At 72.4% G+C, this 112,504-nt stretch carries 109 protein-coding genes and 1 pseudogene (2 of these 110 only partly in view); 60 read left to right on the forward strand and 50 right to left on the reverse strand.

Annotated features, from left to right (window positions below):
- Positions 1–381, reverse strand: the 5' portion of a protein-coding gene (locus tag ABZ810_RS07695) for a GNAT family protein (RefSeq protein ID WP_358400565.1). It extends 162 nt beyond the left edge of the window; only the first 381 of its 543 coding nucleotides appear in the window; it begins with the start codon at positions 379–381; its stop codon lies beyond the left edge, outside the window.
- 114 nt (positions 382–495) lie between these two features.
- On the opposite strand from ABZ810_RS07695, the gene ABZ810_RS07700 reads away from it, so the two are divergent.
- The 4 genes from ABZ810_RS07700 to ABZ810_RS07715 all read left to right on the forward strand — a co-directional run bounded on the left by ABZ810_RS07700 (position 496) and on the right by ABZ810_RS07715 (position 3,569).
- Positions 496–984, forward strand: a complete 489-nt coding sequence (locus ABZ810_RS07700; protein WP_358400567.1) for a SigE family RNA polymerase sigma factor — start codon at positions 496–498, stop codon at positions 982–984.
- Positions 981–2,198, forward strand: a complete 1,218-nt coding sequence (locus ABZ810_RS07705; RefSeq protein WP_358400569.1) for a hypothetical protein — start codon at positions 981–983, stop codon at positions 2,196–2,198. Before ABZ810_RS07700 ends, ABZ810_RS07705 begins: the two co-directional genes overlap by 4 nt.
- A 62-nt stretch (positions 2,199–2,260) precedes the next feature.
- The gene (locus tag ABZ810_RS07710; RefSeq protein ID WP_358400571.1) at positions 2,261–3,022 is read left to right on the forward strand and encodes a helix-turn-helix domain-containing protein; all 762 of its coding nucleotides are present in this window, start codon (positions 2,261–2,263) and stop codon (positions 3,020–3,022) included.
- Complete coding sequence (locus ABZ810_RS07715) at positions 3,015–3,569, forward strand: dihydrofolate reductase family protein (protein WP_358400574.1); 555 nt, start codon at positions 3,015–3,017, stop codon at positions 3,567–3,569. Before ABZ810_RS07710 ends, ABZ810_RS07715 begins: the two co-directional genes overlap by 8 nt.
- Before the next feature lie 18 nt (positions 3,570–3,587).
- Here the strand turns inward: ABZ810_RS07715 and ABZ810_RS07720 are convergent, their stop codons facing one another.
- The 4 genes from ABZ810_RS07720 to ABZ810_RS07735 form a co-directional block, all read right to left on the reverse strand.
- Positions 3,588–4,376, reverse strand: coding sequence for an SAM-dependent methyltransferase (locus ABZ810_RS07720; protein WP_358400577.1), 789 nt, complete (start codon positions 4,374–4,376; stop codon positions 3,588–3,590).
- A gap of 86 nt (positions 4,377–4,462) precedes the next feature.
- A complete protein-coding gene (locus ABZ810_RS07725) occupies positions 4,463–4,879 on the reverse strand; it encodes a VOC family protein (protein WP_358400580.1) in 417 nt (138 codons plus the stop codon).
- Between the two features lie 10 nt (positions 4,880–4,889).
- On the reverse strand, positions 4,890–5,312 hold the full coding sequence (locus ABZ810_RS07730; RefSeq protein WP_358400583.1) for a helix-turn-helix transcriptional regulator: 423 nt from the start codon (positions 5,310–5,312) through the stop codon (positions 4,890–4,892).
- Positions 5,312–6,079, reverse strand: a complete 768-nt coding sequence (locus ABZ810_RS07735; protein WP_358400585.1) for a helix-turn-helix domain-containing protein — start codon at positions 6,077–6,079, stop codon at positions 5,312–5,314. The genes ABZ810_RS07730 and ABZ810_RS07735 overlap by 1 nt, the downstream gene beginning before the upstream one ends.
- Positions 6,080–6,144: 65 nt before the next feature.
- On the opposite strand from ABZ810_RS07735, the gene ABZ810_RS07740 reads away from it, so the two are divergent.
- From ABZ810_RS07740 to ABZ810_RS07775, 8 genes are all read left to right on the forward strand, one after another.
- Positions 6,145–6,744: a TIGR03086 family metal-binding protein gene (locus tag ABZ810_RS07740; protein WP_358400587.1), complete on the forward strand. Its 600-nt coding sequence runs from the start codon at positions 6,145–6,147 to the stop codon at positions 6,742–6,744.
- 119 nt (positions 6,745–6,863) lie between these two features.
- Complete coding sequence (locus ABZ810_RS07745) at positions 6,864–7,745, forward strand: SDR family NAD(P)-dependent oxidoreductase (RefSeq protein WP_358400589.1); 882 nt, start codon at positions 6,864–6,866, stop codon at positions 7,743–7,745.
- Positions 7,746–7,755: 10 nt separating this feature from the next.
- Positions 7,756–8,814 carry an EI24 domain-containing protein gene (locus tag ABZ810_RS07750; RefSeq protein ID WP_358400591.1) on the forward strand — a complete coding sequence of 353 codons (1,059 nt, stop codon included), beginning with the start codon at positions 7,756–7,758 and terminating at the stop codon, positions 8,812–8,814.
- 75 nt (positions 8,815–8,889) lie between these two features.
- Positions 8,890–10,743 (forward strand): hypothetical protein, encoded by a 1,854-nt coding sequence (locus ABZ810_RS07755; protein ID WP_358400593.1) that lies wholly within the window; start codon positions 8,890–8,892, stop codon positions 10,741–10,743.
- Between the two features lie 127 nt (positions 10,744–10,870).
- Positions 10,871–11,317, forward strand: a complete 447-nt coding sequence (locus tag ABZ810_RS07760; RefSeq protein ID WP_358400595.1) for a hypothetical protein — start codon at positions 10,871–10,873, stop codon at positions 11,315–11,317.
- A 50-nt stretch (positions 11,318–11,367) separates the two neighbouring features.
- Positions 11,368–13,557 (forward strand): acyl-CoA dehydrogenase, encoded by a 2,190-nt coding sequence (locus tag ABZ810_RS07765; RefSeq protein ID WP_358400597.1) that lies wholly within the window; start codon positions 11,368–11,370, stop codon positions 13,555–13,557.
- A gap of 111 nt (positions 13,558–13,668) precedes the next feature.
- A complete protein-coding gene (locus tag ABZ810_RS07770) occupies positions 13,669–14,031 on the forward strand; it encodes a YciI family protein (RefSeq protein ID WP_358400599.1) in 363 nt (120 codons plus the stop codon).
- 64 nt (positions 14,032–14,095) lie between these two features.
- Positions 14,096–15,394: an RNA polymerase sigma factor gene (locus tag ABZ810_RS07775; protein WP_358400602.1), complete on the forward strand. Its 1,299-nt coding sequence runs from the start codon at positions 14,096–14,098 to the stop codon at positions 15,392–15,394.
- On the opposite strand, the gene ABZ810_RS07780 is transcribed toward ABZ810_RS07775, so the two are convergent.
- Positions 15,357–16,154 carry an alpha/beta hydrolase gene (locus tag ABZ810_RS07780; protein ID WP_358400604.1) on the reverse strand — a complete coding sequence of 266 codons (798 nt, stop codon included), beginning with the start codon at positions 16,152–16,154 and terminating at the stop codon, positions 15,357–15,359. The two genes, ABZ810_RS07775 and ABZ810_RS07780, sit on opposite strands and share 38 nt — an antisense overlap.
- A gap of 101 nt (positions 16,155–16,255) precedes the next feature.
- Here ABZ810_RS07780 and ABZ810_RS07785 point away from each other — a divergent pair, with 101 nt between their 5' ends.
- From ABZ810_RS07785 to ABZ810_RS07805, 5 genes and pseudogenes are all read left to right on the forward strand, one after another.
- Positions 16,256–18,058, forward strand: a complete 1,803-nt coding sequence (locus tag ABZ810_RS07785; protein WP_358400606.1) for a hypothetical protein — start codon at positions 16,256–16,258, stop codon at positions 18,056–18,058.
- Positions 18,058–18,189, forward strand: coding sequence for a hypothetical protein (locus ABZ810_RS07790; protein ID WP_358400608.1), 132 nt, complete (start codon positions 18,058–18,060; stop codon positions 18,187–18,189). Before ABZ810_RS07785 ends, ABZ810_RS07790 begins: the two co-directional genes overlap by 1 nt.
- Positions 18,190–18,217: 28 nt before the next feature.
- On the forward strand, positions 18,218–19,033 hold the full coding sequence (locus ABZ810_RS07795; protein ID WP_358400610.1) for a glycosyltransferase: 816 nt from the start codon (positions 18,218–18,220) through the stop codon (positions 19,031–19,033).
- The gene (locus ABZ810_RS07800; RefSeq protein ID WP_358400612.1) at positions 19,030–20,409 is read left to right on the forward strand and encodes a glycosyltransferase family 4 protein; all 1,380 of its coding nucleotides are present in this window, start codon (positions 19,030–19,032) and stop codon (positions 20,407–20,409) included. Before ABZ810_RS07795 ends, ABZ810_RS07800 begins: the two co-directional genes overlap by 4 nt.
- 57 nt (positions 20,410–20,466) lie before the next feature.
- Positions 20,467–22,560: pseudogene (locus ABZ810_RS07805) on the forward strand (alpha-(1->3)-arabinofuranosyltransferase family protein); the annotation flags it as partial.
- 2,184 nt (positions 22,561–24,744) lie between these two features.
- Here ABZ810_RS07805 and ABZ810_RS07810 read toward each other — a convergent pair.
- Genes ABZ810_RS07810 through ABZ810_RS07820 form a run of 3 tightly spaced genes read right to left on the reverse strand, consistent with a single transcriptional unit; the run spans position 24,745 to position 28,351 of the window.
- Positions 24,745–26,019 carry an acyltransferase gene (locus tag ABZ810_RS07810; RefSeq protein WP_358400614.1) on the reverse strand — a complete coding sequence of 425 codons (1,275 nt, stop codon included), beginning with the start codon at positions 26,017–26,019 and terminating at the stop codon, positions 24,745–24,747.
- Complete coding sequence (locus tag ABZ810_RS07815) at positions 26,016–26,849, reverse strand: glycosyltransferase family A protein (protein WP_358400617.1); 834 nt, start codon at positions 26,847–26,849, stop codon at positions 26,016–26,018. Before ABZ810_RS07815 ends, ABZ810_RS07810 begins: the two co-directional genes overlap by 4 nt.
- A gap of 23 nt (positions 26,850–26,872) precedes the next feature.
- Positions 26,873–28,351 (reverse strand): MFS transporter, encoded by a 1,479-nt coding sequence (locus tag ABZ810_RS07820; RefSeq protein WP_358400619.1) that lies wholly within the window; start codon positions 28,349–28,351, stop codon positions 26,873–26,875.
- A gap of 91 nt (positions 28,352–28,442) precedes the next feature.
- Between ABZ810_RS07820 and ABZ810_RS07825 the strand changes: the two genes are divergently transcribed.
- The gene (locus ABZ810_RS07825) at positions 28,443–29,477 is read left to right on the forward strand and encodes a DUF3068 domain-containing protein (RefSeq protein WP_358400621.1); all 1,035 of its coding nucleotides are present in this window, start codon (positions 28,443–28,445) and stop codon (positions 29,475–29,477) included.
- Between the two features lie 185 nt (positions 29,478–29,662).
- Entirely contained in the window at positions 29,663–30,772 is a 1,110-nt protein-coding gene (locus ABZ810_RS07830; RefSeq protein ID WP_358400624.1) for a nitronate monooxygenase family protein, read from the forward strand.
- A 53-nt stretch (positions 30,773–30,825) separates the two neighbouring features.
- Here the strand turns inward: ABZ810_RS07830 and ABZ810_RS07835 are convergent, their stop codons facing one another.
- Positions 30,826–31,641: a hypothetical protein gene (locus ABZ810_RS07835; RefSeq protein WP_358400629.1), complete on the reverse strand. Its 816-nt coding sequence runs from the start codon at positions 31,639–31,641 to the stop codon at positions 30,826–30,828.
- 1 nt (position 31,642) lies between these two features.
- Positions 31,643–32,149 (reverse strand): SigE family RNA polymerase sigma factor, encoded by a 507-nt coding sequence (locus ABZ810_RS07840; RefSeq protein WP_358400632.1) that lies wholly within the window; start codon positions 32,147–32,149, stop codon positions 31,643–31,645.
- A 268-nt stretch (positions 32,150–32,417) separates the two neighbouring features.
- On the opposite strand from ABZ810_RS07840, the gene ABZ810_RS07845 reads away from it, so the two are divergent.
- On the forward strand, positions 32,418–33,008 hold the full coding sequence (locus ABZ810_RS07845; protein WP_358400635.1) for a Uma2 family endonuclease: 591 nt from the start codon (positions 32,418–32,420) through the stop codon (positions 33,006–33,008).
- A 43-nt stretch (positions 33,009–33,051) separates the two neighbouring features.
- The gene (locus ABZ810_RS07850; protein ID WP_358400637.1) at positions 33,052–33,600 is read left to right on the forward strand and encodes a hypothetical protein; all 549 of its coding nucleotides are present in this window, start codon (positions 33,052–33,054) and stop codon (positions 33,598–33,600) included.
- On the opposite strand, the gene ABZ810_RS07855 is transcribed toward ABZ810_RS07850, so the two are convergent.
- Entirely contained in the window at positions 33,530–33,946 is a 417-nt protein-coding gene (locus tag ABZ810_RS07855) for a hypothetical protein (protein ID WP_358400640.1), read from the reverse strand. The genes ABZ810_RS07850 and ABZ810_RS07855 overlap by 71 nt on opposite strands.
- A gap of 153 nt (positions 33,947–34,099) precedes the next feature.
- On the reverse strand, positions 34,100–34,909 hold the full coding sequence (locus tag ABZ810_RS07860) for a crotonase/enoyl-CoA hydratase family protein (RefSeq protein WP_358400642.1): 810 nt from the start codon (positions 34,907–34,909) through the stop codon (positions 34,100–34,102).
- A gap of 164 nt (positions 34,910–35,073) precedes the next feature.
- On the opposite strand from ABZ810_RS07860, the gene ABZ810_RS07865 reads away from it, so the two are divergent.
- The 5 genes from ABZ810_RS07865 (at position 35,074) to ABZ810_RS07885 (ending at position 41,459) form a co-directional block, all read left to right on the forward strand.
- Positions 35,074–36,639, forward strand: coding sequence for an acyl-CoA synthetase (locus tag ABZ810_RS07865; protein ID WP_358400645.1), 1,566 nt, complete (start codon positions 35,074–35,076; stop codon positions 36,637–36,639).
- Positions 36,629–37,567 carry an OB-fold domain-containing protein gene (locus ABZ810_RS07870; protein ID WP_358400647.1) on the forward strand — a complete coding sequence of 313 codons (939 nt, stop codon included), beginning with the start codon at positions 36,629–36,631 and terminating at the stop codon, positions 37,565–37,567. Before ABZ810_RS07865 ends, ABZ810_RS07870 begins: the two co-directional genes overlap by 11 nt.
- Positions 37,568–37,616: 49 nt before the next feature.
- Positions 37,617–38,657 (forward strand): thiolase domain-containing protein, encoded by a 1,041-nt coding sequence (locus ABZ810_RS07875; protein ID WP_358400650.1) that lies wholly within the window; start codon positions 37,617–37,619, stop codon positions 38,655–38,657.
- On the forward strand, positions 38,650–39,807 hold the full coding sequence (locus tag ABZ810_RS07880) for a thiolase domain-containing protein (protein WP_358400652.1): 1,158 nt from the start codon (positions 38,650–38,652) through the stop codon (positions 39,805–39,807). The genes ABZ810_RS07875 and ABZ810_RS07880 overlap by 8 nt, the downstream gene beginning before the upstream one ends.
- Before the next feature lie 80 nt (positions 39,808–39,887).
- The gene (locus tag ABZ810_RS07885) at positions 39,888–41,459 is read left to right on the forward strand and encodes an acyl-CoA synthetase (protein WP_358400654.1); all 1,572 of its coding nucleotides are present in this window, start codon (positions 39,888–39,890) and stop codon (positions 41,457–41,459) included.
- A 2-nt stretch (positions 41,460–41,461) separates the two neighbouring features.
- On the opposite strand, the gene ABZ810_RS07890 is transcribed toward ABZ810_RS07885, so the two are convergent.
- Complete coding sequence (locus ABZ810_RS07890; RefSeq protein ID WP_358400657.1) at positions 41,462–41,893, reverse strand: hypothetical protein; 432 nt, start codon at positions 41,891–41,893, stop codon at positions 41,462–41,464.
- Positions 41,894–42,022: 129 nt separating this feature from the next.
- Between ABZ810_RS07890 and ABZ810_RS07895 the strand changes: the two genes are divergently transcribed.
- Entirely contained in the window at positions 42,023–42,493 is a 471-nt protein-coding gene (locus ABZ810_RS07895) for a MarR family transcriptional regulator (RefSeq protein WP_358400659.1), read from the forward strand.
- A gap of 85 nt (positions 42,494–42,578) precedes the next feature.
- Here the strand turns inward: ABZ810_RS07895 and ABZ810_RS07900 are convergent, their stop codons facing one another.
- Positions 42,579–42,950, reverse strand: coding sequence for a hypothetical protein (locus tag ABZ810_RS07900; RefSeq protein ID WP_358400661.1), 372 nt, complete (start codon positions 42,948–42,950; stop codon positions 42,579–42,581).
- A 145-nt stretch (positions 42,951–43,095) separates the two neighbouring features.
- Positions 43,096–43,434 (reverse strand): metalloregulator ArsR/SmtB family transcription factor, encoded by a 339-nt coding sequence (locus tag ABZ810_RS07905; RefSeq protein ID WP_358400663.1) that lies wholly within the window; start codon positions 43,432–43,434, stop codon positions 43,096–43,098.
- Positions 43,435–43,614: 180 nt separating this feature from the next.
- On the opposite strand from ABZ810_RS07905, the gene ABZ810_RS07910 reads away from it, so the two are divergent.
- Together ABZ810_RS07910 and ABZ810_RS07915 are read left to right on the forward strand one after the other, a co-directional pair.
- A complete protein-coding gene (locus ABZ810_RS07910; RefSeq protein WP_358400664.1) occupies positions 43,615–43,998 on the forward strand; it encodes a hypothetical protein in 384 nt (127 codons plus the stop codon).
- A gap of 6 nt (positions 43,999–44,004) precedes the next feature.
- Positions 44,005–45,576, forward strand: a complete 1,572-nt coding sequence (locus tag ABZ810_RS07915) for a serine/threonine-protein kinase (protein WP_358400666.1) — start codon at positions 44,005–44,007, stop codon at positions 45,574–45,576.
- 31 nt (positions 45,577–45,607) lie between these two features.
- Here the strand turns inward: ABZ810_RS07915 and ABZ810_RS07920 are convergent, their stop codons facing one another.
- The gene (locus ABZ810_RS07920; RefSeq protein ID WP_358400669.1) at positions 45,608–46,804 is read right to left on the reverse strand and encodes a lipid-transfer protein; all 1,197 of its coding nucleotides are present in this window, start codon (positions 46,802–46,804) and stop codon (positions 45,608–45,610) included.
- The gene (locus ABZ810_RS07925) at positions 46,801–47,241 is read right to left on the reverse strand and encodes an OB-fold domain-containing protein (RefSeq protein ID WP_358401698.1); all 441 of its coding nucleotides are present in this window, start codon (positions 47,239–47,241) and stop codon (positions 46,801–46,803) included. The genes ABZ810_RS07920 and ABZ810_RS07925 overlap by 4 nt, the downstream gene beginning before the upstream one ends.
- A gap of 210 nt (positions 47,242–47,451) precedes the next feature.
- Here ABZ810_RS07925 and ABZ810_RS07930 point away from each other — a divergent pair, with 210 nt between their 5' ends.
- The 3 genes from ABZ810_RS07930 to ABZ810_RS07940 all read left to right on the forward strand — a co-directional run bounded on the left by ABZ810_RS07930 (position 47,452) and on the right by ABZ810_RS07940 (position 49,594).
- Complete coding sequence (locus ABZ810_RS07930; RefSeq protein WP_358400672.1) at positions 47,452–48,219, forward strand: SDR family oxidoreductase; 768 nt, start codon at positions 47,452–47,454, stop codon at positions 48,217–48,219.
- A gap of 10 nt (positions 48,220–48,229) precedes the next feature.
- Positions 48,230–49,186 (forward strand): LLM class F420-dependent oxidoreductase, encoded by a 957-nt coding sequence (locus ABZ810_RS07935; protein ID WP_358400674.1) that lies wholly within the window; start codon positions 48,230–48,232, stop codon positions 49,184–49,186.
- Positions 49,187–49,285: 99 nt separating this feature from the next.
- Positions 49,286–49,594 carry a Fe-S cluster assembly protein HesB gene (locus ABZ810_RS07940; protein WP_358400676.1) on the forward strand — a complete coding sequence of 103 codons (309 nt, stop codon included), beginning with the start codon at positions 49,286–49,288 and terminating at the stop codon, positions 49,592–49,594.
- Positions 49,595–49,702: 108 nt separating this feature from the next.
- Here the strand turns inward: ABZ810_RS07940 and ABZ810_RS07945 are convergent, their stop codons facing one another.
- Positions 49,703–50,311 carry a dihydrofolate reductase family protein gene (locus tag ABZ810_RS07945; RefSeq protein ID WP_358400679.1) on the reverse strand — a complete coding sequence of 203 codons (609 nt, stop codon included), beginning with the start codon at positions 50,309–50,311 and terminating at the stop codon, positions 49,703–49,705.
- A gap of 191 nt (positions 50,312–50,502) precedes the next feature.
- Here ABZ810_RS07945 and ABZ810_RS07950 point away from each other — a divergent pair, with 191 nt between their 5' ends.
- Positions 50,503–50,694, forward strand: a complete 192-nt coding sequence (locus ABZ810_RS07950; RefSeq protein ID WP_358400681.1) for a hypothetical protein — start codon at positions 50,503–50,505, stop codon at positions 50,692–50,694.
- A 19-nt stretch (positions 50,695–50,713) separates the two neighbouring features.
- Here the strand turns inward: ABZ810_RS07950 and ABZ810_RS07955 are convergent, their stop codons facing one another.
- Together ABZ810_RS07955 and ABZ810_RS07960 are read right to left on the reverse strand one after the other, a co-directional pair.
- Positions 50,714–51,820, reverse strand: coding sequence for a hypothetical protein (locus ABZ810_RS07955; protein WP_358400683.1), 1,107 nt, complete (start codon positions 51,818–51,820; stop codon positions 50,714–50,716).
- A complete protein-coding gene (locus ABZ810_RS07960) occupies positions 51,817–52,884 on the reverse strand; it encodes a phosphotransferase family protein (RefSeq protein ID WP_358400685.1) in 1,068 nt (355 codons plus the stop codon). The genes ABZ810_RS07955 and ABZ810_RS07960 overlap by 4 nt, the downstream gene beginning before the upstream one ends.
- A gap of 173 nt (positions 52,885–53,057) precedes the next feature.
- On the opposite strand from ABZ810_RS07960, the gene ABZ810_RS07965 reads away from it, so the two are divergent.
- The 7 genes from ABZ810_RS07965 (at position 53,058) to ABZ810_RS07995 (ending at position 60,302) form a co-directional block, all read left to right on the forward strand.
- On the forward strand, positions 53,058–53,699 hold the full coding sequence (locus tag ABZ810_RS07965; protein WP_358400688.1) for an MBL fold metallo-hydrolase: 642 nt from the start codon (positions 53,058–53,060) through the stop codon (positions 53,697–53,699).
- Positions 53,696–54,337 carry an HAD-IA family hydrolase gene (locus tag ABZ810_RS07970; RefSeq protein WP_358400690.1) on the forward strand — a complete coding sequence of 214 codons (642 nt, stop codon included), beginning with the start codon at positions 53,696–53,698 and terminating at the stop codon, positions 54,335–54,337. Before ABZ810_RS07965 ends, ABZ810_RS07970 begins: the two co-directional genes overlap by 4 nt.
- Before the next feature lie 177 nt (positions 54,338–54,514).
- Positions 54,515–54,721 carry a PspC domain-containing protein gene (locus tag ABZ810_RS07975; protein ID WP_358400692.1) on the forward strand — a complete coding sequence of 69 codons (207 nt, stop codon included), beginning with the start codon at positions 54,515–54,517 and terminating at the stop codon, positions 54,719–54,721.
- A gap of 125 nt (positions 54,722–54,846) precedes the next feature.
- Positions 54,847–58,113 (forward strand): hypothetical protein, encoded by a 3,267-nt coding sequence (locus tag ABZ810_RS07980; protein WP_358400694.1) that lies wholly within the window; start codon positions 54,847–54,849, stop codon positions 58,111–58,113.
- A gap of 28 nt (positions 58,114–58,141) precedes the next feature.
- A complete protein-coding gene (locus ABZ810_RS07985; RefSeq protein ID WP_358400697.1) occupies positions 58,142–59,260 on the forward strand; it encodes a winged helix DNA-binding domain-containing protein in 1,119 nt (372 codons plus the stop codon).
- Between the two features lie 51 nt (positions 59,261–59,311).
- The gene (locus tag ABZ810_RS07990) at positions 59,312–59,692 is read left to right on the forward strand and encodes a hypothetical protein (RefSeq protein WP_358400699.1); all 381 of its coding nucleotides are present in this window, start codon (positions 59,312–59,314) and stop codon (positions 59,690–59,692) included.
- Between the two features lie 61 nt (positions 59,693–59,753).
- Positions 59,754–60,302, forward strand: coding sequence for a hypothetical protein (locus tag ABZ810_RS07995; RefSeq protein WP_358400702.1), 549 nt, complete (start codon positions 59,754–59,756; stop codon positions 60,300–60,302).
- Positions 60,303–60,347: 45 nt separating this feature from the next.
- Here the strand turns inward: ABZ810_RS07995 and lysX are convergent, their stop codons facing one another.
- Positions 60,348–63,641, reverse strand: coding sequence for a bifunctional lysylphosphatidylglycerol synthetase/lysine--tRNA ligase LysX (gene lysX, locus ABZ810_RS08000; protein WP_358400704.1), 3,294 nt, complete (start codon positions 63,639–63,641; stop codon positions 60,348–60,350).
- 179 nt (positions 63,642–63,820) lie between these two features.
- Between lysX and ABZ810_RS08005 the strand changes: the two genes are divergently transcribed.
- The 3 genes from ABZ810_RS08005 (at position 63,821) to ABZ810_RS08015 (ending at position 68,976) form a co-directional block, all read left to right on the forward strand.
- A complete protein-coding gene (locus ABZ810_RS08005; RefSeq protein WP_358400706.1) occupies positions 63,821–65,674 on the forward strand; it encodes a protein kinase in 1,854 nt (617 codons plus the stop codon).
- Between the two features lie 80 nt (positions 65,675–65,754).
- Positions 65,755–67,458: a serine/threonine-protein kinase gene (locus ABZ810_RS08010; RefSeq protein ID WP_358400708.1), complete on the forward strand. Its 1,704-nt coding sequence runs from the start codon at positions 65,755–65,757 to the stop codon at positions 67,456–67,458.
- Positions 67,459–67,488: 30 nt separating this feature from the next.
- A complete protein-coding gene (locus ABZ810_RS08015) occupies positions 67,489–68,976 on the forward strand; it encodes a serine/threonine-protein kinase (RefSeq protein WP_358400711.1) in 1,488 nt (495 codons plus the stop codon).
- On the opposite strand, the gene ABZ810_RS08020 is transcribed toward ABZ810_RS08015, so the two are convergent.
- From ABZ810_RS08020 to ABZ810_RS08055, 8 genes are all read right to left on the reverse strand, one after another.
- Positions 68,966–70,216 carry a DUF6114 domain-containing protein gene (locus ABZ810_RS08020; RefSeq protein ID WP_358400714.1) on the reverse strand — a complete coding sequence of 417 codons (1,251 nt, stop codon included), beginning with the start codon at positions 70,214–70,216 and terminating at the stop codon, positions 68,966–68,968. The genes ABZ810_RS08015 and ABZ810_RS08020 overlap by 11 nt on opposite strands.
- 11 nt (positions 70,217–70,227) lie before the next feature.
- On the reverse strand, positions 70,228–70,815 hold the full coding sequence (locus ABZ810_RS08025; protein ID WP_358400716.1) for a DUF6230 family protein: 588 nt from the start codon (positions 70,813–70,815) through the stop codon (positions 70,228–70,230).
- Between the two features lie 274 nt (positions 70,816–71,089).
- A complete protein-coding gene (locus tag ABZ810_RS08030; protein WP_358400719.1) occupies positions 71,090–71,746 on the reverse strand; it encodes a response regulator in 657 nt (218 codons plus the stop codon).
- A 98-nt stretch (positions 71,747–71,844) separates the two neighbouring features.
- Positions 71,845–72,510 carry a response regulator transcription factor gene (locus ABZ810_RS08035; RefSeq protein WP_358400722.1) on the reverse strand — a complete coding sequence of 222 codons (666 nt, stop codon included), beginning with the start codon at positions 72,508–72,510 and terminating at the stop codon, positions 71,845–71,847.
- Positions 72,507–73,754 (reverse strand): sensor histidine kinase, encoded by a 1,248-nt coding sequence (locus tag ABZ810_RS08040; protein WP_358400724.1) that lies wholly within the window; start codon positions 73,752–73,754, stop codon positions 72,507–72,509. The genes ABZ810_RS08035 and ABZ810_RS08040 overlap by 4 nt, the downstream gene beginning before the upstream one ends.
- 88 nt (positions 73,755–73,842) lie before the next feature.
- On the reverse strand, positions 73,843–74,724 hold the full coding sequence (locus ABZ810_RS08045) for a cytochrome P450 (protein ID WP_358400727.1): 882 nt from the start codon (positions 74,722–74,724) through the stop codon (positions 73,843–73,845).
- Between the two features lie 125 nt (positions 74,725–74,849).
- Positions 74,850–75,503, reverse strand: coding sequence for a response regulator transcription factor (locus tag ABZ810_RS08050; RefSeq protein WP_358400730.1), 654 nt, complete (start codon positions 75,501–75,503; stop codon positions 74,850–74,852).
- Positions 75,500–76,252 carry a HAMP domain-containing sensor histidine kinase gene (locus ABZ810_RS08055; protein WP_358400732.1) on the reverse strand — a complete coding sequence of 251 codons (753 nt, stop codon included), beginning with the start codon at positions 76,250–76,252 and terminating at the stop codon, positions 75,500–75,502. Before ABZ810_RS08055 ends, ABZ810_RS08050 begins: the two co-directional genes overlap by 4 nt.
- 258 nt (positions 76,253–76,510) lie before the next feature.
- Here ABZ810_RS08055 and ABZ810_RS08060 point away from each other — a divergent pair, with 258 nt between their 5' ends.
- Together ABZ810_RS08060 and ABZ810_RS08065 are read left to right on the forward strand one after the other, a co-directional pair.
- Positions 76,511–78,076 (forward strand): MBL fold metallo-hydrolase, encoded by a 1,566-nt coding sequence (locus tag ABZ810_RS08060; RefSeq protein ID WP_358400734.1) that lies wholly within the window; start codon positions 76,511–76,513, stop codon positions 78,074–78,076.
- Positions 78,077–78,172: 96 nt separating this feature from the next.
- The gene (locus ABZ810_RS08065; RefSeq protein WP_358400736.1) at positions 78,173–78,364 is read left to right on the forward strand and encodes a hypothetical protein; all 192 of its coding nucleotides are present in this window, start codon (positions 78,173–78,175) and stop codon (positions 78,362–78,364) included.
- 61 nt (positions 78,365–78,425) lie between these two features.
- Here ABZ810_RS08065 and ABZ810_RS08070 read toward each other — a convergent pair whose 3' ends face one another.
- On the reverse strand, positions 78,426–79,253 hold the full coding sequence (locus ABZ810_RS08070; protein WP_358400738.1) for an MBL fold metallo-hydrolase: 828 nt from the start codon (positions 79,251–79,253) through the stop codon (positions 78,426–78,428).
- A 256-nt stretch (positions 79,254–79,509) separates the two neighbouring features.
- Here ABZ810_RS08070 and ABZ810_RS08075 point away from each other — a divergent pair, with 256 nt between their 5' ends.
- Complete coding sequence (locus ABZ810_RS08075) at positions 79,510–80,472, forward strand: helix-turn-helix domain-containing protein (RefSeq protein ID WP_358400741.1); 963 nt, start codon at positions 79,510–79,512, stop codon at positions 80,470–80,472.
- A gap of 15 nt (positions 80,473–80,487) precedes the next feature.
- Here ABZ810_RS08075 and ABZ810_RS08080 read toward each other — a convergent pair whose 3' ends face one another.
- From ABZ810_RS08080 to ABZ810_RS08120, 9 genes are all read right to left on the reverse strand, one after another.
- Positions 80,488–81,402: a hypothetical protein gene (locus ABZ810_RS08080; protein WP_358400743.1), complete on the reverse strand. Its 915-nt coding sequence runs from the start codon at positions 81,400–81,402 to the stop codon at positions 80,488–80,490.
- Between the two features lie 90 nt (positions 81,403–81,492).
- Positions 81,493–82,239 (reverse strand): sugar transferase, encoded by a 747-nt coding sequence (locus tag ABZ810_RS08085; RefSeq protein ID WP_358400746.1) that lies wholly within the window; start codon positions 82,237–82,239, stop codon positions 81,493–81,495.
- Between the two features lie 4 nt (positions 82,240–82,243).
- Complete coding sequence (locus tag ABZ810_RS08090; RefSeq protein ID WP_358400748.1) at positions 82,244–83,593, reverse strand: oligosaccharide flippase family protein; 1,350 nt, start codon at positions 83,591–83,593, stop codon at positions 82,244–82,246.
- Complete coding sequence (locus tag ABZ810_RS08095; protein ID WP_358400750.1) at positions 83,590–84,987, reverse strand: O-antigen ligase family protein; 1,398 nt, start codon at positions 84,985–84,987, stop codon at positions 83,590–83,592. Before ABZ810_RS08095 ends, ABZ810_RS08090 begins: the two co-directional genes overlap by 4 nt.
- 12 nt (positions 84,988–84,999) lie before the next feature.
- Positions 85,000–86,238 (reverse strand): glycosyltransferase, encoded by a 1,239-nt coding sequence (locus ABZ810_RS08100; RefSeq protein ID WP_358400751.1) that lies wholly within the window; start codon positions 86,236–86,238, stop codon positions 85,000–85,002.
- Positions 86,239–86,250: 12 nt separating this feature from the next.
- Entirely contained in the window at positions 86,251–87,459 is a 1,209-nt protein-coding gene (locus ABZ810_RS08105) for an SDR family NAD(P)-dependent oxidoreductase (RefSeq protein ID WP_358400753.1), read from the reverse strand.
- A 2-nt stretch (positions 87,460–87,461) separates the two neighbouring features.
- Positions 87,462–88,676, reverse strand: a complete 1,215-nt coding sequence (locus ABZ810_RS08110; protein ID WP_358400755.1) for a DegT/DnrJ/EryC1/StrS aminotransferase family protein — start codon at positions 88,674–88,676, stop codon at positions 87,462–87,464.
- 4 nt (positions 88,677–88,680) lie between these two features.
- On the reverse strand, positions 88,681–90,180 hold the full coding sequence (locus ABZ810_RS08115; RefSeq protein WP_358400757.1) for a hypothetical protein: 1,500 nt from the start codon (positions 90,178–90,180) through the stop codon (positions 88,681–88,683).
- A gap of 120 nt (positions 90,181–90,300) precedes the next feature.
- Positions 90,301–90,969 (reverse strand): response regulator transcription factor, encoded by a 669-nt coding sequence (locus ABZ810_RS08120; RefSeq protein ID WP_358400760.1) that lies wholly within the window; start codon positions 90,967–90,969, stop codon positions 90,301–90,303.
- A 307-nt stretch (positions 90,970–91,276) separates the two neighbouring features.
- On the opposite strand from ABZ810_RS08120, the gene galE reads away from it, so the two are divergent.
- From galE to ABZ810_RS08140, 4 genes are all read left to right on the forward strand, one after another.
- Entirely contained in the window at positions 91,277–92,281 is a 1,005-nt protein-coding gene (gene galE / locus ABZ810_RS08125; RefSeq protein ID WP_358400762.1) for a UDP-glucose 4-epimerase GalE, read from the forward strand.
- A gap of 55 nt (positions 92,282–92,336) precedes the next feature.
- Positions 92,337–92,774, forward strand: a complete 438-nt coding sequence (locus ABZ810_RS08130; protein WP_358400764.1) for a hypothetical protein — start codon at positions 92,337–92,339, stop codon at positions 92,772–92,774.
- 334 nt (positions 92,775–93,108) lie between these two features.
- Positions 93,109–93,795 (forward strand): hypothetical protein, encoded by a 687-nt coding sequence (locus ABZ810_RS08135; RefSeq protein ID WP_358400766.1) that lies wholly within the window; start codon positions 93,109–93,111, stop codon positions 93,793–93,795.
- Between the two features lie 136 nt (positions 93,796–93,931).
- Positions 93,932–94,276, forward strand: coding sequence for a VOC family protein (locus ABZ810_RS08140; RefSeq protein WP_358400769.1), 345 nt, complete (start codon positions 93,932–93,934; stop codon positions 94,274–94,276).
- Between the two features lie 12 nt (positions 94,277–94,288).
- Here ABZ810_RS08140 and ABZ810_RS08145 read toward each other — a convergent pair whose 3' ends face one another.
- Positions 94,289–94,744 (reverse strand): ArsI/CadI family heavy metal resistance metalloenzyme, encoded by a 456-nt coding sequence (locus ABZ810_RS08145; protein ID WP_358400772.1) that lies wholly within the window; start codon positions 94,742–94,744, stop codon positions 94,289–94,291.
- A gap of 83 nt (positions 94,745–94,827) precedes the next feature.
- On the opposite strand from ABZ810_RS08145, the gene ABZ810_RS08150 reads away from it, so the two are divergent.
- From ABZ810_RS08150 to ABZ810_RS08170, 5 genes are all read left to right on the forward strand, one after another.
- On the forward strand, positions 94,828–95,211 hold the full coding sequence (locus tag ABZ810_RS08150; protein WP_358400774.1) for a metalloregulator ArsR/SmtB family transcription factor: 384 nt from the start codon (positions 94,828–94,830) through the stop codon (positions 95,209–95,211).
- Between the two features lie 94 nt (positions 95,212–95,305).
- Complete coding sequence (locus ABZ810_RS08155; protein ID WP_358400776.1) at positions 95,306–95,542, forward strand: hypothetical protein; 237 nt, start codon at positions 95,306–95,308, stop codon at positions 95,540–95,542.
- 73 nt (positions 95,543–95,615) lie between these two features.
- Complete coding sequence (locus ABZ810_RS08160) at positions 95,616–95,975, forward strand: metalloregulator ArsR/SmtB family transcription factor (protein WP_358400779.1); 360 nt, start codon at positions 95,616–95,618, stop codon at positions 95,973–95,975.
- Positions 95,972–96,706: a methyltransferase domain-containing protein gene (locus tag ABZ810_RS08165; protein ID WP_358400781.1), complete on the forward strand. Its 735-nt coding sequence runs from the start codon at positions 95,972–95,974 to the stop codon at positions 96,704–96,706. Before ABZ810_RS08160 ends, ABZ810_RS08165 begins: the two co-directional genes overlap by 4 nt.
- 145 nt (positions 96,707–96,851) lie before the next feature.
- Positions 96,852–97,529, forward strand: coding sequence for a pentapeptide repeat-containing protein (locus tag ABZ810_RS08170; RefSeq protein ID WP_358400784.1), 678 nt, complete (start codon positions 96,852–96,854; stop codon positions 97,527–97,529).
- Between the two features lie 75 nt (positions 97,530–97,604).
- Here the strand turns inward: ABZ810_RS08170 and ABZ810_RS08175 are convergent, their stop codons facing one another.
- Positions 97,605–98,153 carry a dihydrofolate reductase family protein gene (locus tag ABZ810_RS08175; protein WP_358400786.1) on the reverse strand — a complete coding sequence of 183 codons (549 nt, stop codon included), beginning with the start codon at positions 98,151–98,153 and terminating at the stop codon, positions 97,605–97,607.
- A 108-nt stretch (positions 98,154–98,261) separates the two neighbouring features.
- Between ABZ810_RS08175 and ABZ810_RS08180 the strand changes: the two genes are divergently transcribed.
- Positions 98,262–98,867 (forward strand): response regulator transcription factor, encoded by a 606-nt coding sequence (locus tag ABZ810_RS08180; protein ID WP_358400789.1) that lies wholly within the window; start codon positions 98,262–98,264, stop codon positions 98,865–98,867.
- On the opposite strand, the gene ABZ810_RS08185 is transcribed toward ABZ810_RS08180, so the two are convergent.
- The 7 genes from ABZ810_RS08185 to ABZ810_RS08215 form a co-directional block, all read right to left on the reverse strand.
- Complete coding sequence (locus tag ABZ810_RS08185; protein WP_358400791.1) at positions 98,760–100,670, reverse strand: histidine kinase; 1,911 nt, start codon at positions 100,668–100,670, stop codon at positions 98,760–98,762. The two genes, ABZ810_RS08180 and ABZ810_RS08185, sit on opposite strands and share 108 nt — an antisense overlap.
- A gap of 67 nt (positions 100,671–100,737) precedes the next feature.
- On the reverse strand, positions 100,738–101,211 hold the full coding sequence (locus ABZ810_RS08190; protein WP_358401700.1) for a pyridoxal-dependent decarboxylase: 474 nt from the start codon (positions 101,209–101,211) through the stop codon (positions 100,738–100,740).
- A complete protein-coding gene (locus ABZ810_RS08195; RefSeq protein WP_358400794.1) occupies positions 101,184–102,734 on the reverse strand; it encodes an AMP-binding protein in 1,551 nt (516 codons plus the stop codon). The genes ABZ810_RS08190 and ABZ810_RS08195 overlap by 28 nt, the downstream gene beginning before the upstream one ends.
- Complete coding sequence (locus ABZ810_RS08200) at positions 102,731–103,927, reverse strand: cytochrome P450 (RefSeq protein ID WP_358400796.1); 1,197 nt, start codon at positions 103,925–103,927, stop codon at positions 102,731–102,733. The genes ABZ810_RS08195 and ABZ810_RS08200 overlap by 4 nt, the downstream gene beginning before the upstream one ends.
- Entirely contained in the window at positions 103,927–105,642 is a 1,716-nt protein-coding gene (locus ABZ810_RS08205) for an amidohydrolase family protein (RefSeq protein WP_358400798.1), read from the reverse strand. Before ABZ810_RS08205 ends, ABZ810_RS08200 begins: the two co-directional genes overlap by 1 nt.
- 6 nt (positions 105,643–105,648) lie before the next feature.
- Positions 105,649–106,485, reverse strand: a complete 837-nt coding sequence (locus ABZ810_RS08210) for an SDR family oxidoreductase (protein ID WP_358400800.1) — start codon at positions 106,483–106,485, stop codon at positions 105,649–105,651.
- 34 nt (positions 106,486–106,519) lie between these two features.
- Positions 106,520–107,263 carry an SDR family oxidoreductase gene (locus ABZ810_RS08215; RefSeq protein WP_358400802.1) on the reverse strand — a complete coding sequence of 248 codons (744 nt, stop codon included), beginning with the start codon at positions 107,261–107,263 and terminating at the stop codon, positions 106,520–106,522.
- Positions 107,264–107,367: 104 nt separating this feature from the next.
- On the opposite strand from ABZ810_RS08215, the gene ABZ810_RS08220 reads away from it, so the two are divergent.
- From ABZ810_RS08220 to ABZ810_RS08235, 4 genes are all read left to right on the forward strand, one after another.
- Positions 107,368–108,222 carry an SDR family NAD(P)-dependent oxidoreductase gene (locus tag ABZ810_RS08220; protein WP_358400804.1) on the forward strand — a complete coding sequence of 285 codons (855 nt, stop codon included), beginning with the start codon at positions 107,368–107,370 and terminating at the stop codon, positions 108,220–108,222.
- A gap of 85 nt (positions 108,223–108,307) precedes the next feature.
- Complete coding sequence (locus ABZ810_RS08225) at positions 108,308–108,928, forward strand: TetR/AcrR family transcriptional regulator (protein ID WP_358400807.1); 621 nt, start codon at positions 108,308–108,310, stop codon at positions 108,926–108,928.
- Between the two features lie 90 nt (positions 108,929–109,018).
- The gene (locus tag ABZ810_RS08230) at positions 109,019–109,648 is read left to right on the forward strand and encodes a LysE family translocator (protein ID WP_358400810.1); all 630 of its coding nucleotides are present in this window, start codon (positions 109,019–109,021) and stop codon (positions 109,646–109,648) included.
- Between the two features lie 134 nt (positions 109,649–109,782).
- The gene (locus ABZ810_RS08235) at positions 109,783–111,036 is read left to right on the forward strand and encodes a helix-turn-helix domain-containing protein (RefSeq protein WP_358400812.1); all 1,254 of its coding nucleotides are present in this window, start codon (positions 109,783–109,785) and stop codon (positions 111,034–111,036) included.
- On the opposite strand, the gene ABZ810_RS08240 is transcribed toward ABZ810_RS08235, so the two are convergent.
- Positions 111,033–112,504, reverse strand: partial view of a D-alanyl-D-alanine carboxypeptidase gene (locus ABZ810_RS08240; protein WP_358400814.1) — the 3' portion only. The gene runs 22 nt beyond the window's last position; only the last 1,472 of its 1,494 coding nucleotides appear in the window; the start codon falls outside the window, past its right edge — the gene reads right to left on this strand; the stop codon is at positions 111,033–111,035. The genes ABZ810_RS08235 and ABZ810_RS08240 overlap by 4 nt on opposite strands.

The raw sequence follows: 112,504 nt of genomic DNA on the forward strand, positions 1-112,504 counted from the left end.
ATCGGCCTCCAGCCGATCGAGCCCGAGTTCTCCGAACGCGTAGCGGACCACGAGCAGAACGCCTTCCTCGACGTACCGGTGCCCGGACGTCTCCTCGAAGCCGCCGAACCCGATCGAGGCGCACGCCAGGGAGCGCCGCTCGACCCGCGTGATGTTGATGAAGCCCGCCAGCTCGCCGGTCCGGTGCAGCGTCAGGACGAGGCCGATCGCCGCCACGCCGTCGAACCGCCCGAGGTACCGGTGGAAGCCCGCCGCCGTCGTCGGCATCGAGACGAAGCCCTCGTACATGGCCGCGCTGGCTCCCGCCCGCGCGACGAACACGTCCAGGTCCGCGGCGGTCACCGGCCGCAGCCCGACGCGCGGGCCCGCAGGCAAGCTCACGGCGGCGATTTTACCGGGCTGGGAACGTGCGGGGTTCTCCCGGATTCGGTGGGTTTCCCCGTGCAACAGTTCCGGGGGCGGCGGCGTCATGGTCACGAAGGGAGAGATGCCACTGTGGACGAGGCGTACGAAGACTTCGTGAACAGCCGGGCACAGGCGCTCCTGCGGTACGGCTACGTGCTCAGCGGCAACCCGCACGACGCCGCGGACCTGGTCCAGGACGCACTGATCAAGCTCCGCGGGGCCTGGCCGCGCGTACGGAACCGGGCCAACCCGGAGAGCTACGTCCGGACGACGATGGCCCGGCAGCACGTGTCGGTGTGGCGGCGGCGCCGTCGCGAGACCCTCACCGACGCCGTGCCCGAGGGGTCCTACGATGATCCGTCTCCACCCGACGACGTGCTCTGGCACGCCCTGGCCGCGCTCCCGCGCCGGCAGCGCGCCGTGATCGTGCTGCGCTACTACGAGTCCCTCTCCGACGAGGAGATCGCCGCCCACCTCGGCATCTCGCGCGTCACGGTGCGGTCCCAGGCCTCCCGCGCCCTGGAGAAGCTTCGCCTCGCCTGGAGCCCCACCGACGTCTTCGAAGGGAGCGCGCAGTGAGCGACGTCGACCTGGAAGAGGCCCTCGCCTCGACCCTCAAGCGGCACGCGGGCCGGGCCCCCGAACCGCACGCCGACCTGCCCGGCCGGGTCGAGGCGGGGCTCCGGCGCCGCCGGATCACCCGGACGCGAACCGGCGTGACCGCCGCCGCGCTGGCCGTCGCCATGGTGATCGTCGGCGGCCAGATGCTGCGCCCCGACGAGAAGCCACCGCCGACCATCGAGCCCGTGCCGGTGACCGTGACCCCGACCTCACGTCCGATCGAGAAGCAGTGGCCGCGGGCGATCGAGCGCATCCCCCGAACCCTGCCGGACGGCACCCGGTTCACTCCCGAGGTGCACCTGGACGAACGCACCCTGCTGATCGCCACCTGGCGTTCCCCGGGGGTGGCGTCCGCGCTGTACACCTACGACGTGCCGACCGGCCGCACCGTCAGGCTCGGCTTTCCCGCCCAGCCCGCCGGGGTCGAGTCCACGCTGGGCTTCACGCCGGGCGCCGGGCGGATCGGCTGGGTGACCCGGACCAAGCGAACGGCGGAGATCTGGACCGTCCCGCTGTCGGGCGGCCCGGCGACCAGGCTGTACTCCATGGCGACCGGCCGCTCCGAGGAGATCTATCCGCTGGCGCTCACCGAGGGGTCCGCCTTCTGGTCGGTGACCAAGGGCGGGATCTTCCAGGCTCCGCTCCGCGGGGGGCCCGCCACGCGGCTTCCCGGCACCGACGGGCTGTGGTTGCTGTCCTGGCCCTGGGCGGGAGGTCCGCGTTACTCCGACGGCGGCAGCGCCCTGGCGGACGACGCCCCCCAGCAGCAGATCGTGAACAGGAACCTCCTCAACCTCGCCACCGGCGAGCGGCGCTCGGTGACCGGTACGGGGCTCAAGGGGCGCTGGGCCTGTTCCGCCACGTGGTGCGCGTCGGCCGGCGAGATCCGGTCCCGCGACGGCCGGCGCGCCGTCCGGCCGGCGCCCGGTCAGGACTTCCCGGAGCTCGGGCAGAGGCCGGTCGGCGACCGGTTCGTCCTGATGACCCCCGCGGCCACCATGAGCGACACCTACAAGGTGACGCTGGTCGACCTGGAGACCGGCAAGGGCGGCACCTACGGCTCGAGCAGGGGCAAGAACGGCGGGTTCCACCACTCGCCGGAGGACGGCCGCGTCCTCTACATCGAGGAGAAGGAGTCCTACGTGCTCATCGACCTGGCCAAGATCTCCTGACCGTACGGGCGATGCCGGATCTTCTGGTGCGCGGTCGCGCCCGGCAGGGGGAGACTGGGCCCGTGGGACTGGAGATCGAGAGCCGGGCGTCGGGGTCGCCGTTCGTCGCGCGGGTGTGGCGGAGCCGCAGCGCGCGCGACGACCGGATGACGTCGGTCGCGAACGCGAGCTGGGACCTGGTCTTCTGGGAACGGCACGGCCGGGTCAGGGCGGCCGTGCACGGGCCGGAGTCGGTGGTGAGCCCCGCGCCGGTGCCCACGGACGCCACGTTCTTCGGGATCAACTTCGCGCTGGGCACGTCCATGCCGCATCTCGCGGCCGACCGGCTGGTCGACGGTCACGTCGAGATCCCCGGTGTGACGCGCCGGTCCTTCTGGCTGAAAGGCTCCGCGTGGCACCTGCCCGGCTATGAGGACGCGGAGGCGTTCGTCGAACGGCTGGTGCGGGAGGAGATCCTGGTCCGCGATCCCGTCGTGGCGGCCGTCGCGCGCGGTGAGCCGGCGGGGTTGTCGGAACGGACCGTTCAGCGGCGGTTCGTGGCGGTGACCGGGCTGACCCAGGGGGCGGCGCGCCAGATCGCGCGGGCCAGGCGGGCGGCGGTGCTGCTCAGGGAGGGCGTTCCGGCCGGCGAGGTCGTGCACCGGCTCGGGTACTTCGACCAGCCGCATCTGGCGAGGTCCCTGAGCCGCTACATCGGGCGGACGGCCGGGGAACTGGGCGCCGGTGAGCCGCCGGAGCCGCTGTCGCTTCTGTACAAGACCGGAGACGGCCCGGACGTTAGCCTCCTCGGGACGTCAACGAGGAAGGCCGTCCATCATGCGTAAAGTCGTTTCGGGTCTGTTCATCTCGCTCGACGGTGTCGTCGAGTCGCCGGACCAGTGGCAGTTCGCCTTCGACGAGCAGATGGGCGAGTCGCTGGCCGAGGTCCTGGAGACGAGCGACACGATCCTGCTCGGCCGGGTGACCTACACCGACTGGGCCGGCTACTGGCCGGGCGTGACCAGCGGCGAGGACGCCGGGTTCGCGAACTGGATCAACACGTCGCCCAAGCACGTCGCCTCGACCACGCTGGCGGGCACCGACGAGTGGGCCAACAGCACGCTGATCAAGGGCGACCTGGCCGACGCCGTACGGGAGCTCAAGGCCGGCGAGGGCAAGAACATCGCGGTCGCGGGCAGTCCCACCCTGGTCAGGTCGCTGCTGGAGCAGGACCTGCTCGACGAGCTGGTGCTGCTGATCCACCCGGTGATCGCCGGGGAGGGCCGCCAGAAGTTGTTCGCCGACGACGCGGCGTTGAGGAAGCTGGAGCTGGTGAGCGCCCAGCCGACCAGCAGCGGCGTCGTGATCGTCACCTACCGTCCCGTGCGCTGAGGCGCCGGCGCGCGGCGGTCAGGGCTTGCGGCCGACGCCGCAGAGACCGGGGACGTCGGGCTCCCCGACCCACGGGCTGGTCGCCTCGGGGCGCCAGCGGGTGAACGAGACCAGGCCGGGTTCCACGAGTTCGAGCCCTTCGAAGAACGAGGCGATGCCCTCGGGGCTGCGCAGGTTGTAGGGGATCGCGCCGCTCTCGTTGTACCGGCGGTGCGCCTCGACCGACGCCTCGTCGGTGTCGGTGCCGTCCGACAGGGACAGGTAGCTGCCCGGCGGGAGCGGGGCCAGCAGATCCGACACGATGCCGCGCGCCTTGCCGGTGTCGGCGACGTGCCCCATCACGCCGTTCAGGATCAGCGCGACGGGCCGCGAGAGGTCCAGCAGCTCGGCGGCCTCCCGCAGGATGAGCTCCGGGTCGCCCAGATCGGCGTCGACGTACCGGGTGGCGCCCTCGGGCGTGCTCGTCAGCAGCGCGCGGGCATGGGTGAGCACCAGCGGATCGTTGTCGACGTACACGATCCGGGCTTCCGGGGCGACGCGCTGCGCGACCTCGTGGGTGTTGCCGACGGTGGGCAGACCCGTGCCGACGTCCAGGAACTGGCGGATCCCCGCCTCACCGGCCAGGAAGCGCACGCTGCGGCCCAGGAAGCGGCGCGAGGTCTTGGCCGCCGTGACGATCCCGGGAAAGGCCTCCTCCACCTGGTCGCCGACCGCGCGATCGACGGGGTAGTTGTCCTTCCCGCCCAGCCAGTGGTTCCAGACCCTGGCGGAGTGCGGGATCGACGTGTCGATCGACTCCAGGCCCATAGCGGCTCCCTCCGGACGTCGTCCTGTCCGTCCTCATCCTGACCGGCGGGCCGGTGCTGGGGAAGGGATTCGCCGTTGCCGCAGGGTCAGGCGGCGGGCCGCTGGTTGAAGCGCAGCAGGTTGCCCGACGGGTCGCGGAACGCGCAGTCGCGCACGCCGTAGGGCTGGTCCATCGGCTCCTGGAGCACGTCGGCGCCGGAGGCCGCGATCCGCTCGAACACCGCGTCGACGTCGTCGGTGGTGAAGACGACGCCGCGCAGCAGCCCCTTGGCGAGCAGCTCGATGAGGGTCTGCTGGTCGGCCGGCGAGGCGTTCGGGTCGGCGTTCGGCGGCTCGAGGACGATCTGGATCTCCGGCTGGCCGGGCGGGGTGAGCGAGACCCAGCGCATGCCCTCGAAGGAGACGTCCTGCGTGACCTTGAGCCCGAGCGCGTCGCGGTAGAACGCAAGCGCCACGTCATGGTCGTGCACGGCGATGAACGTGTGGGAAAGCTTGAGATCCATGCAGGTCAGGCTACGGCGTCGGGCCGCGCTTGGCTTCTCCGTTCCTGACCGGACGGGTGTAGATCTTGGCGTAGCAGGCCGGGATCTGGGCGCCGGCGGCGTGGTCGCGGGCCCGGTAGGCGCTCGGGCTCTCGCCGACCAGCTCGGTGAAACGGCTGCTGAACGAGCCGAGCGACGTACAGCCGACCTCCATGCAGACATCGGTCACCGAGAGGTCGCCGCGGCGCAGCAGCGCCTTGGCGCGTTCGATCCGCCGCGTCATCAGGTAGCTGTAGGGCGTCTCGCCGAACGTGGCGCGGAAGCTGCGCGAGAAGTGGGCCGGGGACATGAGCGCCTCGCGCGCGAGCGCGGGCACGTCGAGGGGCTGCGCGTAGTCGCGGTCCATCGTGTCGCGGGCCCGCCGCAACCGTACGAGATCGTCAGCGTTCGTCATCAGGTCCTCGCATAGGCGGCCGGAGAGGTGCCGACCACCGCCGTGAAGTCGCGGGTCAGATGGGACTGGTCGGCGTACCCGAGATCGGCCGCCAGCGCCGCCCAGTCGATCGCGGTGCCCGCGTCGGCGCGCGCGGCGGCCTCGTGCAGCCGGGCCCGGCGCAGCACCCACTTGGGGCTCGCGCCGACGTACTCGGCGAAGAGGCGCTGGAGCGTGCGGGTCGAGACGGTGAGCGCGCGGGCGGCCTCGGCGACCCGGGTGAGGGACGGGTCGCCGGTGATCGCGGCGACCATCTCCGCGACCTCCTCGGCGAGCGGGTCGGCCTTCGCGGGCAGGTGGGGGCGGATGAACTCGGCCGCCACCCCGGCCGGATCGGCCGAGCCGAGAACCTCCCGGCTCACCGCCGCGACCTCCGGCCCGAAGAAGTGCGCCGCGGGGACGCGCCGGTCGGCGAGGTCGATCACCGGGCCGTCGCTGAACGGGCGGAAGCCGCCCGCCCGGAACCTGACGCCCAGCACGTGCCCCTCGCCCTCCAGCGTGCGCGTGAACAGCCCGCGGTCGACGCCGTAGACCAGCGGCTCGGGCTCCTCGAAGACCAGGTGCACGTTGGGGTGCGACAACACCTTGGTGTCGTACGGCCGCGGCGTGTGCCACCGGACATGCCAGTAGTACTCCACGAACGGGGCGGCCTCCGGGGCCGGCTCGTGGATGCCGGTCTCCACGATCGGGGCGTGCTCGTTCGGGTGCAGGACGCCGCGCGGGGTCATCGCCCCAGGGTACTTGGCGCGTTTCTTCAAGAGGGGAAAAGGGGTGCCTACCTAGGGTTTCTCCCATGAACGAACTTCACGTCCACATGAAGGAATGCGCCGCCGAGGCCGCCCGCGTCGCGCGCGGCGTCCGGCCCGGGCAGCTGGGCGACCCGACCCCCTGCTCGGAGTTCGACGTACGGAAGCTGATCAACCACTGGGTGCTCTACACCTCGCACGGGCTGGAGCACCGCGCGCTGCGCACGCCCATCCCGGAGGAGCTGACCGAACGCGACTTCGCGGCCGAGGAGGGCTGGGCCGAGGCGTACGCGGCGCAGCTCGACCGCGCCGTGGCCGCGTGGTCCGACCCGGCGGCCTGGGAGGGCGAGGTCGACCTGGGGTTCGCGGCGTCCCCGGCCGGCACGATCGCGGAGCTGATCATCAAGGAGACGGCGGTCCACGGATGGGACGTCGCCAGGGCCACCGGCCAGGAGTTCCGGGTGTCCCCGGAGGTGGGGGAGCTGCTGCTCAAGGTCGTCGAGGAGAACGCCGAGATGTACCGGCAGTACGACGGCTTCGCCGACCCCGTCGATCTGGGGACGGACGCGGGCGCGGGCGGCGGGACGGCCACGGCGTTCGAGCGGGCGCTCGCGCTCTCCGGCCGCGACCCGCGCTGGACGCCGTAGGCCAGGGCAGCCCTGGCGGCCGGGGCGCCGCTCTGGCGGGCCGTTCTGATCAGGGAGTTCCGGTCAGGTCGTGACGCTTGGGCCTTCCGGTGGGGCGCCGGCTTCGGAAATCTGGGGCCATGGACGAGAAGATCGCCGTGGTGACGGGCGCGACGTCGGGGATCGGCAGGGCGACGGCGCTGGAACTGGCCCGCCGGGGGTACCGGATCGCGATCGTCTGCCGGAACGAGGCGAAGGGCAAGGCCACCGTCGCCGAGATCGAACGGAGCACGCCCGGCGCCGGGGCCGAGATCTTCCTGGCCGACCTGTCGGTGCTCGCCGACGTCCGGGCCGTCGCCGCCCGGCTCGGCGAGCGCCTCGACCGGCTCGACGTGCTGGTGAACAACGCGGGCGTGCACGACGGGCGGTCCGGGGTCAGCGCCGACGGCTTCGACCGGATGATCGCGACCAACCACCTGGGCCCGTTCCTGCTCACCAACCTCCTCACCGGCCTCCTCACCGCGTCCGCCCCGGCGCGCGTCGTGGTGGTGTCCTCCGAGGCGCACCGCTGGGCGGGCCGGTTCGATCCGGAGACGCTGGCCGAGCCCGGCTCGTACGGCAAACCCGGCTCTTTCCGCGTGTACGGGCGCTCCAAGCTGCTCAACATCCTCTTCGCGCAGGAACTCGCCGCACGGCTCGCGGGCACCGGGGTCACGGCGAACGCGCTGTGCCCCGGTGCCGTCGTCACCGGCCTGTCCACCGGCATCGCCCACGGCCTGCCGGCGCGGGAACGCCTCGGCGCGCTGCTGCAACGCACGCCGCTGCTGCGGACGCCGGCGCAGGGCGCGCGGATGGTCGTCCGGCTGGCGACCGAGCCGGGCTTCGAAGGACGCACCGGCGGATTCGTCGCGTCGACCCGTGCCGGCGCGCGCCTGCCGGTCGTCGCCGCCCGCAGGGACACCACTTTCCAGCGGGCGGTCTGGGATCGTTCCGCCGACCTTGTGAGCCTTCCGGCCCGATAGCGTGGGGCGGGTGAGCCAACCGCACGATCCGTACGGACCCCCGCCACCGCACGGCCCCGGCCCTGGTCCCGGCCCCCGGCCAGGCCCCGGGCCCGGCCAGGGACCCGGCCAGGGACCTGGCCAGGGGCAGCTGCCTCCGCAGGGGCCGCCGCCCGGCCCGCCGCCCGCCGCCGCTCCCGTTCACCCGGCCCAGGCGGCGCACCCGCAGCCGTACCAGCAGGCGCCGGGGCAGCCGCGGCAGCCCGCGCCCTGGGACCAGCACCCGCCGCTGCCGCGCAAGCGGGGCATCGCGGCGCTGTTCACCGGTGCCGGGTACTTCTTCCGGGGCCTCGGCTGGGTGGCGCGGCGCCCCGGCAAGTGGCTGTTCGGGCTGATCCCGGCACTGATCGTCCTCATCGCGTACGTGGCGGCGCTGACCGCGCTCGGCTGGAACCTGGGCGACCTGGCCGGCTGGGTGACGCCGTTCGCCGACGACTGGTCGGAGAGCGTGCGGTCGACGGTCCGCGTGATCGCCGGGATCGCGCTCTTCGGAGCCGCGCTGTTCCTCGCGATCATCACGTTCACCGCGATCACCCTGACCGTCGGCGAACCGTTCTACGAGCACATCGCGGTCAAGGTCGAGGAGTCGCGGGGCGGCGCGCCGCCCGACCCGGACGACCCGCTGCTGACGCAGATCGGCCGGGCGATCCGCGACGCGGCGCTCCTCGGCGCGGTCGCGATCGTCTTCGCGATCGTCTTTTTCGTGTGCGGATTCATCCCGATCGTCGGCCAGACCGTGGTCCCGGTCGTCGCGGCGTGTGTTTCCGGTTACTTTCTCGCGGGCGAGCTCACCTCGATCGCGCTGGAGCGCCGCGGCATCCGCCGCAAGCAGAGGTTCGCGATCCTCAAACAGAACCGGATGCTCGCGGTGGGATTCGGCGCGGCCACCTTTGTGGTCTTCCTCATCCCCTTCGGCGCCGTGCTCGCGATGCCGGGCGCCGTGGCGGGCGGGACCCTGCTGGCCAGGGAGCGTCTTGCGATCAATCCGCTGGTCACAGGGGGTGAGCATGGAACTCCTGGACATCGCTGAGGCGATAGAAAGATGTGTCCTGAGCGTGATTACCGGCCGGTCCGCAAATGCTGATCTTCGCGTAACGTGTGCCGCATGTCCGATCAGGGGGAGCGCGTCATGCGCTGGACCGAGATGAGCGATGAGGCCGCCGACCGCAGCCGGGAGACCGGCCAGGACGAGGGCGACCCGGCCGGGGAGATCCCGGTCAGGATGACGTTCCCCGAGGCCAAGATGCCCGAGGTCGGGGTCCCCGCACCGGCGAACGGAGAGGCCGAGATCGAGACCGACCCCGGCGCCCTGCCCCCGCACGACGTCTGGGGCAAGGTCGAGACCACCGGACCCGAGGCCGAGGCGGGCGCGCCCGAGAGCGTGGCGCCCGAGACGGCGGCCCCTGAGGCGGCGGCGCCCGAGGCAGTGGCTCCCCGGACGGTGCCTGAGACGGTGCCTGAGACAGCGCCTGAGACAGCGCCTGAGACGGAGCGGCCCGCGGTGTCCGAGGCCGTGACGCCCGAGACCGTGACGCCCGAGACCGCGCTGCCTGAGACCGCGCTGCCCGAGACCGCGCTGCCCGAGACCTGGGAGTCCCCGGCCCCGGCCACGGAGACCTGGGAGTCCCCGGCCCCTGAGCCCGAGGCCTGGGCATCCGGCAACGGGCAGGCCGAGCCGTTCGCGGAGACCGAGGCCCCCGCCGCCGACGACATCAAGGTCGCTCCGGTGGCCGCCGAGCAGCCGCCCGTTCCCGCCGAGTCCGACGCGGACGCCTACGGCGAACGGCCCGCCGCCGGTGGGCAGCAGGCCTGGGAGGGCTCGCTGTTCGACGGCCAGGCCGGTGGCGGTGGCGGTGGCGATGATCTGTACGTCACGCCGACCGGGCCCGCGACGCCGGGCAAGCCGGGCAAGCCGAGTTCCGGCAACTGGCAGATGCCCGACTGGATGCAGGACGAGGACTCCGCCGACGCGATGCTCGGCAAGGGCGCCGAAGGCAAGCGCCGGTTCGGCCGGTCCCGCTCGGACGACAAGCGCTCGGACAACAAGCGCTCGGACGACCGGCGTTCCGACGACCGGTACGCGAACGAGCAGGCCGCGGCCCCCGTGCAGGAGTCCGTCGGCCCCGCGGCGCCCACACCGTCCACACCGTCCACGCCGTCCACACCGCCCGCGCCGTCGCCCAGGTCCGGCCGCGACCATCTCGACGACGAGGGGAGCCGTTCCCGGCTGGTGCTCTTCGGCGGTGTCGGGCTGCTCGTGGTGGCCCTGCTCGCGGCCGGCGGCGTCTACCTCCTCAAGGGCCGCGACGGCGGCGGCGCCGCGCCGTCCGACAACGACCAGGGCCCGGCGGGCAACAAGCCGCCCGCGCAGGACGTGCCGAAGGTCGAGCTTCCCCCGGACAAGGCGCTCGCGCGCTTCGCCGGCCGGCCGAGCCGGATGCTCGGCCGGGTGAGCGACCCGCACTCGGGCCTGTCCTACCCGCGGCTCGCCGCCCCCTGGGTGGTGCCGACCAAGAAGAACAAGCTCGGCGTGACCGGCTGGTCCGGTCAGCAGATCGTCGTGACCGAGAAGCGCGGCGGGCAGATGTGGTACGGCCAGCTGCTGACCGGCACGCTGATCCCGACGTTGCAGGCCTCCTACAAGGGCCCGGACAGCATCAAGCAGATCACCGGCCTGGCCGCCCTCGGGTTCGAGCAGAACTACTACGCCTTCCCGCACAAGAAGGCGCCGCTGGCCTCGCAGGAGCTGACGGTCGACGGCCGCAAGGGCTGGCTGATCGCCTCGTACCTCACCTACAAGCGCGCCGGCGTGCGCGCCACCGGCGAGGTCGTGGTGGCGGCGGTCATCGACACCGGGCGCAAGGCCCCGGCGGTGGTGTTCGCGTCCATGCCCAACACCCACCGCAAGATGTGGCCCGACCTCAACCAGTTCATGACGCAGCTCAAGGTGGCCCGCTAGCCGGGCACGGCGTGACGGCGGCCCCGCGGCTGTTCCGCGGGCCGCCGTTCGTGTTCCGGTCCTGACCGTCGCGGCGTTCCGTTGTGAACTGTGCGCGTTAGGTGATGTTTCCCTTAATCTGCCCCGTGTGGTGCGGAAAGATCACTCTCCCGACGACATGCCCACCGGGCCGCTCCCGGTCCTCGGCACCGACGGCCTTCCCGTCGATCCGGCCGCCGGCCCGGCTCCCGAACCCGCGCCGGAAACGGCCTCCGAACCGGCGCCCGAAGCCGGGGTGATGCCCGTCCCGGCCGCCGATCCCGAGGCGCCGAGCATCGCCCGCGAACGCCTCGAACCGCACGACGAACCCGAACCCGAACCCGAACCCGAACCCGAATCCGTACCCGAAGCCGAATCCGTACCCGAAGCCGCGTCCGAGGTCGATCCCGGGTCCGTGCCCGGGTCCAGGCCCAGGCGGCCGGTGAGCGAGATCTCCGCGGAGACGCTCCGGCGGCAGGACCTGATGACGGCCGCGGTCGTCGGGGTCTTCGCGGTCCTCATGCTGGGCGTGGTGGTCGCCATGCTCTGGGCGTGACCGAATCTCGTTCTAATAAGCTGTGGCCCACCCGAGGAGAGGTGCGTGTCATGGCGATCGGCTTGACCGAGGAGCACGAGGCGCTGGCGGCGTCCGTACGAGGGTTCGCGGCCCGGCACATCACGCCGGCGGTCGTCCGGACGGCGGTCGAGGCCGCCGACCGCGGCGACGAGCCGCGGCGCCCGGAGTTCTGGCCGGCGCTGGCCGCGCAGGGGCTGCTGGGCCTGCACCTCCCCGAGGAGCACGGCGGCCAGGGCTTCGGCCTCCTCGATCAGGCCGTGGCACTGGAGGAGCTGGGCCGCTCGCTCGCACCCGGCTCGTACACCCCGGCCGTCCTGGCCGCCGCGCTCATCGCCGCGGGCGGCGACGACAAGGCCAGGGGCGATCTGCTGCCCGGACTCGCCGACGGGTCCCGCACCGCCGCGGTGGCGCTCACCGGCGCGCTGGCCGAGACCGGCGGCCGGGTCTCGGGAACGGCCGGCCCGGTGCTCGGCGCGCAGCTCGCCGACCTGCTGGTGCTGCCCCTCGACGACGGACGCTGGGCGGTCGTCGACTCCGCGGACGCCGCGGTCGAGCCGCTGGAGGCGCTCGACCTCACCCGGCCCACCGGCTCGGTGACCGTGGCGGACGTCGCCGCCGGACACGTCCTGGCCGGCGTCACGGGGGAGCACGCGCACGCGCTCGCCGTGGTCGTGCTCGGCGCGGAGGCGTGCGGCGTCGCCGGCCGCGCGCTGGACGAGGCCGTGGCGTACGCCAAGCTGCGCGAGCAGTTCGGCCGCCCGATCGGCCAGTTCCAGGGCGTCAAGCACAAGTGCGCCCGCATGCTCGTCTCCCTCGAGCGTGCGCGGGCCGCCGTCTGGGACGCCGCGCGTTCGCTGACCGAGCCGGACGAACGGCAGCGCGCCTACGCGGCCGGGGTCGCCGCCGCGCTCGCCGCCGACGCCGCCGTCGAGTGCGCGGAGGGCAACGTCCAGGTCCACGGCGGCATCGGCTACACGTTCGAGCACGACGCCCATCTGATCTACCGCCGCGCGCTGACGTTGCGCGCCCTCCTCGGCCGGACGTCCGCCGCGCACGCCGAGGTGGCCGCGCTCGCCGTCGAGGGCGTCCGCCGCCCCATGACCATCGAGCTGACCGGGCCGGACGCCGAGGAGCTCCGCACCGGGATCCGGGCGCGGGTCGCCGAGCTGGCCGCGCTCGAACCGCTGGAGCAGCGCGCCGCGATGGCCGCGGGCGGCTGGGTCGTGCCGCACCTGCCCGAGCCGTGGGGGAAGGCGGCCGGGCCGCTGGAGCAGATCGTGATCCAGCAGGAGCTCAAGGCCGCGAAGGTACGGCCGGTGCCGCTGATGATCGCCGCCTGGGTGGTGCCGTCGCTCGTCCAGTACGGCACGGCCGAGCAGCAGGAACGTTTCCTGCCGCCGACGTTGCGCGGCGAGATCGTCTGGTGCCAGCTGTTCAGCGAACCGGGCGCCGGGTCCGACCTGGCCGGGCTGACCACCCGGGCCGAACGGGTCGAGGGCGGCTGGCAGATCACCGGCCAGAAGATCTGGACGTCGCTGGCCCGGGAGGCCCAGTGGGGGATCTGCATCGCCCGCACCGACCCCGACCGGCCCAAGCACGACGGCATCACCTACTTCCTCGTCGACATGTCGGCGCCCGGCATCGAGATCCGCCCGCTGCGCGAGTGCACCGGCGACGCGGTGTTCAACGAGGTCTTCCTGGACGGCGTCTTCGTGCCGGACGACCGCGTCGTCGGCCCGGTCGACCAGGGCTGGCGCGTCGCCCGCAACACGCTGGCCAACGAGCGGGTCGGGCTGACCAGCTCGTTCCAGCTCGGCGGCGACCTGCCCAAGCTGGTCGAGCTCGCCACCGGGCTGGGCCTGGCCGGCGACCCGCTCGTCCGCGACGCCCTCGGCCGCCTCGCCTGCGACGAGCACGCGTTCGCCCTCCTCGGCCTCCGCGCGACGCTCAAGCAGCTGTCGGGCACCGACCCGGGTGCGACGGCCAACGTCCGCAAGCTGGTCGCCATGGAGCACGGCCAGCAGATCACCGAGTACGGCTTCACGCTCCTCGGCCCGGAGGGGGCGCTGACCGGCGGCTGGCGCTCCGACCTGCGCCGCAGGTGGACGCGTTACCTGCTCGCCTCGCGCGCGATGACGATCGGCGGTGGTACGACGGAGGTCAACCTCAACGTGATCGGCGAACGGATCCTCGGGTTGCCGCGCGACCCCGAGGCGTGATCCGGAAATTTCCCGGGAGAATTCTCCGCCGGGTGTCGGATCCGCCGTCGCCCGTTCGAGGTATCGGCAAGGACCTCGAAAGACGGGGTCCTCGATACGGAGGAGAACGAGATGCGCTACCTGACGGTCATGCGTGACAGCCGCCCGGCCACCCCGCCGCCGCCGGAGCTGATGGCGGAGATCATGAAGCTCGGCGAGGACGCGGCCAAGGCCGGGGTGCTGCTCGACCAGGGCGGGCTGGCGCCCAGCGCGCTCGGCGCGCGGATCGACGTGGCGGACGGGAGCCTGAGCGTCACCGACGGCCCGTTCGCCGAGTCCAAGGAAATGATCAGCTACGCGGTCTACGAGGTGCGCTCGAAGGAGGAGGCCGTCGAGTGGTGCACCCGCTTCATGCGGCTGCACCAGGAGTTGTGGCCGGGCTGGGCGGGCGAGTGCGAGGTGCTCCAGATCTTCGGCCCGGAGGACTTCCAGTGACCGCCGGGCCGGCCGCCCCGGCCCTTTAGGCCGCCGAACCCGGCGAGTGGTTGAATCGGTGGTCATGGCGGCCACCGATTCGACCGACTCGCCGGGTTCACGGGGATCCGTGCACCCGTCCGTCGAGGCCGTCTGGCGGATCGAGTCGCCGCGGATCATCGCGACGCTCACCCGCATGGTCGGCGACGTCGGCCTCGCCGAGGAGCTCGCCCAGGACGCGTTCGTCATCGCCCTCGAACAGTGGCCGGACAAGGGCGTCCCGCCCAACCCGGGCGGCTGGCTGATGTCGACCGCCAAGCACCGCGCGATCGACCTCGTCCGGCGCCGCGCCACCTACGAGCGCAAGCTCCAGGAGCTCGGCCACCGGCTGCCCGCGCCGCACGAACCCGACCTGGACGAGGCACTCGACGATCCCATCGGCGACGACCTGCTCCAGCTGATCTTCATGGCCTGCCACCCGGTGCTGGGCAGGGAGGCGCGGGTCGCGCTCACGCTGCGCCTGCTCTGCGGGCTGACCACCGACGAGATCGCACGGGCGTTCCTGACGTCCGAGCCGACCGTCGGGCAGCGCGTCCTGCGGGCCAAGCGCACGCTCGCCGCCAAGGGCGTGCGCTTCGAGATGCCCGCGCCGGCCGACCTCCCGGCCCGTCTCGGCTCCGTCCTGGAGGTCGTCTACCTGGTCTTCAACGAGGGGTACGCGGCGACCGCGGGCGCCGACTGGGCCCGCCCGGCGCTCTGCGACGAGGCGCTCCGCCTGGGACGGGTGCTGGCCGGGCTCGTCCCGGCCGAGCCCGAGGTGCACGGCCTGGTGGCGCTCATGGAGTTGCAGGCGTCGCGGCTGCCCGCCCGCACCTCGCCCTCCGGCGAGCCCGTCCTGCTGCTCGACCAGGACCGGGCCCGCTGGGACCACCTGCTCATCCGCCGCGGCCTCGAAGCGCTCGAACGGGCCGAGGCGCTGCCGGGCCGGATCGGCTCGTACACCGTGCAGGCCGCGATCGCCGCCTGCCACGCCCGCGCCCGCACCCCCGAGGCCACGGACTGGACGGCGATCGCCGCCTACTACGAGATCCTCGGCCGGGCCGCCCCCTCGCCGGTCGTCGAGCTCAACCGGGCGATCGCCGTCGGCATGGCGTACGGCCCGGAGCGGGGCCTGGAGATCCTCGACGGCCTCGCGCTCGACGGCTACGCCCAGCTGCCGGCCGCCCGCGGCGACCTGCTCGCCAAACTCGGCCGGACCGCCGAGGCCAGGGCGGAGTTCGAACGCGCCGCCGCGATGACCCGCAACGACCGCGAGCGGGCGATCTTCCAGCGGCGGGCCGGCGAGCTCAGGCCGGCCCCACGGCCCTCCGCAGAGCGGCCGTGAACGCCTCCGGGTCCTGCGCGAAGCCGCCGTGGTCGCCGGGGAAGCCGACGACCTCCGTTCCCAGCCGCTCGGCCAGCGCCTCCGCCGACCGGTGGGCGATCTCTCCCTTCGCCTCGGCGCCGACCGCGATCGCGACCTTCGCGGTGCCGCCGCGCAGCGCCGCGATGTCGGGCACGTGCCCTCGCAGCTCCGGGTAGATCCGGCCGTAGAAGACGTCGATGTCCTTCTCCATCATCAGCATCCACGGCTCGGGGTCGCCCCCGGCGTCCTCGGCGAACCCGGCCCCGACCATGAACGTCCGCATCGCGGCGATCGGCCCGTCGCTCGCGTAGGCGGCCATCACCTTCTCGGCCTCGGCGTGGTGGACGGCCCGCTCGGGCAGCAGCTCGACGACGGGCGGCTCGTGGGCCACCAGCACGCGCACCGCGTCCGGGTGACGGGCCGCCAGGCTCAGCCCGTTGATCGCTCCGTTGCTCGTGCCGAACACGTACGCGGGCCCGTCGGTGACCGCCCTGATCAGCCGCCACACGTCGTCGGCCAGGGTCTCCACCGGCATCGCGCCGGTGCCGTCCGCCGTGCTGCGGCCGAGCCCGCGGGGGTCGTAGGTGACGACCGTGTAGTCCGCCGCCAGCCGGGGCACCACCGCCTCGAACGCGCCGCCGCCCATGAACGCCGCGGGGATCAGCACCAGCACCGGCCCGTCCCCCCGGACCTCGTAGCGCAGCGTCGCGCCCGGCACCTTCAGGCTGCTTTCGGGCATGCCGGCTCCCTTCCTCGTCTCGTGAATGCCGACTCGTCCCACCGACGAAACTCATCGGCGGTGCCGGACGCCCCGCGGTGATCGGGTAGCGTCCAAGCGCGATGATGGGGCGCGGGCGGCACGGGGTGGCCGCGATCACCGGCGTGGTGCTGGGGCTGCTGGCGATCGGGCCGGGCCTCGCGCCGGGTTTCCTGCTGTCCTACGACATGGTGTTCGTGCCCGACCCGGTGTTCACGAAGATGACCTTCGGGCTGACCGGGACGGTGCCGCGGCACGTGCCGAGCGACGCCTTCGTGACCGCGCTCGCCACCGTTCTCCCGGCCGGGCTCGTGCAGAAGCTGGTCCTGCTGGCGATCTTCGTGATGGCCTGCACGTCCGCCGCGTCGCTGGTGCCCTCGCAGCGGCTCGCGCCCCGGCTCGCCGCGGGCGTGCTCTACGCCTGGAACCCCTTCGTCGCCGAGCGGCTGCTCCTCGGCCACTGGGCCTTCCTGCTCGGGTACGCGGCGCTGCCCTGGGTGGTGGGCGCGGCGGCCCGGGCGGCCGAACCGGGCGGCGGGCGGCGGCTCGTCCGCGTCCTGATCCCGGCGGCGATCGGCGGCTTCGCGGCCATCGCGATCTCGGCGCTCGCCGCGCTCTCGGTGGCGGCGGTGGCCGGCCGCGAGCGGGGCCGGGCGCTGGCGCGGACGGCGGCCGCGCTGGTCGTGCTGAGCCTGCCGTGGCTGGTGACCGGGTGGTTGCGGCCCGCCGGCATGCCCGGCGACGCCGCCGGCGTGGACGCCTTCGCGGCGCGCGCGGACACCCCGTTCGGCGCTGTGGGCAGCCTCCTGCTCCTGGGCGGCGCGTGGAACGGCGAGACGGTCCCGGCCGGCTACGGCGCGCCGGTCACCGCCGCCGCGTGGGCGCTGCTGGTGATCGCGGCGGTCGTCGCGTACGGCCGGTGGTGCCGGACCGCGTGGACGCGCGGCCTCGCCCTCGCGGCGGCGATCGGGTTCGTGCTGGCCGCCCTGGGCGCGGTCGTGCCGGGCCTGCTGCGCTGGATGATCGAGCTCTGGCCGGGCTTCGCGGTGTTGCGGGACGGGCAGCAGTACGTGGCGCCGCTGGCCGTGCTCGTCGCCGCCGGGCTCGGCGTGCTGGTCGAACGGGTCACCCGGCCGAAGGCCGCTACCGCCGGGACGGCGGCCGGGGCGGAGGCGGAGACCGGTGCCGCCGGGCGATCGGCGGAGACCGGTGGCGCGGCGAGGAGCGCGTCGCGGACGGAGACGGCGGGGGCCGTGCTGGCGATCTTCGCCGTGGTGGCTCCGATCTTCCTGCTGCCGACACTGGCGTGGGGGGCGGCCGGGCGGTTCGCGGCGATCGACTACCCGGCGGCGTGGGCGAAGGCCCGGGAGACCGTCCGGGCCGACCGGGTGCCCGGTGACGTCCTCGTCCTCCCGTGGGCCACCTACCGCTCGTACCCCTGGAACGGCGGGCGGACCAGCCTGGACGCGCTGCCGCGCTACCTGGACCGCCGGGTGATCGTCAGCGACGCGGTGATCATCGGCCCGACGACGATCACCGCCGAGGACCCGCGCGCCCGGCGGCTGGACGCGGCGGTGCGGTCGGCGGCGCCGCTGACCGAGGCGCTGCGCGCGGCGGGCGTCAGGTACGTGGCGCTGGACGCCGAGACGGGCCCCGGCAACCCGGTGCGGGCCCGCCTGGCGGGGGCGAGCCTCGTCCTCGACGACCCCGACCTGGTCCTCTACCGCATCGACGACCCGGCGGAGGCGAGTGACGGGGGCGCGCCCGTGTGGTCCGCGGTGCTGGCGTGGTCGATCGTGATAGGGGTGATTCTCTGGTCATTTTTCGTACCAGCCAGTACGCTTACCACCTACTTCCGACACCCCCTACGTGGAAGGGCCCCCTGATGCGCATTGCGATCGCGGCCGTGGTCGGCGTCGTTCTGGCCGCCCTCGCGTCCGTCCTCGTCGTCCAGGTGTCGAACGCTTCCCAGAACGACCCCGTCATCAAGCCGCTCTACAACTACGGCACTCGGTGACCGACGCCCTCCCGGGCGCAGAGGTCTCATGAACACCCCCGATCCCACCCTTCTGGAGATCGTGGTCCCCGCGTACAACGAGGCGGCCCGCCTTCCGGACGGCTTGGCCCGGCTGAGCGCGGCACTGTGCGCGCTGCCGTTCCCCACCGCGATCATCGTGGTCGACAACGCCAGCGACGACGCCACCCCCGAGATCGCCCGCGCCTGGTCCGGGCCCGTCCCGGTCCGGCTGGTCGAGTGCGCCCAGCGGGGCAAGGGCGCCGCCGTACGGACCGGACTGCTGGCCACCGGCGCCCCCTACGCGGGGTTCTGCGACGCCGACATGGCGACCGGCCTCGACGCCCTGGGCGCCGTGGTCGACCTGCTGCGCGCCGGGCACCCGGTCGTGGTCGGTTCCCGGCGCCACCCGCGGTCGCAGGTGGAGGACTACAGCCACCCGCTGCGCAAGCTCGGCGCCGTCACGTTCAACCGGCTGATCCGCGACCTGGCGGGCGGGGTCACCGACACCCAGTGCGGCTTCAAGTTCTTCGCCGGGCCGCTGGCCCGCGCCGCCGCGACCGACCTGCGCACCACGGGCTTCGCGTTCGACGTCGAGCTGCTCATGCACTGCGCCCGCCGCGGCGCCGCGATCACCGACCTGCCGGTCGAGTGGCGCGACGTCCCCGGCACCACGTTCTCGGTACGCCGCCACTCCTTCTCGTGCCTGCGCGACCTGGCCCGGATCAGGTTCGACGCCGCCCGCGCGGTGGCCGTCCGCCCGGAACGCCCGGCGCCGGAGCGGGCGCCGCTCCCGGTCGCGCCCGCGTTCCCCGTCACCGAGACCAGCCGGACCGGACCGGGATGACCGGCGGCGTCGCAGGCCGCCGGCTGGCGATCGTCAACTGGCGGGATCCCTGGCACCCCCAGGCGGGGGGTGCCGAGCGGTACGCGTGGGAGCTGGCCCGGCGCATGGCCGCGCGCGGCGCCCACGTGACCTACCTGACCTGCCGGGCCGGGTTGCAGAGCCGCCGCGAACGGGTCGAAGGTGTCGACTTCGTCCGTACGGGCGGGCGCTTCACCGTCTACCCGCTGGTGCTCCTCTGGCTGCTGCTCCGCCGGCGCCGGTTCGACGCGGTGATCGACTGCCAGAACGGCATCCCGTTCTTCACGCCCTGGGTGCTGCCGCGCCGGGTGCCGGTCTTCTGCTCGATCTTCCATGTGCACGACGAGCAGTTCGGGCTGTACTTCCCGGCCTGGCTCGCCTGGGTCGGCCGGATGCTCGAAGGCCCGGTCGCGCGCCGGACCTACCGGCGGCACGCCTGCACGGCCATCTCCCTCACCACGCTCACCGCGCTGCGCGAGCGGCTGGACTGGAAGGGCCCGGTGTACCTGGTGCCCGTCGGCGTCACGGTCCCGGCCGAGCCCGTCCAGGCGGAGCCCGCTCAGGCGGATTCCGCTCAGGCGGATCCCGCTCAGGCCGGGTTCGTCCAGGCGGGGGAGCGGGCGGGGGCGCCGGAGCTGGTCTGCGTGACCCGGCTGGTGCCGCACAAGCGGGTGGAGCGGGTGCTCGACCTCGCCGAGCGGCTGCTGCCCCGGTTCCCCGGCCTGCGGGTGGGCGTCGTCGGACGCGGACCCGAGCACGACCGGCTCGCCGCGGAGATCACCGCGCGCGGCCTCGACGGCACGGTCGTCCTGCACGGCTTCGTCTCCGAGGAGGAGAAGGCGGCCCTGGTCGCCCGCGCCGACCTGCACCTGAGCGCCTCCCAGGGCGAGGGCTGGGGCCTGTGCGTCGCCGAGGCCGCCGTGCTCGGCGTGCCGACCGTCGCCTACGACGTGGACGGCCTGCGCGACGCGATCCGCGACGGCGTGACCGGCTGGCTCGTCCCCGCCGGGGAGGAGGGGCTCGCCGACACCGTCGAACGGGCGCTCAAGGAGCTGGACGACCCGTCCCGCCGCGCCCGGATCGCCGCCGACTGCCGTGACTGGGCGGGGGAGTTCGACTGGGCCCGCACCGCCGACCGCATGGGCGAGCTGATCGCCGCCTCCGTCCGGATGGGGACCAGCGCCAGCGACGATGCCGACGCACACGTCGTGCGCGGGTACGGTGACGAGCACCCCCGCGTCGTCGAGGGCCCGGTACGCGACGAGCTGTTCCGCGCCCACGGCGACGCCCTCGACGCGCGGATCGCGACCCCGGCGGAACGGCTGCTCGGCCGTCCCGACGCGGATCCGGCCCGCTGAGCCGCACCCGATCCGCGGACGATCATGGGTTCGGCGCAGGGAGGAGGCACGAACGGCATGGCGGCGACCGGCGCGGGAGCGTGGATCGACCGGCTGGCGAGCCGCCTGACCGACGCCGACCGTGACCGTCCCGCCCGATCCGGTGACGGCCCGTCCCGCGACGGCCGGCCTGGTGCCGGCAAGCCCGGTGGGGGCGGTCTCGACGAGCGGCTGCGCGAACGGTTCCGCGCCGCGGTCTGCTGCCTCGCCCTGGTCGTCCTGGTCACCTCGACCCGGCCGGGCCGCATCCTGGCCGACACCAAGATCGACATGGCGGTCAACCCGTTCGGGTTCCTCGGCCGGGCGCTGCACCTGTGGGACCACCAGCAGTTCGGCCAGCTGCAGAACCAGGCGGCCGGCTACTTCTTCCCGATGGGCCCGTTCTACGCCCTCGGCGACCTGATCGGCCTGCCCGCCTGGATCACCCAGCGGTTGTGGTTGTCGCTGCTGCTGTGCGCCGCGTTCCTCGGCGCCCGGCGGCTGGCCGAGACGTTCGGCGTCGGCGGCCCGGTCACCCGCCTCATCGGCGCCATGGCGTACGCGCTCGGGCCGCACGGCCTGTCGGCGCTCGGCCAGAACTCCTGGGAGTACCTCCCGCTGGCCATGTTGCCGTGGATCGTCATCCCGCTGGTCGCGGTCCCCGACGGGCGCGGGGCGCGCCTCCGGGCCGCCGCCCGGTCCGGCGTCGCCGTGGCGTTGTGCGGCGGCATCAACGGCACCGCGACGATCGCGGTGCTCGCCGTGCCCGCGCTCTACCTGCTGACCCGCCGCCGCGGCACGCCGGGCCGGATCCGGCTGTTCGTCCTGTGGTGCGCGGCCGTCGCCTGCGCGGTGGGGTGGTGGCTGGCGCCGCTGGTGCTCACCGGCCGCTACGGCTTCTCCTGGCTCGGCTACACCGAGAAGTCCGACACGACGACCGCGTCCACCGGGATCGCGGAGGTGTTCCGGGGCACCGAACGCTGGATCAACTACCTGGACGCGTCCCTGCCGGTGGGCTTCCACCTGTCCACCGGCACCGTCCTCATCGTCGTCACCGCCGCGCTGGCCGCCCTCGGGCTGGCCGGGCTGTCCCGCCGCGACCTGCCCGAACGCACGTTCCTGCTGCTCGTCCTGCTGGCCGGCGTGGCGATCATCGCCGCCGGGCACGCGAGCCGGATCGAGAGCCCGCTGGCCGCGCCGATGCGCGACCTGCTGGACGGGCCGCTGGCGCCGCTGCGCAACCTCTACAAGTTCGACGGCCTGGTCCGCCTGCCGCTGGCCCTGGGCCTGGCGCATCTGCCGCGCACGCTGCGGCGGCCGCGGGCCCGGCTGAGCCTGGTCGCGGTGGCCTCGGCGACGCTCGCCGCGGTGTCGTTCCCGGCCCTCACCAACGGCCTGGCGGGCAACGGCGACTTCCCGGCCGTCCCGCAGTACTGGCGGCAGGCGGCCGACTGGCTGAACGGGCGGGCCGGGCAGCAGGCGGTGCTGGCCGTGCCGGGCGCGCGCTTCGGCGAGTACACCTGGGGCCGCCCGATGGACGACATCGTGCAGCCGCTGCTCAGCACGCGCTGGGGCGCCCGGCAGCTGGTCCCGCAGGGCTCCCCGGGCTACGCGCGGCTCATGGACGCGATCGACCAGCGGGTGTCGGCCGGGCGCGGTTCGGCCGGCCTGACCGAGGTGCTGGGCCGGATGGGCGTGCGCTACCTGCTCGTCCGCAACGACCTGGCCCGGGGAGATCTGCGCGGCGCCTGGCCCGCCCGCGTGCACCAGGCCCTGGAGACCTCGCCCGGCATCAAGCGGGTGGCGGCGTTCGGCGACCAGCCGGTCGGCGGATGGGGCCACGACGAGGCGGTCGGCTCGTTCGACCAGCAGTACGCGCCGGTCGAGATCTACGAGGTCGGCGAGGCGGACGACGTCGTCAGCCTGCTCGACGCGAGCCAGGCCGTCCGGCTGTACGGGGCGCCGGAAGGGCTGCTCTCGCTGGCCGACAACGGGGCGCTCAAGGGCCGCCCGGTGCTGCTCGGCGACGACGACCCGGCGGCCCCGGCCGAACGGGTCGCCTCCGACGCGCTGCGCTGGCGTGACCGCAACCTCGGCGAGATCCGCAGCCAGATCTCGCCGACCAAGACCGCCGGCGGCACCCGCTCCGACACCCGGGGCCAGGGCGCCGACCCGGAGGAGCGCGCGTGGCTGCGCTACCGCACCACCGCCGTGTACGAGGGGGTCAAGGGCGTCGGCGCGTCCACGTCGGCCGCCGATCCCAGCGCGCTGACCGGATTCGACGACCCGGGCGCCCTGCCGTCGGCCGCCTTCGACGGCGACCCGCGCACGCACTGGACGACCGGGGGCTGGAACGGCCCGGTGCGGCAGTGGTTGCGGGTCGACTTCACCGAGGCGCGGGACCCGGGCGCGACGGGCGTGGACGTGTCGTTCCTCCAGAACGACTTCCTCGGCCCCTCGCCCACCAGGGTCGCGGTCGAGACGCAGGCGGGCAAGGTCGAGCAGGACCTCCGGCCCACGGCGGAGCCGCAGCGGCTGCGGGCGCCCGCCGGCCCGACGAACTGGCTGCGCGTCCGCGTCCTCAAGCTGGCCAGGGAGCCGGTGTCGCCCGCCGCGGCCCGCGTGGCGATCTCCGAGCTCACCGTCCCCGGGCTCCGGCCGGCCCGCTACCTGCGCATGCCCTCGGTGTCGTCCACCTCGCAGTCGTCCACCTCGCAGTCGTCCACCTCGCAGCCGGCCGCGCAGCTCATGGCGCGGTCGGTGCCGCCGCGCTCGGAGTGCCTGCGCGGCTCGTCCCGCTGGGTGTGCTCGCCCGACCTCGGCAAGGGCGACGAGGAGGGCAACACCTTCAACCGGCTCTTCACGGCGCCGGCCGCCGGCTCCGCCACGGTCACCGGGTCGGCGGTGCTGAACGACCCGGCCCTGATCGACCGGCTCACCCGGTTCGGCTCGAAGAACGTCGTCACCGCGAGCTCGGCCTGGACGCGCGAGGTCCCCGGGTCGGCGCGGTCGGCGTTCGACGGCGACCCCGCGACGACCTGGCTGGCCGCGGGCGACGACCGCGCCCCCACGCTCAAGATCGGGTGGGGCCGGGCGGCGACGTTGCGGCAGCTCACCTTCGTCCGCCCGGCCGGGGCGCGGGCGGCGTTGCGGGTCACCGTGACCGGCGTCGACGGCGACGTCCGGGAGGGGCTGGTCGACAAGGACGGCACGCTGCGGTTCCAGCCGATCCGGACCGACCGGGTGACGCTCAAGTTCACGTCCTCGCAGGTGCCCCTCCAGATCAGCGACGTGACCGTGCCCGGCGTCGCGCCGCTGACCGCGTCCGGCTTCAAGCCGTTCACCACGCAGTGCGGGTACGGGCCGACCGTCCGCGTCAACGGCGTCGCCTACCAGAGCAAGCTCACCGGCACCGTGGACGACGTGCTGGGCGGGCGGCTCATGAAGTTCCAGACCTGCGGCCCGGTGCGGATCGCGGCCGGCGACAACCGGCTGGGCGCCGGCGGCACCGCCTACCGGGTCGACTCGATGGTGGTCGACCCGGGCGGCCGGCTGGCCGCGGCCACGCCCCAGGCGAGCGCGCCGGTCGACGTCCGGAGCTGGGACAAGGGCTCGCGCGAGGTGGAGGTCGACGCCGCGGCCCGCTCCTACCTGGTCGTCAACGAGAACCACAACGCCGGCTGGAAGGCCGAGGTCGACGGGCGCGGGCTGCGCGCCGTCCGCCTGGACGGCTGGCGGCAGGCCTGGGAGGTCCCGGCGGGCACCTCGGGCGTGGTCAAGCTGAGGTACGAGCCCGACGGGCTCTACCGGCTGGCGCTCTTCGCCGGGCTCAACCTGCTCATCCTGCTCTTCGTCGTCGCGTTCTGGCGGCGGCGGGAGGCGCCCGCGGCGGCACCGGCGCCGGCGTCCCCGGCCCGCGCTCCGGGGGTGATCGCGCGCCTGGCGGCGCTGGGCCTGGCCGGTGCGCTCGGGTTCTGGCTGGGGGGCTTCGCAGGGCTGGGAGTGACCGCGGCCGTGGCGATGGTGACGTTGTGGGCGCAGCGGCGCTCGTCCGGGCCCGCGCGTTGGTGGCGGTCGGCCTGGGTGGTCGCGGCGCCGATGCTGGCGGCCGGGGTGTGCGTGTCCGCCGGGACGTGGCTGACGCAGCGCGGGGACGAGGGGATCGTGCCGGACGTGCTGCGCGACGCGGCCCCGCAGGCGCTGGGGCTGGTCGTCGTCGGCTATTTGGCCGCGATGCTGGCGGCGTCCAGGGAGCCCGACATCTGGCTGCCCGGCCTCGGCGAGCTGCGCTGGACGGCGGTCACCCGTCCGTTCGCGTCACCCCGGGAGACCCTCCCCGACGGCTTTCCGGCGACGAACGGACGGCCACCGGCCGGTTCCCAGACGCCGGGCGGGACTCTCGATCAGGTGGTAGCTCGCCGCCGACACCCCGATCGTGAGTAGCGTGCACACCGGCATGTCGACCAGCAGGTTGCCGGTGAACGGCGGGTGGTCGGTCACGTCGAACCAGACGTAGATGACCACGAACTGCCACAGGAAGACGCTGTAGGAGATCTTGCCCAGGTAGGCCATCACCCGGTTGCCCAGGATGCGGCTCATCGCCGGGTCGTCGGCCGGGGCCAGCGCCACCGGCGCGATCAGGAACAGCGCGACCAGGCCGTACAGCACGATGTGCAGCTCGGTCGTCCACGCGCTGGCGGCGATGAAGCGGGAGACGCCGGTGAGCGGCGTGGAGGCCACGCAGTAGAGGAGCGCCGTCGTCACCCAGCACATCCCCCAGGAGGCGCCGACCGTACGGCAGAACCGCGCGACCGGCCCGTCGCCGCCGTACTGCGCGCGCTCCGCGTGCGCCCAGACCGACAGCACGGCCAGCGCCATGCCGGCGCCGAACCAGGCCAGGTAGCGTGGCAGCCAGTTGCCGTAGAAGCCCTCGTTGGACGTGAACGAGACGCCGAGCGCGTAGACGCCGGAGATCGCGGCGTAGCCGCCCAGGCCGTACAGCAGGCGCCGGGCGCGCGCGCCGACGTCGTCGCCCGCCCGGCCGGCCCACACCCGCAGCAGGAACGCCAGCAGGGGCAGCGCGACGTAGAACGCGGCCTCGACCGTCAGGCTCCAGATCTGCCCCATCCCGTTGGGGCCGAGGTAGTTGTTCCACCACGGGTGCGGGTCGTAGCTGTAGGTGAGGGTGCCGAGGCTGACCCACGTCCACACGTCGGTGAGGTGGTCTTCGGCGTACATGAACATCGTCACCACGACCAGCGCCCAGTAGGCGGGCAGCAGCCGCAGCGCGCGCTTCCAGAGGTACGAGCCGGTGCCCGGCGGCGGGCGCATGCCGAGCGCCGCGGCGGCCCACGGCCGGTAGAGCAGCAGGCCCGACAGCGTGAAGAAGATCGGCACCCCGATCTCGCCGCGCGACAGCAGCGCGGGGATCGCGCCCTGCCGGGAGAGGTAGCCGGTGCTCGCCGCGACGTGGAAGAGCAGCACCGCGAACGCCGCCACGGCGCGGAGGCCGTCGAGCGCGGCGTGGTGCCCGGAGATCGTGGGGAGCCGATCGTCGCGGGCGGCCTGGGGTCGGGGGGCTGCGAGTGTCACGGTGGCCGAAGGGTATCCGAGCCGCCGCGCTCCGGCCCGTCGTGCCGGTCGTGGCGGGTGCGACGGGTACGGCGCGAGCCGGTGAGCAGGCCCAGCGCCTCGGCGGACTTGAGCGCCACCAGCCCGGCGACCGACAGCGGCGACCCTTCGCGCAGCAGCGCGCGCACGGAGCGTGACCGGCCGAACGAGCGGGCGTGCGGGCGGGACCGGTAGGCCGGTAGCCAGCGCCCGTAGTAGTGCCGCTTGCGGAACGCCGAACGCAGCGTCGTGCGCCCCTCGTCGTGCCACACCACCGCCGTGACCCGGCCGATGCGCGGCCCTGCCACGGCCACCCGGTCGGCCAGGTCCCAGTCCTCGAACGCGGTGAGCCCCTCGTCGTACCCGCCGACCTCCTCCAGGGCGGACCGCCGGAAGATCCGGGCCGCCTCGACGGTCTCGTCGCCCAGGTAGGCCCGCTTCTCGACGGCGCGGCAGCGGCTCAGGAACCCCTCGCCGAACGACAACTCCGGGATGACCAGGCCACCGAGGTCGGGCTCGGTGACGAAGATCTTGACCGCCTGCTCGACGATCTCGGGCTCCAGCACCATGTCGGAGTCGACGAACACGACGATCTCGCCGCCGCCCGTGCGCCAGCCGTGGTTGCGCTGGGCGCTGCGCTCGGGCCCGTGCCCGGCCACCACGTCCGCGTGGGCCGCCGCGATCCGCGGCGTGGCGTCGGTGGAGGCGTTGTCGACCACGATCAGCTCCACCGGATACGTCTGGGCCCGGACCGAGGCCAGGCACCGCTCCAGCGTGCGGGCGGAGTTCCGGGTCGGGACCACGACGGTCACCCGCGTCGCCCTGCTCGCCCTCGTCAGCGCGGCCTCCCGGATGTCTCGACGGTGTCGGAGAAGGGTAGTCGGCCCGGGTCGTCCGAGGCGATACTCCGCGGTAGCAGGCCGGAGAGCGCGGCGGCGGCGAGGCAGGCCGCGGCGCTGAACGCCAGCGCCCGCGCCGTCCCGTCGGGCGCGGCGGCGGTCGAGGCCGTCCCGGCCGCCGCGGTCCCGTGCGCGGCGGCGAAGTAGAGCAGCCCGGCGGCGGCCACGCCCGCCACCCCGCCCAGCTGGGTGATCGAGTTGAAGACGCCCGAGGCGGCCCCGGCGTCGTGGACGGGCACGTCGCTGATCACCGCGTTCGCGAGGATCGGCAGGGCCAGGCCCATGCCGAGCCCCGCGGCGAACAACCACGGCACCATCGCGGCCGGGGTGGGCTCGCCGACCGCCACGAGCACGCTCAGCCCGGCGAGGGCGACGGCCATGACCAGGGTGCCGGCGCCCACCAGGCGGCGCGCGCGGGCGTGGCCGTGGCGGTGGGTGTACTGGGCCGTGCACGCGACCCCGGCGGGCCAGGCCAGCCCGGTCAGCGCGACCTTCATCGGCGGCCAGCCCAGCCCGAACTGCAGCCCCCAGGTGAGCGTGATGAAGCACGCCGAGACCCCGGCGAACAGCGCCAGCGCCAGGACGAGCCCGGCGGTGAACGAGCGCTGCGCGAACAACCGCGGCGGGACGAGCGGCCCGGAGTTCCGGCGTTCCCGCCTCCGCTCGTACGCCGCGAACGCCAGCAGGGCGGGCACGGCGGCCACGAGGAGGGCCGCGCACCACCACGGCCAGCCGTACTCCCGGCCCTGGACGAGCGGGAACATCAGCAGCAGCGACGCCGCGCTGATCAGCGCGACGCCCACCGGGTCGAGGCGGGGCGGCGGCTCGGCCCGTGAGTCGTCCATCCACCGCGCGGCACCGGCGAACGCGATCAGGCCCACCGGGATGTTGACGAGGAAGATCGCCCGCCAGCCCAGCAGGCCGTGCTCGGTCAGCACGGCGCCCAGGATCGGTCCGCTGACCTGGGCCACGCCGAGGAGCCCGCCGTACAGGCTGAAGGCCAGCGTGCGCTCCCGCCCGGGCGCGAACTGGACCGTGATCACCGACAGCGCCTGCGGCACCATGATCCCGGCGAACGCGCCCTGCGCCGCCCGCGCGCAGATCAGCATCCCCGGGGTGAACGCGGCGGCGGCGACCGCCGAGGCGATCGTGAAGCCCACGATGCCGGCGAGGAACACCCGGCGGCGGCCGACGATGTCGCCGAGCCGCCCACCCGTGATCAGCAACAGCGCGTAGGCGAGCGCGTACACCGCGGCCATCCACTGCCCGGCGGCGTAGCCCGCGTCCAGGTCGTCCTGGATCCGCGGCAGCGCCACGTTCACGATGGTGACGTCCACCAGGTCCATGAACGTGGCGAGCAGCACCGCGGCGAGCGCCAGCCAGCGGCGGCTCGGGACGCGAATACCGGTCTTCACCTGGGCACCTTTTGGGAAAATGGCCTATTGGACGGGGGGTTTGGGTGGTCCTGTAGGGTAACGCCACACGTTGCCCGCCGGGAGGTTTCACATGCGTCGCAACATCGGCCTGCTCCTGGTCGTGTTGGGGGCTTTCTTCCTGGCCCTGGCGCCCCTCGTCAAGTTCTACGTGGCCGAGCAGCTGGTGGTCGCGCCGCTCAACCGCTACCAGCGCACGTCGCTCGAGGCCCCGAACGCGACCTATTTCGACATGGCGACGCTCAAGCTGCGCCAGGGCGTCACGCTGGTCGCCGAGAACACCGTGCGCGGCGACGTGCGGGCCAACGCGGGCAACGACGCCATCGCGGTCTGGGACTCCTCGACCAACATCTTCGACAAGGCCCACCCGGACAAGATGATCGAGGTCCAGGGCTACCGGATCGCCTTCGACCGCAGGTCGTCGCGGCTGGTCGACTGCTGCGGCACCAACATCGGCGGCGACACCAACGTGCGGATGACCGGCTACGGCCTGCTCTTCCCCCTGGCCAACGTGGAGAAGAAGACCTATCCCTTCTTCGACATGACCACCCGCCAGGAGGTGCCGATGCGCTTCGAGGCGGTCGAAGAGGTCCAGGGCGTCACCGCGTACAAGTTCACCCGCCAGGTCCCGGTCACCAAGACGCAGAAGGTCGACTTCAAGATGCCGGCCGACTGGCTGGGGTTGTCCAAGAAGCTGCCCGCCCAGAAGATCGACCGGTACTTCGAGTCGACGATCACCCAGTGGGTCGACCCCCGCACCGGGGTGCCGATCAAGGTGCGGCAGGCGATCCACAGCTTCGTGCAGACGCCGGACGGCAAGGGCAAGATGACGGTGGCGCAGGCCGACCTGCGGACCACCGCGGCGGGTGAGAAGAGCCTGATCTCGCAGGCCGACAGCTCCGCCCTCCAGATCGCGGCGGTGCGCACGTACGTCCCCCTGGGCTCGCTGTTCCTCGGCGTGATCCTGCTCCTGCTCGGCGCCATCGTGGGCGTGCTCGCCGACCGGCACGCGGCCAGGGCCCCCAAGACCCCGGTCCGCCGCTCCGACGGCAAGTTCGGCGAGGCGGCGCCGCCGCACGCGAGCGACCAGCCGGTCAGGCACCCCTGACGGCGGACACCGCCGGCCCGCTTCGTTCTCGACCCCGTGACCGCCCGGTCGCGGGGTCTTTCGCGCGCTCCGGCGCCATTCGTGGTACGTGTTCTAACGAATGTGACCTTCAATACAGCCAGGCAGCGGATTTCTCAAAATAGAACCTGTTGCAGTTTGGGTTCCGGGGGCCTATCGTTCGGGATGTGCGGACACGAGTCACCGAACTATTCGGCATCGAGTACCCGATCTTCGCGTTCAGTCACTGCCGCGACGTCGTCGCGGCGGTGAGCCGCGCCGGCGGCATGGGCGTGCTTGGCGCGCTGTACTTCACCCCCGAGGAGCTCGAGCTAGAGCTCAAATGGATCGACGAGAACGTCGGCGGCAAGCCGTACGGCGTGGACGTGGTGATGCCCGCCAAGTACGAGGGCGCCGATCTGGGAGACGCCGGCGAGCTCCTCGGCAAGCTCCAGGGCATGATCCCGCAGGAGCACCGGACGTTCCTGGAGGACCTCCTCGCCGAGCACGGCGTCGAGCCGTCCACCGAGACCGCCAACCGCGCCCTGCTCGGCTGGACCGACCAGACCGCCCGGCCGCAGGTCGAGGTCGCGCTCAAGCACCCGATCGCGCTGCTGGCCAACGCCCTCGGCCCGCCCCCCGCGGACGTGGTCGAGCTGGCCCACCAGCACGGCGTCAAGGTGGCCGGCCTGGCCTCCAACGCCCGGCACGCCCGCAAGCAGGTCGAGGTCGGCGTCGACATCATCGTCGCGCAGGGCACCGAGGCCGGCGGCCACACCGGTGACGTGTCCACCATGGTCCTGATCCCCGAGGTCGTCGACGCCGTCGGCAAGGACACCATCGTCCTCGCGGCGGGCGGCATCGGCCGCGGCCGGCAGGTCGCCGCCGGCATGGCCCTCGGCGCCGACGGCGCCTGGACCGGCTCGATCTGGCTCACCGTGGACGAGGCCGACACCCCCGAGCGCGCCCTGCCCAAGCTGCTCAACGCCACCTCGCGCGACACCGTGCGGTCCCGCGCCTGGACGGGCAAGCCGGCCCGCTTCCTCAAGACCGCGTGGACCGAGGCGTGGGAGAGCGAGAAGTCGCCCGGCTACCTGCCGATGCCCATGCAGTTCATGCTGGTCGCCGACGCCCTGCCGCGCATCGCCCGGTCCGGCGACGGCGAGCTGGTCACCTTCCCGGTCGGCCAGATCGTCGGCTCGATGAACCAGGTGAAGCCCGCCGCCCAGGTGGTCTACGACCTCATCGAGGAGTACGTCGAGGCCATCGAGCGCCTCAACACCATCACCGAGGGCTGACACCGGGAGACCCGACGCCCCGGCCGGCGCCACGGCCGGGGCGTCCGCACGTCTCAGCGCGGCGTCAGCTCGCCGACGGCCCGCCCGGAGGCGTCGTGGCCCACCACCGTGGTCACCGTGACGTCGGGGTCGGAGCCGCCGACCGCGTCCATGTCCGTGTCTCCGGGCACCCTGGTCTCCACGACGCGGCTCGGCCTGCGCGCGAGGAAGTACCCGTTCTCGATCGTGGCCGTGGCCCTGTGGCCGTCGCTCCACGTGACGACGACGCGCGCGACGCCCGGCTTGGCCCGGCCGAACGCCAGCAGGTGGAGCTTGGCCGGCCAGCTCCCGTCGGTGGTCGTCGAGCTCGTCGCGCGATCGAGCTTCAGGCGCTCGGAGAATCCCCGGCCGCCCTTCCACGCCTCCAGGACGGGCGGGTTCACGTTGCCGATCCGGCCGCCGCCCACGCAGATCACGAAGCCCAGCTCGCTGCCCACCACCGCGACGAACTCGCGTCCGCCCACCTTCTGACTGACCAGGAGCCGGAAGTCCGAGGCCCGCCCCAGGTCGGCCCGCTGCTCGGCCATCTGGCCCACCGGCGCCCCGCCGCGCATGCAGCCCTTCGTGATCTTCGCCTCCGCCGGGGTGTCGGACGGCAGCGGATGCGGCTTGGGCTTCACCGCCACATCGGGCGAGGCCCCCTCTCCGCCGGAACCGAAGAGCACCGACGGCACCGCCACCGCCGCCGTGATGGCGAGCACGACCCCGGTCAGCCGCACGTTCCTGCGCCGCGCGTCCATACGCCGGAGCGCCCGTTCCGCCATGTCGTCCACCGGACGCGCCTCGTCCGCCAGCTTCCCGATCGCGTCCTTGAGCATCTCGTTCGTCATCTCAGCCCCCCGCCGTCTCGAAGTGGAGCGCGGCGTCGGGCACCAGCTCGCGCAGCCGGGCCAGGGCGCGGTGCGCCTGGCTGCGGACCGTCCCCACCGAGCAGCCCATGATCGCCGCGACCTCGGCCTCGGGCAGGTCCTCGAAGTACCGGAGCACCAGCACGGCGCGCTTGCGCGGCGGCAGGGCCAGCAGTGCGTTCCGCAGGGACAGCCGCAGATCCACGTCGCCGGTCAGATCACGGTCGGGCCGCTCGGGCGGCCGCTCGACCGACGCCTCCCGGCCGCCGCGCCGCCAGCGGTTGATCTGCTCGTTGTACATCGCGCGCCGCACGTACGCCTCGGGATGGTCGCCGACCTTCCGCCACCGCGCCGCCGTCCTGGTGAGCACGGTCTGCAGCAGGTCCTCGGCGGCGTGCTGGTCGCCCGTGAGGACGTACGCCGTGCGGATCAGGCTCGTGGACCGCGCCTCGACGAACGCGGTGAAGCTCTCGCGCGCTTCTCGGTTCACGGGCGTCCTCCTAGATGTCACCCCCACAGACACCGAGCGACCCCGCCACTATGCCGCGGACGCGACGAACCACCCATCGGAGCTCGGTGTTCGCCTTGGTTTCGATTCCACTCACATGCCGCGCAGTCGAACGCTAGGGTCATGACCCGGCGTGTCGGTCTGATCACGGAAGGGTGCCTTGATGTCGGCTTCCGCTGAACGCGCGTCCCACGCCTCTGACACCGCGTCGGTCCCTATGCTGGAGGGACAGCGGGAGGGGAGGTGTGGCATGGCCGCCAGTGCGGAGCATGACCCGAGGTGCGCTCACGAGCAGGCGCTTCTGGACGGATTCCTGAAGCTGGACACGCCGCAGGGTTACCGGGCGGAGTTCATCGAAGGGGAGATCGTCGTGTCACCACCCCCCATCGGAGATCACGAAGGCATTCTGTCCGTCATCAGCTGGCAGGTCGCCAGGGGCTCCAATGTCCGCATGGACTTCTCCGGCAACAAGGGCCTGGAGCTCAGGCGGGGCAACAAGTGCACGAAGAACCACCTCATTCCCGACGGTGTCTTCGCGCCTCATCACCTCGGCCTGTACTGGGGAGCGGATGCCTGGATGCCCTCGGACGGTGTCGCGATGGTGGTCGAGGTGACCTCGGCCAAGCCGGCGACGGACTGGGGCGTCAAGCGGCACTGCTACGCCAAGGCGGGCGTTCCGCTCTACCTCCTGGCCGATCGTTCGAACCGGCAGGTCGCCCTGTTCAGCGAGCCCGACCGGGACGCGGAGGACTACCGCGAGGACATCCGGCTGAGCTTCGGAAAGACGATCGACCTGCCGGAGCCGTTCGCGTTCTCGCTGGAGACGGACGAGTTCCAGTAGGCGGCGCCACCGTCTGTGCCCGAGACTTTGCTGCTTTGCGGCGGTGGCCGTGCCGGTGTTCGCCGAACGGCTGACCCGTGCGCAGTGGGCGGGGCTGGTGCTGGGACTGCTGGGGGTGGGCATCTCGGTGAGCGACCGGTTGTCCGGGGACGCGCGGTCGAGCGGGTACGCGTTCACCGGGCTTGCTCTGGCGGGGCTGGCGGCGGGGACGCTTTACCAGAAGCGGTTCAACCTCTCCACGGACCTGCGGACGGGGACGACGATCCAGCTGCTGGGGGCGGCCGTGACGTGCTTCCCGCTGGCGGCGGCGTACGGGGGGCTGGACATACCGCTGACGGCGGGCGCGCTCGGCTCGCTGGCGTGGCTCGCGGTCGTCAACTCGATCGGGGCGCTGGTCCTGCTGTTCGTGCTGCTGCGGCGCAGCTCGGGCGGGGCGGGCGTGCTGCTGGTGCTGACGCAGCAGAACGGCGCACCTGCTCGGGGGATCCAGGTGCGCCGTTCTGAGCGGGGCGTCCGGTCGGTCAGAAGCGGATCAACCAGGAGACCACGCGTGCCATCGCGTAGTACACGACGGCCGCGATGCCCCAGTTGAGGTACAGCTGGTGCTCCGGATTCGGCCGGGTGAACGCGTCGTGGAACGGGGTCGCCAGCCAGCGGCCGGCGTCCAGCGTCGCGTCGACGATCGTGTTGCCGGGGTTGGCGTCACCCCAGGTCAGCAGCATTCCGAGGGCGAGAATCAGTGCCGCGGCCCAGCCTGCCGCCATCACCATCGCGCTCACCGGGTTGTGCTTCCTGCGCCGCTGAAGGCGTCGCGGCCGCCGTTCGACGACGACCGTCCGCGTGGGGGTCTCGCCGGTGGTGGTCGCGCCCGACTCCGCCTCGGCGGTGGTCCGCCGCGGCCACAGCCGCTCCCGGAGCGGTGCCCTGGTCTTCTCCACGACAGGCTCTTCCTGCCGCCTGCGTCCTATTTGCAAGGCCATGTCCAGATCACTCCTCCTGACACACACGCGGGAACAGTCGTGCCACGGGAGAAACCGGAAAAACGTTCGGCTTTCTTTCGGACAGGCCTTATTGGGGCTTAGGGGTGTTGGCTACTTGCCCTGGAAGACCGCGGGGCGCTTCTCCTTGAAGGCCCTGGAGCCCTCCTTGGCGTCCTCCGAGCCGATCACCGGCCAGCCGATCTCGTCGGAGATCTTGAGCGCCTCCTCCTCGGAGAGGTGCGCGGTCTCGCGGTAGGTGCGCAGGATGCCCTGGACGGCGAGGGGGCCGCACTCGGCGATCTGGCCGGCCAGCTCGCGGGCGGCGGCGAGGGCGGTGCCGGACGGGACCACCTTGTTGATCAGGCCCATGTCGAGGGCCTCCTGGGGGCTGACCGAACGGGCGGTGAGCAGGATGTCCATCGCCGCGGCGTAGCCGATCTGGCGGGGGAGCCGGATCGCGCAGCCGCCCATCGGGAAGAGCCCGCGCTTGGCCTCGTACAGGCCGAGCGTGGCGTCCTCGGCGACCACGCGGAGGTCGGTGCCGACGAGGAGTTCGGTGCCGCCGGCCACGGCGTACCCCTCGATGGCGCAGATGAGGGGCTTGGTCGGCTGGCCCTCGCGCAGCAGGCCCTTCCAGTGGAAGTCGGGGATCTGCTGCATCCGCTCCTGGACCGCGGGGTCGGTGGGCGGGGTGCCCATCGCCTTGAGGTCGGCGCCCGCGCAGAACGTGCCCTCGGCTCCGGTGAGGATGCCGACCCGCACCTCGGGGGTCTCCGACATGTACGCCCAGGCGCTCGCGAGGCCGACCAGCATGGTCGAGCTCAGGGCGTTGCGGGCCTCCGGACGGTTCATCGTCACGATGACCACGTGCCCGTCCCGCTCGACGGTGCAGTGCTCGGTACTGATCGGCAGCCGTTCCACGCGTCCTCCTGGTCGAATGAAAAACAAGAACAGATTCTAGTAGCGAGATCGGCTCTTCAACAGGTCTTGCCCTGGAAAACGAGAACGTGATCTACTTTGGCTTCCCGGGGGTGGGTGTGACCGTGCTCACCGACCGACCGTGTGACCAACGACGAGGAGATCCGATGGGCTCGTTGGGCTTTTGGCGGCTGGCACAGGCCGATCCGGAATGGATCGCGGCCGTCGACCCGGAGGGGACCGAGTACCGCGCCGGCGACCTGCTGGCCCGCGCCAACCGGCTGGTGCACGGACTGCGCGGCCTGGGCCTGGAGAAGGGCGACGGCATCTGCGGTCTGGTGCCCAACGGGGTCGAGGGCCTGGTGCTCTACCTCGCCGCGCTGCAGGCCGGCTGGTACTACACGCCGATCAACTGGCACCTGACCGGCCCGGAGATCGGCTACATCGTGGCCGACAGCGAGGCCAAGGCGTTCTTCGTGCACGAGCGGTACGCCGAGGAGGGCACGCGGGGCGCCGAGGAGTCGGGCATCGCCGCCGACCGGCTGTTCGCGTTCGGGGTCGTCGCCGGCTTCCGCCCGTACGGTGAGCTCGTCGACGACCAGCCCGACACGCTGCCCGGCGACCGCAGCAACGGCGCCACCATGCACTACACCTCCGGCACGACCGGGCGGCCCAAGGGCGTCAAGCGCACGCTCGCCGGCATCGACCCCGACGACAGTGCCGAGCTCATGACGTTCCTGCTGTCGATGTTCGGCATGCCGGCCGGACGGCCCGCCGGGAACGCGCCGCAGGCGCACCTGGTGACCTCGCCGAACTACCACACCGCGGTCACCCAGTTCGGCGGCACGTCGCTGCAGATGGGCCACACGCTGGTGTACGTCGACCGGTGGGACGCCGAGGACACGCTACGGCTGATCCAGAAGTACAAGATCACCAACACGCACATGGTGCCGACGCACTTCAAGCGGCTGCTCTCCCTCCCCGACGAGGTGCGCAAGCGCTACGACGTGTCGTCCATGAGGTGGGCCATCCACGCGGCGGCGCCCTGCCCGGTGCCGATCAAGCAGCAGATGCTCGAGTGGTGGGGCGACTGCATCTGGGAGTACTACGCGGCCACCGAGGGCGGCGGCACCATCGCCTCGCCCGAGGAGTGGCGCGCGCACCCCGGCACCGTCGGCAAGGCCTGGCCGATCAGCGAGCTGCTCATCGTGGACGACGACGGTAACCCGGTGCCGAACGGGACGCCCGGCACGATCTACATGAAGATGGCCGGCACCCAGTTCGAGTACAAGGGCGACAAGGAGAAGACCGAGAAGAACCGGCTCGACGACCACTTCACCGTCGGCGACATCGGTTACCTCACCGAGGACGGCTTCCTCTTCCTGTCCGACCGCAAGGCCGACATGATCATCTCGGGCGGCGCCAACATCTACCCGGCCGAGATCGAGAACGAGATCATCCTGCACGCCAAGGTCGCCGACGTCGCCGTGTTCGGCATCCCCGACGACGACTGGGGCGAGCAGATCAAGGCCGTCGTCGAGCCCGCCGCCGGCATCGAGCCCGGGCCGGAGCTGGCCGCCGAGATCCTCTCGTCGCTCGAGGGCCGGCTGGCGAAGATGAAGTGGCCCCGGACGATCGACTTCATCGAGACGATGCCGCGCGAGCCCAACGGCAAGCTCCTCAAGCGCAAGCTCCGCGACCCGTACTGGAAGGACCGCGAGAGTGCCATCTGAGTCCCCCAACCACGTTCTCGAATTCCCCGGCGGTTACACGCGGTCGGTCGGGCCGGTCATCGGCCGGTTCCTGAGCGAGCTGCGCGACGGCCGCCTGGTCGGCGTCCGCACGGCGGCCGGCCGGGTGTTGTTCCCGCCGCTGGAGTACGACCCGGACACCGGCGACGCGGTGACCGACGAGTTCGTCCCGGTCGGGCCCGCGGGCAGCGTCCAGAGCTGGTCGTGGGTGTCCCGCCCGCTGAGGACGCACCCGCTCGACCGCCCGTTCGCGTGGGCGCTGATCCAGCCGGACGGCGCCGACACCGCGCTGCTGCACGCGCTGGACGTCGGCGTGCTGGAGGAGGGCGCGGACGCGCCGCGCTTCCTCAAGACGGGCATGCGCGTCCGGCCCAAGTACCGAGGCCGCGGCAAGCGCGCCGGCTCGATCAGTGACATCGAGTGCTTCGAGCCCGAGGTCACGATGATCAACGCGCCGACCCGGCTGGAGTACGACCTCCAGGGCGGTCGGGCCCTCGACCACTTCCTCGAAGGCGTGTCGCAGGGCAGGCTCATCGGCCACCGCTGCCCGGTCTGCGAGCAGGTCATCGTCCCGATGAAGGGCCTGTGCCCCAAGGACGGCGTGCCGACCACCGAAGAGGTCGAGGTCGCCGACACCGGGACGGTCACCACGTACGCGGTCAACAACCTGCCCGACCCGCGCGCCCCCGAGGTGCCGTTCGTGTCGGCCTACATCCTGCTCGACGGCGCCGACCTCACCATGCTCGCCCTCGTCGCGGGCATCCCGGCCGACCAGGTCCGGATGGGCATGCGGGTCAAGGCGGCGTGGAAGCCCCGCGAGGAGTGGGGCAAGACCATGGCCAACATCAAGTGGTTCGAGCCGCTCGACGAGCCGGACGTGCCCTTCGACGCGATCAAGGACTACGTATGAGCAGCGTGCCGCCGGACGAGAGCGGCGGCGCGTGTGAGCGGAGCGAACCATGAGTAGGGATATAGCGGTCGTCGCGTTCGTGCAGACCGAGCACACGGCCGAGGACAGCGGGCGTTCCGAGGTCGAGCTGCTCGCGCCGCTCATCACCGAGATCAAGGAACGCACCGGGCAGAAGCGGTTCGGGTTCACCTGCTCGGGGTCGTGCGACTACCTCGCCGGCGCGCCGTTCTCGTTCGTGTCCGCGCTCGACGCGGTCGGCGCCTGGCCGCCGATCTCCGAGTCGCACGTGGAGATGGACGCGGCGTGGGCGCTGTACGAGGCGTGGGTCAAGCTGCAGCACGGCGAGATCGACACCGCGCTGGTGTACGGCTTCGGCAAGCCGTCCCAGGGCACGCTGCGCGAGATCATGACCCAGCAGTACGACCCGTACTACCTCGCCCCGCTCGGCCTCGACCAGGTGTCGCTGGCCGCCCTCCAGGCCCGCGCCTACCTCGAGCGCTCCGGCGCCAAGGAGGACGACCTGAAGGCCGTCGCCGCCCGGTCCCGCGCGGCGGGCCGCGACAACCCGTTCGCGCTCGACCTGGACGATCCCGGCGACGACGGCTACGACGTCGCGCCGCTGCGCCCGTACGACATCGCGGCCGACGCCGACGGCGCCGCGGCGATCGTCCTGGCGGCCGGCGACAAGGCGCGCGAGCTGTGCGAGCGGCCCGCCTGGATCACCGGCATCGACCACCGCAGCGAGGCGCACCTGCCGGGCGTCCGCGACCTGACCCGGTCGGAGTCGACCCGGATCGCGGGCGAGAAGGCGGGCGCCGCCGGCGTCCAGGTGGCCGAGCTGCACGCCCAGTTCACGCACGAGGAGCTCATCCTGCGCGAGGCCCTGGGGCTGGGCGACGACGTGGCCGTCAACCCGTCCGGCGGAGCGCTGCCGGCCAACCCGGTGATGGCCACCGGCCTCATCCGCATCGGCGAGGCGGCCGCCCGCGTCCAGGACGGCACCGCGAGCCGGGCGCTCGCGCACGCCACCTCCGGACCGTGCCTCCAGCAGAACCTCGTCTGCGTCCTCTCGGGAGAGAACCATGGGTAACCCGTGCGCCATCGTGGGCGTGGGTCAGACGGCGTACAAGACCAAGCGGCTCGACGTGTCGATGGCCGGGCTGGTCCGTGAGGCGGCGCAGCGCGCGCTCGACGACGCGGGGCTGACCTGGACCGACATCGACGCGGTCGTCATAGGCAAGGCCCCCGACCTGTTCGAGGGCGTGATGATGCCGGAGGCCTACCTGGCCGACGCGCTCGGCGCCCGCGGCAAGCCGATGATGCGGGTGCACACCGCGGGCTCGGTGGGCGGGTCGACCGCGATCGTCGCGGCGAGCCTTATCCAGAGCGGCGTGCACGACCGGGTCCTCACCGTGGCCTGGGAGAAGCAGTCGGAGTCCAACGCGACGTGGGCGCTGACCGTCAACACCCCGTTCTCGACCTCGCTGGTCGTCGGGGCGGGCGGCTACTTCGCCCCGCACATCCGCGCGTACATGCGGCGGTCCGGTGCGCCCGACCACATCGGCACGCTCGTCGCCGTCAAGGACCGCGAGAACGCGCTCAAGAACCCGTACGCGCACCTCAAGATCCCCGGCATCTCCCGCGAGATGGTCGAGTCGACCCCCATGCTCTGGGAGCCGATCCGCTACCTGGAGACCTGCCCGTCGTCGGACGGCGCGTGCGCGATGGTGCTCGCGTCCGAGGACGCGGCGCGCAAGGCCCCCAACAAGCCGGCCTGGGTGCACGGCACCTCGATGCGCTCCGAGCCGATCTTCTTCGCGGGCCGCGACACGGTCAACCCGCAGGGCGGCAAGGACGCCGCGGCCGACGTCTACCGGCAGGCCGGCATCGCCGACCCGCGCCGCGAACTCGACGTCGCCGAGGTGTACGTGCCGTTCTCCTGGTACGAGCCGATGTGGCTGGAGAACCTCGGCTTCTGCGGCGAGGGCGAGGGCTGGAAGCTCACCGAGTCCGGCGCGACCGCGCTGGACGGTGACATCCCGTGGAACGCCTCGGGCGGCGTGCTCTCGTCCAACCCGATCGGCGCCTCCGGGATGATCCGGTTCGCCGAGGCGGCGCTCCAGGTACGCGGCCTCGCCGGGGAGCATCAGGTGGACGGCGCCCGCCGGGCGCTCGGCCACGCGTACGGCGGCGGAGCCCAGTTCTACGCCATGTGGATCGTCGGCGACGAGAAGCCCTAGACACGTCGCCACCCGCCGGGGCGAGGCGCGACGCCCCGGTTTCAGCCCACCCCCACTCCCCGCCCTCCGGAGGAAGTCCGATGGAGTTCAACCACGCGGATCTGTTCGAGGGAGTCGCCGACGCGATCGGGGACCGCGTCGCGCTCATCTGCGGTGACCGGCGGCTCACGTACGCCGAGCTCGACGCCGAGGCCAACCGGTTCGCGCACCATCTGCTGAGCGTCGGCGTGCAGCCGGGCCAGCACGTCGCGGTCCAGCTGTACAACGGCATCGAGTACGCGGTCGCGCTGCTCGCCGCGCTCAAGATCCGGGCCGTGCCGATCAACGTCAACTACCGCTATGTCGAGTCGGAACTGCTCTACATCTACAAGGACTCCGACAGCGTCGCGCTGCTCTACGACGCCGAGTTCGACGAGCGGGTCGCCGCGACCGTGCCGCAGGCGCCGAAGTTGCGGCACCTGATCTCGGTCGGCGCGTCCGGCGTTCCCGGGGCGGTCACCTACGAGGAGGCGCTGGCCGCGCAGCCCGCGACCCGCGGCTTCGCGGCGCGGTCGGCCGACGACACCTACATCATCTACACCGGCGGGACGACCGGCATGCCCAAGGGCGTGATGTGGGGCGTGAAGGACATGCTCCTCGCGTTCTGGAACCCGACGTTCCCGCGCCCGAACGTCCCGCAGGACGTCGTGGACCTGGCCGTCGGCTCGGGCCCGCTCATCATGATGCCGATCGCGCCGCTGATGCACGGGGCCGCCCAGATGGCCACGTTCATCTCCTGGAACATGGGCGCGACCGTCGTGTACGTCCGCAAGTTCGACGCGGCCGGAGTGTGGCGCACCATCGAGCGCGAGAAGGTCAACTCCCTCACGATCACCGGTGACGCGATGGCGATCCCGATGGTCGAGGAGCTGGAGCGGGAGGCCTCCTCGTACGACCTGTCCAGCCTGTTCGCCTACGTCTCCACCGGCGCGATCCTCACCGGGACGGTGCGGGACCGGCTGGCGGCGGCGATGCCGAACGTGATGATCATGGACAGGTTCGGCTCGACCGAGTCCGGCTCGACCGCGGAGGCCGTCGCGGGCTCGACGCCCGAGAAGGGGCTGCGCTTCGCGCCGGACGTGGAGAACGTCACCGTGCTCGACGACTCGCTCAAGGTCGTCGAACCCGGCTCCGGCGTCATCGGCCAGGTGGCTCGTTCCGGGTACATCGCGCGCGGCTACTACAACGACCCGGAGAAGACCGCGCGCACGTTCCCGGAGGCGGACGGCAGGCGCTGGCTGCTCACCGGCGACATCGCCACGGTCGAGGCGGACGGTTCGATCGCCGTCTACGGCCGCGGCTCGCAGGCGATCAACACCGGCGGCGAGAAGGTGTTCCCCGAGGAGGTCGAGGCGGTGCTCAAGGGCCACCCGGGCGTCTACGACGCGGTGGTCACCGGCATCCCGGACGAACGCTGGGGCAGCCGGGTCGCCGCGGTCGTCCAGCCGGCCGGGGCGGAGCCGCCCGCGCAGGAGGACCTCGACGCGCACTGCCGCAAGGAGCTGTCGGGCTACAAGGTCCCGCGTACCTACGCGTTCGTGACCGAGATGAAGCGGTCCCCGGCGGGCAAGGCGGACTACCGCTGGGCCAAGGAGGTCGCCGAGAAGGCCTGATTTCAGGCCGCGGCCTCGAGGGGCGCCCCCAGAGGGCGCGCCTCGGCGGTGAGGGTGATCTCGGCGTGCGTGCCGGTGGGGGCGGGTGCCTCCGCCGGCAGGTGGGCCATGACCTCGTAGTCGACGGTGCGCTGGGTGCGGCCCGTCCACCGGCCGAACCCGGTGTCGTACGAGGTGTGCGTGGTGAGGTCGGCGAGCGTGCCCTGGAAGACCGGGAAGGGCATCAGGGCGCCGGCGTGCTCGAAGATGCTCACCCGGAGCCTGCGTGCGAGCGGGGTGTCGGCGGCGTCCGGCGCGTAGAGCGCGATGGTCGCGGGCGCGGATCCGGCGAAGGTGACGGTGATCTTCTGGGTCTGGCGGTGGCCGGGGGAGAGGTCGGTCAGGTCGAGCCTGGCGGTGGCGGTGCTCCCGTCGGTGAGGGTGAGAGTGGTCATTCATGCCTCCACCCTTCACGCTACCTCGGGCGATAGCCGACGGGCATGGAGTGATCTATCTACTGCGTCACATGGAATCGCGCGTGCCCTGCTATTATCTCTCGATATACGAGAGAGTTGAGGTGACACGTGTCGAACCCCGAACGCGCGCGGATGGAGCAGGAGCTGCAGCTGGCCATCCAGCGCAGCACCATGTGGACGGTGCTGCTGCACCACACCACCGCGAGCAAGGCGGGCATGAACGTCACGGACGCGCAGTGCATCAACGCGCTGACCCTGGACGGGCCGCAGACGCCCGGCCAGCTCGCGCAGCTGCTGGGCGTCACCACCGGGGGAGCGATCACCGCCGTCATCGACCGCCTGGAGAAGGCCGGCTACGTCCGGCGCACCCGTGACCCCGACGACCGGCGCCGCGTCATCATCGAACTCGTGCCCGAGAACGCCGGGCGCTTCGCGCGCTACTTCGAGCCCATCGGGCGGGCCTTCGGCGAGAAGCTCTCGTCCTACAGCGACGACGAGCTGACGTTCCTGGTCGGGTACGTCGCCGACAACAACGCGATGATGCCGAGGGTCATCGACGAGGTCCGCCGGATGCCCTAGCCGCCCGCCCGCCCGGCGGGTGGGCCGGGCCGCGGAGCCGGGGGCGCGGTGCCCGGCCCCGGCGGCCGGTGCTCCGGCCGGCCGGTCACACGTGGATGTTCGCCTCGACGTCCTTGAGGCGGTGCCGGGCGAGGGCCAGGTTGGCGCGGTCGCGCTCCAGCGCGACGTAGAGGAACAGGCCCTGGCCCTTCCGGCCGGTCACCGGGCGGATCACGTGGTACTGGCCGCTGAGGGTGATGAGGACGTCCTCGATCTCCTCCTTGAGCCCCAGCTGCTGGATGGTGCGCGTCTTGCTGCGCACCACCTCGGTGTTGCCCGCGGCGGCGACGGCCAGGTCGAGCTCCTTCGAGCCGCCCAGCACGCCGATCGCCATCCCGCTGTTGCAGTCCACGACGGCTGCGCCGACCGCACCGTCGATGGACATCATCTCCTTGAGCGACAACTCCAGATTGGACATCTTCTCTCCATCCTTCCCGCGGTTCACCTCCAGGTGCGGCCACTTTACAATTGCGAAATTCGTAAAGTGCTGGAAGTTGCAGGAAAAAGACGGAGAAAATCGTTGAATTAATTCCGAAGGGTATTCGGTATTAATTGCGGAGAGGTCAGGTGGCGGCGTTCGAGCCGCGGAGATCCTCCAGCAGTTCGACCTGGCCGGAGAGCACGCCGGTCAGGATGCGCCGTGCCACCGCGAGCAGTTCGGCGACGTGCGGGCTGGTCAGCGAGTAGTAGACGGTGGAGCCCTCCTTGCGCGAGACCACCAGCCCGGCGCGGCGCAGCACCGCCAGCTGCTGTGACAGATGGGCGGGCTCGATGCCGACCTCGGGCAACATTTCGGCGACCGAGTGCTCGCGCTGGCTCAGCAGTTCCAGCACACGGATCCGGGCCGGATGTCCGAGTGTCTTGAAGAACTCCGCCTTGAGCTGATACAGCGGCGTGCTCACGCGAGCCAACCCCTCATCGTCGTCACTGTCGCACCAGTCTGCCATGAGCGCAGGTCGGCCACCCGGTGATGATTCGGGTGCAAGGGCGGCCCTCGGTCCCGGCCCGCATCGCTTCGCCTTTCGGGCTGACCGGTCGGTGCGCGGATGGCTCCGCCGTCGCCCGTCTGGCACACTCCCGCCATGAGCGATTCGTCACGTGCAGCCCGCCGCCTCGCCAGGCTCCTGGGAGGAATGGGCACCCTGCACTTCCTCGCCCCGCGGCCCTTCGACTCGATCGTTCCGAAGGGGCTGCCCGGCAAGGCGCGCACGTGGACCTACGTCAGCGGAGCGGCGGAGCTGGCCTGCGCCGCCGCCGTCGCCCACCCCAAGACCCGCCGGACCGGCGCGCTGGCCACGGCCGCCCTCTTCGTCGCGGTCTTCCCGGCCAACGTCAAGATGGCGCGCGACCACCGCGAGCGGGCCCTTCCGCTGCGCGCCGTCGCGTACGGCCGCCTTCCGTTCCAGGCGCCCCTCATCGGCTGGGCCCTTCTCGTCGCGCGCGGAGCCGGACGCAAGGCAGACTGACCCCCCGTGGAACCCCTCCAGCCGGCCGATCCCGCCGAGATCGGCGGATACCCCCTGATCGCACGTCTCGGCGCCGGCGGCATGGGCCAGGTCTATCTGGGCGCCGCCGACGACGGGCGCCACATCGCGCTCAAGGTGATCCGGGAGGGCTTCGACGACCCGCAGGCGCTGGCCCGTTTCCGCCGCGAGGTGGCGACCGTCGAGCGGGTGCGCAGCCGGTACGCGGCCTCGATGGTCGGCGCCGGTCTGGAGGCACCGCCCTACTGGCTGGCCACCGAGTACGTGCCGGGCCCCACCCTCCGCCAGGCCGTGGCCGGACACGGGCCGCTGCCGCCCCGTACCGCGCTCGCGCTGCTGGCCGCGCTGGCCCAGGGCCTCCTGGAGATCCACCGGCACGGCGTGCAGCACCGCGACCTCAAGCCGGCGAACGTCATCCTCGCCCCGGACGGCCCACGCCTGATCGACTTCGGCATCGCCCGCGGCGAGGACCAGACACAGATCACCCGCACCGGCGGCTGGAACGGCACGCCCGGTTACGTCGCGCCGGAGGTCGTCCGCGAGCAGGCGCCCCTCCCGGCGTCCGACGTGTTCTCGCTCGCCGTCACCGTCGGCTACGCCGCCACCGGACGCTCGCCGTTCGGCTCCGGCCCGCTCGAAGCGGTCATCCACCGCACGCTGAACGGCGAGCCCGATCTCGCCGGGGCCGACCCCTTCCTGGCGGCCGTCCTCACCGACTGCCTCGCCAAGGACCCGGCCGAACGCCCCGACCCGGCCGCTCTGCTCGCCCGTTGCGGCGCCCCCGACCTCGCCGGGGATCCGGCGTACCGGGAGCTCGTGAGCGGTACCGAACCGCCGCCCACGCTCGACCCGGCGCGCCCGTCCGCCCAGGTCCCGCCGGTCCCGCCGCGGTCCCGTCGCCGCTCCCGGCTGCTCATGCCGGTCGCGGCGGCCGGAAGCGCGGTCGTCACCGTCGGCGTGGGCCTGCTCGTCCTGCAGTTCCTGCCGGGCTCCGCGGACGGCTCCGAGGGCAAGGGCGGACGCACGGGGAAGGCCACGCCCTCCAACAGCGCCACGGGACAGGGACCGGGACAGGGCAGTGGTGCTCCGACGGCCGCCGCCTCCCCGCCCCCCGACAAGATCCAGGTGCAGGCGGACCCGGGCGAGCTCGCCCGCGTCCGCTGGAACGGCGGCCTGGAGAAATGCGAACCCGCCCTCCGGGCCGAGGCGGACCGGCCCGGCGACTGGTTCATGTCGTCGTCACCGGTGACCAGCGACCGGGCCACCATCGGCATGCAGTTCTCGTCCTCCAACCCGCGCGACTACTACCTGGTCGCCGAGGTCCGCCCGGGCGGCAACACCGAGGGCGTCATCGAGTCGGGGATCGTGAGGAGCAAGCCGCGCCGGTATCCGGGCTCAGGCCTGTGGGTCAACTTCGAGTACCCGCGCGACTTCCAGTGGCCCGGCGCGGGCAGCACCGCCTTCGAGCTGACCCCGGGCGACTGGACCGTCATCTGGTACCACGTGCACTCCGACGGCACCGCCTTCTTCGCGAACTGCCACGGCTTCACCGTGCAGTGATCCGGTGGGCGGTGCCTCGGCGGCCGGTGGCTCAGCGGGTGGTGATGATGGCGGAGCCGTGGCCGAAGAGGCCCTGGTTGACGGCGATGCCCGTACGGGCGTTCTCGACCTGACGGCCCTCGGCCCGGCCGCGGAGCTGCCAGGTGAGCTCGCAGACCTGGGCGATGGCCTGGGCCGGGATCGCCTCGCCGAAGGAGGCCAGGCCGCCGGACGGGTTGACCGGGATCCGGCCGCCGATCGTGGTGGCGCCGGAGCGGAGCAGGTCCTCGGCGCCGCCGGGCTCGCACAGCCCGATGTCCTCGTACCAGTCCAGCTCCAGGGCGGTGGACAGGTCGTAGACCTCGGCCACCGAGAGGTCCTCGGGGCCGATGCCGGCCTCCTCGTACGCGGCGTGCGGGAGGGCGGAGCGGAACGGCCGGTCCGGTGGCGGCACGGTCATCGCCGAGTCGGTGGCGAAGTCGGGCAGGTCGATCACGGTCTTGGGGAACGTCGGCGTCACCGTGGAGAGCGCCGCGACGCGGACCGGGTCGGCGACGCCGTGGCGGCGCGCGAAGTCGACCGACGACAGGACCAGGGCGGCGCCGCCGTCGCTCGTCGCGCAGATGTCGAGCAGCCGCAGCGGGTCGGCGACGACGGCCGACTCGGCGACGTCCTCGGCCGTGACCTCCTTGCGGTACCGCGCGTTGGGGTTGGCGAGGCCGTGCCGGGCGTTCTTGACCTTGACGGCGGCGAAGTCGTCGAGCGTGGCGTCGTGCAGGGCCATGCGGCGGCGGGCGGCGAGCGCGAAGTAGATCGGGTTGGTCGCGCCGAGCAGCCGGAAGCGCAACCAGTCGGGGTCGTCCGGGCGGTCGCCGCCGACCGGCTTGAAGAACCCCTTGGGCGCCGCGTCGGCGCCCACGACGAGGGCGACGTCGCAGAGCCCCGCGAGGATCTGCGCGCGGGCGTTGGCGATCGCCTGGGCGCCGGACGCGCAGGCGGCGTAGGCGGACGAGACGCGAGCGCCCGACCAGCCCAGGGCCTGCGCGAAGGTCGCGCCGGCGATGAAGCCCGGGTAGCCGTTGCGGATCGTGTCGGCGCCCGCGACGTACTGGACGTCCGGCCAGGTCAGGCCGGCGTCGGCGAGCGCGGCGCGGGCGGCGGCCAGGCCGTACTCCACGAAGTTGCGGCCCCACTTGCCCCACGGGTGCATGCCCGCCCCGAGGACGGCGATATCCCTGTCGTCGGTCACCGCGCCGGCCTCCACATCCACACCGTGTACTCGGCCTCGTCGTCCTCGTAGAGCGTGCCGGTGGTCAGCTCGACCTCCATGCCGACCTCCAGGTCGTCGACGCCGACGCCCGGCACGGTCTGGCCGAGCACCACGATGCGCTCCTCGGTGAGCTCCACGGCGGCGATGGTGTACGGCACGAAGGGGTCGGGGGAGACGTACGGAGGCGGCGGCTTGTAGCGCGCGTCGGCGTACGACCAGACCGTGCCGCGGCTCGACAGCGCGTACTCGGCCAGCTCGGAGCCGTCCTTGGGGCCCGTGCAGCCGGGGTTGCGGCAGGCCAGCTCGTTGCGGGGGAAGTAGGGGGTGCCGCAGGACGAGCAGCGGGTGCCGAGCAGCCGCGTGGTGCCGTCCGCGTCGGTGAACCAGCCCTCGACGGCGGGGCGCCGTTCCTTCATGGTGCTCACCGGGGCAGCTTACCAACCAAGCGCACGCTCAAATCAAGACGCGGGGCGGACCGGGCCGTGCCGGGGGCCGTCGTGGCCGGCGCGCCGACCCACCCGCCGGCGATGGCGGGACCCGGACCTAACTGACCCGTCAGTCACTTCGGTACAGTGAAACCGAGCCGGATTCTGTCGCGAGGCTCTCGGTGCGAAGAAGGAGTGCGAATGCGGACTGGACTTCAGGGGAAGACCGCCCTGGTCACGGGTGCCTCACGGGGCATCGGCAAGGCGATCGCGACCGCGCTGGCGGCCGAGGGCGCCAACGTGGTGCTGTCCTCGCGCAAGCAGGACGCCCTGGACGAGGTGGCCAAGGAGATCCAGGCGGCCCACCCCGAGGTCGGCGTGCTCGCCAAGGCCGCCCACGTGGGCGACCGCGACCAGGCGGCCGCCTGCTTCGACGCCGCCATCGAGGCGTTCGGCGGCGTGGACGTGCTGATCAACAACGCCGGCACCAGCCCTCACTTCGGCCACATGGTCGACATCGAGCCGGCCGCCGCGGAGAAGACCGTGCAGGTCAACCAGTTCGCGGTCGTCCAGTGGACCCAGCTCGCCTGGAAGAAGTCCATGGAGGAGCGCGGCGGCTCGATCATCAACATCGCCTCGGTCGGCGGCCTGGTCACCGAGCACGGCATCGGCTACTACAACGCCACCAAGGCGGCCGTCATCCACCTGTCCCGGCAGTTCGCCATGGAGCTCGCGCCCAAGGTGCGCGTCAACTGCATCGCGCCCGGCCTGGTCAAGACCGCCCTCGCCCGCGCCCTGTGGGAGAACAACGAGGAGCAGATCAACAAGTACATGCCGCTCGGCCGCATCGGCGAGCCCGAGGACATCGCCAACGCCGCGGTGTTCCTGGCGGGCGACACCGCCTCCTGGATGACCGGGCAGACCATGGTCGTCGACGGCGGCGCCGTCATCCGTCCGTCCATCGCCTGAGGAGCCGCACATGTCGCGCTGGGGACTGACCATTCCGCTCACCGGGGTCTCGCTGGCCGAGCACCAGGAGATCGTGGCCGCCCTGCCCGGGCTCGGCTACACCGACGCCTGGTCGGCCGAGACCAACGGCACCGACGCGTTCACCCCGCTGGCCCTCGCCTCGCAGTGGGCACCACAACTGCGCCTCGGGCCGGCCATCGTGCCCGTCTACACCCGCGGCCCCGCTCTGCTCGCGCAGCAGGCCGCGACGCTCGCCGACCTGGCCCCCGGCCGGTTCGTGATGGGCATCGGCACCTCCTCCGACACGATCGTGCAGCGCTGGAACGGCATCCCGTTCGAGGAGCCCTACAAGCGCACCCGTGACACGCTGCGCTTCCTGCGCCGCGCGCTGGCGGGCGAGAAGGTCAAGGAGGACTTCGACACCTTCAGCGTCAAGGGCTTCAAGCTGGAGAAGGCGCCGGAGACCCCGCCGCCGATCGTGCTGGCCGCGCTGCGCCCCGGCATGCTCCGGCTGGCCGCCCGCGAGGCCGACGGCGCCATCACCAACTGGCTGGCGCCGCACGACGTCCGTACGGTGCGCTCGGAGCTCGGCGAGGACCCCGAGCTGATCGCGCGGCTCTTCGTGTGCCCGACCGACAACGCCGACGAGGCCCGCGCGATCGGCCGCTGGATGATCGCCGCGTACATGACCGTGCCGGTCTACAAGGCGTTCCACGAGTGGCTGGGCCGCGGCGAGGCGCTCAAGGCGATGAACGACGCGTGGGCGGCCGGCGACCGCAAGAAGGCCCTCGAGGTGATCCCGGACGAGGTGGTCGACGACCTCATCGTGCATGGCTCGCCCGAGGCCTGCCGGGCGCGGATCCGCGAGTACGTGGACAACGGCCTGACCACGCCGGTCCTGGCGGTCGTGCCCGGCGGCGGCCTCTCGCCGCAGGAGGCGGTGCGGGCGCTCGCCCCGGACGCCTGACCCGCACCTCACCCGCGATACCGACGTTTAGCCGCCGAAATCCCGGGGAGGGTGGGGCAGGTCAACCACCCGACCTGCGAAAATCCGGAGGAGCTGATCGTGCTCACGCTGACCAGCGGCGCCGTTCAGGTGATTCGTACCGTGACCGCCAACCCTGAGATGCCGCCGGAGACAGGCATTCGCATCGAACCCGGGATCGACGGGTCCGACGCGCTGCGCCTCTCCGTGGCGCCGGCCCCCGAGGCCGGCGACCAGGTCGTCGAGGAGGAGGGGGCCCGGGTTTATCTCGAGCCCGAGGTCGCCCAGATCCTGGACGACAAGACGCTGGACGCGGCCGTCGACCCGCAGGGCGACGTCTCGTTCACCATCGCCGAGGGGACCGGAAGCCCCGGCGGTGCCATGGCCTAGCTCTCAGGGAAGGGGCGCCGATCCGGGTGGATCGGCGCCCCTTCCGCATGCTCGGGCGGCTCCCGCGCGCTCAGGCCGGTCGGCGCGGTCAGGCGGGTCCTGCGCGGTTCAGGCGGTGACCTTGTCGTAGGTGAGGCACACCGCGCCCGTCTCCGAGGTGGCCAGGTCGGTCAGCGTCCAGGACGTGGCCGGCGGCCCGCCCTCGAAGAGCCGGGCGCCGCCGCCCGAGATCTCCGGGCAGAGCACGATCACCAGCCGGTCCACCTCGCCCGCGTCCAGCAGCGCCGTGATGACGCTGGTGCTGTTGAGGACGTAGATGTCGCCCCCCGGCTGCGCGCGCAGCCGCTTGACCTCGCCGATGAGGTCGGCGGAGACCCGGGAGTTCTCCCAGGACGGCTCGGTGAGCGTGCGGGAGAAGGCGACCTTCTCGACCGCGTCGAGCCACCGGCCGTAGCCCCGGTCGCGGGGGTCGGCGCTCTCGTCCCTGGCGACGGCGGGCCAGTAGCCGCCGAAGCCCTCGTAGTTCTTGCGGCCCACCAGGGCGGTCGTGGCCGAGTCCATCATCCGCGTCATCACCTCGCGCGGGGCGTCCGAGACCGCGTGGCGCGCGACCCAGCTCATGTCGTGGTCGCCGCCGGGACCGCTGACCCGCCCGTCGAGGGAGAGCGAGATGTTGGCGACGACCCGGCGGCCCTGGGCGGTGTCGGCGTTCGTCATGATCTTTACCTCCTGCTCGGCGGCGCCTCGGTGGCGCCGATGTGTCGATCGTGCCGCGCAGGAGTGCGGCGAACATCTGCCAGGTGGCCGATATACGGAGGTTCCGGCCCAGGTCGCGGGCATCGGCCAGGTGGCGTACGGGGGGTGCGGAGCCCGCCCGGCGGAGGGGCGCCCGTGGTTGACTGAGGGCCGTGACGTCCGAGGACGGGGAGCCCGGCGGGGAGCCGGCGCGCGAGGAACTGGACCGGCAGGTGCGCGATCACTATGGGAGCTGGCGAGACCAGCCCAAGGGCCTGGCCTGTGCGGTGATCGCCGCGTTCCTCGTGCTGACCACCGTGGCCTTCGGGCTGGCCGTGCTCGCCTTCGTCCTCGCCGTGGCGTGAGGCCCCGCTCGGGGAAGCCCTACTCGGGGAACGACGGGTGCGGGCCGAGCGCCCAGTACTCGAAGAGCCCGTAGCCCGGCCCCGCCTCCGTGGGCGCCTCGCCGTCCGCGTACTCGTACCGCGCGACCGAGTCGACCATGCCCCACATGCGGGCCGCGTCCTCCTCCTTGCGGGTGTCGTAGGTGACGCCCTGCACCTTGAGGTCAGGCCCCTGGTACATGCCGTGCTTCCATTCGGGCTCCAGCCCGTAGCCGGTGCCCACCATGAGCGACACGGGCAGCAGCGGAGTGGCCCGTACCTCGAACGGCTTGCCGCCGGGCGGGTTGAACGCGAGCGTCGCGGTCTCCACCGTGCGGGTGCCCTCGGCGTAGACGGGCCGGTAGTCGAGGCGGCCCAGGTACTCGGGCTCGCGCGACTCGTCCGGCCAGACGCGCACGGCCTCCTCCAGGACGCGGCGGCCCTTCTCGTCCTCCTGGAGGATGCACAGGATGGCGTGGTCGGCGAACTGGATCGGCGCGTACAGCCAGTAGAACGTCCCGGCGTTCTTGACCTGGATGCCGGGCGGCTCGGGCTCGCCGACCGGCCGCACGCCCCACGAGCGGTCCCGGGACCCCCACCAGCGGTCGGGAGTGACCTCGATGCGCTCGCCGTCCAGGACGATCGAGCCCGTCCAGTAGCCGGTCTGCGCCATCCGCCGCGAGTCGAAGACGACGCGTTCCTGCCAGCGCAGGTAGTGCGGCGGCTCGAGCTGGGCGGGGATCGCGCCCTCCCAGGTCAGGTCGAACGACAACCCGTGCTCGGTCTCGTCCAGCACGACCCGCAGCTTCTTCAGGCCCTCGATCACCTCGACGTGGAACGGGCCGATGTTGGTGTCCATCCGGTCGTTCCCCAGCTCGCGCGAGGCCCGCACCACCTTGTGGATCGGCCCGCGCCGGATGACCGCGAACGCGTCCGTCACGCCCAGGTTGGGGTACTGCCCGACGCCGATGAGCATCATCAGGTCGTCCGAGCAGCCGTGCACGTTGAAGTAGTAGCGGTCGTAGAAGTTGCGGTCGGACGTGGTGACGTGCCGCATGACCTCCGGGGCCTGGTGGATCGGGTAGTCGTCGAGCGGGGACAGTGTCACCGGAGACCTCCGAGGATCTTCGCGAGAAGCTGCGTGCAGTTGTTGTTGTACGGGAAGTCGTTGGCCTGCTCGATCCACTCGAAGTCGATCATCGCCTGCCCGACCCGGGCCATGATCACCGAGAACTTGAAGCCGGAGAGCACCTCGTAGTAGGCCATGTGGCGCATCGGGCGGCCGAGCAGCGCCTCGTACCGGGTGATCGTCTCCTTGGGGGAGGGGAAGCCCTCCAGGCGCGGCGATCCGACGCCCTCGGAGTGGTGCCGGTCCAGGAACAGGTACCAGGCCAGGTCCTCCTCGGGCGCGCCGAGCATCGCGGTCTCCCAGTCGAGCACGGCCTTCGGCGCGCCCTTCTGGAAGATCACGTTGCCGATGCGGGCGTCGCCCCACAACACGGCGGGCGGGTCGGGCTCGTCGACCTGGTTGGCGCGCAGCCAGTCCAGGGCGCGCAGCGCGACCTCCTGCGGGCCCGAGTAGGCCCAGTGCAGATAGTGCTCGTAGTAGTTGAGCCGCTGGTCGAGGCCCGTCCGGCCCCAGTGCGGCTGGTCGAGGAAGCCGAGGCCGAACTCCTGCGCGTCCAGGCTGTGCAGGCGAGCGAGGATCTCCAGCGGCGACCACCACATGGCGGTGCGCTCGGCCGGCGGGACCTCGGTCACCCAGCCGTCCATGTGGTACGGCGGCATGTCGGTGGGCACCTCGCCCTCGATGCGGCCCATCACGAAGAACGGGGCGCCGAGCAGGTCGGCCGACGGCTCGTACCAGCGGATCGGCGGCACGGGGATGTCGGTCCGCTCGTCGAGGATCCGCATCAGGCGGTACTGCTCCTCGAACCGGGGCTCGGGGAAGACCTGGTAGTGCGCGGGAGCCACCCGGGCGACGAACGGCTCGTGCCGTTCGGTGCCGTCCGCGTCGTCCCAGGTCGCGTCGAACATCAGGGTCTCGCTGGAGAACCCGCTGGTCTGGGGGGTCTCGATCGTGGGAATCCGGACGCCGGGCAGATGCCGGTCCAGCCATTGGGTGAGTATCCGCCGGGTCAGCTCGGGGTCGCGCTGGTCGGGCACGGGCATCGGCGCCTCCAAGACTGAAAGTGAAACGTGTTCTATCAATCCGGTGACGGGCGGTCAATGGCCGTCGCGCGCATGGCCATGGTGACCAGCGGATATATCAATAAGGCCGGACAAGCGCTCGTTTTGTCATGGCCGCCGGTCCGGCTTCCGGAGAGACGTGAAAAAATCGCCGGATGCGCCTTACCAAGCTTGGACACGCGTGCGTACGGCTGGAGAAGGACGACCGGACCCTGGTCATCGACCCGGGAGCCTTCAGCGAGGCGGCCTCCGCCCTCTCCGGCGCCGACGCGGTCCTCATCACCCACGAGCACTTCGACCACTTCGACGGCGACGCGCTGCGCAAGGCCCTGGCCGACGACCCGCTGCTGGAGGTGTGGACCTCCCGGGTCGTCGCGGAGAACCTCGCCGACCTGGGAGGCCGCGTCCACCAGGTGGGCCACGGCGACGCCGTGACCGTCGCGGGCTTCGACGTCCACGTCTACGGCGAGGACCACGAGATCCTGCACCCCGACGTCCCGCCCATCCCCAACACGGGCTTCCTGGTGGACGGCGAGGTCTTCCACCCCGGGGACGCCCTGACCGTCCCGTCCGAGACCGTCCCGACGTTGTGCCTGCCCGGCAACGCGCCCTGGATGAAGATCCCGGAGCTGTACGAGTACGCCCGCGCGGTCGCCCCCGAGCGTGCGTTCGTCATCCACGACGGCCTGCTCAACGACGTCGGCCTCGCGGTGATGGAGACCCACGTGGGCAACGCGGGCAAGGAGGCCGGCAAGGAGTTCCGCCGCCTCAAGCCGGGGGAGTCCGTGGACCTGTGAAGATCGAGGCGGTCTTCTTCGACATCGGCGAGACCCTCGTCAACGAGGGCGAGATCTACGGCCGCTGGGCCGACTGGCTCGGCGTGCCCCGGCACACCTTCCTGACCAAGCTCGGGGCGGTGCTGGCCACCGGCGGCACGCACATGGACCTGTTCGAGTACTTCCGGCCCGGCTTCGATCTCGAGGTGGAGGAGAAGCGGCGGGCCGAGGCCGGCGTGGCCAACGGCTTCGGCCCCGGCGACCTCTATCCCGACGCCCGCGACTGCCTGGCCCGCCTGCGCGCGCAGGGGTTGTACGTGGGCATCGCGGGCAACCAGCCCGCCGCGGCGGGCGAGCAGATGGAGGCGCTCCGCCTGGACGCCGACGTCGTCGGGATCTCCGAAATCTGGGGCGTCGAAAAACCGTCGGCGGAGTTCTTCGAACGCTGCGCGCAATTGGCCGGCGTGCTGCCCGAACGGGTCCTTTACGTGGGCGACCGCATCGACAACGACGTGCGCCCGGCACTGGCCTTCGGAATGCAGGTGGCGTTCCTGCGCCGGGGTCCCTGGGGGCACATCCAGCACGATGACGAGGCCCTCGCACGCTGCCGGTTCGTCCTCGACGACCTGGCCGGACTGCCCGATCTGGTGGCGGCCTGAGCGCCGTCCGGCGGTTCCCCGGTGAGCCCCTAAGGGTCATCCCCTAATCCCGGAGTATGGGGCCAGGTCAGTCCATTCGGCCGATCCGGCGGCGCCTTCCCGATTCGTACCGTGGAACACGTGGCCGCCGCCTGGCGGGGTACGAAGAGATCGACCTGAAACGGGGAGACGAACGACATGAACGGCCTTTACCGTCCGCGCACCGGTCGGATGATCGGCGGGGTCTGCGCGGGCCTCGCCCGGCGGTTCGGGATGAGCGCCTGGACCGTCCGCATCCTCGCCCTGCTCTCCTGCGTGCTGCCCGGCCCGCAGTTCGTGATCTACCTGGTGCTGTGGGTGATGCTGCCCAGCGAGGACAAGTTCCGCGCCGGCGCCTCCTACTGATCGATCTACTGATCGAACCGTGGTTCGTGGCATAGTGATCGATCGGGGACTGACCCCCTTGGACTAGGGCATTCCGGGGTGTTAGATCGGGGCACAGAGTTCGCTTCGGGCGAGAGGTTGCCACCGTGCCGGACCACGGCCCGCTCCGCGAGGCTTCCCGGCCGCTCGACGACGCGGCCGGGGTCCTTCGTTATCTGCGCGATGTCGCGCGGGCACGACGCGGGTCGACGCGCGACGTCGACGCCTACGGCCAGGTGCACTGGCTCGCCGACCTGCCCGGCGACGTCTACGTGGAGACCGAGGCGGGGCCGGGGGAGGCGCTGTTCAGCGTCCCGCCGATCCCGCTGTCGCCGCCGGCCGTCATCGACGAGTTCGACGCCTGGCTGGGCTTGCGCCACTGGTATCGGACGTTGCGCGACCTCGCCTCCGGCGGCCAGGAGGTCGTGCTCGCCACCGGCCTGCTGACCTGGCAGCCCGCCGACGGGCCGGGCGTCCGCGACCACCTGCTGACCACGCCGGTCCGGGTCGTGGTGGACGAGCGCACCGAACGGGTCGACGTCGTCCTCGCGGGCCACACCGCGCTGCGCGACCGCGAGCTCCTCGCCGGGCTGTCCGGCTTCCGGCCCGCCCGCACCGACTGGGTCTGGGACGCGGTGCAGGCCGGTCAGGGCTTCGGCCTGAGCGGCTCGGTCTCCGACGTGCTCCGCAAGTGGTGCAGCGTCGCGTTCACGGGCGGCGACACCAACGGCCGCGGGGACGGCGGACGCCTCCCGACGGGCCAGTACGGCCGCGCCTCGGTCATGCCCGGGGGCGTGTCCGGGGGTGCGGGGGGCCGTTCCCCCTCGGGCGACACGGCCGTCTTCCGCGAGGACTGGGCGGTCGGGCCGGCCTCGGGTCCGGCGCCCGCGGTGCCGCTGCTGCGGCTCGCGCCCGCCATCGTCGTGCGGCCGCCCGACCGCACCGGCCTCGCCGAGCACTACGAGGCACTGATGCAGTGGCTCGAACGGCCGGGCGCCGTCGTTCCCGGCGGCATCGCCCGGCTGCTGGAGCCGGGACCGGCCGCGCGGCTTCTGCATGTCGCCGAACGGACGCCGAGCTCCACGGCCGATCTGCTCACCGGCCTGCTGACCCGGGGCAGGCGCGTGCTCGTCGCGAGCCCGGAGGCCGACCGGCTGCACGCCGCGCTGCCGCCGGAGATCGCGCTGCTGTGCGCCACCACCGACGACTCCGACGTCCTCGCGCGGCTGCGCTCGCGGGGCGTCGCGCACGACCCCGGCCACCATCGCGCCTGGCAGGAGAACCTGGCCGAACGCGGCGCCGGCGCCGACCGCGCCGTCAACGAGCTGCGCGAACGGCTGGCGCTGACCGAGGCCACCGACGTGGTCGACCTCGCGCCCAACTACCGCGGCGCCCGCGCGGAGCTGGAGCGGCGGCTTGCGGCCGAGGCGCCCGAGCACTCCTGGCTGCCGCCGGTGAAGCGGATGCCGCCGACGCCGCCGATCGGCGCGTCGGAGGCCGTCGAGCTGGAGCGGCTGCTCGCCGAGGAGACCCCGCGCCGCCGTGCCCGGACGGTGCAGGTGGACATCGATCCGGGCGCGCTGCCGAGCGCCGCGTACGTGCGCACGCTGATCGAGGCCGAGACCGCGGCGGCCGAACGGGCCGAGAAGTCGCAGTCGGAGTTGTCGCGGCGGCTGCGCCAGTGCGATGTCACCCTGCTCGCCCGGCTCGAAGGGTGCGCGGCCACCGTCACCGGCGCGCTGGAGCGGCTCGGGCTCGAAGGCCATCCTCGCGACTGGAGCCCGGGCGACATGGCCGCCCGCGCGTTCGCCGACATCCTGAGCAACCGCCGGCCGACCGTGTGGACCCGGGTCGCCGAGATGGCGCCGCAGTCCGAGTGGGCCAAGCACGCGCTGGCGTCGATCGCCGGGCGCGACGTGCGGCTGCCGCCGGGCGAGCTGCCGCTGCGGCGGCTGGCGAGCGCCGCGCAGGAGCTGCGCAACCACCTCGCCGAGGGCGGCATGCTCAAGCGCGGGCCGCTGCGGCCGGCCGTCCAGCGCCAGGCCGAGCCGCTGCTGGAGGGCGCGCGGGTCGACGGGTACGCGCCGACGACGCCCGAGCTCCTCGACGTCGTCTTCGTGCACCTGATGATCCGGATGTCCTGCCAGGAGCTGCGGTACGTGTGGGAGGCGGCGGGCGCCACGTTCCCCGAGACGGCCTCCACCGAGGAGCTCGTCGCGTTCTTCGCGCGGGCGCACGCGCGGCTGGCGCTCGTCCGCGACGTCATGCCCGCGATCGACGAGACGTGCGGGCTGCTGTCGGGCCTCGGCGTCCAGATCACCCACCCGTTCCAGTGGCACGGCTACCTCGTCGCCCTGGAGAACGCGCTGCTGTCGTTGCGCGTCGACCGCGCGACCGCCGACCTGACGGCGCTCCGCGACGCGATCGGCAACGTCCCGGACGGCGCGCCGCCCGAGCTGCTCACCGCGGTGAGCGCGATCGACGACCGCGACGCCGACGCCTACGGGAGCGCGCTGGCCGCCCTCGCCGAGGTCCGCCACGAGCGTGCCCTCCAGGTGCGCTGTGAGGCCCTCTACGAGCGCCTTCGCAGGGTTCACCCCGAGCTGGCCGGCCTCCTGGTCAACGGCACGCCCGTCCGGCGCTGGAACGAGGCCTGGGCGTGGGCGCACGCGTCCGCCCGGCTGGCCGAGATGCCCCGGTCGGCCGCCGAGTCGCGGCTGCGCACCGCGCTCGCGGAGGCCGAACGGCAGCTGGACGCGCTCACCGACGCGCTCGCCGGGGCGCAGGCCTGGGAGGCCTGCCTCACCCGGTTCGACCCGGCGGCGCCCGCCGTCCCGGCCTGGATCGCCCCGCTCTGGCAGGTCGCCGACCTCGTCCCGATCGAGCCCGACTCGTTCGACGTGGTCATCATCGACGGCGAGCACGACGCGGGCGCCGAGGCGCTCTTCCTGCTGTGGCACGCGCCGCGGGTGATCCTCGTGGGCCAGAGCGGCACGGCCCTGCCGGTGCCGCGGGACGAGGCGTCGCCCGAGCTGCTGCCCGAGGACCTGCGCGACCTCGTCACCCCGACGGCGCCGCTGTTCGAGATCCTGCTGACCCGGTTCACCCCGCCGCCGCACGGCATGATCGAGCCGCCGCCGCCCCCCGAGCCCGCCCCCGGGCCGATCACGATCCGGCCCGGACGTTCGATCGTGTCCTACAAACGCCCGGAGCTCGTGCAGATCGTCCGCGAGGTCGCCGGGCGCGAGCCGGGCCTCTCCGACGACGAGCTGGTGGAACGTACCGCCGCCGTCCTCGCCTGTCCCGCGGACGAGGCGCTGCTGGTGGGCGCCCGGCTCCGTTACGCGGTCGAGGCCCTGCGTGAAATGGAATAGATAATTCCGTTCTGCTAAAGTGGCGTGCATGGACGCCCTCAGCCGCCGCGTGCTCAACCGGGCCGCGCTCGACCGCCAGATGTTGCTCGCGCGTGCCCGCCTCCCGGTGCCCGCCGCGATGGAGCGGCTGGTCGCACTCCAGGCCCAGGACTGCAACCTGCCCTACTTCACCCTCTGGTCACGGCTGGAGGGTTTCCGGCAGCAGGCCCTCACCGACCTGATGTACGAGCGGCAGGTGACCCGGTCGTCCGTCCTGCGGGGCACTCAGCACATGCTGACCGCCGCCGACTTCCTCTGGGTCCGGCCCCTCCTCCAGTCGAGCGTCCTGCGCATGCGCCAGGCCGGCTTCGGACGCGTCACCAAGGACTGGGACCTGGACGAGCTGGCCGGGGAGGCGCGCGACCGGCTCGCGGGACGGACGCTCACCCGGCCCCAGATCGCGCGGGAGCTCCAGGAGCGGTGGCCCGACCGGGAGGCCCTCGCCCTGGGCTGGTCGGTGCAGGCGCTGGTGCCCGTCGTCCACCCTCCGCCCAGCGGCACCTGGAACACCTGGGGCGCCACCCCGTTCGCCCTCCCCGAGGACTGGCTCGGCAAGCCGCTGGAGGAGGGTGCGGCCCTGGAGGAGCTCGTCCGCCGCTACCTCGAAGGCCACGGCCCGGCCTCGGTCAAGGACTTCCAGATGTGGTCGGGCGTCCGCCGGCGGGAGGGCGCCGAGGAGGCCTTCGCCCGCCTGGACCTGCGCGCCTACCGCGACGAGAACGGCGTGGAGGTGTTCGACCTGCCGGACGCGACGCTGCCCGACCCGGACGTGCCCGCACCGGTGCGCTTCCTGCCCGACCTCGACAACCTCCTCCTCGCGTACGCCGACCGCACCCGGGTGATGACCGACGAGCAGCGCAAGTACATCTGCGTGGGCGCCTGGGTCAAGGCGACCGTGCTGGTCGACGGCCACGTCCGCGCCGTCTGGACGCTCAGGAAGCGGAAGGGCGAGAAAAAGGGCGGCGCGGAGACCGCCGTCCTCACCATCGAGTCGTTCGGAGAGCTCGCCACCGGCGAACGTGCCGCGATCGAGGCGGAGGCCGTTGACCTGCTCGCGTTCGCCCACCCGGGCGCGGAGGCGCCGGAGATCCGTTTCGGGGTCGTCTGACCGCGATCAAATGAGATGCCGCTGTCAGTGGCGTACGGCATGATCCGACCCGTGGAGACGATCGAGATGGTCGAGGTGTGGCGTCAGATCATCCTGGGGGAGCAGAAGTCCTGGGTGCTGTTCGAGAACGGCACCTGCGTCATCCTGATGGAGCCGGAGGGCGACCTCGCGGCGCAGGCCACCGAGATCCTGCGCGAGTACGGCCCCGTCCACGTGGGGAGCCCCGCCGCCGACTTCGGCACGATCGACCTGGAGGCGGCGCCGGGCTGGGTCGTCTACGGGCATCACGACGACGTCCTCAACTACGTGTCCCCGGACGAGATCGGCTCGCCCGAAGACGTGGTCATCGGGCTCCTCGGCAGGTCCAAGCGCGACCGTGACGGGCACGGCCTCACCATCGTGCACGTGGAGGACAAGCGGCCCGCCGGCTGAGCGTGTCGGTGAATTTCCGCACACGTCCTCGGTGGCGACGATGCTTCTGTACAAAGGAGTCGTGACCGACTGGGACGAGGGCGCGCTGGCGGTCCTGCGCGGGGCCGCGAGCCTGCGGGACGGTGCGGCCGGGGTCGAGGTGCTGCGCACCCGTCCGCTGGAGCCGGTGCTGCAGTACGCGGGTGACGTGCTCGCCGCCGCGCTGGCCCGCCGGGTCCCGGAGGCGCGGCCGCTGGCCGAGAAGTGCCTTCAGGCGCTCAACGCGCGCGGCGAGGCCGGTGACGCCGAGCTGGCCGCGGTGCTGGCCGAGGCGCTCGGCGCGGGCACCGGCGCCGGGCTCACCGAGGTGCCGGTCGATCTCGGCGAGCTGGCGGGCGCGTTGTCGGGCCGTCTCGGGCCGGGCCCGTTCGTGGTGGACCTGCGGCACGGCGACGTCCTGCCGGCCGGCGAGGCGGAGTCCTTCGACGCCGGCGATCCGGGCTACGACCCCGACCGCTGGGTGGGCGTGACGCCGGACGGCCGGGCGCCGGCGGGCGAGGAGCGCGAGCGCGGACTGGCCCGGCGCTGGCTGGCCGCCTACGGCCTGCGCCCCGGCCCGCGCGCCCTCTGACGAGCCCTCCGACCGAGCCCTCCGACCGAGCCCTCCGAGCGCGGCTCAGGAGCCTGGACGGGCCAGCGGGAACGCGATGGTCTCGCGGATGCTGCGCCCGGTGAGGGTGATCAGGAGCCGGTCGATGCCCATGCCCATGCCGCCCGCGGGCGGCATCGCGTATTCGAGCGCCCGCAGGAAGTCCTCGTCCAGTTCCATCGCCTCGGGGTCGCCGCCCGCCGCCTGGAGCGACTGCTCGGTGAGCCGCTGCCGTTGCAGGACGGGGTCGATGAGCTCGGAGTAGGCCGTGCCGAGCTCGAGGCCGAAGACGATGAGGTCCCACTTCTCGGCGAGCCGCGGCTCGTCGCGGTGCGGCCGGGTGAGCGGCGAGGTCTCGGCGGGGTAGTCGCGCACGAACGTGGGCGCCATGAGCTCCTCCTCGACCAGGGCCTCGAACAGCGCCTGGACGACCTTGCCCTGACCCCATTCGGGAGCGAAGTTGAGCCCGGCCTTCTCGGCGAGCCCCTGGACGCGGGCGAGCGGGGTGTCCGGCGTGACCTCCTCGCCGAGCGCGCCGGACACCGAGCCGTAGACGGTGATCTCCCGCCAGGGCTCGGCCAGGTCGTACTCGACGCCGTCGCGCACGACCACGCTGGTGCCGAGCGCCGCCTTGGCCGCGTCGACTACCAGGCTCCGGGTGAGCTCGGCCATGGTGTCGTAGTCGCCGTAGGGCTCGTACGCCTCCAGCATCGTGAACTCGGGGTTGTGCTTCTGCGAGACGCCCTCGTTGCGGAAGTTGCGGTTGAGCTCGAAGACCTTGCCGACGCCGCCGACCAGCAGCCGCTTGAGGTAGAGCTCGGGCGCGATCCGCAGGTAGAGCTGCATGTTGTAGGCGTTGATCCGGGTGGTGAACGGGCGCGCCGCCGCACCGCCGTGGATCGGCTGCAACATCGGCGTCTCGACCTCGAGGTAGCCGCGGGCGCGCAGCCCGTCGCGCACCGCCGCGACGGCGTCGCCGCGCACCCGCAGCATGTCGCGTGACTCGTCGTTGACGATGAAGTCGACGTACCGCTGCCGCACCCTGGTCTCGGGGTCGGACAGGCCGCTGCGCTTGTTGGGCAGCGGCCGCAGGCACTTGGCGGTGAGCTTCCAGGCGGACGCCAGCAGCGACAGCTCGCCGTGCTTGGACGCGACGACCTCGCCGCGCACGCCGACCTGGTCGCCGAGGTCGATGAGCGCCTTCCAGGACTTCAACGACGCGGTGCCGAGGGCGTCGGCGGTCAGCATGACCTGGAGGTCCGCGGTCTCGTCCCGCAACGTCACGAAGATCAGCCCGCCGTGCCGGCGGACCAGCACCACCCGGCCGGCGACGGCCGCCTCCTCGCCGGTGCGGACGTCGGGCGCGAGGCCGGCGAAGCGGCGGCGCACGTCGGCGGCGAAGTCGGTGCGCTCGAACCCCAGCGGGTAGGGCTCCATCCCCGCCGCGCGGATGTCGGCGAGCTTGGCGTGCCGGACCCGTTCCTGCTCCGACAGCCGGCGCTGCGGCGCGCGGGCCGCGTCGGCCGCCTCCTCGATCTCCTTGATCTTGGCGACCAGCCAGGCGGGCGGCGCCGCGTTGGCCACCCGCTCCAGCTTGGGCCGGTTGAAGCTCGGCACGAACCCCTCGGCGCGGGCGTAGGCCAGGCCGAGCCGTACCAGGTCGCGGCTCTGCGTGTAGCAGATGTAGCGCGGATACCAGAGCGGGCTGTACTTGGAGTTGGAGACGTACAGCGACTCCAGCTGCCAGAACCTCGAGGCGAACGACAACATCCGGTAGTAGACGCGGGCGATCGGGCCGGCGCCGATCTGCGAGCCGCGTTCGAACGCCGCCCGGAGCATCGCGAAGTTGAGCGAGAGCTGCTGCGCTCCGACCGCCGCGGCCTTCTCGGCCAGCTTGGCGACCATGAACTCGTTGAGGCCGTTCTCCGCCGACCGGTCGCGCCGCATGAGGTCGAGCGACAGGCCCGCGCGCCCCCACGGCACGAAGCTCAGCAGGCCGCGCAGGTCGCCCTTGCCGTCGAACGCCTCCAGCATCACGCAGCGCCCGTCGGTCGGGTCGCCGAGGCGGCCGAGCGCCATCGAGAAGCCGCGTTCGGTGTTCTCGCCGCGCCAAGCGTCCGCGTTGCGGATGAGCTTGGCCATCTCCCAGTCGGGGATCTGCGAGTGCCGCCGGATGCGGACGGTGTAGCCCGCCCGCTCGACGCGCCGCACGGCCTGGCGGACCTGCCGCATCTCGCGGCCTTCGAGGTTGAAGTCGGTGAGGTCGATGATCGCCTCGTCGCCCAGCTCCAGCGCGTCGAACCCGTGCCGCCGGTAGACGTGCGCGCCGCGCTCGCTCACGCTCACCGCGCCGGGGATCCACGCGTGGTTGCGGCACTCGCCCAGCCAGGCGTCGATCGCCTGGTCCCACGCCTCGGGGTCGCCGAGCGGGTCGCCGCTGGCGAGCGAGACCGAACCCTCTACCCGGTAGGCGATGCCCGCCTTGCCGTTCGGTGCGGCGATGAAGTCCTTGTCACGGCGCAGCGCGAAGTAGCCGAGCGAGTCCTGGTCGCCGTGCTCGGCCAGCAGCGCCCGCGCCCGCACCTCCTCGTCCGGATCGAGCACCGTGTGCCGGCTGCCAGGCTTGAACAGCGCCCAGAACGTGACGAGGAGCAGGCCGGTGCCGAGGATCCAGAGGATGCCGTCGACCCAGAGCGGGACGGACACCGAGATCGGCTTGCCGGTCACCCGGGGGCCGAGGACGGTCTGCGCCAGCGCGTACGCCGGGTGCGTCCAGAAGCCGCCCTCGGGGTCGCGGTCGGTGAGCGTCACCAGGATGGTGCCGACGCCGCCGGTGACGATCAGCAGCAGCGAGAAGACGATCGCCGCCACCCGGCGGTTGGCCCGGTCGGGGACGGTGGTGAACTGGCCGCGGGCCGCGACGAGCAGGGTGACGACGCCGCAATACAGGACGGCGGTGACGGTCAGCACCACCAGCGTGGCATCCTGGCCGCCCGGGTCGGACAACTTCGCCGCCACCCCGAGGGTGCTGACCGCGGCGAAGAAGCCGTACATCAGCAGGAGGATCCGCCAGGCGGCCTTCTTGCGCCGCCGCACCCCCATCGACAGCAGGATCCACATCAGCGCGACCGGCACGCTCGGCATGATGAAGAGGAACTTGAGCCACCGCAGTGCCCAGAACTCCAGCAGGTCTTCGATCAGCCCGTAGGACACCCAGGCGAGGAGGGACAGGATCCCGGACAGGCGCGTGTACCAGAAGAAGCCGGTCGGAACGGCTTCGATGAGGCGCTGCCAGCCATGGCGCAGGCCCGTCTCCGCCATCGTCCCCCCGTCGCGGTTCGGCCTTGGTCTCTTATTTGTACCGGGTGTCACGGCATCACGCTTCTGTCGATCAGCAACGTCGGCGAACCTCGAAGGTCACATGAGCGTCGTTAAGGTGAGGGGCTGGGCTTACGGGCCTGAGTCCAAGGTTGTTAGCAAAAGTCGGTATGGTCGCGGATATGCCGAATGACACCACCGGGGAGCGGTTGCTCGCTGGCCGTTACCGCCTGGTGACCCAGGTCGGTCGCGGTGGCATGGGCACGGTCTGGCAGGCTCACGATGAGGTCCTCGGTCGTGACGTTGCGGTGAAGGAGGTCATCCTGCCGCATGGTCTCACCGATGAGGAACGCAGCGTTCAATACAAGCGCACTTTCCGTGAGGCCCGTACCGCCGCCCGCCTCGGCCACCCCGGGGTCGTCACCGTCTACGACGTCGTGGAGGAGGACGGCCGGCCCTGGATCATCATGGAGCTGATCCACGCCCGGTCCCTCGACCAGGTCATCAAGCAGGAGGGGCCGCTGGAGCCCCGCCGCGCCGCCGAGATCGGCCGCCAGATGCTGGCCGCGCTGCACGCCGCCCACGACGCGGGCGTGCTGCACCGCGACGTCAAGCCGAGCAACGTGCTGGTCACCCGCGGTGACCGCGCCATCCTGACCGACTTCGGCATCGCCACCGCCACCGGCGACGCCACCCTCACCCAGACCGGCCTGGTCATGGGCTCGCCCGCGTACATCGCGCCCGAACGTGCCCGCGGCCGCACCGCGGGCCCGGCGTCCGACCTGTGGTCCCTCGGCGTGACCCTGTACGCGATGGTCGAGGGCCGGTCCCCGTTCGAACGGGCCGAGCCGATGGCCGCGCTGGTCGCGATCATCTCGGACGAGCCGGACCCCGCCGCCAACGCGGGGCGGCTGGCCCCGGTCATCGACGGCCTGCTGGCCAAGAACCCCGACCAGCGGATGGACGCCATCGAGGCGGGCCGCCTGCTCGACGAGATCGTCCGCCGCGAGACCATCGACACCCAGCGCACCCTCGCCGTCGAGGTCGACCTCGAGGACCTGATGGCCGGGGCGGCCACCGCCACCCCGGGGTACGCCGAGCCGGAGGCGCGGGCCGACGACTACCGGCAGGAGTACCGGCAGGGTTACGAGCAGGACTACGAACGTGAGGACGAGCACGCCTACGACGGCGCGGAGACCGTCCAGGACGAGCCGGAGCCGCCCGCGGCCGACGCGCGCACGCGCGTCACGCCCGCTCCGGCCCGCCCCGCGGCGTCCACGCCCGCCGAGGAGGTGCGCGGCGTCCACCTGCCGCCCGCGACCGAGCCCGTCGGCAGGCCGCCGGCCGCCGGAGGGGCCCGGAGCCCCGCGCTGCCGCTCAGCCGCAACGCGCTGATCGTCGTCGGCGTGGTCGCGGTCGTGCTGGTCGCCATCGTCGGGTTCGCGCTCGCCAACACCGGCGACGACGGCAAGCCGAAGGGCGCGCCGCCGAGCACCCCGGCGACGTCCAGGCAGAGCACGCCCGCCTCGCCGTCCCCGTCGGCGAGCTCGCCCGCGCCCGGCGCGCTCCCGGCCGGCTTCCGCCTGCACAAGGACCCGACCGGCTTCCACATCGCCGTCCCCAAGGACTGGAGCGGCGCGAAGAAGCGCAGCTCCTCCCCGTCCAGCGTCTTCTTCGAGGCCCCGGACGGCGTCAGCAGCATCCAGGTCGACCAGACCGACGACCCCAGCTCGAGCGCGCTGAAGGACTGGCAGGACTACGCGCCCAGCGCCGAGGGGCGGTTCCCCGGCTACAAGGAGATCAAGATCGCGCCGGTCACCGACGGCGAGCCGATCTCCGACCGCACCGGCAAGAAGGCCGCCGACTGGGAGTGGACGTACGAGCGCGGCGGCCGGCGGATGCACGCGCTCAACCGGGGCTTCGTCATGAACGGGACCGGCTACGCGATCGTCCTCTACGCGCCCGACAAGGACTGGTCGAAGACCTTCGCCGACCTCGCCCCCGTGTACTCCCACTTCACCCCGGACGACGACTGATCGTAATGCCGTGACGAGGCATCTGTTCCGATCTGACGGCCCGGGTCGGTAAGGTCGCACTCCATGGCGGTAGGGACGGTATGACGCAGGGTACCGAGCGGCTGCTGGCCGGCCGTTATCGGCTCGTGTCGGTGGTCGGCCGCGGCGGCATGGGCACCGTGTGGCGTGCCCGCGACGAGATGCTGCACCGCGACGTCGCGGTCAAGGAGGTCCTGCTCCAGGGGGCGGGCGGCGACTCCGACCGCGACGAACGCCACGAGCGCACGCTCCGCGAGGCCCGCGCCTCGGCGCGGCTCAACCATCCGGGCGTGGTCACCGTCCACGACGTGGTCGACGAGGACGACCGCCCGTGGATCGTCATGGAGCTCGTGGCGGCCCGTTCGCTCCAGGACGTGGTGACCGAGGACGGCCCGCTGCCGCCGCCCCGCGTGGCCGAGATCGGCCGCCAGGTGGTGCGGGCGCTGCGCGCGGCGCACGCGATCGGCATCCTGCACCGTGACGTCAAGCCCGCGAACGTGCTGATCGCCGCGGACGGCCGGGCGGTCCTGACCGACTTCGGCATCGCGCAGATCTCCGGCGACACCACCCTGACCGCGGTCGGCGGGCTGCTGGGGTCGCCCGCCTACATGTCGCCCGAACGCCTCAACGGCGAGCGCGCCACGCCCGCGTCCGACCTGTGGGCGCTGGGCGCGACGTTGTACACGGCGGTCGAGGGCCGCTCGCCCTACGCCCGCGCCGACGCGATGGCCGTGATCGCCGCGGTGCTGGCCGACCGCGGGGCGCCGCCGCGCAACGCCGGGCCGCTCGCCCCGGTGATCGCCGCGCTGCTCACGAAGGACCCCACGCAGCGCATGAACGGCGCCCGGGCCGAGACCGCGCTCGCCGAGATCGCGGCCGGCCGGCAGGCCCCCGGCGCCCCCGCGGCCGAGACCTTCGCCCCTGCCGCGTTCACCACTCCCGCCCCCTCCCCGCACGAGGCCATGGCCTGGGCCGGTACGGCACAGGGCGGCGGGGCGCAGGGCGGCGGGGCGCAGGGCGAGGCGTCGCGGGCCGGCCTGGCCCAGGAGGGCGTGACGCAGGGCGGCGGGCCACAGGCCGACACGGTCCACGGGGGCGTGCGACGGCGCGGCCGAGGCGCGCGGCGTGCGCTCCTGATCGGCGGCGCGGTCGCGCTGGTCGCGGCAGCCGTGCTCACGGCCGGTTTCGTCGCGCTCGACGACGGTGACGGCGGCGGCAAGACGGCGGCACGGGAGAGCGGCACGCCGACCGCCACCACCCCGACCGCCACCACCCCGACGGTCACCGCCTCGGCCAGTGCAAGCCCGAGCGGCACCGCCACGAGCCCGGCCGGCGAGGCCCCGGTCCCGCTGACCTCGGTCGCCCTCCACGGGCAGCGCCTCAAGGTCCCGGTGGGGTGGCGGCAGTGGCGCAAGGGCAACAGCACGTTCTGGAGCGATCCCGTCACCAAGGCGTACGTGCAGTTCGACACCACGCCCTGGACGGGCGACCCCAGGCGGCACCACAGGGAGTGGGCGGGCCTGGTCGTCAGCAAGAACGAGCTGCCGGGCTTCCGGAGCCTCGACCTGCGGGACGTGGAGATCAACGGAGAGCGGCGCGCGGCGGACCTCGAGTACACCTGGGGGCGCGACCGGGTGATGCACGCGGTCAACCGGGGGATGGTGACCGGCACGGGTCCCATCTCGGTCGTGGTGGCCGTTCCCGAATCGCGGTGGAACGACTACCGCAAGACCGTGAACAATGTGCTCGACAGTCTCCGGGTGTGACTGTCCTAGAGACCGGGGGACCATTCAGCCATGGGAGAGGGTCATCTGCTCGGCAGACGCTATCGCCTCGACGCGGTGGTGGGCCGGGGCGGGATGGGCACCGTGTGGCGCGCCTACGACGTCATGCTCGACCGCGAGGTCGCGGTCAAGGAGGTCGTGCTCCCGCCCGGCCTGAGCCTGTCCGAGCGGGATGTCCTGTACGAGCGCACCTTCCGTGAGGCGCGCGCCTCGGCCCGGCTGAGCCACCCCGGCGTCGTCACCGTGCACGACGTCGTCGAGGAGGGCGGCCGGCCCTGGATCGTGATGGAGCTGGTCCGGGCCCGTTCGTTGCAGGACCTCATCGAGCAGGCGCCGCTGCCGCCGCGGCACGCGGCCGAGATCGGCCTGCAGATGCTGGCCGCGCTGCGGCACGCCCACGAGAAGGGCATCCTGCACCGCGACGTCAAGCCCAGCAACGTGCTGATCACCGATGCCGGGCGGGTGGTCCTGACCGACTTCGGCATCGCCCAGGTCGAGGGTGACGCGACGCTGACCCAGACCGGCCTGGTGATGGGCTCGCCCGCCTACATCCCGCCGGAACGTGCCCAGGGCGAGCGCGCCGTGCCCGCGTCCGACCTGTGGGCGCTCGGCGCCACGCTCTACGCGGCCGTGGAGGGCCGTTCGCCCTACGAACGTTCGGACGCCATGTCGTCGCTCGCGGCGGCCCTGAGCGAGCCGGTGCCGCCGCCGCGCAACGCCGGCGCCCTGTCGCGCGTCCTGGAGGGGCTGCTCGCTCGCGAGCCGCGCCATCGCATGACCGGGCCGCAGGCGCTGCCGCTGCTGACCGAGGTCGCCACGATGCCGGCGGAGGCGCCGCGCACGACGACCGACGCGACCGTGATGGACGAGCCCTCGCGCCGGGGGCCGGTCCAGCCCGACCCGGCGGCCGAGACCGTGCTCGACCCGGCCGGGTTCGAGGCCGCCACCCGTGAGGACTCCGGCTCGGGTGGCCGGCCCGCCTCCTCCTGGCAGCCGCCGCAGCACCACCAGCAGCAGGACCGCCGCCCGCAGGACCGGGCGCAGCGGGACCGTCAGCCGCCGGGCGGGCAACCACCGCCGAGCCGGCAGCAGGGCCACCGGCCGGCGGACCACCAGCCGGAGAATCACCAGCAGCACGACCACCAGCCGCGGGACCATCAGCCGCGGGACCGGCCGCCGAGGCATCCGGCACCGGAGCCCGAGGCGCGGACCCTGCTCGAGACCGACTGGTCGCCGCCGCCCGCCGAGCACGGCGACCGGTCGCCCTGGGAGGCGCAGCCGTCGAAGTGGTCGCAGCCGCTCGACCCGTCGGCCGTGCGGCGGGCCCAGCGCACCAGGACCATCGTGATCGTCACGATCGCGGTGATCGTGGTGGTGGTGGCCGTCCTCACCGGCGCGTTCATCCTGCGCCAGAAGCTCAGCACCTCGTCCCTGCCGGGGCCGGCCGTCGTGCGGTACGACGACCGGTCCGCGGCGCTGGGGGCCGGCCTCAGGCCGTGATGCCGAGGGCGTCGATCGTGGCGCCGCCCGCCCGCACCGCGGGCCGCTCGCTCACCACGTCCGTCATGACCATGAACGGCAGGGTCAGCGGCGGCGGGTGCTCGGGCGTGAAGACCAGCGGGATGCCCAGCAGCTTGGACGACATCTTGGTGGTGTACATCACCACGCCGTCGTCCAGGGTCAGGCTCGGCGTCTTCAGCGCGGTCCGCCCGCTCGTCTGGTCCACGTCCTTGAGCACGGCCTTGCTCATGGTGAACTTCAGCGCGCGCACGGTGCCCTTGGCGCTGTCCAGCTCGGCGACGCCGTCGTAGCTCAGGCCCGACATCGTCAGCGAGCTCGCGCGCAGCGTGCCGTGCTCGCCGTACGTGGTGAAGCCGCCGGCCGCCGATCCGGCCCTGCCGTCTCCGAGGCAGGCCTGCGGGTCCTCGGCGTCCTTCAGCCGCTCGAGCAGCTTGCCCGCCTCCGCCTGCGACAGGCCGGACGTGTCCTTGGGGATCTCCGGGCACTTCTCGCCGGTCTTCCCGGGCTTCTCAGTGTCCCCGGACGCGCTCGGGGCCGGGGAGGCGCTCCCGGACGGTGCCGGCTCGGCCGTCGGCGCCGCCGAGGCGCTCGTGGACGGCGCCGGAGTCGTCTCGGGGGACGGGGTGGGCGCGAGGAACTGCACGCCCAGCACGGCGGGCAGGAGCGCCGGGACGGCGAACGCCATCATCTTCCGGTGCCGGGCGCCGCCCTGCGGGCCCTGAGCGCCGTTGCCGAAGCTCGGCGGGACCGCCTGCGGCGCGGGCGGCAGGGGAGCCGGCTTCGGGTCGAGCACGTAGCCGTGCACCCGGGTGCGGTCGTCCACGGGCGCGACGCGCCTGTCCTCGGGCGCCTCCGGCTCCGTCCGGCGCGCCACCGGCGTCCAGGCGAAGCCGATCGCGCCGCCGACCAGGCCGAGGATCATGCCGAGCAGGAAGCCGCCGAAGTTGGAGGTGAGGAACGAGGCCAGCGACAGCAGCACGGCGAGGATGCCGAAGAAGCTGCGCTGGGCCGGCTGGAACCACAGCAGGGCACCGGCGACGACGAGCAGGGCGCCGATCAGCCAGCTGGCGACGCCCGCCATGCCCTGGTGGATCGTCACCGGCATCGGAGCCAGCGGGATCGCGATGAGCTCGATGCCGCCGAGGACGGCGAACACGCCCCCCCAGAAGGGACGTGTCCGCCTCCACCGGCGGAACCCGTGAGGTTCGGCGTTGGTCATGGAAGGAACTCTCAGAAGCACTCGTCGCCGAGCTTCATGCTGAGGTTGCTCAGCTTGAAGGTGCCGGCGGTCGTCGCCCAGGCGACCTGGCGGACGTTCTTGAGGTGGACCTCGTCGGCCTGCTGGCCGAACATGCCCGCCGCCCCCTTGCCGTTGCCCTTGTCCAGCGTGCCGGCGTCGCGGCCGATCTCGATGTTCTCGAACACCGCGTCCGCGTCCAGCTGCGCCACGTCCAGCGTGAGGTCGGTGGCGCTGACCGGGGTCTTGCCGGTGCCCGCGGTGAGCCGCAGGGTGACCGGGCCGACCTTCACCGACTGGCACATGTTGCGGATCGTGGCGCTCTTGATGCCGGAGACCTGCACGGGGATCTTGGTGCCGTCCGCCTGGTGGTCGACACCGCCGTACTGGACGAACCCCTTGCCGTCGAGCGAGTCGGCCTTCACCTTGAAGCTGCTGCCGGAGACGGCGAAGGACGAGGCGATGGTGCCCGACGCGGTCATGAAGAGCAGCGCGCCGGCGCCGAGGGTGGCGGGGGCGGCGATGGCGGCGAGCCGCTTCCAGCGCACGCGGCCGAGGGGGGCCTCGGGGGTCTTGCTCATGTGCACTCCAGGGGGAGGGTACGTCCGAAACGGACACAGGTGACGCCCGTCACTTAAGTGACGAACTGGAGCGAAGTTACCCCCAAGTACTTACTTCCGCAAAACCCGAAACCGGGTCGCCCAGGTAAAGATCTTGAGCCTCTGACCTGCGAAGATCTTCGACATGGCGTCAATAGGACCGCATTCCGGTCACTCCGAAAGCAGTCACTTACAGTGACGAGATCCGGTCACGGCACGGCCGTTCAGACCGGTCGACGAGATACCGCGGGCGGCGTCAGCGGAGCGGAGCAGGGCCGCCGGGCTCGGGGCCGGCGCCGACCAGCAGCGCGTCGAGGGTGCCGCGCAGCTCGGCCGCGTGGGCCTCGATGCGGTCGAGACTCCCGGGCGCGGCGCCGGCGGGGGTCGCGGCGCGGGCCTGGGCGAGCTCGTCCTCGATCAGGGAGATGCGCTGGTGGAGGCGCTTGAGCAGCTGCTCGCAGGAGGGCGCGCCGGTGTCCTCGGCGATGGCGTGGCGCAGCGCGGCGGCCTGCCGCCGCAGCTGGAGGTTGCGCTGGTGCAGCTCGACGAAGACCGAGACCTTGGCGCGCAGCAGCCAGGGGTCGAACGGCTTGGTGAGGTAGTCGACGGCGCCCGCCTCGTAGCCGCGGAACGCCTGGTCGCCGTCGGATCCGGCGGCGGTGAGGAAGATGATCGGGGTCTCGCGGGTGCGGGCCCGGCTCTTGATGTGCCCGGCCGTCTCGAACCCGTCCATCTCAGGCATCACGACGTCGAGCAGGATCAGCGCGAAGTCGTCGCGCAGCAACTCCCGCAGGGCCTGATGCCCCGATGTCGCGGGCACCACCGTGACCGGCAGCGAATCGAGAACGGCGGCCAGGGCGACCAGGTTTTCCTCGCGGTCGTCGACCGCGAGGATCTTCGTGTCGTTCGGCACCGAGCTCCTCCCCTCGCTGCCGACAAGTGTGCAACTAGGGAATCCACCCTGTCACGTCCTGGCGGCCCGTGACACGTTTTCCGCGCAGAGTGAGAATTTCAGGACAGCCAGCCCGGTTTCACCAACCCCGACTCATAGGCGAACACCACGAGCTGCGCCCGGTCGCGCGCGCCGAGCTTGACCATCGTACGGCTGACGTGGGTTTTCGCGGTCGCCGGGCTCACCACCAGGCGGGCCGCGATCTCCTCGTTGGTGAGCCCCTCGCCGACCAGCGTCATGACCTCGCGCTCCCGTTCGGTGAGCGCGTTGAGCCGCGGCGACGGCGCCGGCTCCTTGGCGCGGGTGGCGAACTCGGAGATCAGCCTCCGGGTGACGCTGGGGGAGAGCAGCGCGTCGCCCGCCGCCACCGCGCGGACGGCGTGGATCAGCTCGACCGGCTCGGTGTCCTTGACCAGGAACCCGCCGGCGCCGTTGCGCAGCGCCTCGAACACGTACTCGTCCAGCTCGAACGTGGTGAGGATGACGATGCGCACGTCGTCGAGGCGTTCGTCGGAGGCGATCTGACGGGTCGCGCTCAGGCCGTCGAGGCCGGGCATCCGGATGTCCATGAGGATGACGTCGGGCCGCAGCCGGCGGGCCTGTGCCACCGCCTCCTCGCCGTCGCTCGCCTCGCCGACCACCTCGATGTCGGCCTGGGCGTCCAGCAGCGCCCGGAACCCGGCCCGCACCAGTACCTGGTCGTCGGCCAGCAGCACCTTGATCATTGTGCGTCCCTTCCGGGCTCGTCCGCGATGGGCAGCGTGGCCTCCACGCGGTAGCCGCCGCCCGGCCGGGGCCCGGCGGAGAACGTCCCGCCCAGCGCCGCGGCGCGCTCGCGCATGCCGCGGATGCCGCTGCCGGTGCCGCCCGCGTGGTCGTCCAGCAGGGAGACACCGCGGCCGTCGTCGTCGATCCGTACGGAGATCTCGTGCTCACCGTAGGCGATCCGGACCTCGGCCGTCACCGGGCCGGAACCGGCGTGGCGGCCGACGTTGGTCAGCGACTCCTGCACGATCCGGTACGCGGCCAGGTCGGTCCCGGCGGGCAGCGGCCGCGGTTCGCCCTCGACCTTGGACGTGACCGGCAGCCCGGCGTTGCGCGCCCGGTCGAGGAGCTCCTCCAGCCGGGCCATCCCGGCGGTGGGGGAGCGCGGCGCGCTCTCGCCCTCCGACCGCAGCGCGCCGATCACCGAGCGCATCTCGGTGAGCGCCTCCTTGCTGGCCTCCTTGATGGCCGCGAGGGCGGTCCTGGCCTGCCGCGGGTCGTCGTCCATGAGGTGCAGCGCCACCCCGGCCTGCACGTTGATCATGGAGATGTTGTGCGCCAGGACGTCGTGCAGCTCGCGGGCCATCCGGAGTCGTTCCTCGCTGGCCTGCCGCCGGGCCTCCTCGGCCCGCGTGCGCGCCCGTTCGGCCAGCTGCGCGCTGCGCATCCGCACCAGCTCGGCGCCGGTGAGCACCACCAGCGCCCAGGCGACCACCATGACCGAGCTCTCCATAGTGGGCTCGTCCACCGGGAGCGGGTCGTCGCCGAGCATCCACGCGACCAGCAGCAGGCCGGCGAGCGTGCCGAAGGTGCCCGCCCAGGCCAGCAGCCGGTGCCCGCCGACGACGGCGGCGACCATCGCCACGCAGAGCGACAGGAAGATCGGGCCGAGCGGGAAGGCGGCCAGCGCGTAGGCGGCGGTGACCGCCCCGACGCCGAGGAGCGTCTCGCGCGGGTATCTGCGGCGCAGCAGGAGCAGCGCGGGCCCGGCGACGAGCAGCGCGAACCCGAGGACGTTGAGCGTCGTGCCCTCGAAGTGGGGGCCCTGCTGGTCCTGCATCCACGGCGGTCCGTGCCCCTCCCTGCCGCGCTGCACGCCCAGGGAGCCCATGATCTGGAACGGCAGGATCAGCAGCGGGACGACCCACACCGGCCATTCGGACGGGCGCGGCCAGCGCGGACGATGCGGCTCCGAGGTGCTCATTCCTGCACGGTAGGTCACCCGCACCGGGCTCGGCGTCGGCTCAGAGGCGCGTCCCCGGATACTCCCGGAGGCGTACGCCGCGTCGGGCTCAGTCGTCGCGCCAGCGGACCGGGAGGCGGTCGAAGCCGCGCCGGGCGGTGGAGCGCGTCAGGACGGGCTCACCGGCGGGTTCGAGCCGGCCGGGCCGTTCGAGGATCGCCGCGAGCATCGCGCGCAGGTGAACGCGGGCCAGGACGCCGCCCAGGCAGCCCCGCACGCCGTGCCCGAAGGCCAGATGCCGCGGGGTGTCGGCGGTGAACCGTTCGGGGAGGAACCGGCCCGGCTGCGTGTAGACGTCCGCGTCGTGGTTGGCCGCGGTGAGCCAGAGCGCGATCTGCTCGCCGGCCAGCAGCGGGACGCCGCCCATCGTGGTGTCGCGCCGCACCAGCCGGCGGATCTGCGTCACGGGGGTCCACCAGCGGAGCATCTCCTCGACGGCGCTGTCGATGAGGGCCTCGTCGCCGTGGCCGGCGCGCAGCTTGGCGTACTGGTCGGGATTGCGGAGGAGGGCGTGGACGCCGCCCGCGACGGTGTTGCGCAGCGTCTCGGGCATCTCGTGGAGGACGTCGGTGACGAGGTCGGCGCCGGTGCGCCGGACGCGGCCGAGGAGGGCGCGGGCCGGCGGGTCCATGTCGATCAGCATCGCGGTGGACTCCGCGTCGGCGTCCGGGGGATCGGGGCGCGGGCCGTGCAGCGACTCCCAGGGGACGGGGGTGAAGAGCTCGGGCCGCGACAGCGCGCGCCGCACGTCGGTGTAACGCAGCACCGCCCAGGACCCCGGCTCGTCGGCGAACCGCCCGTCGAGCCACACCACCGGCGTCCTGGTGCGCAGGCGGTCGAGGCAGTCGTACGGGACGCCGCGGGCGTACGTGTCGGGGCAGTTGACGACCTCGGCGTCGGAGATGGGCAGCGCGCCTCGTCGTTGAGGCATGGGACCTCCTCTTCCTATGCGGAAGTTAACCCGTCCCGGCTCTCCCCTCTATGTCCGCTTTCGGCCGTGGCATGCGGGCAACACACACGTTCCGGAAGGCGTCGGCCGCCGCCGCGGTCGAACGATCAGCCGGCCAGCCACTCACCGGTCTCGACGCTCACCAGGCCGTGCCGCGCCGCCTCGATCACCGCTTCGCGCTGCGAGTGCACGCCGAGCTTGCTCAGCACGCTCTGCACGTGGCTGCGCGCGGTGCTGCGGGTCACGCCCATCGCCTTGGCCAGCGCCTGGGTGGACTCGCCGCGGGCGAGCCTGGTGAGGACCTCGCGCTCGCGCGGGGTGAGGAACTGCGCGACCTTCTGCGCCTGGCTGCGCGGCCGGGCGCCGGCCGCCTCCCGCCGGAGGACCCGGTCGGCCACCACGTCGCCGTCGGCGACCCGCCGCAGAACGCTCAGGATGTCGCCGGCCTGCTGCCCCTTGTGGGCGAACCCGCGGACCCCGGCCGCGAGCCCGGCGTCCAGGACCTCCTGGTCGAGGTAGCCGGTCAGCACGACGAACCGCGTCTCGGGCGCCACGGCGCGCAGCCGCGGGATCCAGTCGATGCCGGTGCCGCCGGGGAACTGCAGGTCGATCAGGCACACGTCGGCCCGCCTGCTCCCCAACACCGGGAGCAGGTCGCCGGGGGAGTAGGCCACTCCCACGACGGCGTGCCCCGCGTCCGAGAGCACCAGGGACAGCGAGTCCGCGAACATCGCGTGGTCATCGCAGATGACGACCCTCACGGATGCGGCCGCCAGTCGTCGCTCGTCGTCATGTCGGCCATCTCCAGGGGAGGCGCGGAGGGGAGGAGCAGGCGGACTCGCGCGCCCCCCATCTCGCAGGTGCGGATCTCCAGACTGCCGCCGTAGCCGGAGACGAGGTCGTGGACGATGCCCAGCCCGAGCGAGGCGAGCCCGGCCTTGCCGGCGCCGAACCCCGGGCCGTCGTCGTCGACCTGGATGGTGACCCAGCCCTGGTCGACGGTGACGTGCACGTCGACCCGGCCCGCCGCCACCCGGCAGGCGTTGTCGAGGACGTTGCGCAGCGCGCGCCACAACGCGACCGGGTCCATGTGGGCCCAGGCCGGGACCCCTTCGAGGCCCACCTCGTGCGCGGTCGACAGGCGCATGCCGGTGACGACCTCGGCGGTCAGCTCGTCCACCCGGATGCGCTCCGGGCAGACCATCGGCTGGGTGACGACGCTGTCGGCGTCGTCGTCCTCGTCGAGCCGGCGGATCAGGTGGTCGAGCCATCGCGTCTCGCCGAGAAGCTGCTCGATGCGCTCACGGCTGGTGTCGCCGATGTCGTCGGCGACGGCCACCGCGGACGCCAGCATGATGATCGTGCCGAGCTCGTGCCTGATGTCGTGCCGGAGCCGCCGCCGCCAGAGCCCCGAGTCCCCCGGCCCGGGCTCGCGCGGGCTCACGTCCATGAGCGCGGCGGCGTATTCGGGCGTTTCCGACGGAGATGACCGCGACTGCCCGTCGTCCATGGAGGACCCCCGTCCGTAAATCCAGCACCATGATGACCGTCACCCGATTAGGGCATGCCTGTCCAGTCAATTGACCGCAACCGACCAGCGTGTGACCGGAAGTGGACATGGGTGAGTTACGGTAAACCGTCGCCATTGTCGAGGCGTCTCCGCCAGGATTGTCGGTTTCGCTCCCGCCATTCTTTTCATACCTACGGCGTAGCCACCTTGCGCATTCCGGCGGGTGCGAAGTCCATGGCCGGGAGGGACAGTCTCGGTATGCCGACGATCACCTTTCTCGGACATGCCGGGCTGGCGGTCAGCGCGGGCTCGTTCCGCCTGCTCGTGGACCCCTGGCTCGCTCCAACGGGTGCGTTCCTCGGAGCCTGGCACCAGTACCCGAGAAACGATCATCTCGACGTTCCCCGGTTGGCCGATGCCGACTGGGTCGCCGTGTCGCACGAACACCTAGATCATTTTGATCCCTGGTTCATCGCCCGCCTTCCCGAACGGACCCGAATCCTCATTCCGCGCTATCCGGGACCGGCCTTCAGGGAACGGATGGGTGAGGTCGCCGGTACCCGCCAGGTAATCGAGATACCACCTTGGGAGAAATTCCCTCTCGACAATCGGGGTTCCTGGATCACCGCGATTCCGGAGCTCTCCCCGATGTGTCACGACGCCGCATTTCTGATGGTGGCCGACGGGCGCGCGATCCTGCACTGCAACGACGCGCGGCTGACCGCGGCGCAGGCGCGCCGGGCCAAGCACGCGGCCGGCGGGCGGCTCGACCTCATGGCGTTGCAGGCGGCCGGGGCGTCCTGGCACCCGATCTGCTACGAGTACCCGCCGGAGGAGATGGCCCGGGTCTCCATGGACAAGCGGGTGTCCAAGCTGCGCGCGGCCCAGCGGCTCGTCCGCCAGACCGAGCCCGAGCTCGCCGTCCCGTTCGCCGGGCCGCCCTGCTTCCTGGACGAGGGCGTCGCGGACCTCAACTGGGTGCTCGACCAGGTCACCGGTGCGTTCTGCGACCCGGCGACCGCGACCGGATGGCTGCGCGAGCACCTGCCCGGCCAGCGCTGGGAGTACTTCAAGCCTGGTGACGTCCTCGACCTGGACACCGGTGCGATCACGCCCGACCCGGTGTCGGCGGGGTTCGACTTCGAGGACGCGGCCCGGCCGGCCTACCTGGCCCGCTACGCCGCCGACCGGGCCGCGCACATCGAGGGGGTCCTGGCCGAGCACCCCGAGCCCGACCGCGGGCTGTTCGACCGCTTCACCGCGCACTTCGAGCGCCTGGGCGGGCTGAGCGACTACTTCCTGCGCCAGATCGGCATGGTGGTCCGCTTCGAGATCACCGGCCCGAACGGCGGCGTCTGGGACGTGGACTTCGCGCCCGGAAGGCTGACCGTCGCCGTGGCGAGCGCCGGGACCAGGCCGCACTACCGGATCACCGCCGCGGGGCGCTGGCTGGACGGCGTGCTCCGGGGCCGGCTGGCCTGGGAGGACCTGCTCATCTCGTTCCGGCTCAGCCTCTACCGCGACCCGGACGTCTACAACGACTACCTGGTCGGACTGCTCAAGCACGCCAACGCGACGGCGCTCCAGGCCGTCGAGGCGTACGAGACCGGGCGCGACGAGTCCGAGCGCATCGTGGTCGAGTCGGCCGGTCACACCTACGACATCCCGCGCTACTGCCCGCACGCGGGCGAGGACCTGTCGGTCGGCGCGGTCATCCGGGACGGGCGCCTGCACTGCCTCGCCCACAACTTCGCGTACGACCTGACCACGGGCGTGTGCGTCAACGCCCGCTCCGCCAACCTGACCAGCCGCCGGCTCGCGTGACCGGCCCGGGGCCGGCCGCCGGTCCCGAGTCGCCTACCCGCGCCAGGACCGATAGGGTTTGCCCAGCTTGAAACGGTTGTGGGGGGAGTGACAGGGGTGGCGGGCAAGCGTGCCGCGGTCGTGGCGACGGTGCAGAAGATCGACGTGTTGCGGACACCGAAGCGGATCGGCGTGATGATCGCCGCGTTCGTCGTCCTGGTCGGCCTGCTGGAGCTGGCCCTCCTCCAGCTCGGCCACCTCCAGGTGCCCCTCCCCACCGGCCAGGACGGCGCCGCCGCCGGCGGCTGACCCCCACCGGATCCGCCTCACGCCGGGCCCGCGTCGCACCGGGCCCGCGTCGTTCCAGGCTTCAGACGGTGATCGTGCGGGTCTCGCCGATCGGCAGCCAGGTGAAGCGTTCGGTGATCGCGGCCGGTCCGGCGTCGAGCGAGGCGGCGATGCCGTCGCGGTTCTCGGCGAAGTGGCGCCAGCCCTCGTAGTGAACGGGCAGCACCGTGGTGGCGCCGACGCCGTCGAGCAGTTCGAGCGCGTCCGCGCCGGTCATCGTGTAGCGCACCGGGCCGGTCAGGGAGAAGCGCACCCCGCCCAGGTGGAGCAGCACGGTCCCCGGCCTGAGGTCGGCGGCGGCCCGCCGTACGCCCGGATAGAGCACCGTGTCGCCCGTGATCCACAACGGGCCGTTCGCCTGGTCCGGCCAGGTGAGGGCGAAGCCGACGACCGCGCCGGTGATGGGGCGGCTGAGCGGCGGCCCGTGACGGCACGGAGTGGCCGTGACCGTGATGGGCGGCCCGCCGTCGCCCTCCAGCCGGTACGTCTCGCCCGCCCGCAGCCCGCGCACGTCCCGCGGTCCGCCCGCGTCATGGGATCGCGCCGCGTTCCGGCGCAGGCGCCGGGCCCCCGGCGCCGTGGTGATGACGGTGCCCGCGCCGGCCAGGAGGGCTCGTCCGGCGTCGTCGAGGTTGTCACCGTGATGGTCGTGCGTGAGCAGGACCGCGTCGACCGGCGGCAGGTCCGCCGCGTCCACCGCGGGCCCGGCGAGCTTGCGGCTGGAGGTCCCCCAGCCGAACCTGTACGTCCGGCCGGGCGGATCGAAGGTCGGGTCGGTCAGCAGGCGCCGGCCCCCGACCTCGATCAGCACGGTGGGGCCGCCGATGTGGGTGAACCCGACCTCGGTCATCGTCGTCGTCCTTTCGGCTGGACACCTGCTGGAGATCGTCGCCCGGGCCGCGGTGTCCTCCTGCTCTGTCCGCGCCAGGTTCTGGACCCGGCGCGCCACCGCGGGCCGGCGGGCCACCGGTGTGCCGGGAGCCAGTGTGACGAACGTCCCGCGCGTGCGGTGGCCTGGGTGACCGGGAGCTCTTGATCGCGTCTCGTGCGATTGAGAGAGTGGGAGCGCTCCCGTTGTGCCGTAGGCGACACATTCGGGGGCATCCATGCTCGTTCTGGACACCGCGCACCTGCCGCTCGCCGAGCGCGCGGAGGCCTTCCACGCCGTCGCCGCCGGAGAGAGCGGCTCCTGCTCGATCGAGCAGGAACGCCTGGACGCGGGCATGTGGAAGAGGCTGGAGGTCTGGAACTTCGGCCCGCTGACGCTGTTCGCCACGCACGGCACGGGCATGCGCATCTGGCGTACTCCGCGGCACGCCCGGTTCGACTCCATGAACTCGGTCTCGGTCATCACGCAGAGCACTGGCGCGGGCAGGTTCGTCTGGAACGGGCACCAGCGGCACGTCGAGCAGCACGACCTGGTGCTGGCGCACAAGACGGCGGGCTACGAGTACGCCTGGAGCGGCCCGGGGCTGTCGGTGGCGTTCATGGTCGACGCCGACCTGCTGGGCATGCCCGAGCACCTGGTCCGCGCCGCCATCCCGCTGATGTCGGTCAGCAACCTCACGCCCCTGCTGCTCCACCACATCCGGGCCCTGCACCGCGACGCCGACCACATCAGCGCCGATCCGGGCGCCGCCGCCGTCGGAGAGGCGACCCTGGCCCTCACGCGAGCGCTGGTCGCCTCCGTCTCCACCGACCGGCCGGTCCGCCGAGCCGTCGCCGAGGAGACCCTCCTGCCCCGGATCCTGGCCTATGTACGGGCGTACCTGAGCGACCCGTACCTCACGCCGGAGCGCATCGCCAAGGTGCACAACATCTCGCTGCGCTCGCTCTACCGGCTCTGCGAGGAGGGCGGTCTCAGCCTCGAACAGTGGATCATCCGGCGGCGGCTCGAAGGTGCCCGCCGCGACCTCGTCGCCCCCGAGCACGCGCACCGCTCCATCGAGGCGATCAGCCGTTCCTGGGGTTTCAGCAACCCGTCGTACTTCTCCCGGCGGTTCCGGCAGGCCTACGGCGTCACCCCGCGCCAGTGGCGGCGCTTTCCGCCCGCCGCCTCCGCCGGGTGACGCGGAACGCACGGGTCAGCCGCCGTTGCGCGCCTTGACGATCGACTGCAGATCGGGCCGTCCGTCCGTGCCGTCGGCGTCGACGAGGGTGGGGCAGGCCCACTGCCCCTGGTGGCCCCACGAGTAGGCGATGTCGAACGGCGGGTGCGGCACGAGCCGGTCCCAGCGCCGCAGGATCGCCCGGAACTGCTCCGCGGTCGGCAGCCAGTGGCCGCGTTCGCCCTGGGAGCACGCGGTGCCGAACGTCTGGAAGACCGGCACCATCACGCGGCGCGGGATGCCGGCCGCGTCGGCCATGCGGACCATGCGGTCGATCGCGTCGATGTCGCACTCCGCGCGGGCCCTGGAGGCGCCCTCGCAGGGGTACGGGTCGAGGCCGACGAGGTCGACGTTCACCTTCCCGGGGGTCACCGGCTTCATCGGGAAGTCGGTGAGGGAGACGAACGTGATCTGGCCGGGCGCGTACCGCTTCACGTAGTCGGCGCGCCGCCTGATCTCACCGGCGATCTTCGGGCAGGTGCCCGGGTCCGGCTCGTCGGACAGGTACCACCCGTACACCCGGGGGTGGCCCGCGTACCTGCGGACGGCCTCGGTGAACTCCTCGTAGGACAACTCGAAGTCGTCGCACTGGAAGTTGCCCACCCAGAACATGGCACGCATGCCCTCCGGCAGCCCGCCCAGGCTCGCGTCGTCGGGCTTGATGTCGACCAGGTCGTAGCCGAGTCGCGCCAGCCGCGGATAGTCGGACGGCTCGGTGTTGAGCGCGATGTGCAGCGTCGCTCCCGGCCTGGGGGAGGACGGGCCGGGCGAGGCGAGCGGTCCCCGGTACGGCTCGTACGAGCTGGACGCGCTGCGCTGGAGGTAGAACAGGAACCCCGCGACCAGGGTGAGCGTGGCGACCACGACCGAGACCTTGAAACGGACGTCCATCGGTTGCGTCCTTCCATGACGGCGGATCGTTCGGCAGGCGGTGGATCGTTCGGCAGGTGGTGGATCGTTCGGCGGGCGGTGGATCGTTCGTCAGGCGGCCGACCCGGGCTCGGCCGCGGGCTCCGGCGCGGCGGCGGCCCCCGGCTCGGTGACGGTGCCGTCGGCCGCCACCTCCAGCGGCGGGAGCGGGAGGCCGAGGATGTGCCGGACGGTGTCCCGGAGCGCCCGGAACGTCGCGCGCATCGACGGGTCGCCCAGGTAGACCGAGTCGACCCGCACGCGGGCCGGGACGATGCGCTCGATGTAGTTGACCAGGTCGACCTCCTCGCCCGGCGGCAGCACGTCGAAGTCGCGGAACCGCACCTCCGAGACGCCGGTGAGCCCGGGCCGGTGGTCGAAGATCCAGCGGCAGTGCGCGTCGTAGTGCACCGCCAGGTCGTAGGTCTCGGGCCGCGGCCCGACGAGGGTCATGTGGCCGCGCAGCACGTTCACCAGCTGCGGCAGCTCGTCCAGCGACCACTCGCGCATCAGCTTGCCGACCCTGGTCAGGCGCGGGTCGCAGTTGGCGGTGACGGTGAGCCCGCCGACGCCCGCGCGCATGGTGCGGAACTTGAACATGACGAACGGCCGGCCGCCCTGGCCCACCCGGGTCTGCCTGAAGATGCCCGGGCCGGGGCTGGTCAGCCGGACGAGGAGGTAGAGGAAGAACAGCGGTACGCACAGCAGGACCAGGCCGGTCAGCGCGCCGGCGACGTCGAGCACGCGCCGGCCGCGGGACGGCGCGATGCCGTCCGACGGGTCGATCGACCGGTTCTGGAGTTCCTTCTCCCTGGACATGACGTCACCCCTTCTTCGCGAGGTGGAAGAACCACGCCAGCAGCGCGGCCGTGGTGGCCACGAACGACAGCGCGGTGGCGAGCGCGGCGCCCTCGGCCTCGTACGCCGGGATCAGCAGGACCCCGGCGACCACGACCACGACCAGGCCGATCGCCTGGCCGGTGGACGCGGCGCCGGGCCGGCCGACGCCGTACAGGTAGGCCATGATCAGGCCGGTGACGCCGAACGTGACGACGCCCGCCAGCCGGATGTAGGTCGGCACGACCGCGTCCGCGAAGACGTCCCCGAAGATCCACGGCAGCGCGGTGGCGGTGATCGCGGCCAGCGGCAGCGCGGCCAGGACCGACACCCCGAACGCGGGCAGGAGGAGCCTGCGCGTGCGCCGGGTGGCCTCCGCGCGGTCGTCCTTGGCGAAGTCGGGATAGAGCACGTAGTTGACGGCCAGCCCGGGGAGCTGGACGAGTTCGGCGAACTTGCTGGCGACGGTGTAGACGCCGAGCACCTTCGGCCCGGCGAGCGCGCCGAGCAGCGCCATGTCGAAGCGCAGTTGCAGCAGGTCGATCAGCTGGCCCAGGTAGCCGCGGAAGCCGAAGCCGGAGACGGTGCGGGCGAGCCGCAGGTCGGGGCGGCCCCAGCCGGCGAAGAACCCGCGGCGTGCCAGCCGTACCGCGATCCACGCGGCGGCGGCCACGTCGGCGAGCACCAGCCCGGTGATCAGCGCGCCGGGCCCGTACCAGCCGAGCAGGATCACCAGGTAGATCGGCAGGAAGACGAACTCCTCGACCGCGATCGCCAGGCTGGCGCCGCGCATGTCGCCGGTGCCCTGCAGCAGGCCCTTGCCGACCGAGACGAACCCCTGGGTGAACGTGGGGACGGTGGCGGCCAGCGCGACCCAGTAGCCGAACGACTTGAAGAACGCCAGGTAGAGCAGCGGGCTCAGGCCCAGCCAGACGACCGCGCCGACGACGGCCCCGACGACCGTCAGCCAGGCCAGCGTGGGCCGGACCCGCGACTGCTCGTGCTCCTTGCCCGCCAGGAAGTAGGGCGCGGCGGCGGGCAGCCCGGCGTTCGACAGGTGGCACAGCAGGCCGGGCAGGATCCGGACGAGGGTGAACGCGCCGACGAGGGCGGGCCCGCCGATGCGCGCGACCATGACGGTCGCGACGCCGAGCGAGGCGAGCGCCCCGACGCGGCCGGCCATGTTGCCGGCCATCAGCGCCACGATCTTGCCGGTGATGGTCCGCTGCGGCGCGGCCGTGGTCGGGGTCGGTGTCGTGGTCGTGGTGGCCGTCGCCGTCCCGTCCGGCGGCGGGACCGGCGGGGTCTCGACCGGTCTGGGGCGGGCCTCGGTCATGGTGCTCCCTCCGGCCGGACGGCGTCACGGCGGCCGAAGAGGTCCAGCGCGGCGATCAGCCCGAAGAACGCCCAGCCGTGGCGGTAGTGCAACGTCTCGTAGAAGAGCGCGGAGATCAGGAACACCGCGACCAGGGCGCCGAAGAGCTCGGGGCGCGGCACCAGGCGCGCGTACTCGGGCGTGAGCGCGTCGCGGCGGGCGACCCGCGCACATTTCAGCAGGACCGCGAACACCAGCACGATCAGCGCGAGTCCGCCGAGGAAACCGCGTTCGAGCACGGCCGCGATGTAGTCGTTGTGCGCCTCGCGGACGTAGGTCTCCTGGTTGACGAGCATGGCCTTCTCGGTGTGGCCGGGCCCGATGCCCCACGGATGCGGCTGCTCCTCGATCATGCGCACCGTGGTGCCGAAGACCGTGCTGCGCGAGCTGGTGCTCTCGCCGGTGGTGCGGCCGATCGAGTCGCGCAGGATCGGCGAGGCGGCGCTGGCGCGGTCCAGCACCGGCTGGACGTCGACGACCGACAGCAGCGCGACACCGCCGCCGCCGAGGACGGCGCACAACGCCCCGGTCGCGATGGCCTGGTGCGCCTTGCCCTCCTTGAACAGCCGGAAGAGGTGGCCGAGGACGATCGCGCAGCCGAGCGCCAGCGCGCCGCCGTTCGAGCCGGTCAGCAGCTCGGCGACGACCAGGATCCCGCACACCCCGTACCGCTTGAGGTTGTCCTCGGGGTACCGGCAGGCCCGCACGATGAAGAAGACGCAGATGAACCAGTTGGAGGCGTAGTTGGCGTCGCCGAACGTGAACATCGCCCGCTCGCCGTCGACCTGCTTGCCCGACAACATGTCGTTCCCGATCACGAAGCCGAAGATCATCACCAGCGCGTAGAAGGTGCCGATCCAGACCCACGACCTGATGACCAGGCGGAGCAGCGCGGGGTCACGGCCGAGGTTGGCGACCGCGACCGCCCACAGCAGCACGAACAGGTCCTTGGCGAGGGTCAGCGAGCCGATGCCCTCGTTCGCGATCGAGGCGACGCCGCCCGCGACGATGGTGAGCAGGGTGGGGATGAGGTACGGCCACCGGATCGGCTGCCGGCGCGAGGCGGCCCACAGGAACGTCGCCACCACCACGAAGATCAAAACGAGGTCGGGCAGGCCGGTGTTGCCCGGCCCGGGCGCCAGCCCGAACGGCATCAGCATCGGCAGCGAGGCGATGCCGCACACCATGACGATGCCCGCGAGGTCCCGGCGCCGCCGGAGCCCGGGTGCCGCGGAGCCGGAGTCCGGCGGCGTGCCCGGCGACGCCGCCCCGGGCACGGCCGCGTCCGGCGCGTCCGGCGGACCCGGCCCTCCCTGCGGCGGCACGGCCCGCGGAGCCTTGGTGGTCGGCGACATCGTCTCTCCCGGTCACTTCTCGTAGGGCCGCGCGGAGGTCCCCCGGTAGGTGTCGTCGAGCACGGCCCCCAGGTACTCCGGGGAGAACCAGCCGCCGACCCGGTCACGGGCGCGTTCGGCCATCCGGGACGCCGCGGCCGGGTCGTCGAGCAGGTGCCCGACGGCGCGGGCGAACTGCCGGTGGTCCTGCGGCGGGACGAGCAGCCCCGTCTCGCCGGCCAGCACCAGGTCCTGGTTGGACGGCACCGCGGTGGCCACCAGCGGGACGCCGGCGCTGATCGCCTCGACCAGCACGCAGGGCAGCCCCTCCCAGCGGCTCGCCATCGCCATGACGTCGAACGCGGGCAGCACGTCGGCGACGTCGTCGCGGTAGCCGAGCCAGCGCATCCGCTCCTGGACGCCGAGCCTGGCCGTCAGCCGCGCGAGCTCGCCGGCCATCGGGCCGCCGCCGACCCACAACCCGAAGACGTCGTCGGGCAGTTCGGCCAGCGCCCGGACGAAGATCTCCGGCCCCTTCTGGAAGGTGAGCCGCCCGACCGACCCGACGACCTTCACCCCGAGCGGCAGGTCGAGGCGGCGCCGCGCCTGCGCGCGCGAACCGGGCACGGTGGTGTAGGCGGTGGTGTCGACCGCGGGCCAGGACAGCCGGATCCGTTCGGGCGTCGCCAGGCCGAGCCGCAGCGCGGTGGTGATCGTCTCCGAGCCGATCGCGAGGAAGGCGTCGGTGTGCTTGGCCGCGATGCGTTCGAGGCCTATATATACGCGTCGCCGTCCCCACGACTGGAACTCGTTGAACGGGAAGCCGTGCCAGGTGTGCACGATCCGCGGCACCCCGGCGCGCGCCGCCGCGACCCGGCCGATCACGCCGCCCTTGGCGCTGTGCGTGTGCACCACGTCGTACCGGCCCTCGGCCAGGACGCGGGTGAGGGTGCGCAGGGCGGCGAGGTCGTCGCGCGGCGAGATCTGCGGGACCAGCGGGCGCACCTGGACGATCTCCATGCCGGCCGCGTGCGCCTGCGGTGTGAGGTCGCCGGCCGCGGCGTTGGCCACCGCCTCGTCCCCGTACAGGACCGCCTCGGTGGCGCCGCCGTCCCCCTTGGTCTCGCTGTCGATGCCGACGCCGCCGGTGACGACGGCGCGTTCGTAGCCGTCGGGCGGCAGGGCCAGCGCGCCGTTCAGCGCCACCTGGCCGGCGCCGCCGTTGAACCGCGTGATCACGGTGGCCACTCGGAGCTTGCGGCTTGTCCTCATCGGCACCTCACCTCACAGGCCTGGCGGGTCGGGGCTGCGGCCCGCGTCGCAGAGCGGCGGCTCGCCGCCGGGCTCGTGCTGGGGGCGCGGGCGGCGTACGGGGCGGTACTCGGGGAGCAGCCGCCGCAGCAGCAGGCGCACCTCGTCGTCGTCGCCCTCGTGGGCGGCGGCGCACAGGGCGTCGAGCAGCCGCGGGAGCCCGGCGGGAGGCGGCGCGGGCCGGGTGGCCCAGATCTTGGGATGGACGGTGCGGATCCGGCGTTCGGAGTCGGCGAACGCCTTCTCGGCGAGCTTCTCGCCCGGGCCGAGGCCGCTGAACCTGATGGTGACCTCGGGCAGCCGCAGCTGCTCGGCGTACCGGTGGACGAGCTCGATCACCGGGACCGGGCTGCCCATGTCGAGCACGAACGTCTCGGCCTCCTCGGCCAGCGCCGCAGCCTCCAGGAGCAGCCCGGCCGCCTCGTCCACGGTCATGAAGTGGCGGGCGACCTCGGGGTGGGTGATGGTGACGACCTCGCCCGCGGAGATGCGGTGCGCCAGCGTGCTCAGCAGCGAGCCGGGCTCGCCGATGACGTTACCGGTCCGGACCGCCGCGAAGCGGGTGCGCCCGCCGGTCGCGCCGCGCGTCAGCAGCTCGCCCAGCCGCATGGTGGCGCCGAACACCGACGTCGGGTCGGCGGCCTTGTCGGAGGAGACGAGCACCAGGCGGTCCACGTCGTTCCGGACGGCGGCGTCCACGACCGTCCGGGTGCCGAGCACGTTGGCGATCACCCCGAGGCACGGGTCCCGTTCGACGGCGGCCAGCGTTTTCTGCGCGGCGGTGTGGAACACCAGGTCGGGCCGGACGCGGGCGACGAGCTCGTCGACGGCGGCGCGGTCTCCCACGTCGACCTCGCCGATCCGGACGCGGGCCGCCTCCAGCCGTCCGGTCATCTCGTGCGCCAGCGTGGCCAGGCCGGCGCCGTCCCGGTCGACCAGGCACAACGCCGCCGGGTCGAGCCTCTTGAGGTGGTGGCACAGGGCCGAGCCGACGGTCCCGCAGGCGCCGGTCACCAGCACCCGCCGCCCCGCGACCAGCCGGCGGCCGCGCAGGTCGGCGAGCACCACCTCGTCGCGCCCCATCAGCCGCGCCAGCGGGCTCGCCTCGGCGGGCGCCGGGGGCGGCGGAGTGCGCCAGCGGCGCGACGGGGGGCGGGAACGGCGCAGCGGGAACCTGGGCACGGTCAGCCCCGGGCCCGGAGAGCCCCGGTGATCGCGGTGACGACGCGGTCCTGGGCGGCGGGGGACAGGCCGGGGTAGAGGGGCAGCGACAGCAGCTCGTCGCCGACCCGGTCGGTGACGGGCACGGCCGCGCATTCGTCCGGCCCGAGCACCTGCTGGTACACCGTCATCTGGTGGGCGGGGATGAAATGCACCGAGGTGCCCACGCGCGCGGCTTCGAGGTCGGCGATGATCCCGTCCCGGTCCGGCACCCGCACCTGGTAGAGGTGCCAGGCGTGCTGGACGCCGTCCAGCCGGCGCTGCGGGAGGACGAGGCCGGGCAGCCCGGCGAGCGCCGCGTCGTACCGCGCGACCAGCTCGGCGCGTTCACGCTGCCAGGCGGGCAGGGCGGCGAGCTGCGCCCGGCCGATGACGGCCTGGACGTCGGTCATGTTCGCCTTGAGCCCGACCGCCTTCACGTCGTACCGCCAGCTGCCGCCGGGCAGGTAGCGGCGCCAGGAGTCCTTGCTCATCCCGTGCAGCCGCATCGAGCGCACCCGGTCGGCCATGTCCTGGTCGCTGGTGACGACCGCGCCGCCCTCGCCGATCGGCATGTTCTTGGTCGCGTAGAAGCTGAAGCAGGCGGCGAACGAGTGCGCCCCGACGGGCACGCCGTTCCGCGCCGCGCCCGGCCCGTGCGCGGCGTCCTCGATGACGCGGGTACGGTCCAGGCCCGCCGCCGCGGTGACGGCCCGGACGTCCACCGGGTAGCCGCCCTGGTTCTGCGTGATCATCGCGGCCGGGGCGACCCGGGCGGCCGCGGCGGCGACCGTCTCCGGGCTGACGACCAGCGTGTCCTCGTCGATGTCGACCAGGACGGGCCGGTGCCCGGCGTGCAGGATCGCGTTGATCGCGCCGCAGAACGTCAGGCTCGGTGTGAGCACCGCCGACCCGGGCGGCAGGTCGAGCGCGCGAAGGCACAACTCCAGTGCGGCGGTGCAGGAGGAGACGGCGACGGCGTGCGCGGCGCCGAGGTGGCCGGCGAAGTCCTTCTCGAACGCGCCGGTCTGCGGGCCGGTGGTGATCCAGCCGGACCCGAGCACCTCGGCGACGGCCCCGGGCACGTCGCCGGCGAGGGACGGAACGGCGAACGGGATCGGGGCCGGCTCGGCGGCGTCCGGGGAAGTGTCCGGGGTGTCGTCCGGGGTCTCGGTGGCGGCGGCGGTGTCGGTGGTCATATGGCTAGCCCCTTGTCTTCCGTGCCGTGGCGGCGACCCCGAGCAGCGGCCAGCCGGACGCGGTGACCAGGTCACGGACCGACTCCAGGCCGGTGACCAGGGTGACCGGACCGACCACCGCGACCACGCCGATCTCCTCGTCGGCTCCCGGGTCGATGTCCTCGAAGGCGTGCACATGGCAGGCGGCGGCGCGGACCGGGACGCGCATCGGCTGCGTCAGCTCGCTCGCCTCACTGGAGGGCTTGGGCTTGAGCGCCGTGCTGCTCCCGGCCCGGACGACCGAGGTGCCGCCGGTGGTGGCCGAGCCCTCGGCCCTGTCGTCACCGGAGTCCGGGGCCTTGCCCGTGTCCTTGATCGTGCCCTTGACCTTGCCGTTGGCGCCGGCGGTGGCCGTGTCCGCGCCCGTGCCGCCGTCCCCGCCTCCCGTTCCCGGCTTGCCGGTGTCCTTGGCCTTGGCGGCGGCGTCCTTGAAGGTGGCGGCCTTGGCCGCCGCCGCTGCCGCCGGGCGGGCGGACGTGACGACCTTGGTCTCGTCCCCGTAGACGGCTGCGGCGATCTTGGAGACCAGGTCCGCGGGCAGCGCCGTCCTGGAGGTGCCGACCAGCGTGACCTTGGTGACCCCGGCGCGCTTGGCCGAGAGGCGGATGCGACGGCCCAGGTCGGCCAGCTCGGCGTCGGAGCGGTCCGCCCAGCCGAGCAGCGGGACGCCCAGCTTCCTGGCGACCCGGCCCTGCCCGGGGATCGTGGGCCGGAACATCTCGATGACGACCGCGACGAGGATGCCGAAGATCAACCCGACCAGCCCGGCGATGGCCGACAACATCAGCGTCGGGTCGGTGCGCGGCGCGAGCACGGCCGGCTGCACGACCGAGGCGGTGCCCGCGCTCGACAGCTGGGTGCGCAGGTCGGTGCGGCTGGACCGCAGGTCGGCCAGCTCGGCCTGCACCCGTTCGCGCTCGTTGGCGGCGCCGATGTCGGGCACCGGGATCGAGCCCGCCTTGCGGGAGAGCGGCCCGAGGCGCCTCTCCAGTTCCCGCACCCGCTTGTCGATCTCCTTGATCTGCGTGGTGATCGCGCCCTGGTTCGACTCGTTGATCTCGGCGACCACGGCGGCGCCGATCGCGTCGGCCATCCGGCGCGCGACGGCGGGGTCGGCGTCCTTGACCGACATCTCGACGATCGTCGAGGTGCCGAGGCCGGTGACCTCGATCTGCTTGGCCAGCCCGACCGGGTCGCGGCTGACGTTCTGCGCGCGCATGACCTGGTTGAGCAGGGTCTGGCTGGTGGCGAACGCCTTGACCTGGCTCACCACGATGCTCACGCCCGCGTCGCCGGGTGCCGCGTCGGTGGCCTTGCTGCTCGCCTGGATCCGCGACTCGGCCACGTACGGCGGTTCCTTGCCGCTCATCACGTAGCCCACGAGCAGCAGCGGAAGAACCGTCATGGCCAGCAGGAGCGCCCAGTAGGTGCGGATGACGCGCGCGGCGACTTCGTCGATCTCCACGATCTTCCTTCCCGCTTGTTGGCCCGAGCGTAAGAAGGGGTCCGGGAGATCGAATCGCCCATCGAGACGATGGCCCGCTACGTCGTTTGCATCACTGCGCCCGGCCGCCGCGACCCGCGGTCAGTCACGCCGACCTGGGCGCATACCGGCCCGCATCGCCAGCGTGATGGCCTCGAGCGCCGAGTGCAGGTCCAGCTTGGCCAGGAGGTTCTGGGTGTGCGTGCGGACGGTGTTGGCCGACAGCCCGAGGCGTTCGGCGATCTCCGCGCGGTTGAGCCCGTCGACCATGCACTGGAGCACCTCGCGTTCGCGCGGGGTGAGCTCGCCGAGCAGTTGCGCGCCCCCGTTCGCCTGCTCGGGCAGGTCGTCCAGCAGCCGGCGCAGCACGTCCCCCAGCACGTCCGGCGGGATCCAGCCGCCGCGCCGCGCGGCGCCGCGGATCACCCGCGACACCTGGTCGGCGCTCTCGGTCTTGGAGAGCCAGCCGACCGCGCCGCGCCGGATCGCCTGCACGATCGCGTTCACGTCGCTCATCGCGGTCAGGACGACCACCCGCACGTCCGGATGGTGCTCGCGAACCCGGTCGAGGACGTCCAGCCCGTTCTCCGGGCCCAGCGTCAGATCGAGGACGATCACGTGCGGGCGTTCGGTCGCGGTGAGCGCCAGGGCGCGCCGGACGTCGGACGCGACCGGCAGGATCACCAGGTCGGGCTCGCGGCCCAGCCGGGCCGACAACGCCTCGGCGAACAGCGTGTGATCGTCCACGATGAGGACGCGGATGTGTTGCATGCCCCGACGATGGCGCGTGCGGTCCGGGTGCGGATCCTGCAAACGCTGTACGTCGTGCGCTCGCCGTACGGGGGCCGCCCCGGAGAGCCGCGACCGAATCCGCTGCGTTCGTACGTCCGTATCCCAGGGTCGGTCCGTCCTGACGCGCACGCCCGACGATTCGCGCGCGGACGCGCGGTGAACGGCACGGGTTGACGCCGGTCCGGACCCGGTCATCTTCGACCGCGCGTCGTTGACCGCCCTGACCCCCCTGCTGATCCTGAGCGGTACGGAAACAGGGGAACTCACAGAGTCAGGGGGGATCACCGTGAAGGTCCTGATCACCGGTGGCGCGGGATTCATCGGCAGCACGATCGCCTCGGTCTTCGCCGAGCGCGGCGTCACGCCGGTGGTGCTCGACAGCCTGGTCACCGGCCGGTCCGAGTTCACCGCGGGCAAGATCTTCTATCAGGGCGACATCGGCGACGGGGACCTGGTGGACCGCGTCTTCCGCGACCATCCCGACATCGCCGTCACCGTCCACTGCGCGGCCCTCATCGTCGTGCCCGACTCGATGACCGACCCCCTCCGGTACTACCGGGTCAACCTGACCAAGACGCTCGAACTGGCCGAGCACGTGCACCGCAACGGCTGCGATCGGATGATCTTCGCGTCCACCGCCGGCATGTACCGCCCCGAGCCCGACCTGTCGGTGACCGAGGAGTCCGGACTGGACCCGCAGAACCCGTACACCCGGTCCAAGATGATGGCCGAGCACATGCTCGGCGACCTCGCCGCGGCCTACGGCCTGCGCGTCATCTCCCTGCGCTACCTCAACCCCATCGGCGCCGACCCCCGCCTCCGCACCGGCCTGCAGAACAGCAAGCCCACCCACGCCCTCGGCAAGATGATCGAGTGTTACCACCTCGGCGTCCCGTTCAAGATCACCGGCGTGGACTGGGACACCCGCGACGGCACCGCCGTCCGCGACTACATCCACGTGTGGGACATCGCCCGCGCCTTCTACGAGGCCGCCGCCCGCTTCGACACGGTCGTCCCGCCCCTGACGCCCGCCTACGAGGTCATCAACCTGGGCACCGGCGACGGCACCACCGTCCGCGAACTGGTCACGGCCTTCCGCGAGGTCGTCGGCGACGGCTTCGTCGCGGAGGACGCCCCCGCCCGCCCCGGCGACGTCGTCGGCGCCTACGTCAACCCCGCCAAGGCCGAGGCCCTCCTCGGCTGGAAGCCCGAGTACACGATCGAGGACGCCATCCGCCATTCCCTCCTCTGGGCCGAACGCCGCCGCGACCTCGACGCCGAAGTCGCCTGAATTCTCGCCCCCACTTCGTGACCGAAGGAACGCCCCGAGATGCCAGTCTCGTTCCATGGCGTCCACTCTGCCCCGAGGTCACCACTTCGGCCTGTCCCTGTCGGGACCCGGTGACCCGGTGAGAACGCCGCCCGACCTTCACGACGACGTCTTCGCCATTTCCCCGGACATCCGCCACGTGGCCCTGGGCTCAGGCCAGAACGTGATGGCACGTTCCCGCGCCGACGCGCCCGAAGGCGGCGAACGTTACGAGGAACTCCTGGTCAACCCCACACTGATCACTCTGGCCGGCCAGTGGGGCGACCTCGACCGCGGCGGCCTCCGCTATCTCGTCGTCTCCTACGGCCATTTCGACCAGCTCGTCATCCCCTTGGCCACAGGCCATTTGTCCATCGCCTTCAAAAGCGACCGAGACCCCGCCCGCCACCTCCCCGCCCTGGCCCAGATCCTCACCCACCACGGCCACCCACCCCGCAACACCCCGGACCGCTGAAGCACCCGTAGCGCGAACCCTTTATGAGGCGTTCTCCCGGCTGGATGCCAGGACAGGATGACTCGCGACGAGCAGGGCGGAACAACTCTGTGATTCCCCATACCGCCAGAGCCGTCAACGCCAGCACTTCCCGCAACTCCCCAATGGCCGCCCGGGCCCCGCGCCTCCACCGGCACCGCCCCCAGAACCCGCCGCCCCGTCCTGCCACCTGAGCAAGCTGAGCGCCTTGGCCTCGGTGCCCGCGGGTTGGTGGCGCGGGTGGTCGGGGGTGGCAGGTTGGCTGGAACTCGTCATCTGCTGCGGGGCGTTCCGCGGGTTCGTGATACTCGCGGGCATGATCACTGAGCTGCACGACTTCGTCAGGTTTCGGCTTGCCCTGGGGCGGGACAGCCACCGGGGCATTCTCAACCAGTGTGAGAGGCATGAGGGTGACTCCGACTCCGACTCCGACTCCGACGACGTCGCCGCGACGGTGACCAAGGAGTTCGAGTCGTACATGGAGGACCAGAGCACCTGGCCGGACGTCCTCGACTCTGACCGTTTCCTGCGCGCGTTCGGTGACCTGAACGCCACCGGCATCGTCGCGCTCGCCGATTTCTCCTGCTGCCTGAGTTGTGGAACGAGCGAGATCGGCGAGGTCGTGCCGGACGGCCGGGAGCGTCGCGGCTACGTCTTCGCTCATCGGCAGGACATGGAGAACGCCGTCGCCGGAGCCGGCTGCGATCTGGCCTTCGGTTCCTTCGGTGACGGCGAGAGCGCCGCGGGAATCGGCGAGGCGGTCGTCGCGGCGCTCAGGGGTCACGGCTTCGACCCCGGCTGGAGCGGTGACCCCGCCGAACGTGTTCACGTTCCCCTGACGTGGCGCCGTATCCGCGCAACTTCGCCGGTTTCGTCGGCCGCTCCGAAGGCTGCGTTCAGGTCGTATGGACTGCGGACGGAAAGCTCAAGCTCGACTCCCCGAACCCCGAGCGGCGCACCCTCCGTTGCCGCTACGTCACCGTGGCCGAGGCCGAGAGGATGATCACGATCCTGGCAGAGGAGGACCGCGTGGCCATCGACGAACTGGGTGAGCCGTTCATCGAGACCTGGTAGCGCTCGAGGCTTCGATGAGTTTCGGGGGTGGACGTGGTCTGCCTTCCGAGACGAGGAGGGTGTGAGTGGATCTGTACAGCGTCATCTCGGTGAGTGACACCGCCAGGGCCCTGGAGTGGTACGGGGTCTTCTTGGGCCGGCCCGCGGACGAGGTCATCGGCGAGGAGCACCTGTGGCAGGTCGGCGAGAACGCCTGGGTCGTCATCGACGACCGGGACGTTCGCGCCGACGGGGTGGGCAAGGCCATGCTCACGCTGGGCGTGACCGACCTGGACGACATCCTCGCCCGGCTGGCCGCGCATCGCATCGCCCACGAGCCGGTCGAGACCTACGGCAACGGCGTACGCCATGTCGTGGTCCTCGATCCTGATGGCAACGGCCTCTCGCTGGCCCAGGCCCCACCTCAGTAGGGCCAGGGGCCGTCAGCAGCAGGCTGATGCCGCCTTGGCCGGGGCGGGTTCGGCGTCGGTAGTGCCGCAGCAGGCGGAGTCTTCGGCTTTCGCCAGGGTGTCGGCGTCGGCCTTCACGACGTACACCTCCCAGGGCTCGCCGCCGGGGCCGTGGACCCAGACCTTGTCCTGGAGTGCGTAGCAACACTCGGTGTCGTTCTCCTCCAGGGTGGCCAGGCCCGCGCTCGCGAGGCGCTGGGCGGCGTCGTTGACGATGCCGGAGTCCTCGACCTCGACGCCGAGGTGGTCCATGCGGGTGGGCTCGCCGTCCTCGCCCTCGATGAGGACGAGCTTGAGCGGCGGCTCGGTGATGGCGAAGTTGGCGTAGCCGGGCCGAAGCTTGGCGGGCTCGGAGCCGAACAGCTTGGAGTAGAAGGCGATCGAGCCTTCCAGGTCGGACACGCGCAGAGCGAGCTGGATGCGAGACATCCTGGCCTCCTGTTTCGATGTCTGTCTAATCAGACCGTGGTGCCAGCTTGCGCCAGGGCATAGATGGATGTCAAATTAGAAGTATGTCGAAACAAGAGCTGCCGGTCCTGGACGTGACCCCGGTGTCCACGGGGGAGTGCTGCACGTCGCTGGCGTGCGACCCGCTGGGCCAGGACGAGGCGGCCGAGCTGGCGCCGCTGTTCAAGGCGCTCGGCGACCCGGTGCGGTTGCGGCTGCTCTCGCTGATCGCGTGCCACGAGGGCGGTGAGGCGTGCGTGTGCGACCTGACCGCCGCGTTCGAGCTGAGCGACCCGACGATCAGCCACCATCTGAAGGTGCTCAAACGGGCCGGGCTGATCGACTCCGAACGGCGCGGAACGTGGGTCTACTACTGGCTCAACCCCGGCACGCTGACGACGTTGTCGACGCTCCTGGGGCCTCGCGCCGGCGCCCTGTCGTCCTCATGACCACCGAAGCCCGCCCGGCGCACGTTTCGGCCGCCGTGGCGGTGGCCTGCTGCTGGGCCGGGGCGTCCCCGGCCTGGAGGAGGCGCTGTCCACGGTGGAGATCGGCGGGGTGTCGTTGCCGATGCTGACCGCCGAAGGTGTCCGGGCCGCCGACGTCGTCATCACCATGGGCTGCGGCGACGTCTGCCCGGTCTTCCCCGGCGAGCGCTACCTCGGCTGGCGGCTCCCTGATCCCGCGGGCCTTCCGGTCGATCAGGTACGCCCCATCCGCGACCAGATCGACGCCTGGGTCCGCGCACTCCTCGCCGAACTCGCCCCCACGGCCACCTGACGCTCCAGCCCGCCGACGGCGTTCGCGTCCGGGGCTTCCCCGGAGCCTTTCCATCGTTTATCGTCGATGGACGATGAAGAATGAGAAGGGGCCGCTGGACCGGCCTACCGCGACCGAGTACGCCACCTGGTTCAAGGCGCTCGCCGACCCGACCCGCGTACAGATCGTCTCCCTGCTCGCCCGCCAGGGACGTCCGATGAACGTCGGTGAGATCGTCGACCAGGTCGACGTCGGGCAGTCCACCGTGTCCAACCACCTGAAGGTGCTGGCCGAGGTGCGGTTCGTGCTGGTCGAACGGCGCGGGACCGCCTCCTTCTACCGGATCAACGACGTCTGCGTGGACTGCTTCCCCTCCGCCGCCGACATCGTCATGGGCCGCCCCGCGCCCGCCACCCCGGACTGCGCCGTCCCTACCGAGGGAGATTCGCAATGACCGACTCCACCCCCGCCGACCAGGTCGTCGACCGTTACTCCGGCCTCGCCCGCCTCGCCCAGGCAGGCGGCACACCCCTCGACTGCGAACCCGGCGACTTCGAGGACGGCTGTTTCGGCGCCGCCGCGTACAGCACCGAGACCGGCATCCCCGAAGCCGCGTTCCGCGCCAGCCTCGGCTGCGGCAACCCGCTGGCCGTCGCCGACCTGCGGCCCGGCGAGACCGTCCTCGACCTCGGCTCCGGCGGCGGCCTCGACGTCCTCCTGTCCGCCCGCCGCGTCGGACCCACCGGCACCGCCTACGGCCTGGACGCCAGCCCCGACATGCTCGTCCTCGCCCGCGCCAACGCCGCCCAGGCCGGAATCGGCAACGCGCGCTTCCTCCAGGGCCGCATCGAGGACGTCCCGCTCCCCGACGCCTCCACCGACGTCGTCATCTCCAACTGCGTCATCAACCTGTCCGCCGACAAACCCCGGGTGCTCGCCGAAGTCCTCCGCGTCCTCCGCCCCGGCGGACGCCTCGGCATCAGCGACGTCATCGCAGACGAGGGCCTCGACCCCGGCGAGCGAGCCACCGCCGAGGCCCGGGTCGGATGCGCCCGGGGCACTCTCACGGCCACCGAGTACGAGCGGCTCCTGACCGAGACCGGCTTCACGGACGTCCAGGTCACCCCCACCACGGACGCGGGCGGCGGCCTGCACTCGGCGATCGTCCAAGCCACCAAACGCTGACGAGCGCCTCGGCCGGTTCAGCCTTGCCGGCGCCGCCCTGCCGGCGCCGACGCGCCACGAAACCGGCAGAGCAGCGGCGTACGCCGCCTCCGTCCGACCGTGGCCGCTTGAGCCTCGGCCGGGCCGGCTCAGTAGGGTCGACGGCATGCGCGGACGTTCGGCAGCGGTTCCTCCCGCCAGGGCACCCAAGCCGCCCAGGCTCCCGAAGACGCTCACCTCGGCGACCGACGCCGACACCGAGCTGGCGCATGATGGCAAGTACCTGTCTCTGGAGTACGGGCAGGTGACGGTCATCGGCAACGAGGCCGAGGACGTCGAGTTCGAACGGTGCCGGTTCGACCAGACGCGCTTCGCCGGGGTCGTCGTTCACCGGGCGGGCTTCGCCGACGTCGTCTTCCAGGGCTGTGACCTGGCGAACGGGCGGCTGTTCAATTCCCGGATCTTCAACGCCGCCGTCACCAACTGCCGGATGACCGGCCTGCACATGCCCGAGGGCGGTCTGCGGGACGTCGTCTTCGACGGCTGCCGGATCGACCTGGCGAATCTCCGGTTCACCCACCTGCGGGACGTGGTCTTCCAGGACTGCAACCTGGCGGAGACCGACTTCCAGCAGGCCGAGCTGCACAACGTCCGGTTCGAGCGCTGCAAGCTCGTCGCCACCCAGTTCAGCAACGTCACGATGAACGCGGTCCGGTTCTCCGGCTGCGACCTGAACGGCGTGCGGGGCGTGACCAGCTTCGACGGCGCCATCGTGGCCAGTGCCGACGCCATGAGCCTGCTGGACGCCCTCACCTCGTCCCTGGGCATCACCATCGAGGACTGAGCGGGAGGGCCGGGCCTGGCGGCCCGGCCTTCCGCGGTGGTCCGGGGGCCGCGTGGCCGGACGATCCCGACCGTCTCAGCCGGCGACGGGGCGGTAGGTGAGGAGGACGACTCCGCTCGGGAAGGTGATGGTGTCGACCAGCTCGACGGCTCCGGCGCTGTCGGGGCGGAACAGCGGCTCGCCGGAGCCCTTGATGACCGGGCAGAGCCAGATCTTGTACTCGTCCAGGAGCCCGGCGGCGGCCAGGCCGTCGGTCAGGCGGCCGTTGCCCCAGACCAGGATGTCGCCGCCCTCCTGCTTCTTGAGGTCGGTCACCGCCCCGGCGAGGTCGTGTCCGTCGATGACCGTGGTGGGGCTCCAGGCGGAGGTGTCCACCGGCTCGGAGGCGACGACGTACTTGGCCATGGAGTTGACGTGGTCCGCGAAGGGATCGCCGCCCATGTTCGGCCAGGCCTGCGCCATGCCCTCGTAGGTGACGCGGCCGAGCAGGAGCGCGTCGGCGGCCGTGGTCATGGCGAAGGTGGCGGTCTGGGCCTTCTCCTCGGAGTACTCCAGCGACCATTCGTGGGGGTTGTCGATGAAGCCGTCGAGCGTGGCGTACGTCGAGGCGATGAGCTTGCGCATGGTTTCCTCCGTTTGGGTCAGTGCCTCCGGTGCGGGCGTGATTAGACTCGCAATCCGAAGAATCCGCCGGTAGTAACCGGTTTCAGCACTTCCATGTGAAGGACTCACATGATCCGTGTGATGGTCGCCGAGGACGTCCGCATCCTGCGGGAGACGCTGGTCACCGTCCTCGGGCTCGAGGACGACATCGAGGTGGTGGCCGCGGTCGAGCGCGGCGACCAGATCGTCGCCGTGGCCGAGCGGACCCGCCCCGATGTGGCGGTGCTCGACATCGACCTGCCCGGCATGGACGGCCTGGACGCCGCCGCCGAGCTCCACACGAGGTTCCCGGCCTGCCGGACGGTCGTCCTGACCGGCCTCGGCAGGCCCGGATACCTGCGCCGCGGGCTGGCCGCGGGAATCTCGGCGTTCCTTCTCAAGCACGCACCGGCCGACGACCTCATCGGCGCGATCCGCAAGGCCGTCGCGGGGGAACGGGTGGTCGACCCTCAGCTCGCCCTCGCCGAGCTCGAACGGGCGGACACTCCCCTCACCGCGCGTGAGGCCGATGTGCTCCGGTTGTCGGCGACCGGCGCGGAGGCGGACGACATCGCCCGTGCCCTCTCGCTAACCCGGGGCACCGTCCGCAACTACCTGTCGTCGGCCGTCATGAAGCTGAACGCCAGGAACCGCATCGACGCGATCCGCATCGCGACCGATCAGGGCTGGCTGTAGCGGCACCGCCACCGCCAGCCGGAAGCCGTCCCCGTCCTGGCCGGCGGTCAGCGTCCCGCCCACGTCCCGCACCCTTCGTGCCAGATTCTTCAGCCCCACGCCCGGGGCGGCGGCCCGGGCCACGACACCGTCGTTGACCAGGCGCAGCCGGACGCTCTGCCCGGCCACCTCGACGACCAGCTCACAACGATCGGCCTCACTGTGCCGCAGCACGTTGGTGACCCCTTCGCGCAGCACGGTGGCGAGGAGCATGTCGGTCTCCGCCGGCAGCTCCACGGGCTGGACCGACCCGGACACCTCGATGCCGGCCGCTGAGAGCGCCGTGCGGGTGGACTCGGCCTCCGCCGCCAGCGCGATCTCGCCGTGCCCGGCCACGACCGCCTCCAGGTCCGACAGGGCCCGGCGGGCCGCCGCCAGGGCCTCGGACAGCTCGACGCCGGCTCGTTCGGGATCCCGCTCCCTCAACCGCAGCGCCAGCTCGCTCTTGAGCACGACCACCGACAGCCCCAGACCGAGCAGGTCGTGCAGATCGGCCGCGAACCGGAGCCGCTCGCGCGCCACCGCCACGCGGGCCAGCTCGGCCCGCGCCTCCCTGACCCGCAGGGCCAGCTCGCCCATGCGGACCAACCCGTACACGACCAGCGCCCGCTCGGCGGACCACACGATCTCGTAGGCCATCCCCAGCGCGGTCGGGTCGCCGAGTTGCGCGTCCCAGACCATGAGCAGCGGATCCAGGCAGATCAGCGGGATCGCCACGGCCCACCGTGCCCACCCGCCCAGAACGACCAGCACGACGCCCGGCAGATAGTAGATCAGGTGCCACAGCGACGGATCGAAGAGGAGCAGCGGGCCCAGGGCCGGCACGAAAATGATCAACGTCCACGGCGGACGGCCCGCAGGGGCGCAGGCACGAAGGAACAGCAGGACGAACGCGATGAGCGCCACGAAGAACACCGCCGTCTCCGGCACGCTCAGGTCGACGCGCAGGAACCGCCGCAGCTGCGCGGGCACGATCATGAGGCAGATCGTCGCGGCCCCGAGACCCGCCACCACCCCGGACGTCAGATCATCCGCCACCGGCGGGCCCGCGAGGTGCTCGCGCCCGTACCCGTGGGCCACCGACCGCGTCTCGTTCAGCGCCGCCCGCGCCACGTCCAGCCGCCGCCTGATCGCCGGCGGGTCCCCCGTCGCCCCGTCGCGGATGACCCGCTCGAGGCTCGCGCCCACCCGTTCGTTCAGCTGCCGCGCGAACACCAGCCGTTCGCGCGCCACCTCGGCCGTCGCGAGCTGGTCTCTGGTCCGCCGCATGTCGCTGACCAGGTCGGCCAGCCGGGCGACCCCGTACAACGCGACTCCGACGAACGCCGCGTGCCCGACCGCCAGATAGGCCGCCTCGGCGACCGTCGGCCGGACCGGCAACGCGGCGGCGAACTGCGCCGCGATCACCAGCGCGAACCCGCCCCACGCCACCCACCGCCGGCGGATGAGAAGCAGGAACGCCGCCGCCAGGAACCCCGAGTTTCCATACCAGGTGGACGCGTACCAGACCATGCCCACGGCCGTGAGGGCCACCTGAGCGGCCAGCGTCCACTGCCAGCCCCGCACCCGCGCGTCCTCCGACCAGCGGATGCAGTTCCGCAGGTGAAGGACCAGCAGCACGGTCAGCAGGACGAACGCCGCCGGCTTTCCTCCCGGCTCCGCATTGACGATCCCGACATAGCCGCCGAACGCGAACCCGCAGCTGACCCCCACCGCGATGACGCGGGCCCAGCGAACGGCCGCCACCGACGACACGATCTCCATGCAGGTCTCCCGAGATGGGGGTCCCGCGCATCGTATAGACGATCGAGAACATCGAGAGCGCTTTGGCTCAAGGGCCGCCCGACCAGGGCATACGCCCGGCGTGGACCCTCAGTGGTGGAACCCCGTCCGGGCGGCGTCGTCGGGAACGCCGTGCGTCAGGCGTGTACGAGACGGCGGGCAGCGCGCCCTGGCCGTCGTACAGCAGCCGGAACGGCCCCATCTTCCCGATCTCGCCGGCCAGGTACCGCGCGGTGTCGGCGCACGCCTCGTACACCCGGCGGTATCCACCCCGCCCCAGCCGCAGGAACAGGTAGTACTGTGCCACGATCTCCCCGCCCGGCCGGGAGAAGTTGAGCGCGAACGTGGGCATGTCGCCGCCCAGGTAGTTCACCTTGAAGATGAGCTCTTCGGGCAGCAGCCCGGGCTCCCGCCACACCACCCAGCCGACGCCGAGCGGGGCCATCCCGTACTTGTGGCCCGAGGCGTCCGCGGCGGCCCGAGGGCGCGCGGAGGCTAGGGTCCTGCGATCGTGCGGGCCCAGGTGTAGTCGGGTTTGCCTACGGGGGTTCTCTTGATGGTTTCCACGTAGTGGAAGGTCCGGGGGACCTTGTAGCCGGCCAGGTGGGCGCGGCAGTGGGCGGTGAGGGCCTCGGTGGCGGGGGCGCCGCAGACCACGGCCGTCACCTGGTGTCCCAGGCGGGGGTCGGGGACGCCTATGACCATGGCGTCGGAGACCGAGGGGTGGTCGCGGAGGACGGTCTCGACCTCCTCGGCGAAGACCTTCTCTCCGCCGGTGTTGATGACCAGGGAACCACGGCCCAGGAGGGTGACGGTGCCGTCGGGCTCCACGCGGGCGTGGTCGCCCTGGAGGGCCCAGCGGCGGCCCCCGGGGTCGGTGACGAATGTGGCGGCGGTCTTGGCGGGGTCGTTCCAGTACGCGGTGGGGATGTGGCCGGTGCGGGCGACGATGCCCTCCTGGCCGGCGGCGACGGGGGTGAGGCCGTCGGGGTCCAGGACGGCGAACTCGGGGCCCAGGGCGAAGCGGCCGGGTCCGGCGGAGGCGCCCATGGCGCCGGTCTCCGAGCCCCCCAGGTTGTCGCTGACGTAGGCGTCCGGGACGGCGGCCAGCAGGCGTTCCCTGATGTCGGGGGAGAGCGGGGCGCCACCGGAGCCGAACGCGAAGACGGCGAGGTCCTCGTGGACGCCGGTGGCGAGTTCGTCGGCGATCGGCTGGGCCATCCCGTTGCCGACCAGCATGAGGATCTGCGACCGCTCGCGGGCGGCCAGGGCGAGGGCGGCGCGGGCGTCGAAGCGGCGGCCGGTCCACAGGACGACGGTGCCGCCGGTGGTGAGGGTGATCCAGCTGATCCACTGGCCGCCGCCGTGCATGAGCGGGGCGTGGACCTGGGCGCGGAGCGGGTCGCGGTCGGCGCACGTGGCGAGGGCCTCGGGCGTCTCGACGGGCGGGCCGCCGAAATTGCCGCCGCCCATCGCCGCCACGAAGATGTCCTCGCACCGCCAAAGAACGCCCTTGGGCAGGCCGGTCGTACCGCCCGTGTAGAGGACGTACGGGTCGTCGGACGAGCGTTCGCCCGGAGGGCGGGCCGGTGAGGCGGCGGCCAGGGCCTTCTCGTAGTCGTCGCCGATGGTGAGGACGTGGCGGAGCAGCGGGAGGCGGGCACGGTCGACGTTGGCCAGGAGGTCGGGCTCGGCGATGAGCGCCGTGCACTCGGAGTCGCCCAGCAGGTGGGTCAGCTCGTCGGCCACGTACCGGTAGTTGACGTTGACCGGCGCGGCCCGCAGCTTGAAGCACGCGATCATCGACTCCAGCCACTCGGCCCGGTTGTACGCCAGGACGCCGACGTGGTCGCCGGGGCCGACGCCGGCGGCGCGCAGGTGGTGGGCCGCGCGGTTGGCGCGTTCGTCCAGCTCGCGGTAGGTGAGCCGGACGTCCGGCGGCCCGCCCGCCGCGACCAGCGCGAGGCGGTCGGGGCACGCGCCGGCCACCACTTCGAACAGGTCCGCCAGGTTGAACGAACGCCCTGGACCTTCCGGACCTGTCACGAGGCGGCCCGGGCGAGGGTGACGGGGTAGGAGTCGATCCCGCGGAAGAAGGCGTTGCGGAAGAGCCGCGGCCCCTCGTCGTCGGCCCGTTCGGCGGTGCCGACGCGCGCCAGGTACTCCTCGAAGAAGATCTTCAGCTCCAGTCTCGCGAGGGAGGCGCCGAGGCAGAAGTGCGCGCCGAGCCCGAACGCGATGTGGTCGCCGGGCGCCCGCCGCACGTCGAAGGTGTCGGGGGAGTCGAAGACCGTCTCGTCGCGGTTGGCCGACCCGTACATCAGCAGGACCTGCTCGCCCTCGCGGATGGTGACGCCGTGCAGTTCGGTGTCGCGCCTGGGCACCCGGCACATGTTGAGGATCGGGGTCGTCCAGCGGATCATCTCCTCGATCGCGCCCGGCAGCAGCGACGGGTCCTCGCGCAGCAGCCGCCACTGGTCAGGGTGCTGGATCAGCGTGTCGATGCCGTTGGCGATGACCGTACGGGTCGTCTCGGCGCCGCCGACGAGCAGCAGCAGCGCCTCGTGGGCCAGGTGCTCGTCGTCGTACTCCGGCTGCCCGGGGCCGACGTTCGACCACACCGACAGCAGGTCCTCGGAAGGGCAGCCGCGCCGCTCCTTGGCCATCTCCAGCACCGCGAGCGCGAACTCGCCGGCGGCGATCGTGGCGTCGTCGGTGATGTAGCGCTGCCCGCCGCCCGCCAGGCCCGCCGCCGCCGACCACCGCACGATCTGCGGCCAGGCGTCCTCGGGGAAGCCGAGCAGCCAGCCGATGACCCGCGCCGGCAGCGGCGCGGCGAGCGCCTCGATCGCGTCCACCGTGCCGGTTTCCAGCGCGGTCTCGACGCACTCCACGGCGGTCGCCCGGATCCGCTCCTCGTAGCGCGCGACCCCGCGCGGGGTGAAGCGGTCGTAGACGAGGCGGCGGCGGTGCGCGTGCTCGGGGTCGTCGTGGCCGATCATGGACGGGTCGGACGGCAGTTGCGGGCGGTAGCCGCCGGCGTTGCTCCACAACTTCGCGTTGCGCTCGATCGCGAAGATGTCGGCGTGCCGGGAGATCCCGTACAGCCCGTTCTCCGCGTCGTGGTAGACCGGCGCCTCGGCGCGCAGCCGCGCGTACACCGACCACGGGTCGTCGGCGTACATGTCGCCGTCGAGCAGGTCGACCTTCAGCTCGCTCAGTTCGGTCAGCTCGGTCATCAGCGTGCTCCTCGGATGAGACGGCCGGGCAGTTCGCCGGTGTGCGCCCCGTCGGCGGACACCTGCGTGCCGTTGACGAACGTGGCCAGGTATCCCTCGGCCCGCTGCACGATGCGGCGCCCGCCACCGGGCAGGTCGTGCAGCATCTCGGGGCGGCGCAGCGCCACCCGGTCGAAGTCGATGAGGTTGAGGTCGGCCTTCATGCCCGGCGCGATCACGCCGCGGTCGTTCAGCCCGTACAGGCGGGCGGTGTCGCGGGTCATCATGCGGACGACGTGCTCCAGCGGCAGCCTGGCGCCGCGCGTGCGGTCGCGCGCCCAGTGCCCGAGCATCGTCGTCGGCAGGGACGCGTCGCAGATGAAGCCGCAGTGCGCGCCGCCGTCGCCGAGGCCGAGCACGGCGCGCGGGTGGGTGAGCATCTCGCGCTGCGCCTCGAGGTCGCCGCCCGCGTAGTTGAGCAGCGGCATCATGAACATGGCGCGGCCGTCGTCCTCCAGCAGCAGGTCGTACAGCAGCTCCATCGGGTCGCGCCCGGCCGCCGCCGCCCGCGCGGTGAGCGAGGTCTCGGGCGCGGGCTCGTAGTCGGGGTTGTGCGCGGCGAGCGGGTAGAGGCGTTCGGGGAAGGCGCGCACGCTGGCGGCCAGCATGTCCTCCTGGGCCGGGCGCTCGGCGAGGATCCTCGCCTTGACGGCGGGGTCGCGCATGCGGGCGACACGTTCGGCGAGGGGGAGCAGCGACATCTCGACGTACGCCGGGTGGTCGCCGAACGCGTGCAGCGACTCCAGCGAGATGAGCATGCCGAACGGGCGGGACGCCACCTGCGGGTAGAGGTGGGCGTCGGACGCCATCGACAGCTCCAGCAGCTCTCGCCACAGATCGGGGACGGAGTCGATCTGGAGCAGCGCGAACGAGACGGGGCGCCCGGTGGCGGCCGACAGGCGGCGCATCCACGCGACCTCCTTGGCGGGCGCGTTGACGTCCTCGCCCGCCACGCCCGCCGGGGCCAGCTCGTACACGCCGGTGCCGAGCTCGCCCAGCGCCTCGCCGATGCCGAACAGCTCGTCCTCGGCGGCGAACGTGCCGGGCACGTACTCGCCGTCGATCGCCTGGTGGGTGAGCGTGCGCGAGGTGGAGAACCCGAGCGCGCCCGCCGCGACGCCCTCCTTGACGATGGCCTTCATCGCGGCGATGTCGTCGGCGTTCGCGGGCTCGTTGCGGGCGCCGCGCTCGCCCATCACGTACGCGCGGACCGCGCCGTGCGGCACCTGCGTACCGAGGTCCATCGTGTACGAGCGGCGGCCGAGCGCGTCCAGGTACTCGGGGAACGACTCCCACTCCCAGCTGATGCCCTCGGAGAGGGCGCTGCCGGGGATGTCCTCGACGCCCTCCATCAGCCCGATCAGCCAGGAGTGCCGGTCGGGCGCGGCGGGCGCGAAGCCGACGCCGCAGTTGCCCATGACCGCGGTGGTGACGCCGTGCAGGGAGGACGGCGCCAGGACGGGGTCCCAGGTCGCCTGGCCGTCGTAGTGGGTGTGGATGTCCACGAAGCCCGGGGTGAGCAGGGCCCCGTCGGCGTCAACGACGCGGTGGGCGGAGGCGGGGGACCCGGGGCCGACGCCGGTGATCCGGCCGTCGGTGACGGAGACGTTCGCGGGGTACGGGGCGGAGCCGGTGCCGTCGACGACACGGGCGTTCTTGATGACGAGGTCCGCCATCGGGTCTCACTCCTCGGGTCGGTCTCCGGGGATTCCGTTGAGGGCGTCGGCGCCGAACATCGGCTCGAACATGGCGCGGTAGTCGGGGCCGCGGCGCAGGTGGTGGCCGCCGTCGACGTTGATGACCTGGCCGGTCAGCCAGGACGACTCGGGGCCGGTGAGGAAGCGGGCCGCCTCGGCGATGTCCTCGGGCTCGCCGATCCGGCCGAGCGGCATGCAGGCCAGGTAGTCGTCCAGGATCGGGCCGGGTTCGGCGATGCCGGCGACGAGCTCGGTGCGGACCAGGCCCGGCCGGATGCCGTTCACGCGGATGCCGGCGCCGCCGAGCTCGTCGGCGGCGAGCGCGACGAGGTGGTCGACGGCCGCCTTGGAGACGCCGTACGCGCCGAACCACCGGTGGGTGTTGGAGCTGGCGATGGAGGAGATGGCGACGAACGAGCCGCCGCCGGTACGGGCCATCGCGGCGGCCGCGTGCTTGAGGGTGAGCATCGTGCCGGTCGCGTTGAGCTCCAGGGTGGCCCGCCAGGCGTCGGTGTCGAGCGCGCCGATGGGGCCGATCGAGGTGGAGCCGCCCGCGCTGTGCACGACCGCGCGGAGCGGGGCGGGCCCGGCCGCGTACGCGACGGCGGCGGCGATCTGCTGCTCGTCCGTCACGTCGGCGACGACGTGCCGGACCTCGACGGGGGCGTCGATCTCCTTGGCGGCGGAGGCGAGGCGCTCCTCCGTCCGGCCGCAGAGGGTGACGGCCGCGCCGTCGGCGGCCAGCCGCCGGGCGCAGGCCAGGCCGATGCCGCTGCCGCCGCCGGTGACCAGGGCCGCGGTGCCTTCGAGGGGTCGTGTCATGGCAGTCTCCAGAGGTCCATGTCAGTGCCCCATGTCAGTGGTCCACCGCGGTGGCTCCGCCGTCCACGGTGAGGTGCGTCCCGGTGATGAACGCGGCCTCGTCGCTCATCAGGAACCGCACCGCTCCGGCGACCTCGGCCGGATCGCCGAGCCGTCCCAGCACCGCCTTGCGCGAGAACCCGGCGAGCATCTCCGCGGGCGTCTGGCCGCGCAACATCGGGGTGTCGATGTAGCCGGGGCAGACCGCGTTCACCCGGACGCCGTCGCCGCCGAGCAGGTGGGCGAGCGAGCGGGTCAGGCCGAGCAGCCCGGCCTTGGACGAGCAGTACGCGGGGATGAACGCCTGGCCGAGGAACGCCTCGATCGAGCTGATGCCGACGATGGCCGAACCGGGGTTGGCCCTGAGGTCGGCGAGGAGCTCCTGGGCGAGGAGGGCCTGGGCGCGCAGGTTGACGTCGAGGACGAAGTCCCAGCGTTCCTCGGTGAGGTCGCCGACGGGATGCGGGCTCGGCGTGCCGGCGGCGTGCACGAGGCCGCCGATGGTGCCGAGCGCGGCGCGGGTGGCGGGGAAGGCCGCGGTGTCGGTGACGTCGATGGTGACGGGGTGGGCGGCGACGCCGTACGTCCCGGCGATCTCCTTGGCGAGCGCGGTGGGGTCGGCGAGGTCCCAGAGCGCGACCGGGCGGCCGGTTTCGGCCAGGGCGCGGGCGCTGGCCGCGCCGATTCCCGATGCTCCGCCGGTGATGATGACACCTGTCGTCGGGGAGGGGTCCTTCATGGGCGGCTCCCTGGATTGAGACTGCCGTCTAGGCTAGCGTCTCACCCAAGCAAGCGGTAGGCCGAAGTCCCTGTCATCCTGACGCCACTGGAGGTGGGCGGCAAGTGGAGGAGCTCAAAGATCGGGTCGCGGTCGTGACCGGCGCGGGCAGCGGGATCGGCCGGGCGATGACGCGGCGGTTCGCCGCCGAGGGCATGCGCGTCGCGCTCGCCGACGTCGAGGAGGACGCGCTCGCCGGCACCCGGGACCTGCTCGACGGCGACGGAGTCCCGGCCGGGTCGGTGACGTCGCAGGTCACCGACGTGGGAGACGAGGCCGCCGTGGCCGCGCTCGCCGACCACGTGTACGACGCGTTCGGCGCGGCCCACGTGCTCTGCGCCAACGCCGGCGTCTTCGCCGGAGGCCAGATGTGGTCGCGTTCGGCGGCCGACTTCGAATGGGTGCTGCGCGTGAACCTCTGGGGCGTCCTGCACACCGTCCGCGCGTTCGTCCCGCGCATGGTCGAGCAGGACACCGAGGGACACGTCGTCGTCACCTCGTCGGTCGCCGGGCTCTTCGGGGCGCCGTTCTCCAGCCCCTACACGATCTCCAAGTTCGCCGCGTACGCCGCCGCCGAGACCCTGGCGCACGAGTTCGTCATCACCGGGTCCAAGCTGCGCGCGTCCGTGCTCTGCCCCGGCGGCGTCACCACCCGCATCCACGAGTCCGGCCGCAACCGGCCCGCCGGGCTGCCGGCGTCCGCGCCGACCGACACCGAGGCGTTCGTCGACCAGGTCATCGCCGACACCGTCACCGGCGGCATCCCGCCCGAGGACGTGGCCGGGCACGTCGTCGACGCCATCCGGGCCGAACGGTTCCTCATCCTCACGCACGACGCCTACGCGCCCGGCCTGACCGCCCGCGCCGAAGCCCTCGCGGCGGGCCGCCTGCCCGCGCTCCCGGATTTCGAAGGGAAATGACTTCGGCCCGGCTGATTTCCGGTGTGCGACCGGAACGAAACAAATGTGCGAGAGAATGGGGGCGGCCACATTTAGGAGGCGAGTCTTGACCGGCGATGTGCGGATCACCGTTACGCGGACGCTGAGCAAGGATCAGCAGGTCCGGCGCGAACGGCTGCTCGAGGCCGCGCGCGAGCTCGCGTACGAGGGCGGCTACCCGGCCGTCACCATGCACGACGTCGCCGACCGCGCGGGCGTGGCCAGGGCCACGGTCTACCGCTACTTCGCGACCAAGGACCACCTCCTCACCGAGGTCGCCGCGACCTGGGCGCACCGGGTCACCGACGACATCGACGCGCTGGCCATCGGCGACACCCCGGCGGAGCGGCTCACCGCGCTGCTGGAGCGCATCGTCGAGGTCGCCGCGGCCGAGCTCACCCTCACCTCGGCCATCATCCAGGCCGTGACCTCCGACGACCCCAGCGTCGACGACGCCCGCACGGTGCTGTTCCTGTTCGTCCGCGACCGGCTGTCGACCGCCATCGGCGACCCGCTGCCCGACGGCGACGAGGTCGAGGTCGTGCTCGGCCACGTCCTGCTCGCCGGTCTGGTCAGCCTCGCCTCGCTGCGCCGCCCGGTCGAGGAGGTCCGGCACATGGTCCGCACGTCCGGCCGCCTCGTCCTCGCCGGCGCCCTGGCCGTCGGCCCCGCCCCCGCCGGAGCCTGACCGGCCCGCCTGCCCGCGGGGGATGGACCACTGATCCGGGGCGGGTTTGGCCCTACTCGTGGACCAGCCCGCGGCCCTAACGTCCGACGTATGACCAACCCGCTGCTCTTCCTGCTCGCGGCGACGACGCTGGTCGTCATCCCCGGGCCGAACCACCTTTACATCACCACCCGCAGCATCGCCGAGGGCCGCCGCGCCGGGATCGTCTCCGCGCTCGGCGTCGAGACGGGCACGCTCGTGCACATGGCCGCCGCCGCCGCGGGCCTGTCCGCCGTGATCGCCGCCTCGGCCACCGCGTTCGGGGTGGTGAAGTACGCGGGCGCCGCGTACCTGGTCTACATGGCGATCCGCACGTTCCGCAGCCGCGCCGACCACGACGCCCCCGACCTGCGGCCGCTGCCGCTCGGCCGCGTCTACCTCGACGGCGTGCTCGTCAACATCCTCAACCCCAAGGTGATCCTCTTCTTCCTCGCGTTCCTGCCGCAGTTCGTGGACCGGGAGGCCGGCGCGGTCGCCGCGCAGATCGCGGTCATGGGTCTCATCACCGGATTGATAGGAGTGGTCAGCGACATCTCCTACGCGCTCGCCGCGGACTCCATCGCCGGATGGTTGCGGGGCAGGCCCGCCTTCCAGCGGCGACAGAGGTTCGCCACCGGATTCGTCTATCTGGGCCTGGGCGCGGCGGCGGTCTTCGCCGGACCCGGCGACCGGCGCGTCTGAACCGCCGTTGTCAGCCGGGTGACAATTCGCGGTGCCCAATGTTTCACATCTGGTGAAGTGCTCCAGATCATGCCGGGGTAGCTTCCGGAGGACCCCCCGGATTCTCGTATCCCTGGGGGTGGGAGGTGCGAACGGTGACCACTGCCGCCGAGGAGGAGAGCTCACCCCTGAAACCCTGGGCGGGAGTTCCCGGCGAGCTGAGCGACATCTTCCGGCCCCACCTCGGTGAGCTGGCCGAAGAGATGATCGACGAGATCCTGGCCGGCATCCCGGAGTACGACCGGCCGCAGGACGAGGAGTACGCGCGGCTGGTGCGGCTGGCCGTCGAGGGCGCGCTGCGGCAGTTCGTGGACCTGATCGTGGACCCGAACGCCTCGTGGGAGCCCGTCGCCGCGGTCTACCGGGAGATCGGCTGGGCCGAGGCCCGGGAGGGCCGCAACCTCGACGTGCTCCAGGGCACGCTGCGGCTGGGCGCGCGGGTGGCGTGGCGGCGGCTGGCCGCCGAGTCCGAGCAGATGAACGTCTCGCGCCGCACGCTGGCCAGCATCGCCGAGGCCATCTTCGCGTTCCTGGACGAGATCGCGCGGGCCGCGACCGAGGGCTACACCAAGGCGCGCGAGCAGGAGGCCGGAGAACTCGAACACCGCCGCCGGCGCCTCCTCGACATGCTGCTGGCCGAGCCGCCCGCGTCCCCGCAGGCGATCACCGACCTCGCCAGGCTCGCCCAGTGGCGCGTGCCGCGTACCGTGGCCGCCGTCGTGCTGTACGAACGCGGGCAGCACCCGTTCTCGCACCCCTCCCTGCCGCCGGACGTGCTCGCCGACGTCAACCGGCGCGAGCCCTGCCTGGTCGTGCCCGACCCGGAGGGGCCGGGCCGCGGCCGCCTCCTGGACTCGGCGCTGCGCGACTGGGTCGCCGCGATGGGCCCGACGGTCCGTACCGAGGACGCGGCCAGGTCGCTGCGCTGGGCCCGGGAGGCGCTCCCGCTCGCGCGGCGCGGCATACTGCCGTCCGACGACCTGATCCGCTGCGCGGACCACATGCCGACCCTCGTCGTCTTCAAGGACGAGGAACTCGTGCGCGCCGTCGCCGACCTGCGCCTGGCGCCCCTCCGCACCGTCCGGCCGCGCCACCGCGAACGGCTCGCGCGCACGCTCCTGGCCTGTCTTCAGAGCGGCTTCAACGCCACCGAGGTCGCCACCCGCCTGCACGTCCATCCGCAGACGGTGCGCTACCGGCTGCACCAGCTGGAGGAGCTCTTCGGCGACAAGCTCTACGACCCCGAGACCCGCCTCGAAATGGAGATGGTCCTCACGGTCTGGCTCACCGCCCCCTCCGAACGTCCGGCGGAGGTCATCACCCTGGAGGGCCCCCGCCGCACGGCCTAATCGGTGAGGCGGGTGAGCCGCGTCGTGATCGACGGCTCGTCCAGCGCGGTCCCCAGCACCAGCTGGGCCTTGGCGGGGCCCGCCGACACCGTGCCGAGCCGTTCCCCGGACGCGGCCTCGTGCGGCGCCGTCGCCTTGAGCTTCACCGGAACGGTGAGCCCGGCCCAGCCGACGACGGTGAGCGGCGTCTTGGCGTTCAGCGGCGTGATGCCGCCCAGGCCGTCGTCGACCTCGGCGACCTTCGTCCCGGCCGGGGCCAGCGTGGTCGCGACGAGCGCCTGCTCCGCGCCGGCCACCAGGTTCTTGGCCGCGTCGATCGCGCCCATGGCGCTCGGCGACCGCTGCCCCATCACCGCGCCGACGATCAGGGTGCTGACCGAGCCGACCCGCTTGCGCGCCGCGAAGATGAAGTTGCCGCCCGCCGCGTCCGTGTAGCCGGTCTTGCCGCCCACCACGCCCAGCTGCCCGAGCAGGATGTTGCCGCCGGTCCGCGGCTGGCCGCCGTCGCTGGGCATGAACGTGCGCTGGTTGACGATCTCGGCGAACGCCGGGATCTTCATCGCCGCGCGCAGCAGCTTGACCTGGTCGGCGGCCGTGCTCACGGTCGTCGACTGGTAGCCGCTCGGGTCGGTGTACCGCGTGCTGGTCATGCCCAGCTCCTGGGCGGCGGCGTTCATCTTCTGGACGAACGCCTGCGGGTTCCCGGCGTCCCAGCGCGCCAGCTCGTGCGCCACGTCGTTCGCCGAGATGATCATCAGCGCCTCGAGCGCCTTGCGCTCGGTCAGCCGCTGGCCCGCGGTCACCTCGAGCAGCGACTCGCCCCGCTGCTTCTGCGCCGGCAGCCGCGCCGCGGCCTGCTGCGACACCGTGTAGGTGGGGCCGTCCTCGCCCGACTGCAGCGGATGGCTCTTGAGGAACACGTACGCCGTCATCACCTTGGCGACGCTCGCCGTCGGGATCGGCACCGAGCCACCGGCCGCGCCCATCGTCCCGATGCCGTCAACGTAGATCACCGACTGCCCGTTGGCCGGCCACGCCAGCGACGGCTTGGCCCCCGCGAACGTGTGGCTCGCCGCCGGCAACGTCAACGCCACCGTCGGCTTGGGCAGCGGCCGCAACAGCTGACCCGCCACCGCCCCGCCCGCGAGCAGGACGACCACGACCAGCGCGATCAGCCACCCGCGCCGCTTCTTCCTCTTCGGAGACTCCGCCTCCGCGTCCTCCACGTACGGCTGCGGCGCAGCCTCCGCCTCCTGCTGGGCGTACCCCTGGTACTGCGGGAACTCCTGCTGCTGAACGTACGGCCTCTGCGCCGAGTCGGGCCGCTGCTCGGTGTCCTGCGACCACGACTGCACGGTCCACTGACCGGAGTCCCTGGACGACTGCGCCGGAGGCGCCGGCATCTGCCATTCGGGCTTGGGCGTCGGCGTCGGCGTCGGCGTCGGCGAACGATGGCCAGGCGTCTCCA

The organism is Spirillospora sp. NPDC047279, from assembly GCF_040643285.1.
GTDB lineage: Bacteria > Actinomycetota > Actinomycetes > Streptosporangiales > Streptosporangiaceae > Spirillospora.

Bases quoted from the DNA above. Each gene is read 5' to 3' on its own strand.
- ABZ810_RS07715 (WP_358400574.1), top strand. From the start codon at position 3,015: ATGCGTAAAGTCGTTTCGGGTCTGTTCATCTCGCTCGACGGTGTCGTC.
- ABZ810_RS07720 (WP_358400577.1), bottom strand. From the start codon at position 4,376: ATGGGCCTGGAGTCGATCGACACGTCGATCCCGCACTCCGCCAGGGTC.
- ABZ810_RS07725 (WP_358400580.1), bottom strand. From the start codon at position 4,879: ATGGATCTCAAGCTTTCCCACACGTTCATCGCCGTGCACGACCATGAC.
- ABZ810_RS07730 (WP_358400583.1), bottom strand. From the start codon at position 5,312: ATGACGAACGCTGACGATCTCGTACGGTTGCGGCGGGCCCGCGACACG.
- ABZ810_RS07735 (WP_358400585.1), bottom strand. From the start codon at position 6,079: ATGACCCCGCGCGGCGTCCTGCACCCGAACGAGCACGCCCCGATCGTG.
- ABZ810_RS07740 (WP_358400587.1), top strand. From the start codon at position 6,145: ATGAACGAACTTCACGTCCACATGAAGGAATGCGCCGCCGAGGCCGCC.
- ABZ810_RS07745 (WP_358400589.1), top strand. From the start codon at position 6,864: ATGGACGAGAAGATCGCCGTGGTGACGGGCGCGACGTCGGGGATCGGC.
- ABZ810_RS07755 (WP_358400593.1), top strand. From the start codon at position 8,890: ATGTCCGATCAGGGGGAGCGCGTCATGCGCTGGACCGAGATGAGCGAT.
- ABZ810_RS07765 (WP_358400597.1), top strand. From the start codon at position 11,368: ATGGCGATCGGCTTGACCGAGGAGCACGAGGCGCTGGCGGCGTCCGTA.
- ABZ810_RS07770 (WP_358400599.1), top strand. From the start codon at position 13,669: ATGCGCTACCTGACGGTCATGCGTGACAGCCGCCCGGCCACCCCGCCG.
- ABZ810_RS07775 (WP_358400602.1), top strand. From the start codon at position 14,096: ATGGCGGCCACCGATTCGACCGACTCGCCGGGTTCACGGGGATCCGTG.
- ABZ810_RS07780 (WP_358400604.1), bottom strand. From the start codon at position 16,154: ATGCCCGAAAGCAGCCTGAAGGTGCCGGGCGCGACGCTGCGCTACGAG.
- ABZ810_RS07785 (WP_358400606.1), top strand. From the start codon at position 16,256: ATGATGGGGCGCGGGCGGCACGGGGTGGCCGCGATCACCGGCGTGGTG.
- ABZ810_RS07790 (WP_358400608.1), top strand. From the start codon at position 18,058: ATGCGCATTGCGATCGCGGCCGTGGTCGGCGTCGTTCTGGCCGCCCTC.
- ABZ810_RS07795 (WP_358400610.1), top strand. From the start codon at position 18,218: ATGAACACCCCCGATCCCACCCTTCTGGAGATCGTGGTCCCCGCGTAC.
- ABZ810_RS07800 (WP_358400612.1), top strand. From the start codon at position 19,030: ATGACCGGCGGCGTCGCAGGCCGCCGGCTGGCGATCGTCAACTGGCGG.
- ABZ810_RS07825 (WP_358400621.1), top strand. From the start codon at position 28,443: ATGCGTCGCAACATCGGCCTGCTCCTGGTCGTGTTGGGGGCTTTCTTC.
- ABZ810_RS07835 (WP_358400629.1), bottom strand. From the start codon at position 31,641: ATGACGAACGAGATGCTCAAGGACGCGATCGGGAAGCTGGCGGACGAG.
- ABZ810_RS07845 (WP_358400635.1), top strand. From the start codon at position 32,418: ATGGCCGCCAGTGCGGAGCATGACCCGAGGTGCGCTCACGAGCAGGCG.
- ABZ810_RS07865 (WP_358400645.1), top strand. From the start codon at position 35,074: ATGGGCTCGTTGGGCTTTTGGCGGCTGGCACAGGCCGATCCGGAATGG.
- ABZ810_RS07875 (WP_358400650.1), top strand. From the start codon at position 37,617: ATGAGTAGGGATATAGCGGTCGTCGCGTTCGTGCAGACCGAGCACACG.
- ABZ810_RS07880 (WP_358400652.1), top strand. From the start codon at position 38,650: ATGGGTAACCCGTGCGCCATCGTGGGCGTGGGTCAGACGGCGTACAAG.
- ABZ810_RS07885 (WP_358400654.1), top strand. From the start codon at position 39,888: ATGGAGTTCAACCACGCGGATCTGTTCGAGGGAGTCGCCGACGCGATC.
- ABZ810_RS07890 (WP_358400657.1), bottom strand. From the start codon at position 41,893: ATGACCACTCTCACCCTCACCGACGGGAGCACCGCCACCGCCAGGCTC.
- ABZ810_RS07900 (WP_358400661.1), bottom strand. From the start codon at position 42,950: ATGTCCAATCTGGAGTTGTCGCTCAAGGAGATGATGTCCATCGACGGT.
- ABZ810_RS07910 (WP_358400664.1), top strand. From the start codon at position 43,615: ATGAGCGATTCGTCACGTGCAGCCCGCCGCCTCGCCAGGCTCCTGGGA.
- ABZ810_RS07925 (WP_358401698.1), bottom strand. From the start codon at position 47,241: ATGAAGGAACGGCGCCCCGCCGTCGAGGGCTGGTTCACCGACGCGGAC.
- ABZ810_RS07930 (WP_358400672.1), top strand. From the start codon at position 47,452: ATGCGGACTGGACTTCAGGGGAAGACCGCCCTGGTCACGGGTGCCTCA.
- ABZ810_RS07935 (WP_358400674.1), top strand. From the start codon at position 48,230: ATGTCGCGCTGGGGACTGACCATTCCGCTCACCGGGGTCTCGCTGGCC.
- ABZ810_RS07945 (WP_358400679.1), bottom strand. From the start codon at position 50,311: ATGACGAACGCCGACACCGCCCAGGGCCGCCGGGTCGTCGCCAACATC.
- ABZ810_RS07960 (WP_358400685.1), bottom strand. From the start codon at position 52,884: ATGCCCGTGCCCGACCAGCGCGACCCCGAGCTGACCCGGCGGATACTC.
- ABZ810_RS07965 (WP_358400688.1), top strand. From the start codon at position 53,058: ATGCGCCTTACCAAGCTTGGACACGCGTGCGTACGGCTGGAGAAGGAC.
- ABZ810_RS07975 (WP_358400692.1), top strand. From the start codon at position 54,515: ATGAACGGCCTTTACCGTCCGCGCACCGGTCGGATGATCGGCGGGGTC.
- ABZ810_RS07985 (WP_358400697.1), top strand. From the start codon at position 58,142: ATGGACGCCCTCAGCCGCCGCGTGCTCAACCGGGCCGCGCTCGACCGC.
- lysX (WP_358400704.1), bottom strand. From the start codon at position 63,641: ATGGCGGAGACGGGCCTGCGCCATGGCTGGCAGCGCCTCATCGAAGCC.
- ABZ810_RS08005 (WP_358400706.1), top strand. From the start codon at position 63,821: ATGCCGAATGACACCACCGGGGAGCGGTTGCTCGCTGGCCGTTACCGC.
- ABZ810_RS08010 (WP_358400708.1), top strand. From the start codon at position 65,755: ATGACGCAGGGTACCGAGCGGCTGCTGGCCGGCCGTTATCGGCTCGTG.
- ABZ810_RS08015 (WP_358400711.1), top strand. From the start codon at position 67,489: ATGGGAGAGGGTCATCTGCTCGGCAGACGCTATCGCCTCGACGCGGTG.
- ABZ810_RS08020 (WP_358400714.1), bottom strand. From the start codon at position 70,216: ATGACCAACGCCGAACCTCACGGGTTCCGCCGGTGGAGGCGGACACGT.
- ABZ810_RS08025 (WP_358400716.1), bottom strand. From the start codon at position 70,815: ATGAGCAAGACCCCCGAGGCCCCCCTCGGCCGCGTGCGCTGGAAGCGG.
- ABZ810_RS08035 (WP_358400722.1), bottom strand. From the start codon at position 72,510: ATGATCAAGGTGCTGCTGGCCGACGACCAGGTACTGGTGCGGGCCGGG.
- ABZ810_RS08040 (WP_358400724.1), bottom strand. From the start codon at position 73,754: ATGAGCACCTCGGAGCCGCATCGTCCGCGCTGGCCGCGCCCGTCCGAA.
- ABZ810_RS08045 (WP_358400727.1), bottom strand. From the start codon at position 74,724: ATGCCTCAACGACGAGGCGCGCTGCCCATCTCCGACGCCGAGGTCGTC.
- ABZ810_RS08055 (WP_358400732.1), bottom strand. From the start codon at position 76,252: ATGGACGACGGGCAGTCGCGGTCATCTCCGTCGGAAACGCCCGAATAC.
- ABZ810_RS08060 (WP_358400734.1), top strand. From the start codon at position 76,511: ATGCCGACGATCACCTTTCTCGGACATGCCGGGCTGGCGGTCAGCGCG.
- ABZ810_RS08070 (WP_358400738.1), bottom strand. From the start codon at position 79,253: ATGACCGAGGTCGGGTTCACCCACATCGGCGGCCCCACCGTGCTGATC.
- ABZ810_RS08075 (WP_358400741.1), top strand. From the start codon at position 79,510: ATGCTCGTTCTGGACACCGCGCACCTGCCGCTCGCCGAGCGCGCGGAG.
- ABZ810_RS08080 (WP_358400743.1), bottom strand. From the start codon at position 81,402: ATGGACGTCCGTTTCAAGGTCTCGGTCGTGGTCGCCACGCTCACCCTG.
- ABZ810_RS08085 (WP_358400746.1), bottom strand. From the start codon at position 82,239: ATGTCCAGGGAGAAGGAACTCCAGAACCGGTCGATCGACCCGTCGGAC.
- ABZ810_RS08090 (WP_358400748.1), bottom strand. From the start codon at position 83,593: ATGACCGAGGCCCGCCCCAGACCGGTCGAGACCCCGCCGGTCCCGCCG.
- ABZ810_RS08095 (WP_358400750.1), bottom strand. From the start codon at position 84,987: ATGTCGCCGACCACCAAGGCTCCGCGGGCCGTGCCGCCGCAGGGAGGG.
- ABZ810_RS08100 (WP_358400751.1), bottom strand. From the start codon at position 86,238: ATGAGGACAAGCCGCAAGCTCCGAGTGGCCACCGTGATCACGCGGTTC.
- ABZ810_RS08110 (WP_358400755.1), bottom strand. From the start codon at position 88,676: ATGACCACCGACACCGCCGCCGCCACCGAGACCCCGGACGACACCCCG.
- ABZ810_RS08120 (WP_358400760.1), bottom strand. From the start codon at position 90,969: ATGCAACACATCCGCGTCCTCATCGTGGACGATCACACGCTGTTCGCC.
- ABZ810_RS08130 (WP_358400764.1), top strand. From the start codon at position 92,337: ATGGCGTCCACTCTGCCCCGAGGTCACCACTTCGGCCTGTCCCTGTCG.
- ABZ810_RS08135 (WP_358400766.1), top strand. From the start codon at position 93,109: ATGATCACTGAGCTGCACGACTTCGTCAGGTTTCGGCTTGCCCTGGGG.
- ABZ810_RS08145 (WP_358400772.1), bottom strand. From the start codon at position 94,744: ATGTCTCGCATCCAGCTCGCTCTGCGCGTGTCCGACCTGGAAGGCTCG.
- ABZ810_RS08150 (WP_358400774.1), top strand. From the start codon at position 94,828: ATGTCGAAACAAGAGCTGCCGGTCCTGGACGTGACCCCGGTGTCCACG.
- ABZ810_RS08160 (WP_358400779.1), top strand. From the start codon at position 95,616: ATGAAGAATGAGAAGGGGCCGCTGGACCGGCCTACCGCGACCGAGTAC.
- ABZ810_RS08165 (WP_358400781.1), top strand. From the start codon at position 95,972: ATGACCGACTCCACCCCCGCCGACCAGGTCGTCGACCGTTACTCCGGC.
- ABZ810_RS08170 (WP_358400784.1), top strand. From the start codon at position 96,852: ATGCGCGGACGTTCGGCAGCGGTTCCTCCCGCCAGGGCACCCAAGCCG.
- ABZ810_RS08175 (WP_358400786.1), bottom strand. From the start codon at position 98,153: ATGCGCAAGCTCATCGCCTCGACGTACGCCACGCTCGACGGCTTCATC.
- ABZ810_RS08180 (WP_358400789.1), top strand. From the start codon at position 98,262: ATGATCCGTGTGATGGTCGCCGAGGACGTCCGCATCCTGCGGGAGACG.
- ABZ810_RS08185 (WP_358400791.1), bottom strand. From the start codon at position 100,670: ATGGAGATCGTGTCGTCGGTGGCGGCCGTTCGCTGGGCCCGCGTCATC.
- ABZ810_RS08200 (WP_358400796.1), bottom strand. From the start codon at position 103,927: ATGACCGAGCTGACCGAACTGAGCGAGCTGAAGGTCGACCTGCTCGAC.
- ABZ810_RS08205 (WP_358400798.1), bottom strand. From the start codon at position 105,642: ATGGCGGACCTCGTCATCAAGAACGCCCGTGTCGTCGACGGCACCGGC.
- ABZ810_RS08210 (WP_358400800.1), bottom strand. From the start codon at position 106,485: ATGACACGACCCCTCGAAGGCACCGCGGCCCTGGTCACCGGCGGCGGC.
- ABZ810_RS08215 (WP_358400802.1), bottom strand. From the start codon at position 107,263: ATGAAGGACCCCTCCCCGACGACAGGTGTCATCATCACCGGCGGAGCA.
- ABZ810_RS08230 (WP_358400810.1), top strand. From the start codon at position 109,019: ATGACCAACCCGCTGCTCTTCCTGCTCGCGGCGACGACGCTGGTCGTC.